83 protein-coding genes, 2 tRNA genes, 2 pseudogenes and 1 riboswitch are annotated in these 82,999 nt (G+C 52.1%); of the genes and pseudogenes, 39 read left to right on the top strand and 48 right to left on the bottom strand.

Features of this window, described 5'->3' with window-relative positions:
• Positions 1 to 460 (top strand): annotated as a pseudogene (locus ACPGUT_RS05000) (transposase); the annotation flags it as partial.
• A 432-nt stretch (positions 461 to 892) separates the two neighbouring features.
• On the opposite strand, the gene ACPGUT_RS04995 reads toward ACPGUT_RS05000, so the two are convergent.
• From ACPGUT_RS04995 to ACPGUT_RS04930, 14 genes are all read right to left on the bottom strand, one after another.
• Positions 893 to 969, bottom strand: a tRNA-Arg gene (locus ACPGUT_RS04995).
• Positions 970 to 1,130: 161 nt separating this feature from the next.
• Positions 1,131 to 2,870 carry a cobalamin-dependent protein gene (locus ACPGUT_RS04990; protein ID WP_423989217.1) on the bottom strand — a complete coding sequence of 580 codons (1,740 nt, stop codon included), beginning with the start codon at positions 2,868 to 2,870 and terminating at the stop codon, positions 1,131 to 1,133.
• Positions 2,854 to 4,071: a cysteine desulfurase gene (locus tag ACPGUT_RS04985; protein ID WP_423989216.1), complete on the bottom strand. Its 1,218-nt coding sequence runs from the start codon at positions 4,069 to 4,071 to the stop codon at positions 2,854 to 2,856. Before ACPGUT_RS04985 ends, ACPGUT_RS04990 begins: the two co-directional genes overlap by 17 nt.
• 13 nt (positions 4,072 to 4,084) lie before the next feature.
• Positions 4,085 to 4,654: a YIP1 family protein gene (locus tag ACPGUT_RS04980; protein WP_423989215.1), complete on the bottom strand. Its 570-nt coding sequence runs from the start codon at positions 4,652 to 4,654 to the stop codon at positions 4,085 to 4,087.
• A 20-nt stretch (positions 4,655 to 4,674) separates the two neighbouring features.
• Positions 4,675 to 5,163: a YIP1 family protein gene (locus ACPGUT_RS04975; protein ID WP_423989214.1), complete on the bottom strand. Its 489-nt coding sequence runs from the start codon at positions 5,161 to 5,163 to the stop codon at positions 4,675 to 4,677.
• Between the two features lie 9 nt (positions 5,164 to 5,172).
• A complete protein-coding gene (locus ACPGUT_RS04970; protein WP_423989213.1) occupies positions 5,173 to 6,456 on the bottom strand; it encodes a SufB/SufD family protein in 1,284 nt (427 codons plus the stop codon).
• Positions 6,456 to 7,211 (bottom strand): Fe-S cluster assembly ATPase SufC, encoded by a 756-nt coding sequence (sufC, locus tag ACPGUT_RS04965; RefSeq protein ID WP_423989212.1) that lies wholly within the window; start codon positions 7,209 to 7,211, stop codon positions 6,456 to 6,458. Before sufC ends, ACPGUT_RS04970 begins: the two co-directional genes overlap by 1 nt.
• Before the next feature lie 147 nt (positions 7,212 to 7,358).
• Positions 7,359 to 7,982 carry a hypothetical protein gene (locus ACPGUT_RS04960; protein ID WP_423989211.1) on the bottom strand — a complete coding sequence of 208 codons (624 nt, stop codon included), beginning with the start codon at positions 7,980 to 7,982 and terminating at the stop codon, positions 7,359 to 7,361.
• A gap of 169 nt (positions 7,983 to 8,151) precedes the next feature.
• On the bottom strand, positions 8,152 to 8,463 hold the full coding sequence (locus ACPGUT_RS04955; RefSeq protein WP_423989210.1) for a heavy metal-binding domain-containing protein: 312 nt from the start codon (positions 8,461 to 8,463) through the stop codon (positions 8,152 to 8,154).
• On the bottom strand, positions 8,460 to 8,816 hold the full coding sequence (locus ACPGUT_RS04950) for a hypothetical protein (protein WP_423989209.1): 357 nt from the start codon (positions 8,814 to 8,816) through the stop codon (positions 8,460 to 8,462). The genes ACPGUT_RS04955 and ACPGUT_RS04950 overlap by 4 nt, the downstream gene beginning before the upstream one ends.
• 24 nt (positions 8,817 to 8,840) lie before the next feature.
• A complete protein-coding gene (sufB, locus tag ACPGUT_RS04945) occupies positions 8,841 to 10,361 on the bottom strand; it encodes a Fe-S cluster assembly protein SufB (RefSeq protein ID WP_423989208.1) in 1,521 nt (506 codons plus the stop codon).
• Between the two features lie 11 nt (positions 10,362 to 10,372).
• Positions 10,373 to 11,407, bottom strand: a complete 1,035-nt coding sequence (locus ACPGUT_RS04940; RefSeq protein ID WP_423989207.1) for a cysteine desulfurase family protein — start codon at positions 11,405 to 11,407, stop codon at positions 10,373 to 10,375.
• The gene (locus ACPGUT_RS04935; RefSeq protein ID WP_423989206.1) at positions 11,404 to 11,835 is read right to left on the bottom strand and encodes a hypothetical protein; all 432 of its coding nucleotides are present in this window, start codon (positions 11,833 to 11,835) and stop codon (positions 11,404 to 11,406) included. Before ACPGUT_RS04935 ends, ACPGUT_RS04940 begins: the two co-directional genes overlap by 4 nt.
• Entirely contained in the window at positions 11,828 to 12,289 is a 462-nt protein-coding gene (locus ACPGUT_RS04930; RefSeq protein WP_423989205.1) for an Rrf2 family transcriptional regulator, read from the bottom strand. The genes ACPGUT_RS04935 and ACPGUT_RS04930 overlap by 8 nt, the downstream gene beginning before the upstream one ends.
• Before the next feature lie 199 nt (positions 12,290 to 12,488).
• On the opposite strand from ACPGUT_RS04930, the gene ACPGUT_RS04925 reads away from it, so the two are divergent.
• From ACPGUT_RS04925 to ACPGUT_RS04915, 3 genes and pseudogenes are all read left to right on the top strand, one after another.
• A complete protein-coding gene (locus ACPGUT_RS04925) occupies positions 12,489 to 13,142 on the top strand; it encodes an alpha/beta hydrolase (RefSeq protein ID WP_423989204.1) in 654 nt (217 codons plus the stop codon).
• A pseudogene (locus tag ACPGUT_RS04920) lies at positions 13,142 to 13,339 on the top strand (hypothetical protein); the annotation flags it as partial. The gene ACPGUT_RS04925 and the pseudogene ACPGUT_RS04920, both read left to right, overlap by 1 nt.
• A gap of 161 nt (positions 13,340 to 13,500) precedes the next feature.
• A complete protein-coding gene (locus tag ACPGUT_RS04915; protein WP_423989203.1) occupies positions 13,501 to 14,658 on the top strand; it encodes an HD domain-containing protein in 1,158 nt (385 codons plus the stop codon).
• Here the strand turns inward: ACPGUT_RS04915 and ACPGUT_RS04910 are convergent, their stop codons facing one another.
• Entirely contained in the window at positions 14,659 to 15,438 is a 780-nt protein-coding gene (locus ACPGUT_RS04910; RefSeq protein ID WP_423989202.1) for a lysophospholipid acyltransferase family protein, read from the bottom strand.
• A gap of 35 nt (positions 15,439 to 15,473) precedes the next feature.
• On the bottom strand, positions 15,474 to 16,250 hold the full coding sequence (locus ACPGUT_RS04905; RefSeq protein WP_423989201.1) for a GNAT family N-acetyltransferase: 777 nt from the start codon (positions 16,248 to 16,250) through the stop codon (positions 15,474 to 15,476).
• A gap of 272 nt (positions 16,251 to 16,522) precedes the next feature.
• Here ACPGUT_RS04905 and ACPGUT_RS04900 point away from each other — a divergent pair, with 272 nt between their 5' ends.
• On the top strand, positions 16,523 to 17,134 hold the full coding sequence (locus ACPGUT_RS04900) for a histidine phosphotransferase family protein (RefSeq protein ID WP_423989200.1): 612 nt from the start codon (positions 16,523 to 16,525) through the stop codon (positions 17,132 to 17,134).
• On the opposite strand, the gene ACPGUT_RS04895 is transcribed toward ACPGUT_RS04900, so the two are convergent.
• From ACPGUT_RS04895 to ACPGUT_RS04860, 8 genes are all read right to left on the bottom strand, one after another.
• On the bottom strand, positions 17,131 to 18,381 hold the full coding sequence (locus ACPGUT_RS04895; protein WP_423989199.1) for a glutamate-5-semialdehyde dehydrogenase: 1,251 nt from the start codon (positions 18,379 to 18,381) through the stop codon (positions 17,131 to 17,133). The two genes, ACPGUT_RS04900 and ACPGUT_RS04895, sit on opposite strands and share 4 nt — an antisense overlap.
• A 22-nt stretch (positions 18,382 to 18,403) precedes the next feature.
• Positions 18,404 to 19,531, bottom strand: a complete 1,128-nt coding sequence (gene proB, locus ACPGUT_RS04890; protein ID WP_423989198.1) for a glutamate 5-kinase — start codon at positions 19,529 to 19,531, stop codon at positions 18,404 to 18,406.
• Positions 19,519 to 20,559 (bottom strand): GTPase ObgE, encoded by a 1,041-nt coding sequence (obgE, locus tag ACPGUT_RS04885; protein ID WP_423989197.1) that lies wholly within the window; start codon positions 20,557 to 20,559, stop codon positions 19,519 to 19,521. Before obgE ends, proB begins: the two co-directional genes overlap by 13 nt.
• Positions 20,556 to 21,107: a GNAT family N-acetyltransferase gene (locus ACPGUT_RS04880; protein ID WP_423989196.1), complete on the bottom strand. Its 552-nt coding sequence runs from the start codon at positions 21,105 to 21,107 to the stop codon at positions 20,556 to 20,558. The genes obgE and ACPGUT_RS04880 overlap by 4 nt, the downstream gene beginning before the upstream one ends.
• A 14-nt stretch (positions 21,108 to 21,121) precedes the next feature.
• The gene (locus tag ACPGUT_RS04875) at positions 21,122 to 21,670 is read right to left on the bottom strand and encodes a GNAT family N-acetyltransferase (RefSeq protein ID WP_423989219.1); all 549 of its coding nucleotides are present in this window, start codon (positions 21,668 to 21,670) and stop codon (positions 21,122 to 21,124) included.
• Positions 21,671 to 21,853: 183 nt separating this feature from the next.
• On the bottom strand, positions 21,854 to 23,290 hold the full coding sequence (locus tag ACPGUT_RS04870; RefSeq protein ID WP_423989195.1) for an RtcB family protein: 1,437 nt from the start codon (positions 23,288 to 23,290) through the stop codon (positions 21,854 to 21,856).
• A 155-nt stretch (positions 23,291 to 23,445) separates the two neighbouring features.
• Positions 23,446 to 23,715: a 50S ribosomal protein L27 gene (gene rpmA / locus ACPGUT_RS04865; RefSeq protein ID WP_423989194.1), complete on the bottom strand. Its 270-nt coding sequence runs from the start codon at positions 23,713 to 23,715 to the stop codon at positions 23,446 to 23,448.
• 21 nt (positions 23,716 to 23,736) lie between these two features.
• A complete protein-coding gene (locus ACPGUT_RS04860; RefSeq protein WP_423989193.1) occupies positions 23,737 to 24,438 on the bottom strand; it encodes a 50S ribosomal protein L21 in 702 nt (233 codons plus the stop codon).
• A 249-nt stretch (positions 24,439 to 24,687) separates the two neighbouring features.
• On the opposite strand from ACPGUT_RS04860, the gene ACPGUT_RS04855 reads away from it, so the two are divergent.
• Positions 24,688 to 26,871 carry a tetratricopeptide repeat-containing sulfotransferase family protein gene (locus ACPGUT_RS04855; RefSeq protein ID WP_423989192.1) on the top strand — a complete coding sequence of 728 codons (2,184 nt, stop codon included), beginning with the start codon at positions 24,688 to 24,690 and terminating at the stop codon, positions 26,869 to 26,871.
• 15 nt (positions 26,872 to 26,886) lie between these two features.
• On the opposite strand, the gene ACPGUT_RS04850 is transcribed toward ACPGUT_RS04855, so the two are convergent.
• A complete protein-coding gene (locus ACPGUT_RS04850) occupies positions 26,887 to 28,653 on the bottom strand; it encodes a hypothetical protein (protein WP_423989191.1) in 1,767 nt (588 codons plus the stop codon).
• 479 nt (positions 28,654 to 29,132) lie between these two features.
• On the opposite strand from ACPGUT_RS04850, the gene ACPGUT_RS04845 reads away from it, so the two are divergent.
• The 7 genes from ACPGUT_RS04845 to ACPGUT_RS04815 are packed head-to-tail and all read left to right on the top strand — an operon-like array spanning position 29,133 to position 34,265.
• Entirely contained in the window at positions 29,133 to 29,414 is a 282-nt protein-coding gene (locus ACPGUT_RS04845) for an STAS domain-containing protein (protein ID WP_423989190.1), read from the top strand.
• Positions 29,411 to 29,779, top strand: coding sequence for a response regulator (locus ACPGUT_RS04840; RefSeq protein ID WP_423989189.1), 369 nt, complete (start codon positions 29,411 to 29,413; stop codon positions 29,777 to 29,779). The genes ACPGUT_RS04845 and ACPGUT_RS04840 overlap by 4 nt, the downstream gene beginning before the upstream one ends.
• 13 nt (positions 29,780 to 29,792) lie before the next feature.
• The gene (locus ACPGUT_RS04835) at positions 29,793 to 32,111 is read left to right on the top strand and encodes a chemotaxis protein CheA (protein WP_423989188.1); all 2,319 of its coding nucleotides are present in this window, start codon (positions 29,793 to 29,795) and stop codon (positions 32,109 to 32,111) included.
• The gene (locus ACPGUT_RS04830) at positions 32,108 to 32,575 is read left to right on the top strand and encodes a chemotaxis protein CheW (protein ID WP_423989187.1); all 468 of its coding nucleotides are present in this window, start codon (positions 32,108 to 32,110) and stop codon (positions 32,573 to 32,575) included. Before ACPGUT_RS04835 ends, ACPGUT_RS04830 begins: the two co-directional genes overlap by 4 nt.
• Entirely contained in the window at positions 32,572 to 33,435 is an 864-nt protein-coding gene (locus ACPGUT_RS04825; protein ID WP_423989186.1) for a CheR family methyltransferase, read from the top strand. Before ACPGUT_RS04830 ends, ACPGUT_RS04825 begins: the two co-directional genes overlap by 4 nt.
• Before the next feature lie 23 nt (positions 33,436 to 33,458).
• Positions 33,459 to 33,845: a response regulator gene (locus ACPGUT_RS04820; protein ID WP_423989185.1), complete on the top strand. Its 387-nt coding sequence runs from the start codon at positions 33,459 to 33,461 to the stop codon at positions 33,843 to 33,845.
• Positions 33,846 to 34,265: a hypothetical protein gene (locus ACPGUT_RS04815; protein ID WP_423989184.1), complete on the top strand. Its 420-nt coding sequence runs from the start codon at positions 33,846 to 33,848 to the stop codon at positions 34,263 to 34,265.
• Positions 34,266 to 34,361: 96 nt separating this feature from the next.
• On the opposite strand, the gene ACPGUT_RS04810 is transcribed toward ACPGUT_RS04815, so the two are convergent.
• Entirely contained in the window at positions 34,362 to 36,023 is a 1,662-nt protein-coding gene (locus ACPGUT_RS04810) for a Na/Pi cotransporter family protein (protein ID WP_423989183.1), read from the bottom strand.
• Between the two features lie 268 nt (positions 36,024 to 36,291).
• Between ACPGUT_RS04810 and ACPGUT_RS04805 the strand changes: the two genes are divergently transcribed.
• Together ACPGUT_RS04805 and ACPGUT_RS04800 are read left to right on the top strand one after the other, a co-directional pair.
• The gene (locus ACPGUT_RS04805; protein WP_423989182.1) at positions 36,292 to 36,783 is read left to right on the top strand and encodes a hypothetical protein; all 492 of its coding nucleotides are present in this window, start codon (positions 36,292 to 36,294) and stop codon (positions 36,781 to 36,783) included.
• Positions 36,784 to 36,908: 125 nt separating this feature from the next.
• Positions 36,909 to 39,020 (top strand): DEAD/DEAH box helicase, encoded by a 2,112-nt coding sequence (locus tag ACPGUT_RS04800; RefSeq protein ID WP_423989181.1) that lies wholly within the window; start codon positions 36,909 to 36,911, stop codon positions 39,018 to 39,020.
• Positions 39,021 to 39,092: 72 nt separating this feature from the next.
• On the opposite strand, the gene ACPGUT_RS04795 is transcribed toward ACPGUT_RS04800, so the two are convergent.
• Positions 39,093 to 39,797: an RlmE family RNA methyltransferase gene (locus ACPGUT_RS04795; protein ID WP_423989180.1), complete on the bottom strand. Its 705-nt coding sequence runs from the start codon at positions 39,795 to 39,797 to the stop codon at positions 39,093 to 39,095.
• 48 nt (positions 39,798 to 39,845) lie between these two features.
• Positions 39,846 to 40,958, bottom strand: a complete 1,113-nt coding sequence (locus ACPGUT_RS04790) for a Ppx/GppA phosphatase family protein (protein WP_423989179.1) — start codon at positions 40,956 to 40,958, stop codon at positions 39,846 to 39,848.
• Between the two features lie 128 nt (positions 40,959 to 41,086).
• Positions 41,087 to 41,303, top strand: a riboswitch (cobalamin riboswitch).
• 148 nt (positions 41,304 to 41,451) lie between these two features.
• Here ACPGUT_RS04790 and ACPGUT_RS04785 point away from each other — a divergent pair.
• The 10 genes from ACPGUT_RS04785 (at position 41,452) to ACPGUT_RS04740 (ending at position 51,532) form a co-directional block, all read left to right on the top strand.
• Positions 41,452 to 42,261: a DUF4198 domain-containing protein gene (locus ACPGUT_RS04785; RefSeq protein ID WP_423989178.1), complete on the top strand. Its 810-nt coding sequence runs from the start codon at positions 41,452 to 41,454 to the stop codon at positions 42,259 to 42,261.
• Positions 42,261 to 42,878 (top strand): cobalt transporter CbiM, encoded by a 618-nt coding sequence (cbiM, locus tag ACPGUT_RS04780; protein WP_423989177.1) that lies wholly within the window; start codon positions 42,261 to 42,263, stop codon positions 42,876 to 42,878. Before ACPGUT_RS04785 ends, cbiM begins: the two co-directional genes overlap by 1 nt.
• 1 nt (position 42,879) lies before the next feature.
• Positions 42,880 to 43,464, top strand: coding sequence for a cobalt ABC transporter permease (locus ACPGUT_RS04775; RefSeq protein WP_423989176.1), 585 nt, complete (start codon positions 42,880 to 42,882; stop codon positions 43,462 to 43,464).
• Positions 43,461 to 44,225: a cobalt ECF transporter T component CbiQ gene (cbiQ, locus tag ACPGUT_RS04770; RefSeq protein ID WP_423989175.1), complete on the top strand. Its 765-nt coding sequence runs from the start codon at positions 43,461 to 43,463 to the stop codon at positions 44,223 to 44,225. The genes ACPGUT_RS04775 and cbiQ overlap by 4 nt, the downstream gene beginning before the upstream one ends.
• Positions 44,225 to 44,884 (top strand): energy-coupling factor ABC transporter ATP-binding protein, encoded by a 660-nt coding sequence (locus ACPGUT_RS04765; protein ID WP_423989174.1) that lies wholly within the window; start codon positions 44,225 to 44,227, stop codon positions 44,882 to 44,884. Before cbiQ ends, ACPGUT_RS04765 begins: the two co-directional genes overlap by 1 nt.
• A 113-nt stretch (positions 44,885 to 44,997) precedes the next feature.
• A complete protein-coding gene (locus tag ACPGUT_RS04760) occupies positions 44,998 to 48,018 on the top strand; it encodes an aminotransferase class III-fold pyridoxal phosphate-dependent enzyme (protein WP_423989173.1) in 3,021 nt (1,006 codons plus the stop codon).
• A 90-nt stretch (positions 48,019 to 48,108) separates the two neighbouring features.
• Positions 48,109 to 48,972, top strand: coding sequence for an ATPase (locus tag ACPGUT_RS04755; protein WP_423989172.1), 864 nt, complete (start codon positions 48,109 to 48,111; stop codon positions 48,970 to 48,972).
• 68 nt (positions 48,973 to 49,040) lie between these two features.
• Positions 49,041 to 49,967, top strand: coding sequence for a homoserine O-acetyltransferase MetA (metA, locus tag ACPGUT_RS04750; RefSeq protein WP_423989171.1), 927 nt, complete (start codon positions 49,041 to 49,043; stop codon positions 49,965 to 49,967).
• 56 nt (positions 49,968 to 50,023) lie between these two features.
• Positions 50,024 to 50,911, top strand: a complete 888-nt coding sequence (ppk2, locus tag ACPGUT_RS04745) for a polyphosphate kinase 2 (protein ID WP_423989170.1) — start codon at positions 50,024 to 50,026, stop codon at positions 50,909 to 50,911.
• The gene (locus ACPGUT_RS04740; RefSeq protein WP_423989169.1) at positions 50,912 to 51,532 is read left to right on the top strand and encodes a TetR/AcrR family transcriptional regulator; all 621 of its coding nucleotides are present in this window, start codon (positions 50,912 to 50,914) and stop codon (positions 51,530 to 51,532) included.
• Here ACPGUT_RS04740 and ACPGUT_RS04735 read toward each other — a convergent pair.
• From ACPGUT_RS04735 to ACPGUT_RS04710, 6 genes are all read right to left on the bottom strand, one after another.
• Positions 51,529 to 52,062 carry a hypothetical protein gene (locus ACPGUT_RS04735; RefSeq protein WP_423989168.1) on the bottom strand — a complete coding sequence of 178 codons (534 nt, stop codon included), beginning with the start codon at positions 52,060 to 52,062 and terminating at the stop codon, positions 51,529 to 51,531. The two genes, ACPGUT_RS04740 and ACPGUT_RS04735, sit on opposite strands and share 4 nt — an antisense overlap.
• A gap of 230 nt (positions 52,063 to 52,292) precedes the next feature.
• Positions 52,293 to 52,790, bottom strand: a complete 498-nt coding sequence (rpsI, locus tag ACPGUT_RS04730; RefSeq protein WP_423989167.1) for a 30S ribosomal protein S9 — start codon at positions 52,788 to 52,790, stop codon at positions 52,293 to 52,295.
• Between the two features lie 2 nt (positions 52,791 to 52,792).
• The gene (gene rplM / locus ACPGUT_RS04725; protein ID WP_423989166.1) at positions 52,793 to 53,254 is read right to left on the bottom strand and encodes a 50S ribosomal protein L13; all 462 of its coding nucleotides are present in this window, start codon (positions 53,252 to 53,254) and stop codon (positions 52,793 to 52,795) included.
• 231 nt (positions 53,255 to 53,485) lie between these two features.
• Positions 53,486 to 53,836: a DUF5368 domain-containing protein gene (locus tag ACPGUT_RS04720; RefSeq protein WP_423989165.1), complete on the bottom strand. Its 351-nt coding sequence runs from the start codon at positions 53,834 to 53,836 to the stop codon at positions 53,486 to 53,488.
• Positions 53,837 to 53,848: 12 nt separating this feature from the next.
• Entirely contained in the window at positions 53,849 to 55,165 is a 1,317-nt protein-coding gene (locus ACPGUT_RS04715) for an NAD(P)/FAD-dependent oxidoreductase (RefSeq protein ID WP_423989164.1), read from the bottom strand.
• 90 nt (positions 55,166 to 55,255) lie between these two features.
• Positions 55,256 to 55,687, bottom strand: a complete 432-nt coding sequence (locus tag ACPGUT_RS04710) for a PaaI family thioesterase (protein ID WP_423989163.1) — start codon at positions 55,685 to 55,687, stop codon at positions 55,256 to 55,258.
• Between the two features lie 56 nt (positions 55,688 to 55,743).
• Between ACPGUT_RS04710 and ACPGUT_RS04705 the strand changes: the two genes are divergently transcribed.
• Positions 55,744 to 56,520 (top strand): enoyl-CoA hydratase, encoded by a 777-nt coding sequence (locus ACPGUT_RS04705; RefSeq protein ID WP_423989162.1) that lies wholly within the window; start codon positions 55,744 to 55,746, stop codon positions 56,518 to 56,520.
• A 123-nt stretch (positions 56,521 to 56,643) separates the two neighbouring features.
• Here the strand turns inward: ACPGUT_RS04705 and ACPGUT_RS04700 are convergent, their stop codons facing one another.
• The 3 genes from ACPGUT_RS04700 to ACPGUT_RS04690 form a co-directional block, all read right to left on the bottom strand.
• Positions 56,644 to 58,134 (bottom strand): carboxypeptidase M32, encoded by a 1,491-nt coding sequence (locus tag ACPGUT_RS04700; protein WP_423989161.1) that lies wholly within the window; start codon positions 58,132 to 58,134, stop codon positions 56,644 to 56,646.
• An 18-nt stretch (positions 58,135 to 58,152) separates the two neighbouring features.
• Positions 58,153 to 59,292 (bottom strand): heme A synthase, encoded by a 1,140-nt coding sequence (gene ctaA / locus ACPGUT_RS04695; protein WP_423989160.1) that lies wholly within the window; start codon positions 59,290 to 59,292, stop codon positions 58,153 to 58,155.
• A 99-nt stretch (positions 59,293 to 59,391) separates the two neighbouring features.
• Positions 59,392 to 60,138: an RNA methyltransferase gene (locus tag ACPGUT_RS04690; protein WP_423989159.1), complete on the bottom strand. Its 747-nt coding sequence runs from the start codon at positions 60,136 to 60,138 to the stop codon at positions 59,392 to 59,394.
• A 148-nt stretch (positions 60,139 to 60,286) separates the two neighbouring features.
• Between ACPGUT_RS04690 and ACPGUT_RS04685 the strand changes: the two genes are divergently transcribed.
• From ACPGUT_RS04685 to ACPGUT_RS04675, 3 genes are all read left to right on the top strand, one after another.
• Positions 60,287 to 60,769, top strand: a complete 483-nt coding sequence (locus ACPGUT_RS04685) for a GNAT family N-acetyltransferase (RefSeq protein WP_423989158.1) — start codon at positions 60,287 to 60,289, stop codon at positions 60,767 to 60,769.
• 77 nt (positions 60,770 to 60,846) lie between these two features.
• The gene (locus tag ACPGUT_RS04680) at positions 60,847 to 61,482 is read left to right on the top strand and encodes a thiamine phosphate synthase (protein WP_423989157.1); all 636 of its coding nucleotides are present in this window, start codon (positions 60,847 to 60,849) and stop codon (positions 61,480 to 61,482) included.
• 169 nt (positions 61,483 to 61,651) lie between these two features.
• The gene (locus tag ACPGUT_RS04675) at positions 61,652 to 62,866 is read left to right on the top strand and encodes an NADP-dependent isocitrate dehydrogenase (protein WP_423989156.1); all 1,215 of its coding nucleotides are present in this window, start codon (positions 61,652 to 61,654) and stop codon (positions 62,864 to 62,866) included.
• 440 nt (positions 62,867 to 63,306) lie between these two features.
• Here ACPGUT_RS04675 and ACPGUT_RS04670 read toward each other — a convergent pair whose 3' ends face one another.
• The 3 genes from ACPGUT_RS04670 to ACPGUT_RS04660 all read right to left on the bottom strand — a co-directional run bounded on the left by ACPGUT_RS04670 (position 63,307) and on the right by ACPGUT_RS04660 (position 66,499).
• Positions 63,307 to 65,127 carry an ABC-F family ATP-binding cassette domain-containing protein gene (locus ACPGUT_RS04670; protein ID WP_423989155.1) on the bottom strand — a complete coding sequence of 607 codons (1,821 nt, stop codon included), beginning with the start codon at positions 65,125 to 65,127 and terminating at the stop codon, positions 63,307 to 63,309.
• 39 nt (positions 65,128 to 65,166) lie between these two features.
• Positions 65,167 to 65,898: a GNAT family N-acetyltransferase gene (locus ACPGUT_RS04665; protein WP_423989154.1), complete on the bottom strand. Its 732-nt coding sequence runs from the start codon at positions 65,896 to 65,898 to the stop codon at positions 65,167 to 65,169.
• 139 nt (positions 65,899 to 66,037) lie between these two features.
• Positions 66,038 to 66,499: an outer membrane protein assembly factor BamE gene (locus tag ACPGUT_RS04660; protein WP_423989153.1), complete on the bottom strand. Its 462-nt coding sequence runs from the start codon at positions 66,497 to 66,499 to the stop codon at positions 66,038 to 66,040.
• 177 nt (positions 66,500 to 66,676) lie between these two features.
• Here ACPGUT_RS04660 and ACPGUT_RS04655 point away from each other — a divergent pair, with 177 nt between their 5' ends.
• The 8 genes from ACPGUT_RS04655 (at position 66,677) to ACPGUT_RS04620 (ending at position 72,930) form a co-directional block, all read left to right on the top strand.
• Positions 66,677 to 67,255, top strand: a complete 579-nt coding sequence (locus ACPGUT_RS04655; protein ID WP_423989152.1) for a YceD family protein — start codon at positions 66,677 to 66,679, stop codon at positions 67,253 to 67,255.
• Positions 67,256 to 67,459: 204 nt separating this feature from the next.
• Positions 67,460 to 67,669: a 50S ribosomal protein L32 gene (gene rpmF / locus ACPGUT_RS04650; RefSeq protein WP_423989151.1), complete on the top strand. Its 210-nt coding sequence runs from the start codon at positions 67,460 to 67,462 to the stop codon at positions 67,667 to 67,669.
• Positions 67,670 to 67,760: 91 nt separating this feature from the next.
• Positions 67,761 to 68,936 (top strand): phosphate acyltransferase PlsX, encoded by a 1,176-nt coding sequence (gene plsX / locus ACPGUT_RS04645; protein WP_423989150.1) that lies wholly within the window; start codon positions 67,761 to 67,763, stop codon positions 68,934 to 68,936.
• The gene (locus ACPGUT_RS04640; protein WP_423989149.1) at positions 68,933 to 69,907 is read left to right on the top strand and encodes a beta-ketoacyl-ACP synthase III; all 975 of its coding nucleotides are present in this window, start codon (positions 68,933 to 68,935) and stop codon (positions 69,905 to 69,907) included. Before plsX ends, ACPGUT_RS04640 begins: the two co-directional genes overlap by 4 nt.
• A 153-nt stretch (positions 69,908 to 70,060) precedes the next feature.
• A complete protein-coding gene (gene ihfA / locus ACPGUT_RS04635; protein WP_423989148.1) occupies positions 70,061 to 70,363 on the top strand; it encodes an integration host factor subunit alpha in 303 nt (100 codons plus the stop codon).
• Between the two features lie 16 nt (positions 70,364 to 70,379).
• Positions 70,380 to 71,537 carry a MerR family transcriptional regulator gene (locus ACPGUT_RS04630; RefSeq protein ID WP_423989147.1) on the top strand — a complete coding sequence of 386 codons (1,158 nt, stop codon included), beginning with the start codon at positions 70,380 to 70,382 and terminating at the stop codon, positions 71,535 to 71,537.
• A gap of 62 nt (positions 71,538 to 71,599) precedes the next feature.
• A tRNA-Pro gene (locus ACPGUT_RS04625) sits at positions 71,600 to 71,676 on the top strand.
• 135 nt (positions 71,677 to 71,811) lie between these two features.
• Positions 71,812 to 72,930: a 2'-deoxycytidine 5'-triphosphate deaminase gene (locus tag ACPGUT_RS04620; RefSeq protein WP_423989146.1), complete on the top strand. Its 1,119-nt coding sequence runs from the start codon at positions 71,812 to 71,814 to the stop codon at positions 72,928 to 72,930.
• Here the strand turns inward: ACPGUT_RS04620 and ACPGUT_RS04615 are convergent.
• Positions 72,914 to 73,456, bottom strand: a complete 543-nt coding sequence (locus ACPGUT_RS04615) for an Lrp/AsnC family transcriptional regulator (protein WP_423989145.1) — start codon at positions 73,454 to 73,456, stop codon at positions 72,914 to 72,916. The two genes, ACPGUT_RS04620 and ACPGUT_RS04615, sit on opposite strands and share 17 nt — an antisense overlap.
• Before the next feature lie 84 nt (positions 73,457 to 73,540).
• Here ACPGUT_RS04615 and ACPGUT_RS04610 point away from each other — a divergent pair, with 84 nt between their 5' ends.
• Entirely contained in the window at positions 73,541 to 74,698 is a 1,158-nt protein-coding gene (locus tag ACPGUT_RS04610) for an MFS transporter (protein ID WP_423989144.1), read from the top strand.
• Positions 74,699 to 74,933: 235 nt separating this feature from the next.
• On the opposite strand, the gene scpB is transcribed toward ACPGUT_RS04610, so the two are convergent.
• The 7 genes from scpB to ACPGUT_RS04575 form a co-directional block, all read right to left on the bottom strand.
• Entirely contained in the window at positions 74,934 to 75,617 is a 684-nt protein-coding gene (gene scpB, locus ACPGUT_RS04605; protein ID WP_423989143.1) for an SMC-Scp complex subunit ScpB, read from the bottom strand.
• Positions 75,604 to 76,410 carry a segregation and condensation protein A gene (locus ACPGUT_RS04600; protein ID WP_423989142.1) on the bottom strand — a complete coding sequence of 269 codons (807 nt, stop codon included), beginning with the start codon at positions 76,408 to 76,410 and terminating at the stop codon, positions 75,604 to 75,606. The genes scpB and ACPGUT_RS04600 overlap by 14 nt, the downstream gene beginning before the upstream one ends.
• A 23-nt stretch (positions 76,411 to 76,433) precedes the next feature.
• Positions 76,434 to 77,450, bottom strand: coding sequence for a glycoside hydrolase family 3 N-terminal domain-containing protein (locus ACPGUT_RS04595; RefSeq protein WP_423989141.1), 1,017 nt, complete (start codon positions 77,448 to 77,450; stop codon positions 76,434 to 76,436).
• Positions 77,450 to 78,622 carry an SPOR domain-containing protein gene (locus ACPGUT_RS04590; RefSeq protein WP_423989140.1) on the bottom strand — a complete coding sequence of 391 codons (1,173 nt, stop codon included), beginning with the start codon at positions 78,620 to 78,622 and terminating at the stop codon, positions 77,450 to 77,452. The genes ACPGUT_RS04595 and ACPGUT_RS04590 overlap by 1 nt, the downstream gene beginning before the upstream one ends.
• A 118-nt stretch (positions 78,623 to 78,740) precedes the next feature.
• A complete protein-coding gene (argS, locus tag ACPGUT_RS04585; protein ID WP_423989139.1) occupies positions 78,741 to 80,486 on the bottom strand; it encodes an arginine--tRNA ligase in 1,746 nt (581 codons plus the stop codon).
• 95 nt (positions 80,487 to 80,581) lie between these two features.
• Entirely contained in the window at positions 80,582 to 81,214 is a 633-nt protein-coding gene (locus ACPGUT_RS04580) for a DUF3885 domain-containing protein (protein WP_423989138.1), read from the bottom strand.
• Positions 81,215 to 81,269: 55 nt separating this feature from the next.
• Positions 81,270 to 82,409, bottom strand: a complete 1,140-nt coding sequence (locus ACPGUT_RS04575; RefSeq protein WP_423989137.1) for a deoxyguanosinetriphosphate triphosphohydrolase — start codon at positions 82,407 to 82,409, stop codon at positions 81,270 to 81,272.
• 92 nt (positions 82,410 to 82,501) lie between these two features.
• Between ACPGUT_RS04575 and ACPGUT_RS04570 the strand changes: the two genes are divergently transcribed.
• Positions 82,502 to 82,828 (top strand): HesB/IscA family protein, encoded by a 327-nt coding sequence (locus ACPGUT_RS04570; protein ID WP_423989218.1) that lies wholly within the window; start codon positions 82,502 to 82,504, stop codon positions 82,826 to 82,828.
• Positions 82,829 to 82,999: the final 171 nt, after the last annotated feature.

Genomic DNA, 82,999 nt, shown 5'->3' with positions numbered 1-82,999 from the left:
AACTGCACGCAGTTACCGACACCGCAGGACGGCCCATACGATTTGTCATGACCGCAGGACAAGTCAGTGACTACAAAGGTGCAGCTGCTTTGATTGATCTATTGCCCAAAGCCGAATTTCTGCAGGCACCCTTTCAGGATCATGCTGCGCATAACCCTGTCGGGCAATGGATCGAGGGTATGATGCTGATTGGTTCCGTAAGGCATTGTCGAATAAAGATATTAAGCCCTGTATCCCAGGGCGAAAGTCACGCAAAAAACTGTGAAATATGATAAGCGTCGATACAAACGGCGCAACCGCCCCTCTCGTGACATTGCTTGCAATGCACTGCCGGGCAGTGATTGAGCGTATGTTTGGTAAGCTCAAAGATTGGAGGCAGATCTCCACTCGATATGATCGCTGCCCCAACGTATTTATGTCCGCAATTGCGCTCGCAGCTACCGTGCTGTTTTGGGTATGAGGCCTGAGCCTAGGGGCTATTCAGTTACCCTGCTTTAACGCCTGCATTGTCCGCAGAAACAACTGCAACCGATTTTCAATGACGTGATCGCTTGGGATCTCGCCAATGAACCTGATGGGGATCAGAGTGGTGGAACGAGTCAAAACAGAGTCCTTTCAAAGCCAGGCAAACCTGCCCGGCGCATGGCCACGACCCTGATGGAGGCGGCTGATGAGTATGAAAGGTTCCGGAACCTGTGCCCTGACAAAGAGAGCAACAAGAGCCATCTGTCAAATCAGCGGGATATATCTGGGCAAGACGGAAAAGTTTAGATTGCGAACTTGTCCATATAATAAGTTGTTTTAAGCAAAAATATGAAGGCTTCGCGCCGCAATCAAAGTGTTTCAAGACCCGTTTACACAGACTTTCGTCTTTTTGGCAGTTGGCGTAAATTGGCGCACCTGAGAGGATTCGAACCTCTGGCCTCTGCCTTCGGAGGGCAGCGCTCTATCCAGCTGAGCTACAGGTGCCTGTTATTGGGATATAGCCGCCACATAGAGAGGGTGCAATCAAGAACTGGTCTTTCCGTGGAAATATCTCAAGAGTATCGAGACATGCCGCAAACCCAGTGACAAATTCCCTTGCCGCCTTTTGCACTGAAAATTTGAAATTTCGGCCCACATTCAAACAGTTATGCCGAAAACAAATGTTCCAAAGCATTTGCGAATTCATCGATATCTGCACAGGGATATGCACCGATATCGCGCAATTGCCCCGTTACATCCTGCGGAAGACCTGTGTTGCTTTCGGCGGGTATTTCATTCAGTCGGCCACCTATGAACAACGGGCGTTCCAGACCCGCTTTCTGCATCCTTTCCAACAGTTCCTCTGCAGAGCGCAGGGCCACACCATTCCAAGTGGAAAGTGCAATGACATCCGCATTTTCGGCGAGCGATGCCAAATCTTCCAGATTGGCGGAAACACCACCATCAATGATCTCAAAACCGCAACGTTCAAAGACCATATCCAATAAAGTCTTCGCGTGTTCATGCACGTCACCGCATGCGGTCAGAATGCGGATCTTCCGTGTAGAAAGCCGACGCAGTTTTTCGCCTGTTGCTCCCCGACAGATCCTATCTCTGCGTTCTTTCAGTTCGAGAAAAGTTGCCGCAGGAACTATAGGTTCAGACGATCCAAAACGGTTTTCTATCGCACGTGCCCCCATGCGACGTAGCGTGAGCAACATTTCAAACGGATCAAGGGGGTCAAGATCTGCGTCCTTAAATCCCTGAAAAAGACGGGTTGAGAATGCCTCAGCCCCAGACAGGATCTTATCCCGAATGCCAGCCACCTTTGACAGGTCCAACAAGGGCTCAAACCCTGCGGCAAGTTCAGACATGCGTGCCAGATTTAACTGAGCATCAATCACCTCATCCGGCGCCGGAATACGCGTGTTTTCAGTCACAGGAACCGGATTCACAGCATGTCCGCTGGGCAGTTGGCGTTGCGCAAGAATATCGGGCAACAGATAACTGGCGAGGCTAGCGTAATTCTGGGCGTTTTCCCCCTTATATAGCACCGTCGCACCATAAACCTGTGATCCAGGCGATTCACCGAGAATTTGTGTCAACGCCTGCTGAAACGCGATACGTGTCACGGGATCCGTGAAATGATGACCATAGCAAACCGTATAACGGGCACTGCAAAGCTTTGTAACAATATGCTTTTCCACAATCGCCATGCCAAGGGCAGAACAAAGATCATGAAAAGAGGCCGCAAATCCATCATCCAGATTTGAATGCACAAGAACGGGTACATCTTGTGCTGAAATCAGGCCAAGGGCACGAAGAGTTTCAGCGGTTGCAGTGACATCATCATTGTCACCAGGCAAACGAAACGTGAAATACTGTCCAAGGTTACCAAGAGTAGTGGCACCAGCCGCAAGGGCATATTTCGCGTTTTCAAAAGCCCCGGGAAACCCCAACATGAAATCACCAAAGTGCATTGCTGCTGGTGCGGCTTCGGTAATGCGGCGGAAGTCATCGGGACCGTCCAAGATTACTCCGGTGCCTCGCATTCCCCCTGCCCGATCAGCAGTTTTGTGCCCCATTGACCAGTCAAGGCACATGCCAAACCGATCAATGCGCACATCTTTTTCAGCACAGCTGCGATAAATGTCTCGAAGCGCTTCCAAAGTGGTTTCTAGCGACCGGTATCCAAGATGGGCATGCTGCATAACACGGCCTTCGCCCATCATACGATGTTTGTATTCCCACTCAGACGAAACCTGAAATTCACGTTGAAACGCAGCAGGTTGCACATGCCATTCAGATGCAGCCTGCCGCCCTTCTGCCAACAGATCCGCCCCTTTGGGCAAGTTCTGCTCTGGCAGGATCTGTTGCCGAGACAGCGTGTCAGGCGAAAAGTTCATGACAAAGTTCAAGAGCACTGACCAGAGTATCAACCTCGGACTCTGTATTATACAGGCCAAAAGATGCCCGCGCTGTGGCCGGAACACCCAGATGTTGCATCAGAGGCTGCGCACAATGATGACCGGCACGCACGGCGACGCCACGCTTATCAAGCACAGTGGACAGGTCATGCGCATGTGCGGCCCCTTCCATGGTAAAGGAAAAGATTGCGCCTTTTGTTGCGGAATTCCCCTGCACATTCAGCCAGTTCAGACCATCCAATTTGGCACGGGCATAATCACGCAATTTGCGTTCATGTGCTGCAACATTGTCCATGCCAAGATCCATCAAATATTCAAGCGCTGCCCCCAACCCGATCATTTGAACAATGCCAGGGGTGCCGGCTTCGAACTTCATTGGCGGGTCATTATAGGTCACTTCATCGCGCGACACTTCGCGGATCATATCACCGCCCCCCATAAAGGGCTGCATTTCGTTCATGCGTTCTTTACGAATATACATCGCGCCGGAACTGGATGGACCATACAGTTTATGCCCCGTGATCGCGAAGAAATCACAGCCCAAGTCATTCACATTCACAGGCATATGTACGGAAGACTGAGACCCATCCACCATCACAGGAACGCCCTTTTCACGGGCAAATTCACAGATGGATTTAACATCAACAACACTGCCTAACACATTGGACATATGGGTAATTGAGATGAGTTTTGTTTTTTCGCCAATGGCATCGATCACGCGTTGCGGATCAAGATCACCATTGCTGTCAATTTCGACCCATTTGATCACCACACCAAGGCGTTCACGCAGGAAATGCCAGGGCACAATATTGGCGTGATGTTCCATGACGGATAGGATAATTTCATCCCCCGCCTGCAGGTTCGCAGCACCCCAGCCATAGGCCACCATATTGATACCCTCGGTGGTACCCGAGTTCATAACAATTTCGTCTTCCGTCGCCCCAAGGAATTTGGCGATCGTTCCGCGAACAGATTCGTATTTTTCCGTGGCCAGATTAGACAGATAATGCAGTCCGCGATGCACATTGGCGTATTCTTCGGCATAGCCGCGCGTCACCGCATCAATCACCACCTGCGGCTTTTGCGCAGAGGCACCATTATCCAGGTAAACCAAAGGCTTGCCATTCACTTCGCGGGATAAAATCGGGAAATCAGCGCGGATTTTTTCGACGTCATACATCTTTTCAGACACCTTATGAGGGAACCATCCCAAGAGAAATCAACACAATAGAAAGCACCATGCTGATCACAAATATTGCGGCCAGACCGCCAAAGAAGACGGCCAGCGCGGATTTAAACCCATGAACTTGAGCCATAAAATGACACAACTGCCACATCATAATAACCATCGCAGCATATCCGAATAATATTGCTCCGGACGGCATAACCAATGCGATCACAAGTTGGACAAGGTTGAGCGCGAACATGATCATCTGTTGAAAGATAATCAAGGCCAGAACGTCATCAAAACGGCCATGACCGCCTGCCATTTTTCCGGCTACAAATGTTCCAAGGAACAATAACATCGCCTGGCTCGCCAACAACATTCCTGTTAGGAAAAAAGGACTGGGTTCAAAGGCTTGCGCACCTTCTGGCAATTCAGGTGTGGGCAGCAGGCTGCCTACCACAAAGCTGAGCACCACAGAAGCAGCACAGGTCAGCCAGAACATCAACCACAGTGTCTGACGTGGAAAACCGAGCGCGATCACTTCCGCCATTGCGCCGCGTGGGTCCTGAAAACTGCGTAAAATCAGGTCTTTCACCCATGGAAAAGTCAGTTCCATTATGCCACCCTCATGTGACGGACAGCAACACGCAGTCCAATTGTGAAAAAGCCCAAAAAAGCAATAAACCACAGCACAAAAACCAGATAGGTTTCCCCGCCAGGGCCCATAATGCCCTGCGTCAACCCAAGCAGCAGCCACAGTGGCATCGCCGCAAGCAAAGACCAAAACATGCTAAGGCGGATATCAAGGCCGCTGACCCCTGCCAGAAACCGCAGAGGCAACCACAGCAAGGCAGATAGAATGTAGAAAAACAGCGGGAAAACGAAAACAAGGACCAAAAACCCGCTATAGATCAGGCTGGCCATATTCCCAAGTTCCGGCTGCAATTCAGCCTGGCGCGCCCAAACAGGCAGCTGGCCGACAAAGGCCAGCAAACCTGCAATAATCGCATAGGTCAGCACCAAGCCTTCATCGCCCGACATACGGCGTTCAAACACCTCACGCGGGCGACGATAACAGGCAAGGATATCGCGTGTAACAGACATCGGCTTTCCTTATGCGCGGCGACGGGCCATCCAGGATTCAAGACGTTCTGTCAGAAGATCACGAATGGCTTCGTCTGCGACTTCGTCAATTGCCTCAGCAAGAAACGCCAACACCAAAAGGTCCTGCGCTTCGGCCTTTGGGACACCACGCGAACGAAGATAAAACAACGCCCCGTCATCGATCGCGCCACAGGTGGAACCATGGGAACAGGCCACATCATCCGCGTAGATTTCCAGCTCAGGCTTAGCCAAGAAGTTACTGTCATCGTCCAACAAAAGACCCTGACTGATCTGGTAGCCATCCGTTTTCTGTGCATCTGGTTGAACAAGGATCTTGCCCTGGAACACACCGGTTGCCCCATTGCGCAGAACTTTTTTGAACACCTGACGACTTTCACAGTTCACCGCGTCATGTGTGATGAAGACCGTGTCATCATGGTGAAAACCCTGCTCTGTTGCGCCATCACCGGCGGCAACGCCCGCGATATGGGCCAAGGTGTCATCGCCGTTCACTTCGATCACCGCTTCATTGCGGGTCAGAGCGCCGTTCACGGTCATGGTGAAGCTGCGGAACTGGCTTTCAGTACCAAGACGCGCAAACATATGGGTCACAGCATGGCGCACATGCTGCCGCCCCTGAGTGCGCACATGGTGGAAAGACGCACGATCCGCAACCTCAATTTCCATCACAGTGTTGAAACGTGCAGCCGCCGGACCATTTTCTAGAACGGTGATCTCGGCGCCCTCAGACAGCTTCACAACGTGGTGTAGCATCGCGTCGGACTGATCCGAATTATAAAGGTAAATCAATGAAACGGGTTTTGAAACCTTGCCGGTCACGTTCAACAGAATGCCATCCGCAGCAGCAGCCGTGTTCGCAATCGCCAGTGGGCGCGCAACAGGTGTCTGCCCGTTGGTTTCCAGAACACCGTATAGCCCCTGCGCCCAGTGGATATCAGCACCAGAAACATCCGCAAGGCGTTCGATTGTGACACCTTCCAGCGACAGATCATCAGACTGATCCGCATCAAAAACACCGTCAACAAAGACGATCTTCAAACGATCCACTTCGGAAAACACAGGTGTTTCCTCATATGCGACGAACTGACCTTCGGGAGCCTCAGCCTGGGTCAACGCATCAGGGCGGGTATATTTCCAGTATTCGTCACGACGCCCTGGCAAACCAACAGCCGCCAGACGCGCCAACGCATCTTCGCGCGCTTTCGCAGACCAGCCGCCAGACACGGGCGAAGTCACTGAAAGCTGCGCATTTTTCTGTTCAGCAACAGCCATTATGCATACTCCGCCAAAAGGTCGGCATAGCCGTTGTTTTCAACTTCCAGCGCCAATTCAGGGCCGCCAGTTCTGATGATACGGCCTTCTGCCATGATGTGCACAACATCAGGTTTGATGTGATCCAGAAGACGTTGATAGTGGGTGATCACAAGGAAAGAACGCCCCGCATCACGCAAGGCATTTACGCCTTCGGAAACCAATTTCATCGCATCCACGTCAAGACCAGAATCGGTTTCATCCAAGATGCACATCTTTGGCTCAAGCATCGCCATCTGTAGGATTTCGTTACGCTTTTTCTCGCCGCCGGAAAAACCAACGTTGACCGGGCGTTTCAGCATATCCGCGTCAATTTTCAGGGTCTTCGCCTTGGCACGAACAACCTTCAGGAAATCCGCAGCGGACAATTCTTCTTCGCCGCGCGCCTTGCGCTGGGAGTTCACCGCAGTGCGCAGGAAAGTCATGTTGCCAACGCCTGGGATCTCAACCGGATATTGGAACGCCAGAAACAGGCCAGCGGCAGCACGTTCTTCGGATTCCATATCCAAGATATCTTCGCCGTCCAGTTGTGCAGAGCCTTCGGTCACTTCATAGCCGTCACGGCCAGACAAGACATAAGACAACGTGGATTTTCCAGAACCATTTGGCCCCATAATCGCATGGACTTTGCCAGCTTCAAGCGTCAGATCAACACCTTTGAGGATCTTCTTACCATCATCTTCAAGTTCGGCGTGCAGGTTCTTGATTTCAAGCATATTTTTCTTCTTTCATCATCACGCAAATGCGCGGGGTTATAGGAAACGCGAAAGCCCGACGCAGAAAACTGACGCCGGTTTCGCTTTGTTCAGATCGCAGGGAAACACCGTTGTGCGGTAAGTCCTGCTGTGAATTCAGGTTGGGTTTTAGAAAGTCTGGGCAGTCGCGACCGCTGGCGTTTCTGTGCCTAATTCGCTGGCGGAAACCACCCCATCCGTGCCCTCGGTGACCTGCACTGCGGCGGGCACATATGGGGCGTAAAGCTGTGCCCAAGTCGTTGGATAACGATCCTGTAACTGGTTTTCGCCATAGATCATTGCGCAGAATCCAACCGCAAAGGCCGCGATCCGCCACATTGAGAAAACTTTGAACAAAAGTATAACCAGAAACGCGACCCCAAGCGCCGCCCATAAAGGACCGTTTGCACTTTGCAGCGGTGTCACGATGGGTTCTGGCAGGGCAAACAATGGCGTGCGCCCCGCAGAATACATGTGAAACAATCCGACATTTGCGATCAGCACCGCGCCGGCCCCCATCAACAACGCCAACGGCATGCCCAGAAGGCGCTCGATGACAGGTGTTCTGGATGTGCTCTTTGCTGTCCGCGACAGGCTCAGCCCATTGCTTCTGTGTGACTTTTTCGAATTTCGCACGCGCTGGCTTGTATCTGCCGCGCCCACAAGCATCTGCCCCATCAGATTGGGCCCCGTGCCCTTGTTGATGCGCGAAATCCGTTTGTTGAAAATATCGTGTTGATCGGCCATTGCCATGACGTTTGTTCCCACTTCTCACCCATTCGGCAACAGTTTGTTTCGAAACATGGCGTGAACAAGGCAGGATGTGGGTAATATTAGCGCAAACAATAGCTTCCGCAGCGTCACACCGATCACGGGCAACACTGTTGAGGTCAGAAGATATGAAAACGCAGGCTGTTGTCATCTATACGGTCACCGCTGTACCAGAGGCCGAAACCATCAACATGCTTTGCCCGACGACTTCATAATCAAGATCAACGCCCACAACAGCATTCGCACCTTTTTCCTGTGCACGCTGTTCAAGTTCACGCAGGGCCGTGTCGCGGGCATCTTGCAGTTTACTTTCATAAGCACCGGACCGCCCACCGACGATATCAGTGATCGAAGCAAAAACATCGCGCACAACATTCGCCCCCATAATCGCCTCGCCCACGACAATGCCGTGGTAGGTGCGAATGGGTTTGCCTTCGATAGAGGGAGTGGTTGTGATGATCATTTACTTTCCTCGCCCGCATGCAACGCAGCAATTTTCTCTTGAGTTTCTGCAACGCGTTGATCCCGCGCAACTTTCATAATGGCATTGTTCCGAACAATGGCCTGCTCAACAGTTTTTCTCGCAATAAAGTACCAAACTAAACCAGCAACTCCACCGACAAGAACACCAACCATGGTAGATGCCGCGAGAATACTCACATGAAGGGAAATGATCGCAAGCCATTCAGGAGGCATCCCAAAAAGCGTTGTGAAGATAACGGGAATGCCCACAAAGCTCCACACCAATGCGGCTTCGTTCGACGGGCTACGCCTTGCGGTTTTCGCAATCTTTGAAGCTTCGTCTCGACTGATCATATTTTATCTCCAAAATGAAACTGTTTACCCAACAGACCCTTCAAGAGAAATCGCAACAAGCGCTTGCGCTTCCAAAGCGAATTCCATTGGCAAGGCTTGCAGAACGTCTTTCACAAAGCCGTTGACAACAAGGGCCACGGCCTCTTCTTCACCGATACCGCGGGAACGGCAGTAGAACAGTTGATCGTCATCCACCTTGGATGTGGTCGCCTCATGTTCCACGCGGGAGGAATTGTTTTTAACTTCAATGTAAGGCACCGTATGCGCGCCACATTTATCGCCAATCAGCAAGCTGTCACATTGGGTGAAGTTGCGTGAATTCTTAGCCTTTGGATGCATGGACACAAGGCCGCGATAGGTGTTTTGCGCCTTACCAGCGGAAATCCCCTTGGACACGATACGTGATTTCGTGTTTTTGCCCAAATGCACCATCTTTGTGCCGGTGTCGGCCTGCTGCATGTTGTTGGCAATCGCGATGGAGTAAAACTCGCCCTGGCTTTCATCGCCGCGCAGAATGCAGCTTGGGTATTTCCAAGTCACTGCAGATCCAGTTTCAACCTGGGTCCACATGATTTTCGCACGATCCCCACGGCAATCCGCGCGTTTCGTCACAAAGTTATAGATACCGCCCTTGCCGTCTTCATCACCGGGGAACCAGTTCTGAACGGTGGAATATTTCACCTCAGCGTCTTCTTCGATCACGATTTCAACCACGGCGGCATGTAACTGGGCCTCATCACGTTGCGGCGCAGTACAGCCCTCAAGATAGGACACATAGCTGCCTTTTTCCGCAACGATCAAAGTGCGTTCAAACTGACCGGTGTTTTCAGCGTTGATGCGGAAATAGGTCGACAGTTCCATCGGGCAACGCACGCCTTCCGGGATGTAAACAAAGGACCCATCGGAGAAGACCGCAGAGTTCAACGTCGCGTAGAAGTTGTCGGTCACAGGCACAACAGAACCGATATATTTCTTCACCAGATCTGGGTATTTGTGGATCGCTTCAGAGATCGAGCAAAAGATCACGCCAGCTTTTTCCAGGTCTTTCTGGAAGGTTGTGCCCAAAGAAACGGAGTCAAACACAGCATCCACAGCAACTTTACGATCATTCGGATTGTAATCCTCAGCGCCTTCAACACCAGCCAACAGCATCTGTTCTTTCAGAGGGATACCCAGCTTGGCATAAGTCGCGAGAAGCTTTGGATCAACCTCATCAAGGGATTTTGGCTTTTCTTTCATGGATTTCGGACGGGCATAATAATAGATGTCCTGGAAGCTGATTTCAGGATATTCAACCATCGCCCAATCTGGCTCAACCATTTTAAGCCAACGATCAAATGCCGCCAGACGCCATTCCAGCATCCATTCAGGTTCGTTGTTCTTCTCAGAAATCAAACGCACGATATCATGGTTCACACCCAGTGGTGCGTATTCCATTTCAACGTCGGTTTCCCAGCCGTGTTTGTATTTGCCGGCAAGGGTTTTCACAGCCTCAACTGTTTCTTCCTCAACCCCGTCTTTGACGATGACATCATCCATGGACATGTGCTTTCCCTTCAGGTCGCGCGCGCTTTTTGGCGGCGGTATTCTTTGATCCAGGCCGCAGCAAATGCCATGACCTCTTGTTCTGTATTCTCGGGGCCTAGTGACACCCGGATGGCCGAAGACGCGATCTCCGGCCCATATCCCATTGCACGCAAAACGCGGCTTTCCCGTACCTTACCGGATGAGCAGGCAGAGCCCGCCGAGACAGCAAAACCCGCCAGATCCATCTGCATGACCTGCGTTTCGCCCTTCCACCCCGGAATGGCAAAACACGATGTATTGGGAAGCCTATTCGCGCGCTTCCCGGCAATAATAATGTCTGGTGCGGATTCTTCCAGCGCTTTCTCTAGAATGGTTCTAAGTTTGGCAACTTCATCCCAGACCCCGCGTTCAAGATCGCGTGAGGCGGCCTCTGCAGCGGCCCCCATCCCAACAATCCCGATCAGGTTCTCGGTCCCTGCCCGGCGCCCCATTTCTTGACCACCCTGCGCAGGCAATGGCAGATCAGTGCCACGCTTCAACACAAGCGCTCCGATCCCTTTCGGCCCGCCAAACTTATGCGCCGACAATGCCGCAGTGGTGGCACCAGACCAGTTAAACGCCCAAGGCGATTTGCCCGCAATCTGAACCGCATCGCAAAACCAGGTGCCTTCAACGCCGACCTGCAACACCCCAGTTTCCGAATTTGCCGCCTGCATCACAGCGCCCACTTGCCCTGTGATCACACCGTCCTCGTTAACATCAAGGGTCACGTTTGTATGGGCAACAACACAGTCATGTTCCACGTCAGAGCCGGCATATTCACCGCCAACCAACGCCAAACGCGCCGCTTCCGTTGCGCCAGAGGTAAAAACAATCTCAGCCCCATCCGCGCCAAAAGCCGCAGCAATCTGACCACGGGCGTTTTCAATCATGCGCTTGGCTGCGCGCCCTTCGCCATGCACTGAGGACGGATTTCCAAACACATCCATCGCAGCAATCATCGCATCGCGCGCTTCAGCCCGCAAAGGGGTTGTGGCATTGTGATCAAGGTAAACGCGTTTCATGTGGGACTCTTTACCTTTGGCTTCATCAAATCCCGTATCTCAAGCGCGAGATCCAGACGCAAAAACCAGGTCACTCCCGGCGCAACTGCGTTCCCGCGTGAATCATCAAGGCATCTCATAATTTGAACCAGAACACGACCAGGGATTTCAATGTAACCGGGCTTGGCGTTATTAAATCTGTTGCGCATCCGCCCCCACCAGGTGTCCGATGTTTCCCAAGCCTGTGTGGCGTCGGATGTCGTGCGGAACAGAAATAAATATAGCTCCTCTAGATTCATTTCTGCAAACGTCAGCGTCTCTTTACTCTTCAGCAAAAACTCAGATCTCTCCGCTTGACTGCCCTCGAATATAGACATCAAGACAGCATCACCTTTGCTAACCAGCTCAGGTAGTTTCTGAAGACGATCTAAGTTGCGAAGGTCACGCATCATCCACCACCTCAAACAGACCGGGCACCGCGGGACAGGGCACAAGGTCATTCTTCACAACATCCGACAGGCGGGTTTGGTGCAAGAACACGTAAACATGGGCAGAAAGGCCTTCCCACAGACGGTTGGTCAGCGATTGTGCGCGTGATCCTGAAACCGCACCCGAGGCCCCGGCCCCTTTGTGCATCGCAGAAACGGTTTCATCCACGGCGCCCAGGATATCGACCACACGAATATCGGATGCAGACCGCGCCAAACGGTATCCACCGCCAGGCCCACGCACGGATTGCACCAATTCAGCACGGCGCAATTTCACGAACAGCTGTTCCAGATATGGCAGCGAAATCCCCTGACGTTCAGAAATTTCAGCCAATGTGGTTAGCTTATCCACGGGTTGCAGCGCCAAATCCGCAAGCGCCACCATTGCATATCGGCCTTTTGTACTCAGTTTCATTGCTTTTCCCGCATCACTTTAAACCAAAAACGTCAAACAGATTGACGCCCGCGCGCTTGCACCCTATTTCCATTGGACCAGATACCGTAATGACTGCGCGTCACCATATGACAAAGCGTCACCATCCGGTTTAGAACAGTTCTAATATGCCCGAGGGAATTCGTCAACAATACCCGGGGCCCAACAAGGCAGGAATTGAATGCCCGAAGTGATTTTTCCTGGCCCAGAGGGCCGTCTCGAAGGCCGTTACCACCCACAAAAGAAAAAAGACGCGCCGATTGCCATCGTTTTGCATCCGCATCCGCAGTTTGGCGGAACGATGAACAACCGCGTGGTCTATAATCTGCATTACGCCTTTTACAACATGGGCTTTACCGTTCTGCGGTTTAACTTCCGTGGCGTAGGCCGCAGCCAGGGTGAATATGATCAGGGCGTTGGTGAACTGTCAGATGCAGCAAGCGCGCTGGATTATCTGCAGTCTATGAACACCAATGCGAAACATTGCTGGGTTGCCGGTTTCTCATTTGGTGCTTGGATCGGGATGCAGCTGTTGATGCGTCGCCCGGAAATCACTGGGTTTATTTCCGTATCCCCCCCCGCCAATATGTATGATTTCAGCTTCCTCGCGCCCTGCCCGAGTTCTGGCCTGATCATCAACGGCACCAATGACCGTGTTGCACCGCCAGCCGACACGCATACGTTGGTCAACAAATTACACGAACAAAAAGGCATCACAATCACCCATCAGGAAGTTGATGGCGCAGGTCACTTCTTTGAAGAACCTCACATGGACACGATGCTTGGGTCTGTTGACACATATGTGCGTCGACGCCTGACAGAGACCACGCGCTGATGGCAACACTGGATGAGATCGCCGCTGAACTTGCCGCGCAAACCATGCCTATCATGGATGCAACAGGCGAAGACCGGCTGTATTATGAGGTCGCCAAGGTTCTTGGCGCCTCATCTCAGACACTTGAAGAAGCCTATTTGACGGAAATTCGCGTGCGCCTTGCTGGAATTAAAGCCCGTGATTTCCTGAATCTAAAGGAAAAAGAAGCGGGCCTGTCCAAAGCTGCTGCTGAAGATGTTCCCGCAGAACCCGAAGTGGTACAGGTGGCGCGATCCGCCCCACGCATTGATCCCGCAATCAAAGCAGCATCGATTGCAGCCATCACCGGTCGCCCACCCGCAAAACCTTCGGGGCACGAATGACAGACCTGACGCGCCAGTTCGCTTTTCTTGATGAGGCGGACAAGCTAAAGTCCGTCATTCGATCCAACTGCCTAATCGATTTGTCGCGCCAGGAAAATTCGGCGGAACATTCTTGGCATCTTGCCCTGTTTGCGCTGGTTCTTGCGCCGGATGCCGGCCCTGAGGTGGACATCAACAAGGCGATTTTGATGCTTCTTCTGCATGACATTGTAGAAATAGACGCAGGTGATCACCCGATTCACGAAACCCATGACTGGGCACAGGTTGCCGCAAACGAACAGCGTGCTGCCGACCGAATTTACGGATTACTACCAGAAAAAACTGGCACGTATTTCCGTGAAACTTGGGCAGAATTTGAAGCCCGGGAAACACCGACAGCGCGTTTCGCTAAAATGTTAGATCATATTCAGCCGGTTTTTCAAACTGTTGCCCCACAGGCCCCTATCAACTGGCATCGCGACATCGCCAAGGAAACCCTTTCCACTGGGCGGGCTTCTTGGTTGCGGGAGGCCTGGCCAGATCTTTGGCGATACGCTAACGCGATGACACAGGATACCCTGACAGATACGCAAAAATCTTCTGATACGGGCAAACGCCTTGCATTTTTGCTAGAGGCGGATCAGTTAAAAACGGTTCTACGCGCCACACCGATTTCAGATAATTCGCGTCGGGAAAATTCAGGAGAACATTCATGGCACATCGCCCTCTATGCCCCTGTTCTGGCGGATCAGGCCGGACAAGGGGTTGATATTCATCGGGTTACGCAGATGTTATTGCTGCACGATCTGGTTGAGATCGACGCAGGCGATGCCCCCATTCACGGCGACTATGATCCCGCAGAACAAGAGGCTAAAGAACAAGCTGCGGCAGACCGTCTGTTTGGGCTTTTGCCAGAGCCTCAGGCGCAGAATCTTCGCGCGCTTTGGGACGAATTTGAAGCCGCAGAAACCCCCGATGCGATCTTTGGTAAATCAATTGATCGCGTGCAGCCTTTGTTGCAGAATATGGCTGCGGGTGGCGGGTCTTGGAAAGATTACAATGTCACCATGGATCAGATCGACAGCCGTGTGGGGCATAAAGTCGCCCGCGGCGCCCCAGATGTCTGGAATTTCATCCGTCAGCGAACGAAAGCTTGGTTCGACGTCCAAAGCTGATCAATCCTGAAACGGTGCGCTCACGGCATCTTCACAGGCTTTTGCCAAGGCTTTGCGATCGGAAAAATCACGTACGTAAAGTGGTGCATGGCAGATCACATCAACCTGCCCCCGCCTTGGGTGCGCCAGAACCTTTAACAGATGTGGTCCAAGATCCATTTCTCCCCACCAGCCATAAAAATCAGCATCTTGCCCAACGGGTGCCTTGAAAACTGCGGTTACGGGCTGAAGGGCCATCTCATCGCGCAATTCCGGCGCAAAGAACGCCTGAAAAAGCGTTGATTTAAAAGGAACAACCCGTAATCCATCGGTTGAGGTGCCTTCTGGAAAAAACAACAGACGATGCCCCAGAGACAGACGTTCATGAAAGATGTTTTTCTGTTTTGCTGCATCCCGGCTGCGACGCGTGATAAAGACCGTCCCGGTCAGCCGTGCAAGAAACCCAATGCCCGGCCAGTTTGCCACCTCAGCTTTAGAGACAAAGTAAATACGTTTGCGCGCATTCAGAACCAGAATATCCAGCCATGACGAATGGTTCGCAACCACCGCACCGCCACGCTGCATAACCTCTCCTTTCAGCGTAAGACGTATGCCGATAATCCAAAGCAACAGACGGCACACAATCGGCGTAATCCCGGATGTCACCGGACGTGCCTGACCTGATATCAGTCGCTCTGGCCCGCGTAAAAGAAGGGTGGCCAGAACGCCTAACAATAACACCACAAGAATTGGAACAAGTCGAAGAATGGCCCGAACCCATCCGAGCAATGTAATTCTCACCGGGGCCGCATCCGGTTTCCCCCGCCACATCGCAGTCATGCAGATTTACGATCATACAGGCCGGTTTTGCGTTCATTCATACGTTTGGTATCCATCAAAAGACACACATCCGTTGTATTAAACGCATGATCCACAAAAGCCCCTTCCCCGACAAAACCACCTAGACGCAGATAAGCTTTGATCAAGGCGGGAATGGCCAACATCGCCGCTTTCCGGTCGATGGCATCCTTTGCTTTCAGGTTCATCGATTGAAACGCGTCAGGCTGGGCACAAACACGCAGGTCTTCGGGGGCCAAGTGATTGTGATGCAACAAAGATAGCGCATTCTTCAGGGGATCAATTTCTGTGCCGTGAAAGCTTGCCACACCGAACAGAACCTCAATCTCATTGGAACGCACGTAATCCGCCAACCCGTTCCAGAGATAATACATCGCCATGCCACCGCGGTAATCTTCGTGCAGACAGCTGCGCCCAAGTTCCAACAACTTCCGACCTGAATTTCTCAACGTCGTCAGGTCATATTCGTCTTCAGAATAGAACGATCCAGCAGACACAGCGCCCTGTTCCTGCATCAAGCGATAAACACCTACAACAGGTCCATCTGGATGCGCATCCCTGTCGTGATCCAGCAAAAGAAGGTGATCAAAATACGGATCGAACCGATCGCGTTCCAGACCCTGTTCATGATCAACAAGCGTACCATCGCCGCCCAGTTCTTTCACAAACACCCGATAGCGCAGACGTTGCGCAGCGGTCAGTTCCGCATCACACCGGGCAAGCCGACATTCAAATCTCGAATTATCTTCAGCCATATAAACCGTATTATCCTGTGTGCAAGCTATCTGGTTTTAAGATGACAGAACGTATTAATCAACAGCTACCTCAAACGGAAATACCACCGAAGCCCAGTTGTTCAATTCGAAAACGCCAGTAAAATCTAACAGATACATGGGCGATACAAAATAATAAGGAAATATTAACCAATAATTTACTCCCACGCCTGAAATTCATTAAGATGCTGATAGCGGTTTTCACAACCTTTATACTTTTCAGCCCTTTAAGGAATTCTAAGAAAGACGAGCATATGTCCCAGTCAGATACATCTCTTGCCGATCTGATCGGTTCGCGCATTTGCCATGACCTGATCAGCCCAATCGGCGCAATTGGAAATGGTATGGAACTGCTTGAAATGTCATTGCCTGTTCAGAATTCCGGCGCGCCTGAAATGGCCCTGATCTCTGACAGCGTAGCAAATGCAAATGCGCGCATCCGTTTTTTCCGCCTGGCGTTTGGCGTTGCCAATCGTGGACAAGGCGTGGCCCACAGAGAAATTCTTAGTATTCTGCGCGATTATTCGATCACATCTCGTGTGAAATTTGACTGGCAAATCGGCGCGGATCCGGATCGTTCAGATGCAAAACTGGCATTTCTTCTGTTGCAATGCCTTGAAACTGCGATGCCCTTTGGCGGCACAATTACAATTTCAGAAGAAACCAGCGGATGGAAAATCGTGGGACGTGCCGAGAAAATGAAAATCAACCCCGAACTGTGGGAACTGCTCTCAAACCCGGCAGTAGATTATGATCTGAAACCATCCGAAGTCCAATTCGCACTAGCCCCCCAAGCCGCAACACAGGCCGGGCGTTCACTGACCCTAGAAGTCAGCGAACAGGTTGGCGTGGTCCTGCAATTTTAAGGCCGAACCGCCCCATCACTGCGTACGAGGTATTTAAAACTGGTCAGCTGCGCGGCCCCCACCGGGCCACGTGCATGCATCTTACCAGTGGCAATGCCAATCTCACCGCCCATTCCAAATTCACCGCCATCAGCGAACTGGGTAGATGTGTTCTGCATCAAGATTGCACTGTCTAGACCAGTAAAAAACTGTGTAGCCACCGCATCATCTTCTGCAATAATGCTTTCTGTATGACCGGAACCGAAACGACGGATGTGCGCAATCGCGTCCTCAGCACTATCAACCACTTTCGCGGCAATAATCATATCGAGATATTCTTTACCAAAATCATTCGCATCGGCGGAAACCGATCCATTCAATCCTTCGGCGCGCACTTCAACACCTTTGTCTTTCAGCGCATCCACAATGGCCTGACCAAGGGTTTTGGCAACATCTTGATGCACCAAAAGGCATTCAGCCGCACCACAGATGCCAGTGCGACGGGTCTTTGCGTTCAGAACCACGTCCATTGCTTTCTGCGGATCGGCTGAGGCATCCACATAGATATGACAAATACCTTCCAAATGGGCAAATACAGGCACGCGGGCCTCGCGCTGGACCAACCCTACAAGACCTTTCCCCCCACGCGGAACAATCACATCAATTGTGTCAACCATGGTTAACATTTCGGAAACGGCAGCCCGATCACGGGTTGGCACCAGTTGAATCGCATCTTCAGGCAGGCCAGCTACACACAGACCTTCGGCCATTGCATCCCGAATGGCGCTGGCTGAATGCAAGCTTTCAGAGCCCCCACGCAGTATCACCGCATTGCCAGATTTCAAACACAGCGCACCCGCGTCGGCTGTCACATTCGGACGGCTTTCATAGATCACGCCAATCACACCAAGGGGCGTGCGCACGCGTTGAATATTCAGCCCACTGGGCTGGGTCCATTCTGCGATCACCTCGCCCACGGGATCTGTTTGGGCCGCAACCGCCCGCAGACCTTCCGCCATGGCTGCAATCCGGTCTGCGTCCAGCATAAGCCGATCCATCATCGCGCCAGACAGGCCTTTTTCACGGCCGAAATCCAAATCTTTCGCATTGGCAGCAATCAGCTCATCTGTACGGGCAACCAGCGTGTCCGCTGCCACGTTCAACGCACGCGCCTTTGCATCCGGGCTTGCCATGGCCAGAACAGTTGCTGCTGCTTTCGCGCGGTGGCCGATTTCGGACATCAGGGCAGGAATATTCTCAGTGGTCATAGCGTGTCTTTCTTGGTCTGTGTTAAAGGGCCATGTCGTCGCGGTGGATCAAGGCCGCCCGCCCGTCATAGCCCAGTATTTCAGCAATTTCACCGCTTTTGTGGCCAGCGATTTTCTGTGTTTCTTCAAAGGAATAGCCAATCAGACCCATGCCAATTTGCTGGCCGTTGGTTGTTTTAATCTCAACAGGATCACCGCGCCGGAATGTCCCTTCTGCCCCGCGCACACCGGCTGGCAGCAGGCTTTTGCCTGATGACAATGCCGTCGCCGCACCGGGATCAATCGAAATCACGCCCTGCGGTTTCATGGAGGCAATCCAAGCCTTGCGCGCCGCCTTTGGCGTGGTTTTGGGGACGAACCAGCTGGCGCGCGCACCGTCAAACACAGCCTGAACCGGGCGCAAAGCCCCGCCATGGGCGATCAACATCGCACAGCCCGCTTGCATCGCAGTTTTTGCCGCCATGACTTTGGTTTTCATGCCACCTTTGGACAGACCAGAGACGCCCTCGCCCGCGACCGCCTCGATCTCAGGCGTGATTTCTGACACAATTTCAAAGTGTTTCGCGTCACTGTTAATCTGCGGATTGTCGGAATACAGCCCATCCACATCAGACAAAAGCACGAGATGATCCGCACCAACCGTCACTGCGACCTGGGCCGCCAGACGGTCATTGTCGCCAAAACGGATCTCATCCGTGGCGACGGTGTCATTTTCATTTACGATCGGAACCGCACCTGCAGCGAGCAATTGCGCCAGTGTCGCACGGGAATTCAAGTAACGACGACGATCTGCACTGTCTTCCAGCGTCACAAGCACCTGCGCAGTCGTGATATCATGTACGGCCAAGGCTTCTTCCCAAGCGCGAGCAAGACGGATCTGACCAACGGCTGCAGCCGCCTGGGCCTGTTCCAGTGCAAGCGGACCTTTCGGATAACCCAACACCTGCCGACCAAGCGCGATGGACCCGGATGACACCAACACCACTTGTGATCCGCGCGCGCGCGCGTCTGCCACGTCTTCCGCAAGACAGTGCAACCAGGCCGCTTTCAACCGCCCGGTGGACGCATCAACCAACAGCGCAGATCCGATCTTCAGAACAAGGGTTTTCGCCCCGCGCAAGCCGTCGAGGCGTTCGCTTAAGGACGCCATGCCTCAGGTTCCCCTTCTTCGGCCTGCTTAATGCGCAGACGATCATCTTCGATTTCAGCGCGTACGGCACGCAAAACGTCTTGCAGACCTTCCTGGCTGACACCGGACATCTGCATCACTTTGCCACCACTGGCTTTTTCCAGCGCTGCCAGTTTTTCCGCACGTTCGTCTTCATCCAACGCATCAACCTTGTTCAGCGCGGTCACACGGGGTTTATCCGCCAAATGCCCGCCGTATGCTTCCAACTCGCCAATGATGGTTTCGTAATCTTCGACCACATCTTCTGCGGTGCCATCAACCAAATGTAACAACATGGAGCAACGTTCCACATGCCCTAGGAAACGATCACCAATGCCACGCCCTTCGGACGCACCAGCGATCAGACCAGGAATGTCAGCAACAACAAATTCCGCGTTATCAACACCAACAACACCCAGATTCGGATGCAACGTCGTAAACGGATAATCCGCGATTTTCGGACGTGCGTTTGAACTGGCCGCTAGGAAAGTTGATTTACCGGCATTCGGCATGCCCAGCAGCCCCGCATCGGCGATCAATTTCAGGCGCAACCAAAGCGTACGTTCAACACCTTCCTGACCAGGATTGGCACGACGCGGGGCTTGGTTTGTGGACGATTTAAAGTGCAGGTTACCGAAACCGCCATTGCCACCTTTGGCCAGCAGAACGCGTTGACCAACCTCGGAAATATCCGCGATCATGGTTTCCTGATCTTCATCCAGAATTTCTGTCCCCACAGGCACCTTCAGAATGATGTTTTCACCATCCGCACCTGTACGCTGTGCCCCCATGCCAGGAATGCCGTTTTTGGCGAAAAAGTGCTGCTGATAACGGAAATCGATCAATGTGTTCAGGCCTTCGACGCCTTCTGCATAGACCGATCCGCCCTTGCCACCGTCACCACCGTTCGGACCACCGTATTCGATGTATTTCTCTTTACGGAAGCTGACACAGCCCCCACCACCGCCACCAGAGCGGATGTAAACTTTTGCAAGATCGAGAAACTTCATAACGTGGCCCTTTTGTTCAGCGCGTCAAAGTGCTGTCTGGTCAGGCGATAAAGGACAAGTGGCCCGGGTTCAAGTCGTGCCGCGCTTTTCCCCATCTCTGTGCCATATTCTTTAAAGCCACATTTGCGCAAAATACGGCCCGAAACAGGGTTATCAAGGAAATGATCTGCCTCGATCACCTCAACATCACCGTGTTCAAATGCCCAGGCGGCCAGCCCCTGCATCATTTCAAAACCGAAACCACGTCCCTGAAAATCCGGATGTACAGCATAAGCAACCGTCACAGGATCCCCGCCAATACCGACAAATCCAGCAAGCCGTCCCTGAAAGTAGGCACCAGCCCGAAACCCAACATACCCCTTATACACAGATTTCTGCACCCATTCCCGGATATTATCTTCGGGCCAAGGAGAAAGAAGCGTCAGCATCATGCGTGCGATTTCCGGCTTGCCAAAATCAGCAAGCCGGGAAATATCACAATCTGTGAACGGGTGAATTATCAGGTTTGCGGTTTCATAAATGGGCGCACCCCCACATTCATGTCCCATTCTATCATCCCGTTTCAGATCAGTTTCTTCACATATGTCCAAGTTAGAACATTTGCCATGCGTGCGACAGAATAGCTTTCAGCATCGCCAATATAAGCAAAACCAGCATTGGTCAGAACACGGGCCGATGCCGGGTTATCCTGAAAGACAGACGCAAAAATCGCATCACAGCTCTGCGGGTTGGCCTCCAAAATTGCATTCACAGCTTCAGAGGCAAGGCCCGTGTTCCAGAACGCCGGCGCAACCCAATAACTAATCTCGGATTGTTTTCCGTCGCGAGTACCCATATCCTGCCGGGTCAGTGAAATCGTGCCAATCAATTCCGCGTGACCTGATTTGCTGCCATCCAGAACCCAGATGTCTTCCGTACGATCTGTTTCATTTGCCCGGGCCACAAAGGCATCAGCCGCCCCGGGCGGGTATGGATGCGGAATAGAGGTTGTATTACCGGCCACGCGAATATCAGACCCATGCATCTCAATCAGACCGGTGTCTGATTGTTGCACCGGCCGCAATGTAAAACGTGCGGTTTCAATGATCATCTGTTTCGCCGCATTATCCATCGACGTTAGGGGTTCAATATTCATGCTTCTCCTCCTTCGAAAAGCCTTCAGATCTGCATCTCTTCCTCTACACATCTGAAGATGCCGCACTATCGGGCAAATTTGTTAATAATCTGGTAACAATTTCCGCAACGACAAGATCTTGCTGCGGAAACTGTTACAGTTTTTGGTGACAACCTTGCGTCACAAAGCGCTTTCGTCTGGCTTTTTGGCATGCTTTTCACGTGCCTTTACCTTCCACGGGGCGTCATGTTCCCAATCCCCCGCCATGATCGATCCATAAGGCATGATCTCATCTACGACCTCTGCCAGGCCAAAGTGATCCATCTGACGCCGCACCTCGGTTGCGTTTTTATAAGCAGATGGCAATTCCGAAATATCTGTCCGGCCACAAAAGAACCGTGCATCAATCGCTTTGGTTTCTTCAGAAAAGATCTCAGCGTCTGTTTTACCTGCCTTCGCACGTTTATGCGCGCTGCGAGACATGTTCCGCCCCGCACCATGCGGCGCGAACCCCAGATTGCGATCGTTCACCTCTGCACGGATCAACAAGACGGGTTCCGCCATGTTCAAAGGAACGATTTGCAACCCATTGGTATCAGGAAGAAAATCAACATTCACCGGCGTCGCACCCTTAGCGTGCCAGAAGATATCTCCATCCTTAAAGACAAAATTATGTTCGTTCCAGAACCGTTCCTCTACAGATACATCCGCAAATTCCGCTGTAGCCTGATGCAGGCAGTTGTGGTTGGCTTTGGTCCATTTCCGGATCAATTGCAAAGCATCCCAATAGGCCACGCCTTCGGGCGTGTCGAACGGGATCCAGGCGTTTTGCTTCAACACACCCGTTGTACGTTCCTTCCGGAACCGTTCAGCGACACGCATCCCCAACTTGTAAAGCCCTGCCCCAGGCCCACGAGAGCCATGATGCGTCACAAGACATGTTGTGCCATTCACCTTTGAGGTGCCGACAAAAGCGAAATGATTGCCGTCGCCCTGCGTGCCCATATGTTCAATTGCCGCGCGCAGGATCTTTTTATCGCTCAGGAACATATTTTCCCGAAACGCATCATAAAGATCCATAGACATGGAATACCGCTGGCCATTCGCACGACCGCCAGGGCCGAAATGGGTGGCCTTATGCACCGCATCCAGGCTCGACTTTGGATCTGCATCCTTAAATTCAGTCACCATTACAGAACAACAAATGTCTGCGGAATGCATGCCCGGGTGAATCGCGTTTTCGGCTGCGACAACACCGCCCACCGGGATCGTGCCTTCAGGCCCTGCAGGGCAGGCATCTGGCATCACTGCACCAGCACGCAATGTCGGGGTTTGCATCAACACATCCATCGTGGCGCGCACTTTATCAAGGTTATCCTGTTCTTCCGCATTGCTGGCTTCCAGGTTCAGACGGATGCGAGGTGCAGGTTTGTTTTGCGCAACCCATGCGACCAAATCCGCGCCGGACAGGCCCAGTTCATTCACTGTTTTCAAGGCTGGTGCAATTTCACGGCCCTGTTCAAAACCAAGCGCGATCAGGTCTTTACCTGTCACTGTGTTGGTTGTTCCTGTGATCGTTTCATCGATCTTGCCCACAACGGGTGTTTTAAAAGTCATTATCTTAGTCCATTTTTCCTCTTGTCAGAGTTGATCCCACAGATGTGGGGGTGAAATGGGCCGGGCTTTTTAGTTTTGTTAGTAACTATATTCAAAATAAAAAAGGGACCGGCCCAAAAGCCGATCCCTAAATGTCTTAACCTTATAGGTTCGGCTTATTCAGCGGCCTCCGCCACCGGGAGAACCGAAATAAAGGTGCGGCCTTTAAAGCCTTTTTTGAAGCTTACTTTGCCTTCAGCAACAGCGAATAGTGTGTGGTCTTTGCCTTCACCTACGCCCTCACCTGGCCACCATTTGTTGCCACGCTGGCGTGCAATGATGTTGCCTGGGATAACGGACTCGCCGCCATATTTCTTCACACCAAGACGACGACCAGCGGAGTCGCGACCGTTTCTGGATGAGCCGCCTGCTTTTTTATGTGCCATTAGGTTCTCTCCTTAATCCGATTATTTCGCGAGCTCAGCGGCTTGTGCCACCCAGCCTTCACGTTCGATGCGGCCTTTGAAGGACAGTTTTTCGTCCATGGCAGCGATATCGTCAGCGTTCCAGCCAGCGATTTGCGCGAATGTTGTTACGCCAGCAGCGTGCAGCTTCTTCTCAAGTGCCGGGCCTACACCAGACAATGTCTTGAGATCGTCAGCGCCCGCAGGTGCTTCAGTCTTTGCAGCTTTCGCTTTCTTAGGCGCAGCAGCTTTTTCCGCAGCAGGAGCAGCAGCTTTTGCTTTCTTAGCAGCAGCGCCTTTCTTGGAAATCGCAGGTGCAACCGCAGCATTCATCTCAGCAACTACAGCGGCAGGTACAGAACCTGTGCCGATCGCAGCTTTAACACCAGACTTGTCAGCGCCTTTTTCGAGGATCTCAGTGATCCGTACGAGGGTCAGCTTCTGACGGTGGCCTTTGGTGCGCTTGGAAGAGTGCTTACGACGACGCTTTACAAAGTGAATTACTTTTTCACCTTTGATCTGGTCGATCACTTCGGCCTGCACAGCAGCGCCGTCAACAGTTGGGGTGCCAACGGACCCACCAACCATAAGAATCTCGTTGAACTGGACTGTTTCGCCAGCAGCGGCCGCAATACGTTCTACGCGCAGGACATCGCCTGACTGAACTTTATATTGCTTGCCACCGGTTTTCATAACCGCAAACATTTGATATTCCTTTGTTTTCCGCGTCATCCGGCCCATGGGTCTGCCCCCATATGTTTCTGCGTTACCGCACCTTAAACTGCGCGTCCCTTCGGACGTTTTGTCATAAGAAACCCCGGGAGAACCCCGGAATGAAGCGCGCTTATCGTCGGGATTGGGAAATAAGTCAAGCACCCACCGGTAAAACAGCTGAATATACAGCTCGCTGCGCGCTATTCTCTCTTTTCGTAACGCAAGTAAGACGCTAGGACAATGGAAACCAGAATTGAGGCCCCCATGCTCCCGATCAATCCACAACAGATCCCTGCCCTGTATAAACAGGCGCTTGTCCTAAAATCAAAGGGTGATGGTGATGGGGCGCGCAGGTTGTTGGAACAAATTATTCTCACGCGCCCGCAAACGGCAGAGGCGCATTTCCAGTTGGGTGAACTATATCTTCTGGCCCTAGATTTTCGCAAAGCATCCGTAAGCCTATCCAAGGCTGCGAAACTGAAACCCCGTGAAGGCGCAATCTGGACACGCTGGTCAGAGGCATTGATCCGCCTGAATGACGATACAGTAACCTCGGCTGCTTTGAAACAACTGGCGGCATCAGGTCTGCCCGCAAACATTCAGAAACAGATCGCTGCGCGGATCTCATCTTCGGCCAGCAAGACAAACGTCGATACCGGTGGCGTTTCCCCAAAGGATTTACAGTCTGTTATGGCGCGGCTGAACAAGGCTGACTTTACCGGGGCTGAAAAACAAATCCGCATGCTGATTGGAAAACACCCCGGTGTTGCCCTTCTATATAATATGCTGGCAACTGTGCTGCGCGATACAAACCGTCTGGAAGATGCTGCACAGGCAGCGGCAAAATCAACCAACCTAGATCGCAATTATGCTGAAGCTTGGGCCAATCTGGGTGAAATACATCTGCGCAACAACCGCGCGGCACAAGCCATTCAAACCCTTGAACAGGCCCGTTCTCTGACGCCAGGCGCACCCGGCGTTCTGCGCAATCTCGCAGCGGCCTATTCAGATCAGGGGCAGACAAAGCTTGCAATGGAAACGCTTGATCTGTCGCTAAAACATGATCCAAAGTCCGCCGATGCGTTATATCTGAAAGCCCGTATTCAATCAGACGTGCAGGATCACAAAGCCGCCCTGGAAAACATCGCAAAAGCACGCAAAGCTGGACTGAAGACGATACAGCTGACCAATCTTGAGGCCTCGACGTTGAATGCCCTGAGTGATCCGGACGCAGCGTTGGCCCTGCTGGACAAGGCCCTGTTGAAACAGCCAGATTGCGCAGCCTATCACCGGAACAGGGCGACAATCCTGCAAAGTATGGGGCGTTTTGATGATGCCCGTGATAGTCTGAGCGCTGCAATCCGGCTGGAACCAGAGAATGGCCAGAACTATCGCGCCCTCAGTGCATCCCATAAATTCACCGCAGATGATCCGCTGATTGATGAACTGAAAGCTGTTTGGGACCGCGACACGCTGAAACCTGATGACCGAATGCAACTGGGCTATGCCTTGTCCAAAGCCATGGAAGACATCAAGCAATACGATCAGGTGTTTTCCTATCTGAATGCAGCCAGTGCCATTGTGCGTGACACCCACCCCTATGATATCGCCACGCGCCGCAAGGAAATCAATCAGGTCAAAAAGATCTTTGCGAATTTCAAACCTGACGACCACCCGCTGACCAACTCAGACGAAGATTACGCACCGGTCTTTGTCACCGGCATGCCGAGATCCGGCACCACACTTGTCGAGCAGATCATCGCCACACATAGCACCATGACCGGCGCAGGAGAACTTGGACGTTTTTCCCGATCTGCATTTGAAGTCGCGATGATGCCCACCAGCCCCGATCATGTGGACAAACTGGAGATGGATCAGATCCATCATCTGGCAGAAGATTATAAATCTTACATCAGTGACATTCTGCCCGAAGCCAATCAGATCACCGATAAATCCATTCAGACCTATCTTTTGATGGGGCTTGTCTGGCTGTCTATGCCCAAAGCCCGGGTCATCGTTGTTCGCCGTGACCCCCGGGATAACCTGTTGTCGATCTATAAAAACCTGTTCCCAGAGGCCCGCCATCTGTACAGCTATGACCTAGAAGATCTAGCCAAATATTATCTGATGTTTGATGAAATCATCGATTTCTGGCGAAACATTGCACCGGATCGTTTCTATGAAATCCAATATGAAGAATTGATTTCCGATCCCGAAACCCAAAGCCGCGCCCTCATTGATGCTGCTGGTTTGCCTTGGGAAGATGCTTGTTTAAATTTCCACCAGAATAAACGTCGGGTGGATACCCTGTCCGTTTATCAGGTCCGCCAGCCCATGTATAAATCTTCCATGGCAGCCTGGAAACGCTACGAAGCCGATCTTCAGCCTTTGATCAAAGCTTTGGGGGACAAAGCCCCAGACTAAGCAGTCCAACACTCATCAAACCGGGGTGCTCTCAATAGAGGGCACCCAGCGATAAAGTGGTTCTCCGCTTATCGGGCCGGTTAGGGTTATGTCGGTTCGCAATAGCCCCCTGTGTGCCGGATAAGGCATTGTCGCCCCTGTTAAATTCTGACTTTGCATCGCGTACCGCCATGACTGTGGTGTTGCATCACAGTGCAGCGTCACCGTATTGCCAGACAACACCACATTGGAAACGCTTGCACCTTCGACCTCAAAACCCAAATCAGAAATACCTTCACCCAAATACTTGTCGCTATCATGGGCGACAAGGTTCTCTCCCTCACGCAGATCAAAAATCAGCTTTAGATCATTCCCAGACAGCTGAGTAACAGGTTTATTGATATTCCAGCCCTGCCCACTTTCATCGCTATGAATTGCCCAGGCAAATACTTCAGAAAACTGCAGGGTTTGCGCTTCACCCGGATGAATACCTCCGGCATCAGCAGTTGCATATGGGTAAAGCGGAACAAGCAATGCCCCCGTATCTGAAGCATATTTAAGCTGTTCAGCTTTGACATTCCAAGTGTCGCCCGTGGTGTCTATATCACCATTCGTTTGACTAAGCACAAGCTTAGGACAGGCTCCGGAAATAACGTTCTGCACCGAACTTTGATGATCCTCCAGAAACCTCTCTACCCCATCACGCCAAACTCCTGCCGCTCTGTTTTTGTCACCTTGCCCCTGCACCAGAAGACTATTCCCACATGTCGCTTGTCCTCCGTGTTCTTCGATGGTTCTCACAGCTTCACCAAGCCAGTGAAGGTTGCTTTCAAAAATCGTTATTTCTCCCGGCCCGGTCGTAGGATCCTCGTCCATATCATCAATGCGTTCACCACCGTAACCAAAGAAACCTGTCAGAACCGGCGGCGATCCCGGCAGGCGCAACATGTTCAAAGCCACCCCAACAGGGTGCCCGATCATTAGGTTGTTCGTGATCCGCGAGGGTGCGATCTGCCCCCCTTCAACCGCCGTGTTATACCCCAGCGCCCCCGGCCCCATCAAACCAACCGATACCGCGTCGCTACGCTCTAGCCCGGTCAGCATTTTCACCCCATGCCTGTCTGCATAATTCAATAATTGTTTTCCGCCCTGCGACGTCGCAGGCCCCAAAGCCAACGACTGGCCATTCACAGGCAAGATTTCAGTCAACATCGGGTTATAAGCCCGTCTCTTCTGCGCAAACGTCTGCTGCCACAAAGTGCTGGCAGCTGCCGGAAGCCCCGCATTCACCTTCGTCGGATAGATCGCCAATTCGTGTATGATAACATTGGCGTTCATACCAATTCTGACATCGCTCAAAGATATGTTCCCCATCGGATCAGCACGCCCGTCTTCGATCAGAATTCCATCCGCATTCAGCAAAACCATCTTGCTTCCTGCAGCAGCTCCACCCTCAGCCGGTTCAACCAACAGTCCAAGTGTTTGACGTTCACCGACGTCCTTCATCGTATCATATGCAATCCGCTGATTGCCGGGCCCAATTGCATCTACAACCGCATTATTAAAATACCTGAGATACATTTTACCACCAGTTGCAGCACTTAGTCTGACAAGGAAACCAGTGTCCGTTGGGTCGGCCAGCAAAGTAAAATCCAAAACAATCAAAGCACCGGTCCAGTCGGTATCACCGTGTTGCCACGACAGATACTGACCCGCAGAAAATTGAAACCCGTCAGCCACACGCTCGATCACGCCCCCCTGCCCCAAAGCCGTCAGTTGCGCATTATACGTTCCGTCAGCCATCACAGTCGCAACATTACTGCTGGTCCCTGTAATTTGACTTGATGCATCAAATTTTAAGGCCGCTTTATACAAATGACGTGCCCGCGCTTGTCTTTGCAAGGCCGTTTTCGGAACAGAAAATCCAAGTCCAAGCATATAAATATCGTCCTTCTGTAGATCCAAATTTGAGGTATTTCATCGAATACACGTCAGCAAAAACCGCGTAAGCATTTAAAATAAAATACAAAAATCCGACACCCTCCATGCAAGCATGTATCAATGCAGACAGCCGCATCCTGTTTCAAAATTATTCAAAAATCGTAATTCATGCGTTCTGTGGTGCAGAAAAGCGGGCAGAACACATGTCAAAAAACTCTGGGATTACCTTTGAAAAATAATTGAAGGCGTAAGTAAAATTTAACATCCCTGATCTAAACCGGGAAAAGTCAAACAGAATTGGATCTGTCCAATACTGGATCTGTTAAACCCGGAGAGCACGTATGAGTAGCACTCACACCGTCACCCTTCCGCCCCGCCTAGGGCTTGGCGAAGTCAAATCGCTCATTGATGAGCTGCGTAAATCCAGCAAGCAGGACACTATAGTTGATGCAGCTGCGGTGACCCATCTTGGCACCCTTTGTCTTCAGGCTCTGATTGCGGGGGCTCGCGCCCATATCGCCAATGGAACCACCTTTCAATTCAGCAATCAGGGAGAGACGTTCCAGCAGCAACTGGAACTTTTCGGTCTCTCCTCCGAACAAGTCCAGGGAGGACACGAATGAGCTTACGAATTCTCGCAGTCGATGACAGCCGCACAATGCGTGACATGTTGAACCTCGCGCTCAATCACGCAGGTTTCACAACCCATCTCGCCAACGATGGCGAACACGGGCTCGAAGTTCTCGAAGAAATGGATGAACCTGACGCCATCATTACAGACATCAACATGCCCCGCCTTGATGGGTTCGGCTTTATTGATGCTGTGCGAAGTCAGGAGAAATACCGTGCAATTCCGATCCTCGTTTTGACAACGGAAAGCGCTGACACACTGAAATCAAAAGCCCGCAATGCAGGTGCCACGGGCTGGATCGTGAAACCTTTTGATCCTCCCAAACTCGTGCGCGCACTTCAACTGGTAACGGGATAAAGGGAGTTCAGCAATGTCTGATCCGATGGCCGAAATCAAAGCATCGTTTTTTCTCGAATGCGAAGAACTTCTGGAACAACTTCAAGACGGTTTAAGCCGTTTTGAAGAAGGAGACGATGATCCTGAAACGATCAACGAAGTATTTCGGGCGGTCCATTCCATAAAAGGCGGCGCCGGTGCATTCGGTCTGACGGCCCTTGTAGATTTCGCACATGTATTCGAAACATCGATGGATATTGTGAGATCCGGTGAAAAAGCGCCCGAATCTGAAGATCATAAAACATTTCTACATGCCAGTGACATCCTCTGCGATCTGGTTGTCGCCAGCCGTGATGAAACTGAAGTTCCGTCCGAACGAGTGACTGAAAGTGTCACGGCCCTACGTGCATTTCTTGGGGATTCCGGTGCCGAAGAAGAGGATGAAGAAGTCGATCCGTCTGATTTTCAGCCAATGGGCGTCTCTATGGACCTTCCACAGCTCAGTGTGCCTGGCCCCCAATCGCCAGATGTTTCGGCAGCGCCCGCTCTTCCTGACCTGGCCGCGTTGCCGGATGTAGCTGCAAAAGATGACGACAACAATTCTATTTCCGATACTTCCAAGCCAGCCCCCATCACCAAAGACGCCAGTGGAAATACGCCCACGTTCACCATACGCTTTCGCCCCGATCCCTCACTTTTCACATCGGGCAATGAACCATTACATCTGCTAAAGATGTTGGGGGAACTTGGCGAGACAAAAACGACATGTATCTGCGATGACCTACCTGCAATCGACATACTTGAGGGTGAAGAAAGCTTCCTCTCATGGAGTATTGAGCTGCTGACATCCCGCTCTGAACAGGAAATCAGGGAAGTCTTCGATTTCGTGGAAGACCTTTGCGAACTCAGTGTTGAATCTATCGCCGCCGCACCACTTACCCCTTCAATACCTGCCCCTTCCTCTGAAGAGATCAAAAACGAACCAGAGACGTTGCAGCCCCCCCAAACGGCTGCGACACCTCCTGCTGAACAACTTCCGACACCGTCAGCGCAACCCGCGCTGTCGCAAGCGAAACCTGAGAAGTCTGCCCCTAAAAGCAAACCGGCAACCAAATCAGCAACAACACAGTCCAAGCCAAGCGGAACGGTCCGGGTAGAACTTGATCGCATTGACCGCCTAGTGAACCTAGTTGGCGAACTGGTGATCAACCAGGCCATGCTCAGCCAAAGTGTTGTAGAAGCAGGCATCGGCAATGATCAGAACGTTGCAGCCGGACTGGATGAATTCATGCAGCTTACGCGTGATATTCAGGACAGCGTCATGGCAATCCGTGCACAACCTGTGAAATCCCTTTTCCAGAGAATGGGGCGCATTGTGCGTGAATCATCCGCGAGTGTTCAAAAAGACGTGCGTTTCGTTACGGTGGGCGAAGCTACCGAAGTTGACAAAACAGTCATTGAACGCCTCGCCGACCCACTGACCCATATGATCCGAAACGCAGTTGACCACGGCCTTGAAGAAAATGAAGCCCGCAGCGCTGCAGGCAAACCACGTCAGGGAACGGTCACCCTATCAGCCTCCCACAAATCTGGCCGTGTGCTCATTGAAGTATTTGACGATGGCGGCGGAATTAACCGCCCCGTCGTCTTAAACAAAGCAATCGAAAAAGGCTTAATCTCTGAAGGTGCACAGCTGACAGACGGTGAAATTGACAATCTGCTCTTTCTTCCTGGATTTTCGACAGCTTCAGAAATCTCCAACCTCTCTGGCCGAGGCGTCGGAATGGATGTGGTCAGAAACTCCATCACGGCCCTTGGTGGACGCATTACTATTTCGTCCGAAAAAGGAAAAGGAACAAAGTTTTCAATCAGCCTCCCCCTCACTCTCGCCGTTCAAGATGGCATGGTAATTGAAGTGGCCGGACAAACACTAGTTGTTCCATTGAACAACATCATTGAAACAATGACTCTAACATCAGAAAATTTACGGGAAATGGGACCTGCAACAACGGTTGTTCAACTACGTGACAACTTTGTTCCGTTGTTAGATCTGGCCGTTGAACTCGGTTTCTCGTCTCCCAAACCTTCATATCACGATTGTGTTGCGCTTCTCATTTCTCCGGAAGAAGACAGTATGGCTGCTGTCGTCATAGATCGAATTATCGAACAGCGACAGGTTGTAATCAAAGGTTTGCAAGATAGCTATGGAGCAATTTCTGGTATCGCCGCAGCCACTATTCTTGGCGATGGACAAATTGCCCTCATCCTAGATTCAGGTGACGTCATTGCAAATGCAAGTGGGCGGACACGAAGCACTCTCAATAATCCCCAATTAACAGGAGCGATCGCATGACAGACGAATTGCAGGAAAACCCCGCTGACCTGACCGAATATCTTTCTTTCCGCATTGGTGCCCAAGAGTATACCGTCGATATAATGTCCGTTCGCGAGATTAGGGGATGGACAGAAGCCACACCACTTCCCCACGCACCTGAATACGTTCGAGGCGTCATCAATCTTCGTGGTACTGTTTTACCTATCATCGACCTAGCAGCTCGTCTTGCACTTCCACCAGATGAAAACAACGATCGATCAGTTGTAATCGTTGTCCAACAAGAAGGCGAAACCGTTGGCCTTCTGGTCGATGCTGTTTCTGATATTTTGACAATCGCACGAGAGGAATTGCAAGCGCCACCCGACATGGCAGCAGACAACCAACATCGGTTTGTGAGCTCTCTTATCATTGAGAATGAACGAATGATCCGGGTCTTAGACCTTCAAAACACACTGACAACTGGTGAGACATTGGCAGCATGAGCGTTATAAAACCAATTGCTTTGACAGAAACCAGCCAGAGATTGAAAATGCGTGATGATGATTTTCAACGAATTGCTAAGTTCGCAAAGTCAGAAGCCGGATTGTTGTTCACACAACAAAAAGCGCCAATGATGGAATCTCGCCTTATCAAACGTCTCAAAGTTCTCGGCCTGAATAGCTTCGAAGAGTATTGCACTCTAATCGAAACATCCGGTGATACAAATGAAAAAACTGAGCTCATTTCCGCGCTGACGACAAATGTGACCAGTTTTTTCAGGGAGCCTCATCATTTCAAAATTCTGATGGAACAAGTTATTCCAGAACTAAAGAAACGACTAGAATTGGGAGAGCCAGTACGCATTTGGTCTGCAGGTTGTTCTCGTGGGCATGAACCATATTCGATCGCAATGCAGCTGTACGACGCTATCCCTAATCTGGCAATTTACGACCTGAAAATATTGGCTACTGACATTGATCCCAAGGTACTTCTTTTTGCCCGGCAAGGAGTGTACGATACGACCGAACTTGCCAATCTTCCAGATGGATATAAAGAAAAATTCTTCTCAAAAACATTGTCAGGTGCGCAGATAAACACTGAAATTCGTCAGTTGATCAAGTTCAATCCCTTGAACCTGCTCAAAGATTGGCCAATGAAAAACCAGTTTGACCTAATATTTTGCCGAAACGTTGTTATCTATTTTGATCAAGATACCCAAGACAGTCTTTGGCCAAAATTTCAAAACGCCAACCGCAAAGAGGGATGGCTTTTCATCGGACATTCGGAACGTCTCACAAACGCCGTAGCTCCAGATTATCGAAGCGCTGGAATGACCGCATACCAAAAGCAATCAAGCAAATAACACCAGCTGAAAAGGGGGCATTCATGTCGCTAAAAGATCAAATCAGAGTGATGGTAGTTGACGACATGTCAACAAGCCGGGGTCTAATCACCCAAGCGCTGGACGAATTTGGCATTCGGGATGTCACTGCAGTCGCCGATGGAACATCTGCGCTTGCAGCGTTTCAGAAGTACCCAGTACATTTGGTGATATCAGACTACAACATGCCTAACATGGATGGCCTTCACTTACTGCATGCACTGCGTAGCAATGAACACACTCGCAATGTAGGTTTCATTCTGATCACGGGCAGAGCGGACCGCGCTGTCATCGACTCAGGCAAGCAATTAGGTATGAATAACTTCTTAAAGAAACCCTTTACCCCGCAAGAGCTGAAAACCTGTATTGAAGCCGTGGTTGGACGCCTCTGAATGTTGCGCCCAGAAAGCCTGACACATACTATTGACGGAACCGTTCCCCGGAATGAGTGCGCCGATAGCAATCTGTCAAAATCGTTAGTTTTTGAAAACCTTTCATCCGTCTTGGATGGACTCGCCGATCTATGCGCGGTTATTCAATCAGAAATCGGCGAGACTGTATCGGAAATCTCTGTTTGCCCAGATTCCCTTATCTCTCACCTACAAAACATTGATCGATTACAACAAAACCTCGAAGATCTAAGTACGTTTCATGCCGTTTTTGCAACGCTGACGCAAGATGAAACCTTGGCCTTTCATGAACAGGATGCACTTGAAAAATATATGGTTCTTTCGAGTCTAAAATCACGGCTTTTTCCAGCAAAACAGGAAGAAACCGAAATAAAACAATCCGGTGCGTTCGATTTATTTTGATACAATCGACTGCAGCAACAGATATGTCACACAAAGAAAATCAGTGCTCTGACTACAACACATCTTCAGTCAATAACCTTTCACACTCTAGCGGGATTACAGATTTTCAATAAGGCGTGTTTCAAGAAGCTGACCGTTTTTATACAAAATGGGATAGGCAACCGCTGAGATATGACTATTGAATTCCCGTAAAGCGCGCAAAGTTTCCAGATGAACATCGGAACTGTCAAAACTTTCTTGGGTTCCGTTTTGCAGCCTCTTCAGATGCTTTTTTCGGCTTTCCCGTTCCATACGTTTGATTTCTGTTTTTTCAAGGCTCAGCAAACGGGCGCTTTCCAGGTCATCCGAAATCAACACATTGGAAGCCAACTTCAGGTTTGCCAGAATGTCTTCATGCAAACGGGTAAGTTCAAGAAAACCACTTTTTGAAAAGGTAATTTTCTTTTTCGCGGTTGTTTCAGCCAGTTGCATCAGTCTTTGGGCGACCACATCACCGGCGGTTTCAAGGCGAATAGCATATTCCAGCATGTGCCGCGCGGTCTTAGAATTCTCCTTTCCAAACTCATTCTCTGGGATAGCGGCAACAAATTTACGGATGCCTGACAATGCAGCATCGGCTTCGGCATCCATATTTCGGACCATCTTTATTTGTGCACGATCACCGGTTTCATACAATGCAACAACCGGCCGGAACATCGCATCCACGGTGTCCAACATACGCAACAATTCCCGCTTCAATCCCGCAAGTGCCTGATTTGGTGAGGAAAGGTCCGCCGCATCCAGTGCTAATACCGGACGTTGCAAAGTTTCAAAGCCCTGATTTACATCATTTTCAGAAAACAGTTGAACCAGCGGGCCTTCGAGCATCTTACAAAATGGCAAAGCCAGGATTAAAAGCGACGCATTAAAGGCCAGATGTGCGTTCACCAACATCTGCCCCCCCTCGGGGCTTGTTACAGCACCAGATCGCAACAAGGCATTCACAACAAATAGGGTAAATACGGCCCAGGCTCCGCGCAAAAACAAGTTAGCCCAGGGCAAGCGCCGCGCAACAGCGGACATATCGCGCGTCAGCCAAACCGGGATAAATGCACTGCCGAAATTGGCCCCCAACATCAAAGACAAACCTGCGGCAAACGGGATTGCAGCGATATCGACCAGGGTAACGCACATCAAAATGGCAGCGACAGATGAGTGCATAACAAAGGCCAACGCAGCGCCAACAAGAAATGCGGTAATGTAATCGCGAGCCAAATATCCTGCGACTGCCGGCAAAAACGAACTGTCTCGGATCGGATCCATGGCTTCGCGCAGAAAACGTAGTGAAATCAAGATAAAGGCAACACCCATCAGGATGCGGCCAAACTGCCGGGCCTTGCGGTTTTCCGTCTTCACGAAAAGCCAGCCCCCGATGGCCAGAAGCAACGGTACAAGCCAATCCAGCCGAAAAGACAAGATCTGAATAACAAGCGCAGAGCCCAGATCGCCCCCCAAAACAATCGCTAGACCTGTTGCGAAACTCAGCACACCGCTGGCGGCAAACCCTGCGGTCAACAAGGCCACTGCAGCAGAGCTTTGTAAAACGACAGCCAGCACCAGACCTGCGGAACTGGCCTTTAGCACATTGTTTTGCGCAGTCATAAGTCTTTGAAATGATGCACCGTAACTGCGTTCAATCCCCGTACGCACCATACGTACAGCGAACAACAGCAACATAGTTGCCCCTGCCAAAGAAATCAGAAAACTTATAATTGCCATGCTCTTACCCGCGCTTTTTTATGTGACTTACCATCAAACTCAGCGACGTTACCTTGGTTGCTAAATTACCGCCCCCTGAAGGCGAAATCGACACATCTAGCCATAAAACACCCATTTTGTGTCGGAAAACCAGAGAGAAATCCAAAAACAGCATGTTTTTCAATAAAAACGAAACCGTCACATGGACAGCTCCCCCGCGATGACTATATCTGAAAATTATGATCAGAGTTCCCCTATTGCGGCGAAACACAGCCCCTGAAAGACACAAATGCCCGAACAACTGAGTTCTCCAGCACCAACATATGCCCGTATCAGCATGACTGCACCAATCAGCCGTAAATTGCTGGAACATAATGTCCTTATGACAATTCGGTTGAACGAAGTTTTTGGCGAAATGATCGCCCACCAGACCAACTTCCGGGATGGCGACAGCGTTTTCACACGTTTTTCAACCCTTCATCGGCAGGGCCATGATGCCATTATTCTGGATGCGACCCTTGAGATCACGAAATCACAGCTGCCCAAAGGTTTTCTGGACGATCTGCAGCGCACTGATATTCTGTTTGGCCAACTTCTGATGAATTACGACATTCAGGTAAATATGTCTGAACGCACAACTTACTATACTGCCTGCGCCGAAACCGGAAAGACACGCTGGGGGCGACAACTCAGAATGCTGCACGCCGAAAATGGCAACACATTGGCAACGATCAATGAATTACTGGTCCCCGAAGACATGCTGAAACGCATAATCCCCTAAATTTCCACCTTTTGTCAGTCAAACAATAGGTTTTTAGACTTTTTCTGAAAATTTCGCTATGCTTAGCGGGAAAAAGCCTGTAGATGCCGCCTCTGGCCTCACTACCACACATATGGATGATCCCCTTGAACCCTTCGCTTTCGAAAGCGCTTGCTGCGCGCGGTTATGAAACTCTGACACCTGTTCAGCAAGCCGTCAGCAACCCTGACCTCGCAGGACGCGACCTTCTTGTATCGGCTCAAACCGGATCAGGTAAAACGGTCGGCTTTGGCATTGCTATTGCATCTACTTTGCTAGGCGAAGAAGAAAGCTTTGATCGTGCTGGGGCTCCTCTCGCTTTGATTATTGCCCCCACCCGCGAACTTGCCATGCAGGTGAAACGCGAACTGTCTTGGCTTTACGGCACCGCCGGTGTGCACATTGCATCCTGTGTTGGTGGCATGGACAGCCGCGATGAACGCCGTGCACTGGCCCGGGGCGCCCATATTGCTGTGGCAACACCTGGCCGCCTGCGTGACCACATTCAACGCGGCGCCATCGATCTATCTGACATCCGCGCGGTTGTAATGGATGAAGCCGATGAGATGCTTGATCTTGGCTTTCGTGAAGATCTCGAATTCATTCTCGAAGCATGCCCCGAAGATCGCCAGACACTGATGTTCTCGGCAACGGTTCCTGCGGCCATTGCCAAGCTTGCGAAAAACTTTCAGCAGGATGCGGAACGCATCATCACCAAAGCTGAAAATAAGCAGCATTCCGACATTGAATATCACGCAGTAGAGGTTCACCCAGCCGACAGCGAAAGCGCGATTATAAACCTGTTGCGCCTGCATGAATCCCCCAATGCGATCGTGTTCTGTAACACACGTATTATGGTGTCGCGCATGACATCACGTTTGTCGAACCGTGGGCTTTCTGTTGTGGCTTTGTCCGGTGAGTTGACACAATCCGAACGTACAAACGCCTTGCAGGCTATGCGCGATGGTCGTGCCCGTGTCTGTGTCGCAACCGACGTTGCCGCGCGCGGGATTGATCTTCCAAACCTTGATCTGGTGATCCATGCAGAACTGCCAACCGGTTCTGAAACCCTTCTGCACCGCTCTGGTCGTACAGGTCGGGCTGGTCGCAAAGGTATTTCCGCACTGATCGTACCGGGTAAGATGCGTCGTAAAGCGGAAAACTTGCTGAAATGGGCAAAGCTGACCGCCAAATGGGTGGCTGCACCAACCGCAGACGAAGTTCGTGCGGCTGACAGCGAACGCCTGACCAATGATCCGTTGTGGTCTGATGTGCCGACTGACGCTGAAAAACTGCAAGCCGCTGCTTTGATCGAAAACCATACTTCAGAAGCCTTGGCTTTGGCCGTTTTGCGCATGTACGCATCAAAGCATTCCGCGCCAGAAGAAATTCGAAAAGTCACAGCAGAAGCCCCACGCGAACGCAAGCCCTTTGGCCCAAGCCGCTGGTTCTCACTGGAATTGCCAAAGAATGAACGTGCCGAAGTACGCCGCATTCTGCCAATGCTTTGCAAGGCTGGCGACGTGTCTCGTGATGATTTCGGCGCTATCCGCCTGATGGGCCCCCTCGCCTATGTCGAGATTTCTGAAGGCTCGGTTGATGGTTTCGTCAAAGCCGTTGGCCCGGACATGATCGTAGAAGATGGTGCACAACTGACTCTTCTGGATGTGGTTCCGGAAGAGGTGTTGAACGCCAAAAAACCTGAACGTAAGGGTGGCGGCAAGTTTGGTGACAAACGTGGCGGCGGCAAATTCGGTGGCAAGCGTGACGGCGGCCGTGATGGTGGCAAACCATGGGAAAAACGTGATCGTGACGATGGCCCCCGTGATCGCAAACCACGTGCTAAAAAAACATGGGATGACGCTCCGAAAGAGCGCAGCTATGATGACAAACCACGTGGCGAAAAACCCGCACGTCCGGCACGTGATGATTGGAATGACGGCGGCGAGAGCAAGAAAAAGCCAAAAGCACGCCCGGGCAAACACGGCCACAAGCCTGCAAAATCCGGCGCAAAACCCGCGCACAGCGGCGCAGGTGATGCGGGAAAATCTTTCCGTAAACCCCGCCCCGAAGACAGCCGTCCTGAAGGCGTAGTAAAAGAGCGCAAGCCACGGCATAAAAAGGGCCCACCCCCACCTGCAGGCAAAGCCAACAGCAAGAAGAACAAAGCCCGTGCGGCTGACACAGGTGGCAATGCCAAACCACGTCGCAAAGACTGATCTTCAGATTTAGAGACACGAAAAAGCCGGCGAAATTCGCCGGCTTTTTTCATTTCAGTCATCGCGATGAAATCAACCGCGAAACCCCGTGGCAATTACAAATTTCTCGGAACTGTCCGCCCGGCTTGACGGTGGTTTCATATGGGCTACGTTTTTGAATTTTTGCTTCAACAGTTTCTGTAAATCGCCTTCCGCGCCCCCGGCCAGAACTTTTGCAACAAAGGTTCCGCCTTCTTCAAGCACATCAAACGCAAAATAAGCCGCAGTTTCGCACAGCGCCATAATGCGCAGGTGGTCCGTTTGTTTGTGGCCAGATGACGAAGCCGCCATATCAGACATCACCACATCGGCCTTGCCACCAAGCCATGTTTTGACCTTTTCATCGGCATCATCTTCCATGAAATCAAGAACATGGATCTCAGCACCAGGAATAGGTTCAACTTCCTGCAAATCCACACCAAGGATCGTGCCAACTTTCTTGCCCGATTTTTCACCCAGTGCATTAATGCGCGGAACAGACACTTGGCACCAGCCCCCAGGCGCACAGCCCAAGTCCACCACCCGCGCACCCGGCACAAGAAAGCGGTATTTTTCGTCCAGTTCCAAGATCTTAAACGCCGCGCGACCGCGATAGCCTTCGACCTGAGCGCGCTTGACGTAAGGATCGTTCAACTGACGTTCCAGCCAGAGCTTGGAAGACAACTTCCGCCCGCGCGCAGTTTTCACCTTAACCGTTAGGTCGCGATAACCACGTCCGCTTTTGATACTTTTAACCATTTCTGATCCTTTCCGTCGCGCAAACACGCAAAGGCCCTCATGCCTGTTTCAGCCCTGCGCGTCAAGCAATCGTCCATCTTCCGACATCAATGCATACAACAGGCCTTCCCGTAATCCACGGTCGGCAACTGACAAACGGTTGGTCGGCCAGACACGCATTAACGCCTGCAGGATAGCAGATCCCGACATAATTAATGCCGCCCTATCGCGTCCAATCCGGGGGTCACGACGACGGCCACCAGGCCCAAGCTGAAGATAGCCGTGAATAACACGATCAATTTCATCTGAATTCATTTCCAGGCCATCCACCATATTCCGATCATAGCGCGTCAGGCCAAGATGTGACGCAGCAACGGTTGTAATCGTTCCGGACGTGCCAACAATCTGAAAACCATCACGCTGATGCAGGCGGTCATAGGGGGTAAAACTTTGCAGCTTTTCTTCGAAAAACCACGACATCAGGGCAAACCGGCCTTCATCATCCTCAACATCGTCAAACTGATCCCGCAATGTCGCAACACCAAGGGGCACTGAGATCCAGTCGATGACCTTTTCCCCGTAACGCGAAGACGATTGGCGTTTCAGACCTTTTTGCACAGCCAAAATAGCGTTGGAACGATCTGCAGCGGCGGTTTCCGACAGATCGATCCAGACCAGTTCGGTTGAGCCTCCGCCGATATCAACCACAAGCAATTGATCCGTTTTCTGATGAACAAGGGGGGCGCAACTTATCACTGCCAGGCGCGCTTCTTCTTCCGGGGGGATGATTTCCAGATTCAGACCGGTTTCACGTTTCACAAGACGGATAAAATCACGGGAATTCCTGGCGCGCCGACAGGCTTCGGTTGCCACCAGTCGCATTCTGCGCACATCATGTTGTCGCAATTTTCGCTGACAAATACGCAAAGCCTGTATCGTTCGATTGATCGAAGACCGCGACAGGCGGCCCGTTGCTTCCAACCCGGTGCCCAATTGGACGGCCTTAGAAAAGCTGTCCACAACTTTAAACTGACTGCCCTCAGGTCGGGCAACCAGCATTCGACACGAATTTGTGCCAAGATCTAACGCCGCATAAAGCGGTTTCTGACCTCGGTTTTTGGGCGCGGGAGTCTCAACCGCTGTGGGAAACGCGCCCGCACCTCTGGGACGCCTGGGCGACATACCGCCCTCCATTTCAAGTTACCCTAAGAGTAATCCGAAGCCCCGCCCCACACAAGGGCCGTCTGTGTGCGGCATTAAAAAATTCAGATGCAGATAATTTGGAATTGACAGCCCCCGGCCCTTACTGCCAGAACGGCGTCATCTGAGGTTCTTTGTGCGGCCAAGCCAGCAAAGAGACAACAGGGAACACGGTGAGGACGACCCACTTCGGGGCCGATTCCGTGGCTGCCCCCGCAACTGTAAGCGGAGAGCAGAGCCAACAAAGCCACTGGGGCACAGCCCTGGGAAGGCAGGTTCTGTGATCAATCCGTAAGCCAGGATACCTGACCCAGACGACCCGGGAAACCGGGTGTTTCCACCGGATGCCGGGGTGAGCATCCAGCATGGGTTCGTCTGTTAAGGGGGTCCGCCCCACCAAAACAAAACGAAACCTCGCTGATATCCCCGTCGTTCCTTTTGCATTGCCACATGCGTGGCCGTCCTGAGGCGACTTATGAAACTGAAGACTTTTTTTGCTGCCAGCTGTGCAGCGCTGACACTGACCACCCAGCCCGCAGCGGCGCATTTCCAGCTGATCTATGCGGATCAGACCCAGATTGAACGCCCCGGTGATGTACCGGTTAAGCTGATTTTCTGGCACCCGATGTCCGCAGGTCACGTGATGGATATGGGTATGCCGCAGGAATTTTTCATGCAGCATCGCGGCGAACGTATCGATCTGAGCAAAAGCCTAACTGAATCCACGTTCACCGGCCCAGATAACACGGGCGTTTCCTTTGATGGCATTGTGCCTGTGAAACGCTCTGGTGACTATGTGATCGTTGTAGATCCCGCCCCTTACTATGAGGAAAGCGAAGACATCTACATCCGCCAAATCACCAAATCCTATATGAACCGCAACGAGCTGCCGACCGACTGGGATGCAAATCTAGGGCTAGAAGCTGAAATTATTCCGCTGAACAAACCTGGAAATCTGATTGCCGGTTCGACCTTCTCTGGCCGGGTTATGGCAAACGGTGAACCTGTCGCAGGTGCCGAGATCGAGATCGAATATATGGCAGCTGAACCCGACATGGCGACAGGCACGGCAGGTGAAATGACAATCACCCCGCCCCCTGGTGGCGCGATTGTGGCCGTTACGGATGAAGACGGTGAATTCACATTTGGGGTGCCAACCGCGGGTCACTGGGTTTTTGCCGCCTTGGGGGTGGTTGAAGGTGCAGAACATGAAGGTAAAGAGCTTTCTATTGATGCGGTGATCTGGGTGCGCGCCTGGGACATCAATGCAGCCGAGGCCAACTGATGCATATCGTTGATGGTGCCCTTGCAACCCCGGTGCTTGTCGCCGGAGCTGTGGCAACGGCCGGTGGCCTTGCCATCGGGCTGCGCCAACTGACCACCGAACGCATCCCCACTGCAGGGGTGCTGTCTGCGGGGTTCTTTGTCGCGTCTCTGATCCATGTGCCAATTGGCATCAGTTCCGTTCACCTCATCATGAACGGCATTGCTGGGCTGATCTTGGGCTGGGCGGCTTTTCCGGCTTTGTTTGTCGGATTGTTGCTACAGGCCGTGACCTTTGGCTTTGGGGGCATCACCGTTTTGGGGGTGAACGCCGTCAACATTGCACTGCCCGCGGTTCTTGCTGGTATCGCTGTGCGCCCCTTCATCCGCCGTGGCGGACGCAAGAATGCACTGCTTTGGGGGGCTGTCTGTGGCGCACTGGCCATTGCCATGACCACCATCATGGTTGCCATGTCCCTTGCACTGTCAGGCGAAGAATTCAACGAAGCCGCTTATCTTGTGTTTGTCAGCCACATTCCGGTGATGATCATTGAGGGCGCATTGTCCGCCGCCGCCGCCTGGATGATTGTGCAGGTCAAACCCGAACTATTTGGCATCAGCCAACATCATGAGGTGTAAGATGCGTTATCTTCTCTTGTCCGCATTTATTCTGTCTGCAAGCCCAGCTTTTGCCCATAAAATCATTGCCGATGTTTTCCCTGCAGGAAATTCCGTAGAAGGCGAGATCGGCTTTTCAAGCGGCGATATGGCTGTTGGGTTTCGTGTGGATGTGTTTGACATCAATGGAAATAAAGTTGGCGAAAGCACAACCGATGAAGATGGTTTTTTCACTTGGACACCGGAAGGTGCCCTGCCCGCTGGTCCATTGAAATTCCTGTCTGATCTGGGTGCAGGACATGTGGCAGAAATGATCCTGCCAGCAGCAGATGTCCCGGGTGGTTCAGTGAACTCACCTACCACAGCAGGTGCTGTTGCGGTTAATCTGGAAGCCTCGACTGCAACCGCAATGGATGACACGGCCCTCAGCACAATTGTCGCGTCAGCCGTTCGAAATGAATTGCGTCCGATCCGGCGTGAACTGACGCAGATCCGCGAACGCAACCGTTTCAGCACGATACTGGGTGGCATTGGCATCATTTGTGGATTGTTTGGCGCCTTTTTCTATGTCTCCGCCCGTCGCCAACTGAAGGACACCTCAAAATGACCTATGTCCTGCCTGCTACGACCACCGCACCGGATGTTCCGCCATTAAAACGGCTGGACCCCCGCCTGCGCATTGTAGCAGCAGTGACATTTGCAATCGCAACCGTGGCCCTTCAATCGCTGTTGCTGTTGTGCATTGCGCTACTGGCCGCGATAGCCTTGATGCTGGCGGCGAAACTTCCGCCGGTGCAAACCATAAAGCGGGTCATTGCGATGGATACCTTCATCATCGCAATGATCTTTTTTCTGCCCTTCACCATGGACGGCACGCCGATGTTCTCAGTGTTTGGCTTTGCCGCCAGTTACGAAGGTTTGATCCGCGCTGTCGAAATTGCCCTCACGGCAAATGCCATTGTCATGGCCATGCTCGCGCTTGTCGGTTCCATGGAGGAAGTCACTTTCGGACAGGCCCTATATGCGCTGAAAACGCCGGCCAAACTTGTGCATCTGCTGCTGTTTACCGTGCGCTATATCGAAGTTCTGCGCCAAGAATATCAACGTCTGCGTCAGGCTATGAAATGTCGTGGGTTTCGGCCCGGCACCAACGGCCACACCTATCGCAGTTTTGGTTATCTCATTGGCATGATGCTGATCCGTGCACTGGAACGTTCCGAACGCATCATGGATGCCATGAAATGTCGCGGCTTTACAGGCAGCCTTCCCATGACCCAACGCTTTCACTTTCAGGCTTCTGATCTGGCGTTTCCCTGCATTTTCACCTTATTCCTCACGGCCCTAATCGTTAAAGAATACGTCCTATAATGCTGTTTAAACTTGATAATATTCATCACACATGGCCGCGCCGTGGTGCAATCCTGAACGGTGCGGGGTTTCAGTTGAACACCGGAGACCGCCTTGCCATCACCGGCCATAATGGCGCGGGTAAATCCACCCTTCTGAAAATTATGCTTGGATTAATCATTCCCGATCAGGGAGCAGTCGAAGCCTTCGGCAGCCCTCGGACATGTGAAGCGGATTTTCACGAAGTTCGTCGTCGTGCGGGCCTTGTATTTCAAGATCCAGACGATCAGCTGTTCTGCCCAACAGTCGCTGATGACATCGCATTTGGTCCATTGAATCTTGGGAAATCCCGGGATGAGGCACTGGTCATCGTAGATCGCCTGCTGTCAGATCTGGACCTGATGTATCTACGCGACGCAATTACGCATCGCCTGTCGGGCGGAGAGAAGCGTCTTGTTACACTGGCCTGCGTTCTGGCGATGGACCCCGAGGTTCTGATCCTGGATGAACCGACCAATGCCCTGGATGAAGAAAACGAAGCCCGCCTGACTGAAATCCTGCGGGCCCTTCCCCAATCCATCGTATTGGTCAGCCATGACAAGTGTTTTCGGTCTAAGATCGCCAATCGTAGCCTGCGCCTGAAAGAAGGCCAACTTCACGAAGAAGTCCTTGCAAACTGACATCTGTCCAGCCTGACCATCCCTCAGTTATAAACAAGTAAACCGCATGCAATCGCCCCTCGACATGCGATTTTCTCAGGCTAATCTGTGCGAAAGACGTACAGGGGGATTCCATGGTTTTACACTGGCAAAAAGCGCTTGATCATCACTGGGGCATTGATGCGACTCTCAGTGGCCTTGATGGAGAATATGACCTGAACTTTAAGGCTGACAGCGGCCATGTTCTCAAGGTCATGCGACCGGGATGTGATGCCGCTTTCATCGACATGCAGACCGGTGCAATTGATGCCGCACGAAAAGCAGACACAACCTTACCGCTGCCAGATGTCATCCCCACAAAGTCTGGCGCATTGTTCACAGAGATCACAGATGAGACCGGTGAGATCCGTCTGTGCTGGGTTCTGTCCCTTGTCGCCGGTCGCCCCTGGGCTGATTTCCTGCCCCATACGGATACTCTGATCCATGGCTTGGGTGCACAGAATGCACAGCTAACCCTGGCATTGTCCGGTTTTGAACATTCTGAACTGCACCGTGATTTCAAATGGGATCTAATGAAAGCTGCCTGGGTCAAAAATGATCTACAGGTCATTGAAAATGTTTCACGACGTAGATTGATATCTGAAATCTGCAGCGGGTTTGATGCGGCGTTCCCAGTGCTTCAAACCTTGCCTAAATCCGCCATTCACAACGACCTGAACGACTACAATATTCTTGTGTCAGGCAACCTGACAACCTCCCCGCATATTTCTGGTCTGATCGACTTTGGCGACATGTGTGCAGGCCCGCGCATTGTGGATCTGGCGATCACCGCCGCCTATGTTGTACTTGGGGATGTGGATGCAGAAAAAGCGCTGGTTTCACTTATACAGGGCTATCATTCTGTCAGTCCCTTAACCCCACAAGAGATCGACCTGCTCTGGCCTCTTCTGAAGATGCGCCTGGCCGTTTCCGTGGTGAATTCCACCCTGATGGCCGTTGAAAACCCAGATGACCCTTATGTCACCATCTCTCAGGCCCCTGCTTGGGCGTTCCTTGAAAATCATGGTGTTAACGAAGGTCTGATCAACGCGCGCCTGCGTGCCGCCTGTAACTTGCCGGTGGTGGATGGCGCAGATCGCGTCATGACCTGGCTGGCATCGGAACGCGGCAATTTCGCCTCTGTTATGGGCGACGATCTGAAAGATGCGCCAATTGGTTCCCTGTCTGTCGAAGCCTGCACCACACCGCAAAATCCGTTCGACATGCCCATTTCTGAGGCGGCCTATGTGGGTCGCGAATATGAAGAAGATGATGGTGCTGGCAGCTATAAAACATGGCTTGGCAATTATAATGAACCACGCCTTGTGTATACCGATCACGCCTTCCGCAAAGGCCCCTTTAAAGCCAGTGATCGTCGCACCGTGCATCTGGCGATTGATGCCTTTGCACCGGCCGGTCGCAAACTTCTGGCCCCCTATGATGGAGAGGTTTTCTGTGCTGAATATCGCGCGGGACACCTAGATTATGGCGGCGTTATCATCCTGAAACACGAAACGCCGGATGGAGACAATTTCTACACGCTTTATGGCCACCTGAACCCGGAGTTCCTAGATCGGTTAAACATAGGTGACAAAGTGGCAAAGGGTGATGCGTTCTGTGAACTTGGTGATCCTACACAAAACGGTGGTTGGGCCCCACATGTGCATTTCCAGTTGGCGCTGTCTACGGATGGTATGGGCGAAGACTGGCCCGGCGTTGGTGACCCGGATGAGATGTTCCTTTGGGAACGTCTCTGCCCGAACCCCGCCATGCTGATGAACCTTGATGACGATTACGCGCGTTGGGAACCCACGGACAAATCACAGGTTCAGGCGGATCGTGAGGCATATTTTGGCAAGAACTTGAAACTGTCATACAGCAATCCGGCGATGCTGGTGCGTGGTTGGAAACACCACATGTTTGATGAATGGGGTCGCCCTTATCTGGACGCCTATAACAACGTGCCACATGTTGGTCACGCCCACCCCCGTATTCAGGCGGTGGCTGCGGATCAGCTAAAGCGGATGAACTCCAACACCCGTTATTTGCATCCGGCCCAGGTCGCCTTTGCAGAAAAGATCCGTTCAAAACTGCCGGATCCACTGAATGTTTGTTTCTTCGTCAATTCAGGCACAGAGGCAAATGAACTGGCCCTGCGCCTATCGCGTGCGGCCTCTGGTGCAAAAGGCATGGTCACCCCCAACCACGGCTATCACGGCAACACCACCGGTGCGATTGATATTTCTGCTTACAAGTTCAACGCAAAAGGCGGCGTTGGGCAGGCTGATTGGGTTGAACTGGTGGACGTCGCGGATGATTACAAAGGCAGCTATAAGCGCGATGATCCACAAGCCGCACAGAAATACGCAAATCTGATCGATGACGCGATCATAAGCCTGCAGGAAAAAGGCCATGGTGTGGCTGGTTTCATTGCTGAAACCTTCCCGTCAGTCGGTGGTCAGATCATTCCGCCGAAAGGCTATCTACCTGCGGTTTATGATAAAATCCGTGCGGCTGGTGGTATTTGTATTGCCGATGAGGTTCAAACAGGTCTCGGGCGCCTTGGCGACTATTATTTCGCGTTTGAACATCAAGGCGCGGTGCCTGATATTGTGGTCCTTGGCAAACCTATTGGCAATGGTCACCCGCTTGGCGTGGTCATCACCACCCGTGAAATTGCCGATAAATTCGCTGAAGGGCCTGAATATTTTTCCACCTTTGGGGGATCCACACTGTCTTGCCGTATGGGTAAAGAAGTGCTTGATATCGTTGACGACGAAGGCTTGCAGGAAAACGCACAGGCGCGTGGCGGTGAACTCATGACAGGCCTTGAAAGCCTTATGTCAAAACATGAAGTCATCGGTGACATTCGTGGTATGGGGCTGTTTATTGGCGTCGAACTGGTCACAGATCGCGATACAAAAGAACCTGCAACAGATGCCGCATCCTATGTGATTAACCGTCTGCGCGAACATCGCATCCTGACCGGGCGTGAAGGGCCAAATGACAACATCTTGAAAATCCGACCGCCTCTGACAATTGATGCCGAAGACATCGATATGTTGATCGGCGTGATGGATAAAGTTTTGAACGAAGTTACCTGTCTGATGCGATGAAACAGTTGGCTGACGGAATGCCGTCAGCCAACCGTGTTGACGCCTGCATCCCTGCCCGCTACGAACGGGAAAAGACGAAAAGAGGCTTCCATGCTGTATACATCAGGCAAAGACTGGCTGAACGCTAAAACCAAGCAGGTCATGCTGTTTGCTATGTCTGGCCTTGGGAAAACTTATACCTCTGACATGTTGCGGCAATCCGGCGATTGGTTCCATTATTCAGTCGATTACCGCATCGGCACACGATACATGGGCGAACATATCGTCGATAACTTTAAACGCGAAGCGATGAAAACACCGTTTCTGGCCGAACTTCTGCGTTCTGATTCAATCTATATCGCCTCAAATATCACCTTTGAAAATCTTACGCCTTTGTCGACTTATCTGGGCAAACCGGGCAATCCAGATCAAGGTGGAATAGCATTCGCCGAATACCTGAAACGCCAGCAACAGCATCGCACAGCGGAAATCGCATCCCTTATGGATACGGCGCATTTCATCGAACGTGCCCAGGCGCTTTATGGATACAGTCATTTCATCGGCGACAGTGGCGGCTCTATTTGCGAAGTGGTCGATCCTGAAGACCCAAATGACCCGGTGCTAAAAAGCCTATCTGATAACCTATTGATGGTCTGGATCGAAGGATCTGATGATCACACAGAGGAACTGATCCGCCGCTTTGATAAGGCGCCGAAACCCATGTATTACCACCCCAAAATCTTAGAAGATTCCTGGAGTGAATATCTGAATGAAAACAACATTCAGGAAGATGGTGTTAATCCAAATAAGTTCATCCGCTGGGCCTATCGTCGGGCTGTGGAACATCGCCAGCCTCAGTATCGTGCAATAGCCCAAAACTGGGGTGTGACCGTGCAGGCGGATGATGTTGCGAAGATCCGTAACGAAGATGATTTCAACCAACTGATCGCACAGGCAATAGACGCGCGAATGTGATGGGGCTGCGACTTGTTCGTAACGCCCCCTTATCATATTTACCCTATATACATGTCTGAGGTCACAAAATGCCTATCAAAATTCCGTCCAGCCTGCCCGCCTTCAAAGTTCTTTCTGAAGAAGGTGTTATGGTCATGGGCGAAGGACGCGCCGCCAACCAAGATATCCGCCCGCTTCGCATCGCTTTGCTGAACCTGATGCCGAAAAAAATTCAGACCGAAAATCAATTTGCCCGGCTGATTGGCGCAACGCCTTTACAGATTGACCTGCATTTGATCCGTATGTCTGAACATCAAACTCGTAATACGGCCGCAGAACATATGGAAGAATTTTACCGTCCCTTTAACGAAGTCAAAGATCAGAAATTTGATGGGCTGATCATCACCGGCGCACCGATCGAACACCTTCCGTTCAACAATGTGACTTACTGGAAAGAATTGACCGAAGTATTTGAATGGACACAAACAAATGTTCATTCAACCTTCGGCGTTTGCTGGGGTGGCATGGCGATGATCAATTATTTCCATGGCGTGCAGAAACATAAGCTGGAACACAAAGCGTTCGGTTGTTTCAAGCATCACAACCTTGATTGTACCTCGCCCTATCTGCGCGGATTTTCAGATGAATGTGTGGTGCCCGTCAGCCGTTGGACTGAAATGCATCAGGCCGAGATTGATCAGGCAAAAGGTTTAAAAACACTGCTGTCATCAGACAAATCTGGGCCGTGTCTGGTCGAAGACCCTGGCCACCGCGCCCTATATATCTTCAATCATTTCGAATACGACAGTGGCACCTTGAAAGAAGAATATGATCGCGATGTTGCCAGCGGCACGCCGATCAATGTGCCTGATAACTATTATCCGGGTAATGATCCATCGCGTGAACCGCGCAACAGATGGCGCAGTCATGCCCACTTGCTGTATGGCAACTGGATCAACCAGATCTATCAAACCACGTCATATGATATCTCTCTGATTGGGACCGACCAAGGGTAAGCCTGTTGCAACCCAGTCCCCCGAGCAGCATAAATGGTAAAGTGACGGAGATTTACATGACGACCGATCAGAACGACCTGCCTTTTGAAGGTGCTATCAGCCAGTTTTTCAATAAGGATGCGCCACAATTTATACGTGATGCCATTCAAAACTGTGGTAAAAAGGACATTTTATCAGAGAGTTACCCTTATCAATCCCGTATGTCGCAGAAGGACTATGAAACGCGGATGGAAGCGCTTCAGATTGAACTGGTCAAGCTTCTAACCCACATCAAACACACGGGCGAACGTATCGTTGTTGTGTTTGAAGGGCGCGATGCAGCGGGGAAAGGTGGAACGATCAAGCGGTTGCGTGAAAACCTAAACCCACGTTCAGCCCGGGTTGTCGCCCTTTCCAAACCCAGTGAACGTGAAGCCGGCCAGTGGTATTTTCAGCGTTACACCAAACATTTGCCAACCGCAGGTGAAATGGTTCTGTTTGACAGATCCTGGTATAATCGTGGGGTTGTCGAAAAGGTTTTTGGGTTTTGTGAGGATACAGACAGGGAACGGTTCTTTGAACAGCTTCCCGGATTTGAACAGCAGATCACCTCGGAAGGCATACATCTGTTTAAGATCTGGCTGAATGTCGGCCGCTCGGAACAATTGAAACGGTTCCTCAAGCGTGAAAAAGACCCGCTAAAACAATGGAAGCTTAGCTGGATTGATGTTGAAGGCCTGAAGAAGTGGGACGAATATTCACACGCCATCCACGAAACATTCGACCGCAGTCACACCGTGGATCAGCCTTGGACAATCATTCGCAGCGATGACAAAAAACGCGCCCGCCTTGCTGCCATAGAGCACATTCTGCATTCTATTGACTACAAAGGCAAAAACAGCAACGCCATTCAGGGACCTGACCCCGAAATTTGCGGCAGCCCTGCGCTGTGGGATATGGGCTGAATGGTAAAAAAACGCGGCTATCACCACGGAAATTTACGAGCAGCCTTGGTTGAGGCAGCCCTGTCCTTGATCGAAGAAAAAGGCCCCACGGGTTTCACTCTGTCAGAGGCTGCAAAACGTGCTGGTGTCACCCCTGCCGCCGTTTACCGGCACTTTGACGGTCGTGAAGAACTGATCGCAGAAGCCGCCCGTCAAGGTTACGAAATTTTTGCAGATCTGCTGACATTTGCTTGGAACAAGGGCGACCTGACGGATCTTGCCCGTTTTGAAGCCATTAGCCGCGCTTATCTGACCTTTGCCCGCCGTTACCCTGGGCATTACGTAGCGATGTTTGAAAGTGGAATTCAGACAAGCCGATCGCCAGAACTTGCAGAGGTTGCCGCCCGTGCGATGGGCGTTATGGAACGGGCAGCAGAACAGCTGATCAACCACATTCCCGCCAGTCGCCGCCCCCCGGCCCGCATGTTTTCGGCACATATCTGGGCGATGTCACACGGGGTTGTCGAATTATTCGCCCGCAACAGCCCCGGAAATGCGTCACCTTTTGCACCGGAAGAACTGCTGGAAAGTGGTATTGGTGTTTATCTGCGTGGCCTAGGCCTGATCGATCCCGATCATTAACCCCGATCCTCGGTTTTACTTCCCCGATCTTTCCTGCGCTTCCGCCTAGAACTTATAGCTCCGATGAGTTTCCAAATAACATCACCGGGCCGAGGCAAGCCAAAGGATCTCATTGTGAACTCGACAAACCGCCCCAGCCACCAGACCGCGATCACACACAGAGTAATCGCAAAATATGATAGAATAACCGCCCCTTCACCTTCGGACGGTGCCAAAAGAAAGACCCGCAGTGCACTACCTAAAATGAACCCAACAATCGAGTACCCAAGTACTTTACGTATCGAATGCTTTTCAATGATCGCAATTGCAGGCTGAGCCATCAGGAATGCGGCGAAGACCCCAAAGGGTATTGCGGAGATAACGTATTGCCAAAGCCCCGAACTCGCATCGGGTTTAAATCGGCTCAACAGCACGCCCGACAAGGTCGCCGCAACAACAGCCAGCAGAAACGTCGCAAACAACCGTGTAAACGCATCAGGCCGAACAGCACCCGTTTCTTTTGATGCGAGGATCATATCATCATCAATCATACCGTTTTGTAGATTGGAATTGTGGAAAAAATGGGTCGAAATGGCCTGATTTTTTCAGTCACTACCTACAAAAGTATGATCATTTTTGACAAAAGCACGAGACTGTTTCTAAATTCAGTTTAAATTCGATCAGAACATTAACACCTAAGGTCCACCGATAAAGACCAAATACAATCAAACAAAAAGGCCCGCAGAAAGCGAGCCTTTTATAATTTTGAATAATCCGAAAATTAACGCTTAGAGAACTGGAAGCTACGACGCGCTTTGCGCTTACCGTATTTCTTACGTTCAACAACACGAGAGTCACGTGTCAGGAAGCCAGCAGCTTTCAGAGCGCCGCGCAGGGAGGGTTCATAAAGCTGCAGAGCTTTAGAAATACCGTGCTTCACCGCACCAGCCTGACCGGTCAGACCGCCACCTTTAACAGTTGCGTAAACGTCGAATTCGCCTTCAACGCCTGCAACCTGCATAGGTTGACGCAGGATCAGCTGCAGAACTGGACGTGCAAAGTAAACGTCTTGGTCTTTGCCGTTCACAACAACTTTGCCGGAACCTGGTTTGATCCAAACGCGTGCAACCGCATCTTTACGTTTACCAGTTGCGTATGAGCGACCCAGTTCGTCACGAACAGGTTCACGTGGCTCAGCAACTTCTACGAGTGCTTCCAAAGATGTAACACCTTCAGCAACAGAGTTCAGCTCATCGAGAGATTTGATATCGTCAGACATGATCAGCTCCGTGTGTTTTTCTTGTTCAGGGCTTTAACGTCCAGAACTTCGGGCTTCTGTGCTTCTTGGCCGTGCTCAGCACCAGCGTAAACGCGCAGATTGGTCATCACTTTGCGTGACAGTTTGTTGCCTGGCAGCATGCGCTGAACAGCTTTCATGACAACGCGCTCAGGGTGGTCACCCTCAAGGATTTGACCGATTGAGCGTTCTTTGATCCCGCCCGGGTGGCCAGTGTGCCAATAGAACTTTTTGTCAGAGCGTTTCTTGCCGGTCAGCTGAATTTTGTCAGCATTGATCACGATGACATTGTCACCCATGTCCATGTGTGGCGTGAAGGACGCTTTGTGTTTGCCGCGCAGGCGCATGGCAACGATCGAAGCAAGACGACCCAGAACAACGCCTTCAGCGTCGATCAGGATCCATTTCTTGTCGATGTCTGCCGGAGTAGCAGAAAAGGTTTTCATAGGAGTAACCCCAGTTTTGAAGTTGAGCGAACAGCAGGACGCTATTCTGAATTCGATGTTGGGGTTTTATAGGTTCTACGCGCACAGTCAAGCGCAGCAATGTTAATATAATCAATTAAAAACAGCTACTTACAAATAAGGTATTTAAATACCTCACATTTTATCCCCAATCAGGCGGACATTTCACCCGCCTGAAGGATTACTTAAATACTTCAGCGTATATATCGCGTCCTACACTGATCGGCTCCCCAAAAGGCCCTGAACTGTATATGTCAGGATCGCCGCCCCTATCGCGCCAACAACGGCAATCAGTGCCAGAACCATTACATCAACTGGCCCACCAAGGTCAGAAAACGCTGAATGGGTCATATGCTGCACAAAGATTACCGCACCAACTGCGCCAAATGGCATAGCCATCTGGGCCAACAGGAATTTCTTCCAGCTGACGGCCCGATCCCGCACCAGAACGTAAATATAGCCAACAGTCACCAAAAGCGCCACTCCGACCATAGCCCAGAACAGTCCTTTGCCGAAGATTTCCTCAAACACCGCAAAAAGGGTGGATAATGTCAGTTCTTTCATTGTCTCTCTCCCTTATGCCCGGCCACGCAGCATTGCGTTATAGGTGGCTTTCAGCGCGACTTCTTTCATCAACCAAGAAATCCAAAGCTCTTCCAATGGGGCGATCACCCCGGGGAAGCTCGGCACCAGATTGTTGTCATAATCGAATTCAACCAACATGGCGCGGCCGATCTTGGTGATCAGCGGACAAGACGTATAGCCATTGTAACGCGCGTCACTTTCCTGGCCTTGGATCTGGGCGATCAGCTGTTCTTCAACCACAGGCACCTGCCATTTCACACTGGCAGCCGTTTTGCCCTTTGGCACACCAGCAACATCGCCGCAGGCGAAGATTTCCGGGTAACGATTGTGACGCAGCGTGTATTGATCGACCTCAACCCAGCCTTGCCCGACCCATTTATCCGCCCATGGCAGCGGCGAGTTCATAATGACATCCGGCGCACGCTGTGGAGGGATAACATTGGTGAAATCATAGGGCAGTTCTGTGTCGCCCTCGGGTGTCGTGAATGTTGCCAATTTCTTTGCCGGATCAATGGCTTTCATCACATGGTTATGATGTACATCAACGCCGCGATCATCGAACAGCATGCGCACCTTTTCATTGACTATCGGCACGCCAAACAAACCGTTGTTATGGGCGGCATAGGTCATTTCCACCTTGCCACGGGTGCCTTTGCGCCGGGCATAGTCGTCGGTCAGGAAGGTATATTTCAGCGGCGCACCAGCGCATTTCATGCCGGTCGCCGGACGTGTAAACAGCCCAACGCCACCTTCATCGGTGAACTTGTCCATCGCAGTCCAGGTTTTCGCGGCATATTCCGGGCCAGCATACACCGCCCCAATGCCGTTTTCACCGACCATATCAAGAGAGAAACCTTCGATCTTGTCCCAGTCAAGTTTCAAACCTGGTGCAACAATTAGGTAATCATACGCAACATCCGCCTGCCCGGTGATCCGCAAAACTTTGCTTTCAGGATCGATTTCACTTGCGAAAGCATTGATGAAGTTCACGCCGCTCGGCAACCACGTATCATTGCTGCTGACGGAATAATCCGCAGGCTTCAGCCCCGCAGCGATCAAGGTAAACCCCGGCTGATACAAGTGGCGCGGGCGCCCATCGATTATGGTGATATCTGCGCCGTTCAGCCGGTCATTCAACCGGTTGGCAAGCGCCATACCTGCAGCCCCTGCCCCAAGAATAACAATACGCGCAGATGTATTGATGCTTTGCGCTTTTGCTTTGCCTGAAGCTGCCACACTGGCCACGCCTCCGGCTGCCAGCATCCCCAAAAGGGCCCGACGATTAAGGTTCATTTTATGTTCAGACACGGCCTGTTCCCCGTTCTGTGATGGCCTGGCTGGCGGGGAACAGTTTAAGAATGACGGTTTCGTGATACTTTGATTCAGATCAATTCGGGGTTAACGCGCCTGATCTGCGGGGGGAATGGAATAGGTTAGCGAAGCCCGCGCCACAGGGCGCGCGTCCCCCTCTGAGTAAATCAGCACATCCCCGACAACCAGCGCCCGCCCCATTTTCAGGATACGTGCCGTGCCGATCAGATCCGTATTCGCCGCCGGTTTGCGCATGAAATCAATGGAACAATTTGTAGTCACGGCCAGCGCAACCTTACCAAGCCGCGCCAGGATCGCCGCATACATAGCGCAATCCGCAAGGGCAAACATAGACGGGCCGGACACCGTACCACCGGGGCGCAGATGACGTTCACCTACAACAAGACGCAGATCGGTTTCATCGCCTTCCAGACGTTCCACCCGGAAATCTTCAGCAACCTGAGGAAAGATCTGCCCCATCCAGGTTTCAAGTTCTTGAACATCCATTTGAAATGCCATGATTGCCTCCCCGCACGCTTTCGGTCAGAGTGACGCAAACCAGCAAAGGGAACAAGATGAGCGATCTGATTTTACGCAACGACACAACCGAAGGCGTGACGCGTCTTGTTATGAATTCAGACCGCAATCTGAACGCGTTATCTGATGCTATGTTGGCAGAACTGTCCAGGCAGCTTGACGAAATTTCCAATGATAACAAAGTCAAAGTCGTAATCCTTGCGGGTGCAGGGCGTGTTTTTTGTGCGGGCCATGATTTGAAAGAAATGACAGCAAAACGCACCGCAGCAGACGGTGGGCGCGCTGGGTTTCTTGATCTGTTCCAGCGCTGCAGTCAGGTTATGCAAAAGATTACCACCCTGCCTCAGCCCGTGATTGCCGAGGTGCATAACATTGCCACCGCCGCCGGCTGTCAGCTGGTCGCGACCTGTGATCTGGCCGTCTGTGCAGAAGGTACACGTTTTGGCGTCAATGGGGTCAATATTGGCCTATTCTGTTCAACACCGATGGTCGCATTGACGCGAAATATCCCACGAAAACAGGCGTTTGAGCTGCTAACCACCGGTGAATTTCTATCCGCAGATCAGGCCCTTTCCATGGGGCTGATCAACCGCGTGGTCGCCCAGGAAAACCTGGAACAGGAAACCATGGCGCTGGCACAAAAGATCGCGGCCAAACAATCAAGCGCTGTGAAAATTGGCAAAGAAGCCTTTTACAAACAGCTCGAGATGCCCCTGTCAGATGCCTATGATTACACGGGGCAAGTGATCACCGAAAACATGATGTTACAGGAAACCGAAGCTGCGATTGACGCCTTTATTCACCGCAAAAAGTGACATGCACATCCCATACACAATCTATGCATATCCTATGCATACATCATACATATCAAATTCTATCCCTGAGTACGTTCAGAGGGTGTGGGGGAAGATCTTCCCCCACATGTCACACGGGTCTGATCACAGCTTGTAGATGTCGCTGAACTTCTCTTCCAGATACTCCATCAACGGTGCCTCAGATGGTTCAAACCCACAGGCATGTGTGATGGTTTCACGCGGATCACGCAGGCCGCCATATTGATGCAGGTTCTCACGCAGCCAACTTGTCGCCGGGCTTGTATCGCCTTTCTCAAGACTTGTATCCAGATCCGGTAAATCTGCGCGCATGGCTTTGTTCAGATTGCCGGAATAGACCGTACCAAGGCTATAGGTCGGGAAATACCCAAACATCCCTACTGACCAATGCACATCCTGCATGCAGCCCTGGGAAGGTTTCGTTACCGCAAAACCAAAATCTGCCTCAAACCGGCTGTTCCAGGCCTCTGGTAGATCAGCAACTGACAATTCACCGGAAATCAATTTCTGTTCCAGGTCAAACCGCAGAAGGACATGTAGATTATACTGCAGCTCATCCGCTTCTGTGCGAATATAGCCGTCATTCACCCGGTTCACCGTGCCATAGAATTCATCGGCATTGTCGACGCCGATGTCGCCAAACATCTCACGCACCGCGCCATACATCCAGGTTGTGAACGCGCGCGAACGACCGATCTGATTTTCATAAATCCGGCTTTGGCTTTCGTGCACCCCCATGGAAATGCCACGCCCCAGCGGCGTCAGCAGGTGCTGGTCATCAATGCCCAGTTCATAGCAGGCGTGGCCCACTTCGTGGATGGTGGAATAGAAACAGTTGAACGGGTCATTTTCGACAGTGCGGGTGGTGATCCGTGCTTCCTGCCCCGATCCAAGTGAGAACGGATGCACAGCACGATCAATACGACCATGGTTGAAATCATAACCAAAGCGTTCTGCCAGAACATGGGCAAACTTCATCTGGTCATCTGCGGTGAATGTGCCGTTCAATTTTTTCGGCTGATGGGAAGACCCTTTGACCTTATCCAGCAAGGCCACAAGACGCGGACGCATCGCATCGAACATCGCGCCAAGGCTTTCAGCCGTTGCGCCGGTTTCATAATCCTGCACCAGCGCGTCATAGGCATTGCCCATGCCGTCTTCGCCCTGGGCCATGGCTTCGCCTTCTTCGCGGCGCAGTTGGATGATGCGTTCAAGGACCGGTGCAAAAGCTGCAAAATCTTCATTTTTGCGCGCTTCGGCCCAATCGGCCTGAGCAAGGCTGGTTTCACGTGCCAAAGTTTCGGCAAGATCCGCAGGAATTTTAGAATTGCGGGAAAATTTGCGTTTTATGAGACGCAGGTTCGCCGCCTGAATTTCGGTCAGGTTTTCAAGCGATGCTTTTTCAATCCAATCCCCCATGCGCGGATCGGTACGGCGGGCATGTAGCACCGCCTCCATCGCTTCTATTTCTTCCGCACGCTGCGCAGTTGCCCCGCGCGGCATAACGGTTTCCTGATCCCAGGCCAGACGCTGAGAGGTTTGGTTCAGGGCTTCGGTACGGCGCTGAAACGCCATCAGTTCGGAAAAGCTGCTCATCTTATTCTTTCTGTTGTATCAGTCGCGTACAGATTGTTCTTTTGGATGAAGGGCGGCAAAACGCGCCCGTAGGATCATAACCCAGAGCACAATCGCCCCAAGCTGATGCAATATCGCAAGGTGCAGAGGCGCTGCATTCATTACGGTGACGATCCCCAGCACGGCCTGCATTCCCATCATGGCCAGCACAACGGTAAACGCACCTTTGGTAAAACTATTGCCAGACGCGCGGGATTTGCGCCATGCGATGATCGCAAAGATCAGCAGCAGATAGCCCGCCAGGCGGTGAATAAACTGCGTGAGGGCCGCATTTTCAAAGAAATTCGTCCAGATCGGCACAAGCATGAACATGTCATCCGGAATGATCTGCCCGCCCATATAAGGCCAATCAATATAGCCGCGTCCCGCATCAATGCCCGCAACCAGAGCCCCAAGAAGGATCTGCAGGAAAGCAAAATGCATAAGGCCCGTGCCCATTGAGAAAAGCTTTTTATCTTTGCCACGACGCGCCTTCATCAGGGCAGCTTCGGACTGTGCCAGCCCCATCATATGCCAAGCGATCAGGCCGAGAATGATAAAGGCCAGACCCAGATGGATTGCCAAGCGGTAAGACGCCACATCCACAACGCGCCCGGTCAGGCCGGATGACACCATCCACCAGCCGATTGCGCCCTGCAAACCGCCAAGCGCACCAAGCACCAGCAGGCGTTGTGTCCAGCCGACAGGAATTTGTTTGCGGATCAGGAACCAGAAGAACCCAATCGCCCAGACCAGCCCGATAAAGCGTCCAAGGAACCGATGCCCCCATTCCCACCAATAGATAGACTTAAACCCATCCAGATCCATGGCATGATTTTGCAACTGAAATTCAGGGATCTGCTGGTATTTGGCGAATTCGGCCTGCCAGGCTGCGTCATTCATCGGTGGCAAGGCCCCTTTGACAAGGTTCCATTCCGTGATGGACAGCCCGCTGTCGGTCAGACGCGTCAGCCCGCCCACAAGGATCATGACCACGACCAAAGCAAACAAAATACCCAACCAAATACGGATCGCACCACGTGCACCACGGGATTTTGCATCGATCATTCCCGGTTGCGCGGCAGGCTGCGCGGGTTGATCACCGCTGACCTCTTCAAAAATGCTGCGTTTCTGGCTCATGGCTGGCTCCTGTAACTTATGGGGAACCTATGCCTGCAACCGCCGGGCTGCAAGATGCGAAACGCTTATCAGGCCAGAGTGGGTCGGTGCAGGTTGCGTTTAATCGCCACGGGTCTTCCAGCGTACCATCTGACGCATCACACCATGCAGTGTCTGCACATCTGCCCGTGTCAAAGGCATACGTGACCAGAAATTGCGCAGGTTCAGCTTCATACTGTCGGCCTTGGCTTCTGGAAAAAAGAAACCGGCTTCCTCGAGACGATCTTCATAATGTTCTGCAAGTTTTGCCACCTCATGTTGCGGGGCAAATTCGGTTTTGGCCATTTCCATGCTTTCAGCAGGCATGCCATGGCCCTCCTGCCCCCATTCATAGGCGGTCAGCAACACGCATTGCGCAAGGTTCAGAGAGGCAAAGTCAGGGTTCACCGGCACCGAGATAATCGCATTGGCGCGCGCCACATCTTCATTCTCAAGCCCGGCCCGTTCCGGACCAAACATCACGCCAACTTTCTTGCCTTCCGCAATCAATGCGCGGGCATGGGCCATAGCACGTTCAGGCGACATAATGGGTTTGGTCAAACCTCGGTGGCGGGCGGTTGTTGCAAAGACATAATCACAATCCGCAAGTGCTGCATCGGTGCTGTCAAACAGCTGCGCTTCTTCCAGCAGGCGCCCGGCCCCGGACGCCATGGCAACGGCTTTGGTGTTGGGCCAGCCATCCCGAGGGCTGGTGATACGCATGCGATCTAGGCCAAAGTTCCACATAGCACGTGCAGCCCCCCCAATATTTTCCCCCATTTGCGGGCGGATCAGGATGAAACTTGGTTGTGCGGATTTATCAGTCATATCAGGCCCCGGTAACATGCGCCCCTGATACTGCGCAGACGAGACAGGCGCAAGCCAGAGTGCCCCCGCATCAAACCTTGGACATATAGCCAAGTTGAATTTCAGCAAGGATGTGCCATCATACCGTTATATTGAAGTGGAGATTTTTATGACTGACACAAAGACAGACATGATTTCCTTTGTACGGCTGACTGAGATCTCGGAAGACACCATCTTACAGCAGATGAATGATCCGAGAGTATCCCAAGACATGCCCCTTCTGAAAACCCTGTGGGATATCAGTACCGTACGGTTATTTGTCAGAGCCAAAGAAGCCATGTGGAAGAAAGATGGTCTGGGCCATTGGGCGATCCTTCATAACGCGCAATATATTGGTTGGGGCGGCTTTCAGAAAGAAGGCCATGAATGGGATTTTGGCCTTGTTCTGACCCATTCCGGGTTTGGGCATGGGTTCAAGATCTGGCGTAAAGCGATGGAGTTTGCCAGGCATGACAAACGCATTCCCTATATCACCTTTCTTCTGCCGCCCTCTCGTAGAAACATCGGTGCCGTGACGCGCTGTGGTGCGGTTCAGACAGGTGAAATCACCTATGATGGCAGCCAGTTTCTGAAATTCAGGGTCGAAACCTAAGAATACCGCAACGGCCGGTCTTTGCCTTACGTCCGGAATGGCGTATAGGGGCGCAAAGATGCGGAAGGAAACGGCACATGGCCACGGATCAAAGCGAAAACATCACGCCACAGATTTATCTGGTGACGCCTGCAGAATTTGAACTTTCTGAATTTCCAGCCCGCCTTGCGCAGGTTCTGGATGCCCATGACATTGCCTGCGTGCGCATGGCAATGACCACCACCGACGAAAGCCGCCTGTCCCGCGCCGGGGATATTCTGCGGGAAACCTGTCATTCCCGTGACGTGGCCATCGTGATGGACAGCCATGTTTTGCTGGCGGAAAAGCTGGGGTTTGACGGGGTTCACCTGACAGATGGTGGCAAAGGCCTGCGTAAGCTGCGGGAAACCCATGGACCTGATTTCATTCTGGGTGCCCATTGTGGGGCCAGCAACCATGACGGCATGTCCGCAGGGGAAGCCGGTGCCGATTATGTTAGTTTTGGCCCGGTTGGGGACACGCTGACCGGGGATGGCACCAAAGCAGAAAAAGATCTGTTTAAATGGTGGTCCGAGATGATCGAAGTTCCGGTCGTTGCCGAAGGTGTTTTGGATGAAGATCTGATCAGAACCCTTTCCCCTTACACAGATTTTTTCGGTATCGGCGATGAAATCTGGCGTCAGGAAGATCCGGCTGAGGCATTGGGTAAACTTCTGGCTGCAATGCAGGCCTAACCCCTGTAGATGCGTAAATAGACAACCGGGTTTCAGCAAAGGACCCGGTTTTTTATTGCGTTACGGTTGAGATAAATCTTTTTTGTATACATTCGCATACCGTCTTTCTTTTTTCATCCCACCAGGGTAAAACGCCCTCAAATCCGATTCCAACTCAAAGAGGCCTCTCATGACCAAAATTAAGGTAGAGAATCCCGTCGTAGAACTCGACGGTGACGAAATGACCCGCATCATCTGGCAGTTCATCAAAGACAAACTGATCCTGCCATACCTTGATATTGATCTGAAATATTATGACCTTGGTATCGAAGCACGCGACGAAACCAACGACCAAATCACCGTGGATGCGGCGGAAGCGATCAAGAAATACGGCGTTGGCGTAAAATGTGCGACCATCACCCCGGATGAAGCCCGCGTTGAAGAATTCGGTCTGAAGAAAATGTGGCGTTCGCCAAACGGCACGATCCGCAACATCCTTGGTGGTGTTGTGTTCCGTCAGCCGATCATCTGTTCCAACGTGCCACGTCTGGTTCCAGGTTGGACACAGCCGATCGTTATCGGCCGTCACGCCTTTGGCGATCAGTATAAAGCGACTGATTTCCTTTTCCCTGGCAAGGGCAAGCTGACAATGAAATTCGTCGGCGAAGATGGCACCACCATTGAAAAAGACGTTTATGACGCCCCTGCTGCCGGTGTTGCGATGGGCATGTATAACCTGGATCAGTCCATCATCGATTTCGCACGCGCGTCTATGAACTATGGTCTGAAACTGGGCTGGCCTGTGTATCTGTCCACCAAGAACACCATCCTGAAAGCCTATGACGGCCGTTTCATGGATCTGTTCCAAAAGGTGTACGAAGAAGAATTCGAAGCTGAGTTTAAAAAAGCCGGCATCACCTATGAACACCGCCTGATTGACGACATGGTGGCATGCGCGATGAAATGGAACGGTGGTTTTGTTTGGGCTTGTAAGAACTATGACGGCGACGTTCAGTCCGACACAGTTGCGCAGGGCTTTGGTTCACTTGGTCTGATGACCTCACAACTGATGACCCCAGACGGAAAAATCGTGGAAGCCGAAGCGGCGCACGGTACAGTGACCCGTCACTACCGTCAGCACCAGGCCGGTAAAGAAACCTCCACCAACTCTATCGCGTCTATCTTTGCATGGACGGGTGGTCTGAAGCACCGCGCGAAACTGGATGAAAACAGCCAGCTGATGAACTTTGCGGAAACACTGGAAAAAGTCATCGTGGACACTGTTGAATCCGGCGACATGACCAAAGACCTGGCGCTCCTGGTTGGTCCAGATCAGAAATGGCTGACCACTATGGGCTTCCTTGAAAAGGTAAATGAGAACCTTTCTAAGGCATTGGCAGGCTAACCCCCGCCCCTTGTCTTAATCTGAAAGGCGATGCGCAACAGCGTGTCGCCTTTTTCTTTGCCTGCAAACCCTGGGAATTGATCCTGTTTTCTATTGATTTAAATGCAAAACAACCCAAGGGAGATTTGCGGTCTATGTGCCACACAAGGTGGCAGATGCATTGCGGGTGCTTGCAGGCCAGATTGATTGGCATTTCAACAACTGTCTCGATCTTCAGGGATTTGTCCCACATCAAAGCGATGAAGACGAAAATCTTATTCCGCCTTGGGTGTCGGGATAGATCTGGTTATTGGCGCACGCCCGAAACGCCGCATGACTTCGCAGAACAGGCCGGGGTCCGGTATGTTTTGAAGCCCATCTGAAAAACAAAACGGGCCGCATCCATAAGATATGGCCCGTTTTTAGTTGTATTGCGCTTCTGTTTTGAAAGCCAAATCAGATCAGGATGACGCTTTTTCTTCCAGCTCCATCCATTCTTCTTCCGCCGCAGTCAGGGCGTCCTGGCGTTCTGTCATGGCCTCAGTGGCTTTCTTGAACTTTAGGGGTTCTTTTGTGAAAAGCTCGGGATCAGACATGAATTGCGTTAATTTGGCGATCTCGGCCTCCAGGCGTTCGATTTCCGCAGGCAGTGCTTCAAGGCGGTGCTGTTCGGTGTATGACAGTTTTTTCTGCACAGGTTTTGGCGCGGCTGGTTCTGCCTTGGGTTTATCCGTTTTTACCTTTGGCTTTGCAGCTTTAACTTCAGCGATAGCTTCGCTGCGCTGCGCCTGATAATCAGACCAACCGCCGGCATAAATCACAGCTTTCCCATCACCTTCCATAACAATGGTTGTTGCCGCGACCCGATCCAGAAAATCCCGGTCGTGGGAAACCAAGATCACCGTGCCGTCATAATTGTCCAGAAGGTCCTGCAAAAGATCGAGCGTTTCAACATCCAGATCGTTGGTCGGTTCATCCATCACCAACAGGTTCGACGGACGCGCCATCAGACGGGCCAGCAAAAGACGCGCCTTTTCACCGCCGGATAAGGAACGGACCGGCGCACGGGCCTGACGTTCATCAAAGAGAAAATCCTTAAGATACCCGACAACATGACGCGGCGCGCCACGCACCATCACCTGATCTGATCGCCCGGACACACCCAACGTTGGATCCAGTGACAGGTTATCCCAAAGGCTTTTGTCGCCATCCAAGCCTTCGCGGCTTTGATCGAAAAACGCCATTTCCAAGCCGGTGCCCTGGCTGACTGTGCCGCTGTCTGGCTGCATTTCACCGATCAGCATCTTCAATAGCGTGGTTTTGCCCGCGCCATTGGGGCCAACCAGCGCCACACGATCCCCACGATTGATGCGCAGATCAAAGGGTTTCAGAATGGTTTTGTCGCCAAAAGATTTGGCAATTTCGCTGGCCTCGATCACCTTGCGGCCTGATTTTTGCCCACTGTCGAGTTCCATCGCGGCCACGCCTTGACGGCGGATCTGGCCGGACCGTTCTGCACGCAGTTCCTGCAAGGCACGCACCCGGCCTTGGTTGCGTTTGCGGCGCGCGGAGATGCCTTCCACAGCCCAGCGGGCTTCGGATTTAATTTTGCGATCCAGCTTGTGGCGCGCGATATCCTCTTCTTCCCAGGTTTTGTCGCGCCAGGCTTCGAAATGGGAAAAGCTTTTCTCCATGCGACGCGTCATTCCCCTGTCAACCCAAAGGGTTCCACGGGAAAGTTCACGTAAAAATGCACGGTCATGGCTGATTAAAACAAATCCGCTCTGCGTTTCTTTCAGCTGATTTTCAAGCCAAGTAATGGCTTCGATATCCAGGTGGTTTGTGGGTTCATCCAACAGCATCAATTCCGGCGCTTCGCCTAAGAGTTTTGCCAGTGCTGCGCGGCGACGTTCCCCGCCAGAGGCCGTGGATACAGGCGTATCCGGATTGAATTTCAGCCCTTCCGCGGCCATTTCTACGCGCCAAGCTTCTGACGGTTCCAGATCAGACAAAGCGAATTCGCCCAGGGTTTCAAAACCAGATAGATCCGGATCCTGTTCCATATATCCGACGGAAACGCCAGGCGACACAACCCGCAGACCTTTGTCCGGTTCAACCATACCGGCCATCATTTTCATCAGGGTCGATTTGCCCGACCCATTGCGCCCGACAAGCGCCAAACGGTCCCCAGGCTGAACGATCAGATCGAGATTGTCAAAAATGGGATCTCCGCCAAATGTAAGCGAAATTCCGGTGAGCTGAAGAAGAGGTGTACGTGCCATAACATGCAGCTAGCGCGCCACCTGTCAAAGGTCAACGTATCAACGGGCCCCCATGCGCAAAAGACGTGCCCGTGCCGGGGGAATTGCGCTGATTTCCAGTCCGGTGAAGACATGCAAAGTGTTCAGGTCACGATCGACAACGGCGTGATCCGATACCCAGCCCCCCATCACCAGATAGCTGCGCAACAGCGGCGGCATGGTTTTCATCGCACGTTTCGCATCAGGCTTACGTTTCAGGCGCTGCGCGAAACGAAAGTTTTCGGGTGTTTTGATGTGTGGCAGAAACCGGTTTGGTGCAAGATGCCGATCCCGCAAAAGGGCGAATGTATCGTAATATTCTTCCGCTTCTGTGCCCTGAAAGGACGAACAGCCAAACAGCATTTCCACCCCGTTTTCATCCACATATCGCGTCATCGCCCCCCAGGCGACACGCAGGATATCGGGATCGGTATAATCAGGATGAATGCAGAAACGGCCCATCTCTGCCATCACGCCACCAAACCCAGAAAGTCGTTCTAAATCATAATACTGTGAAGAATAGCTTTTGTTGATTTGCGCGCCGGATTTCAAGGACAACAGGCGAAAGCAACAAACAGGAACACCTGTTTTGATCTCTTCTATTAGGATATGATGGCACTGTTCATCAAACGCATCCAGATCAGGGGCAGCCCCGCTGCGAAAGCGGCCCTGACGCAAGCTTTGCACGGCTGCAATGTCATCTTCAGAACGCGCCGCACGTGCGGCGTATCGGCCTTTACGCAAGCTGATCATTCCGTCTCCCTGATCATTCACTGACATGCTATACTACAGATGTGACAGAAACCTGACGGAAAAATAATCACGCATCATTTTCCGCAAACAAAAGCCCCGGACAATCGCCAGGGCTTTCAAACAATGCAAGTGTGACGCCTTAGTTGTCCCCGAGGAACTGATCTGCAGCGAAGTTACCGAAGTTACCAAACAGCTGTTTCAGGAAGGAAACACCTTTGATGTTGGAATCAGTGATGCGCCGGGACAGAACAATCACCTGCCCGTCATCCAGACCGAAACGTTCGATATTTGAAACAACCCCATCACTGTCAAAGCTGACAGCTACGACTTCGCGTTCAATTTCGACAGGGGCCTTCCAGGCGAATTGCCGCCAGCGGCTTTCCACATAATACCAGCCACTGTTGGCCAAAATACCCGCCGAAGTCGGACGTCCGATCACAGACGCAACCGTTTCCTGTGTATCCACACCAACAAGAACCTGTTCAAGATCCCCTTCAATCGGTGTATAACCATGGTTTCGGTACTGGGCGCTGCATCCCGCAAGTGAAGCCGCAAAAGCCAGCGCTACAATGGGTTTAATCAATGTCTTAAGCCCTGCCATCTTCTGTATCCCGCTGTTATTCACCCGATTGGGCATATTTTCTTTATAAAACACCGGATATAGATGCCTGCGCACACCGGCTGCCCCTTGCATAAGCGCAAATTGCCTTTTATCCGACTTACCGAATGACGCGGCCCACTGCAAGCTTTGCCCGTCGCACCAAGCAAGGATAAGCGGATGACCGACAGCATTGATCAGCCAGTTTTCAGCCAGCGTTACGAAACCCGGTCCCTGAAAAGCAGCCGCGACACGGAATTTGACCTGCGCCCTGACGCCCAGGCCTGCGAAGCCATTGCCGAAGCCCTTGGCCTGCTAAAGCTAACGAAACTGCGGTTTTCCGGGAAAATCAGCGCATCGGGCAAACGCGACTGGAAAGTAACCGGACGTTTTGGTGCAACCGTTGAACAGGCCTGTATTTCCACGCTGGCCCCTGTGCGCAGCCGGATTGACGAGAACGTGACACGCAAATTCATCGCGGAGCTGCCCGAATATGAAGAAGGCAGTGAAATTGAAATGGAATCAGATGAAAACGCAGATCCGCTGTCTGACGCCATTGATGTCGGTGAAATCTTAACCGAAGCCCTGACGCTTGCCCTGCCCCTGTATCCCCGGGCTGAAGGAAATGAAGATGCCCCAGCGGCCGCACAGGCAGCCCCAAAAGGCGTTACACCACTGACAGATGCGGATATGAACCCGTTTTCTGCGCTTGAAGGGCTTAAAAACAAGCTTGAGAGCAAACAATCCGACACAGAATGAAGCAGGAATTGCGCAATCTGTGAAAAAAGCCGCTGAATTGCAGATGTTTTCTGTCTATAAGGGGTTGCGCTGCGGGGAAATCTCTCTATGTTCCCGGCTTCATTTCAGGGTTTCCTTCACGGAAAATTCGTGTAGAAGCCACATCTGAAATACCAGTTAAAACAGGGGCCTTCTGAACACGCCCCCCCAATCTGAGGTTGTGACATGGCTGTCCCAAAAAGTAAGATCACCCGTTCACGCCGGGGCCAACGCCGCTCCCATGATGCGCTTGTCGCAGGTAACCCGGCTGAATGCCCGAACTGTGGTGAGCTGAAACGCCCGCACCACGTTTGTGCGTCATGTGGCCAGTACGACGACCGTGAAGTCGTTGCACAAGCTGACGAAGTTGATCTTGACGGCGAAGACGCTGCATAAGATCTGAGATTGCGGGCGCGCTTTGTGTTGACAGGCGCGCCCTTTTCTCGTCCTCTGCCTACTGGAGCCCAGCAACCCCCGGAGCCTGTCTATGACGACCGTGACGTCCTCTCAGAAAACAGCAGATGAAACACCCGGAATTGTTGCTTCTGGTTCTCAGCGCATTGTTATTTCGGTCGACGCCATGGGCGGCGATTTGGGCCCTGCAGCGGTTGTTGCCGGTGTTGCCCTATCCGCAGAAAAGAATCCCAATATCGGTTTCATTCTGCATGGTGATGAACCTACCCTACAAAAATTACTGAAGAAACGACACAATCTGACTGATGTCGTGGAAATCCGTCACGCCGATGAAATCGTGACCATGGATGCCAAGCCCAGTCATGTGATGCGCAACGGCAAAAAGACCTCGATGTGGTCCACCGTAGATGCTGTTCGTAATGGCGAAGCCAGCGTTGCGGTATCTTGTGGCAACACCGGTGCGCTTATGGCCCTGTCTATGATCCGGCTGCGCAAGTTGCCCGGTGTCAATCGCCCAGCGATCGCCTGTCTCTGGCCTTCGAACAACCCCGGTGGTTTTAATGTGATGCTGGATGTGGGCGCAGATATCCGCGCCGATGAACAGGATCTTTTGCAATACGCCCTGATGGGGGCCTCTTATGCACGCAATGGTCTGGGCCTGAAACACCCGCGTATTGGCCTGTTGAATGTGGGCACCGAAGAACACAAAGGCCGCGCCGAGCTGAAAGACGCCCATGATCTGATCTCAGCCGCGGCGGACCAGGCCATGTTTGAATACGTTGGTTTTGTAGAAGGCGGCGATATTCCTTCGGATCGTGTGGATGTCATCGTAACCGATGGGTTTACCGGAAACATTGCGCTGAAAACAGGTGAAGGCACTGCGTCTTTCATCAGCAGTTCACTGAAAAATGCCTTTAAGCATTCGCTTTTGTCACGGCTTGGCGCCCTGTTTGCACTGACATCCCTGAAACGGCTGACCAAGCGCATTGATCCACGTCGAGTGAATGGTGGCGTATTCCTGGGACTGAACGGAACAGTGGTGAAATCCCATGGATCCGCTGATTCAACAGGTGTTTCTGCCGCTATTAAGCTGGCCTTTACCTTGGGTGAGTCAGGCTTTTCTGAAAAACTGGCGGCGCGGGTTGCAACTGCAGCACAGTCACGCCAGAATGAAACACCTGCTGAAGCAACACCTAACAAAGATTCTGCGGCAGACGTAACCACAACAAAAAACGGTACATCCGAATGACAACAAGAGCCGTGGTCCGGGGCGTCGGGCATTACCTGCCAAAACGCGTCGTCGAAAATGCTGAATTTGAAGCAAGTCTGGACACCTCTGACGAATGGATCCGGTCCCGTTCCGGGATTGAACGCCGTCATTTTGCAGCCGAAGGCGAAACCACATCCCAACTGGCAACCATTGCAGCGCGCCATGCCCTGACAGATGCAGGCCTGAAAGCGGATGATATCGACGCGATTGTCGTTGCCACATCCACCCCTGATCTGACCTTCCCATCTGTTGCCACTATGGTTCAAAACGAACTGAACATGCAGCAAGGGTTCGCTTTTGATGTGCAGGCCGTCTGTGCCGGTTTCGTTTATGCTTTGACCAATGCCAACGCCTTGATCGTGTCCGGTCAGGCAGAACGTGTACTGGTTATTGGCGCGGAAACATTTTCACGCATTATGGATTGGACGGATCGTTCAACATGCGTGCTGTTTGGCGACGGTGCCGGTGCGCTTGTTCTGGAAGCACAGGACAGCAATGGCACATCGGGTGATCGAGGCATTCTGGCGTGTGATCTGAATTCAGACGGGCGTTTCCGCCAGATGTTGTATGTGGATGGTGGTGTATCTTCGACCGGGACATCCGGAAAACTGCGCATGCAGGGCAATCCCCTATTCCGGCAAGCTGTCGAGAAGCTAACGTCAACTGCGCATAAAGCCCTTGAGAAAGCCGGCGTGACCGAAGCCGATGTCGACTGGATTGTACCGCATCAGGCAAATATCCGTATCATTCAGGGCACCGCCAAAAAGATGGGCCTGCCCATGGATAAGGTCGTTGTTACGGTTCAGGATCACGGAAATACGTCTGCTGCATCGATTCCCTTAGCGCTCTCTGTTGGTCGTGACAAAGGTCAGATTAAGCAAGGCGACCTTCTGATTACCGAAGCAATCGGTGGCGGGCTGGCTTGGGGATCAGTCGCCTTAAGGTGGTAAAATGCCTTTCTTTCCACCCTTTGCGTAAATTTAGATCTCTAATCGTACCAAACTGACACAGAATTCCCCATAATGGTTTTTCAGCCTCTGTTGACTTTGAATTTTAGGCCGAACTAGAATGCGACAGAGAGAATAAGGTCACAAGGAAAAATCATGAGCACCAACACTTTGACACGTATGGATTTGAACGAAGCGGTATTTCGCGAAGTTGGTCTGTCACGTAATGAATCTGCAGATCTGGTCGAAACTGTGCTACAGAAGATCTCTGACGCTTTGGTTGAAGGTGAAAGCGTAAAAGTTTCATCTTTCGGCACTTTTTCAATTCGTGACAAATCTGCACGTATTGGTCGCAACCCAAAAACCGGCGAAGAAGTTCCAATTCTTCCACGTCGTGTCATGACTTTCCGCCCATCACACCTGATGAAAGACCGTGTGGAACAGGGCAACAAAGCCTGAAACGGATAAATGAATAATGGCTAAATCGCCCGGTGCTTTCCGCACAATCAGAGAGGTCGCAGAATGGCTGGAAACCCCGGCGCATGTTCTGAGATTCTGGGAAAGTAAATTCCGGCAGATTTCCCCTGTTAAACGTGCCGGTGGCCGCCGTTATTATCGCCCGGCAGATATGCTGTTGCTTGGTGGGATTAAAAAACTTTTGCATGAAGATGACCTGTCGATCAAAGAAGTCATCCGGAAGTTGCGAACAGATGGAATAAAATCTGTTCAGGCCCTGTCTCGTCCTCTTGAGGGTGAGACAGCCACCACCGCAGACAAGCCAGATATGGTTCCTGAAGAAAAAGCAACGGATACACCCGTTATTGCACCGACAGACCAAACGCCCCCTCTCTCACTTGGGGAACCCGTTATTCTGTCAGATACGCCTGAGCCGGCATTGACGCCCTCTGCTGATGTGCCATTGGCCGCGGATGAGCCAACGCCTTTACCGGCTGAAACACAACCGACAGCCCAGCCAGAAACAATCGTCAGCGCTGAAGAACCGATGACCACGCCACTTGACCTTGAGTTGCCAGCCGCAATCCCACCTGCGGAGGACGCTGCCCCCGTCGTTCCCAAACCTTCCATTCAGACACTGCCCGAAGATCCGGTTGCAGCGACACCGGATCTGTTTGCCGCATTGGATACCCCGGCCCAGGACATCCCGGAAACGACGCCTGAAGAAACATCCCAAAGCGTCGATGATGTGCCCGCGCACATAGAGGTTGAAGAACAGCCTGTTGCGGAGGTCAGCACTGAAGACACGGAAGCGCCCATCACGGATCTGCCTCAAACGGGCCCTGCTGACGAAACCCATGATGCAGCTCCTCTTGATGTATTGCCACAAGAGAGCGTCGCAGAGCTGGGTGAAACTGTTGAAATCATCGCGGAAGCGCAAACTGAGGCGGATCCGATTGAGATCGCACCTGAAACGGCACCCGCTGTTGATGCCCCAACTGTTACGCCTGTCGAAGTGCCTGTAGATCCCCTCTCTGAAGATATCATGTTGGCGAAATCCCCGGTGCTATCTATCCTGCTGGAAACATCCATGACCGATCTGATCGCGGCTCAACCGGCCCTTGAAGTTGCCACCCGTCGCCTAGAAGCTTTGCGGTCACGTATGATTGCCCGTTAATCGCGGAAACTTGTAAATTCGATCTTGCCCCTGTCATCAAAACCGCTATGAAAGGGCCAGTTCGGGCTATGGCGCAGCCTGGTAGCGCGTCCGTCTGGGGGACGGAAGGTCGCAGGTTCGAGTCCTGCTAGCCCGACCACCGAACAGAACCGCCCGCACCCTTGTGGTGACGGGCGGTTTGTTTATTCTGCATCTGATTCCGCCCGCATCAAGCGCCGGGCGGTGTCACATCTCAGGCTTTGCGCAACAGCGCAGTTTCAGAAAGGAATCGCCCATGGCTGCCCTCTCCCAGACTTCTGACGCGACAGGCGGCGGCATCGGCGTTTTGCCCGACAGCGAGATCAGCCAGATGATTGCAACCGGGCAAATTCGCAGCGATACCGATTTTGTTGACGGTCAGATTCAACCTGCCTCTCTGGATCTGCGTCTTGGTTTACGGGCCTGGCGTGTCCGCGCGTCCTTCTTGGCTGGTGCGGGAAATCGTGTGTCTGATCGCCTCGGCGAATTTGAGATGCATGAAATCACCCTTACCCCTGGCGTGGTTCTGGAAAAAGGCTGCGTCTATGTGGTGGAACTGATGGAGGGCCTGACCCTTCCGGATGATATTCAGGCCGTGACCAACGCAAAATCTTCAACCGGGCGACTGGATCTTCTGACACGGGTTGTTACGGACAGCGGTGAAGAATTTGATCGCATTCCCGCCGGCTATAACGGCCCCCTTTATGCAGAGATCTGTCCGCGCAGCTTTTCAGTTCTGGTAAGGCCCGGCATGCGACTGAACCAAATTCGGTTTCGGCGCGGTCAATCTATTCTGACGGATGCGGATCTGGACGCCTTGCACAAACAGGATCGTCTTGTTTCAGGCAATGCGCTGATCAGTGATGGGCTTGGCTTTTCTGTGGATCTAAAACCAGAAACCGGCAACCTTGTTGGCTTTCGGGCAAAACCGCATTCCGGCGTGATTGATTTGGACAACATCGCCCATTATGACCCGGCAGATTACTGGGAACCCATCCACACATCCGAGGGGCGGATCATTCTGGATCCTGGTGCCTTCTACATCCTTGTCAGCCGCGAAGCCGTGACCATTCCGCCAAACTGTGCCGCGGAAATGGCGCCTTATCTTGCCATGGTTGGTGAATTTCGCGTGCATTACGCGGGCTTTTTTGACCCGGGCTTTGGCCATGACAATGCAGGCGGTGCCGGATCGCGCGGCGTGCTGGAAGTGCGCTGTCACGAGGCCCCATTTGTGCTGGAACATGGGCAGGTTGTTGGCCGCTTGGTTTATGAGAAAATGGCATCTACCCCGGATCAGCTTTACGGTGCTGGCATTGCGTCAAACTATCAGGGGCAAGGTCTGAAACTTTCGAAACATTTCAAACCACTGGCTTAATATCCTCAGGTGAAACAGACTGTAGACAGTCCGTCACGCCTGCCTGAACCGGACGTTCCTGATGCGTGGTCAGCACCACATGGCTGCTGGTCGCGCGCACCTCGTTCAACGCATAAAGACGGGCCAGGAAACCTTCCAGTGCATTGGAACTTGCGACACGCACTTTCAACACAACGCTGATATCGCCCGTGACCGTGTGCACTTCCTCCACTTCAGGCAGCGCAGATATTTCCATCATCCCTGCCGTAATCCCCCAACCGGCCGTTGTCACATGCACAAAGGCCAGCAGAGGCTTGCCAATCCCCGGCCCGTCCAGCGCCACCTGAGTTGCTTTGATCAATCCGTTCGCGCGCAGACGTTTCACCCGTTCGTGCACCGCAGCCGCTGACAGGCCAATTTCCTCTGACAGGCTGGCAAAGCTTCGCCCTGCATTTTCCACCAGTGCGGCAGATATTTTTCGGTCAATACTATCAAACCGCCGTGCTGTTCCCTGGATCTGCTGAAGATTATCTGTTTTTTCAGTCATCGCGCCAATTCTCTCTTTCTCCGAACTTCATTCAATGATTAGTCCATATTACCATACAATATTCAGTAACAAATTGGGTGTGACATGCAACGATCCGCGATCTTTCTTCTGACTTTGACAGTCGGAATCGTAGGTTCCAATTCTCTGGTTCTGTCGCCGGTCGCTGCTGCAGTTGCCTCAGGCCTTGGCCTGAATGAAGCGGCAGATGTGTTATCTGCAATGGCACTATATGGTCTGGCTGTTGCGCTGTCGGCCGTTGTTCTGGCCCCATTGGTCGACCGGTTTGGCGCAGATAAAGCCTTGAAAGTCGCGCTTTTGGTCATGACTGCTGCACTTGGGGTCACGGGTATCGCCCCCAGTTTGAACATACTGATCGCAGCACAGGTCATTGCGGGCTTTGCTGCGGGTGTCGCCCTGCCCGCCACCTATGCCCTTGCGGCGCATCTTGCCCCCGCCGGCAAGGAATCGCAGGTCATCGGCCGGGTTTTAACAGGCTGGACTTTGTCCATGGCCGGAGGTGTCACCCTTTCGGCGTGGATTACCGATCTTGCCGGATGGCGTATGGTATATTTTCTACTGACGGCTGGTCTTGCCTGTACAACATTTGGCGTCACCCGTCTGCGCCTTGAAAGCCAACCGACCAGTGGGCGTGTGACATCGCCGTTGCGGGCCTTGAAACTGCCTGAAGTGCTTCCTGGATTGTTTGCTGTTCTGATGCTGGGGGGCGGGTTTTACGGGATCTACAACTATCTTGGCGCCCATCTGGAACGCAATCTTGGCCTGCAGGTCAGTGATGCCGCCTTGCTGACCCTCTCCTATGGTTTGGGTTTTGGGCTGTCTATGTTCCTTGATCCATGGCTGGACAAAGTCGGCCCACGACGCGGCCTGATCGTGGTTTTCACATGCCTGTCAGTGTTTTACGCAATATTCAGTGGCTTTGCTGATATCTACACAGGTCTGATGATTGGCGTGTTCTTCTGGGGTTTATTTCAGCACGCCGGCCTGACATTGACGGTTGGACGCCTGACAGCCATTGCACCGGATCAACGCGGCGCAATCCTTGGGTTGAACTCTGCGGTAATGTACCTCAGCGTCTTTGCCGCGACACTTGTATTTCGCCCAGGCTTTGAAGTTGCAGGGCTTACCGGCTGCATGTGGATTTCGGCTGTGCTGGCCCTTCTTGGCGCGGCGGAAGCAACGATTGCCCGCCTGCGCCAACGCAGAGAACCTATCCCCGCCTGAGCCGTATCAGAAGCGCATCATACGCATAAGGCGCTGCAGCATCCGGGCCGATTGCTGCATGTTACGGCCACTTGGGGCAGGTTTTTGTGCCCCGTTTTCATCTGTCTGAGATTTGTTCGACCGCATACGCCCGAACTGAGAAATCAATTGCGGCCCAAACCGCAACAACATTCTGAATAACATGTTTACATTCATAACCGGCTCCTTCCAGCGCAGCATAGCTTACATCGGAATTTTAAAAAAGTTCAGTCTGTTCGTCATCTTCATCGATCACTTCGCTGTCATCACCGATCGGACCAGGCATTAACCCAGGCGACGGGCGATTGTCCAGCAGACCCGCAGCACGCAATTCTTTCAGCCCCGGCAGATCCCGCGCGCCTTCTAGACCAAAATGATCAAGAAATTCCTGCGTCACCACAAAGGTAACCGGCCGCCCGGGTGTCATCCGGCGTCGGCCGATGCGGATCCATTCCATTTCAAGCAGTTGATCAATCGTCCCACGCGATACGGAAACACCACGGATTTCTTCAATCTCAGCCCGGGTGGTGGGTTGATGATACGCAATAATCGCCAAAGTTTCGACCGCAGCACGTGACAGTTTACGGGTTTCAACGATTTCCTTATGCATAAGAAATGCCAGATCCGGCGCGGTGCGGATCGCCCAGGCATCCCCTGCTTTGACCACACGAACGCCCCGCCCTTCATAGCGTTTGCGCAGATACGCAATTGCTTCGGCGGCATCACAGCCATGGGGCATGCGTGCCTCCATTTCTTTCAGAGACAGTGGTTCCGCAGAGGCGAACAACATCGCTTCGACCATACGTTCCTGTTCGGCAACCGGGGGCGCTTCAAACAGAGTTTTCTCTTTTTTACCAGTATGTTCTGGATGATCTACAATCTGTTCTTCAATCTCGCTCATCGGATCTCTTTCTGATCTGAATGGGCGAAAACATGTCACCCTGTCGCAATTCAATCTTACCTTCTTTCACCAGCTCCAGCGTTGCGGCAAACGTCGCGGCCGTGGCTGAACGCAATTTTTCCGGGTCCTCGGACCAGCCGCCCGGAAGATATGACACAAGTTCAGTCCAATCGCCGGTATAGCCAATCAACCCACGCAAACGTTCAAGCGCCTGTTCCATGGTGAAAACCGCATCACGGTCCATCACAAAGGGCCGAAAATCATCCCGGGTCCGCAGGCGGGCATATCCCTGCATCAGATCCAGAAGCGTCGCAGAATAGGCAACTTTGCGCACCCGTTCGACGGTTTCCACATTCCCCCGAACAAAAAAGTCGCGCCCTTTTTGATCACGCGCCATAAGACGTGCTGCTGCGGTGCGCATCGCTTCAAGGCGTTCCAGCTGAAAGGCAAGATGCGCTGCAAGTTCTTCACCGGATGGGCCTTCTTCGCCAGGGTCCGGGGGCAACAGCAAGCGTGATTTCAAAAACGCAAGCCAGGCCGCCATCACCAGGTAATCCGCGGCCAATTCGATCCGCAATTCTTTGGCCGTCTCGATAAATGCCAGATACTGATGGGCCAGTTCCAATACTGAAATCCGGCGTAGGTCCACTTTCTGCGTGCGTGACAATGTCAACAAAAGATCAAGCGGGCCTTCAAAACCTTCGACGTCTACAATCAACGCTTCCGCCGCAAGGCGGCGCGCGACACGTTCTGATGACGCCTGATCAAAAAGGGTCGCGGGTTCCTTCGCCATTAAGCAAACCTGAACAGTAAAAGTTAAAGAAGTGTTTTAAGCTCATCCATTGATGCTGAAATGTCAACGGCTGCCCCTTGCGAACGCAGAGCCATCGCTTGTTCTGCACGCTTATACGCCGCATCCCCCATAACACCTGCAACGCTGGCAATCTGTTGCATTTCCGGGCCATCCCCATTGCAATGCAGGATCACATCACAGCCCGCCGCAAGCGAGGCCGCAGAACGTTCACCAACGTCGCCTGATAGGGCGTTCATAGAAATATCGTCGGTCATCAGCAGGCCGGAAAAGCCAATATCATTGCGGATCAGATTGATCATCTCGCGCGATGTGGTCGCTGGTCCCTTTTGGTTCAGGGCCTCGTAAACGATATGGGCACTCATCCCTAGGGGAAGATCATTCAATGCCGTAAACGCAGCAAAATCATTGCTGCGCAATGCGGTGTCAGATGCGGAAACATTTGGCAGTTTATGATGACTGTCCAGCGTCGCACGGCCATGTCCAGGCATGTGTTTCATGACGGGCAAAGCCCCGGCATCAAGATGGGCTTGGGAAACGGAACGCGAGATTTTCACAACAGTTTCAAGATCTTCACCGTAACATCGGTTCAAAAGCACAGGGTGTGTATCCGCATGCGCAATATCAGCACAGGGCGCGCAATTCACATCAATGCCAACCGACAACAGTTCTGCAGCAATCACCTGGTATCTCAGATACATGGAACGTGCGGCCGCCTCGAGACCATGGTTTTGCGTGACCCGTCGCACCTGATCCAAAGGTGGCATCCAGCTGGACCAGTGCGGTTCCCCCATCCGTTCGACACGGCCACCTTCCTGATCAATCAAGATCATCGCATCACAACCGACGGCTTCACGCAGCTCAGATGTCAGACGACGGATCTGGTCAGGGTTTTCAAGATTACGGGAAAACAGAATAAAACCCAGCGGTGCTGAATCACGGAAAAAGGACGCCTCTGATTTGTTCAGAACCGCCCCTTCACATCCGAAAAAATACGCACCTGTCTTCACAGAAAGCGCCATCAGCGCACCACAACTGGGATGCAGACAGATGAACGGCTGATCAGCTCGGAACAGAACTGTCGTGCATCAGACATGGAAGAAAATCCAGTTGCCCGCAGGCGATAGAATTCACGTCCACCACGGCTGGATCCCTGTACAATTCGTTGTTTTCCTTCAAAGAAGGCGCTGTGGGTTGCGGCAAGCCGATCCCATTCAGCCCGGGCCACATCCGCATTGTCAAACGCCCCAAGCTGAACCAAGTTTGTACCAACGGTCAAAGTAGAAGGATCCACATCTACGCTGCTTGCAGCGGCAACCCGTGTGGCAACCGCAGCCTCGGCTGCAGCTTGCTGAACCGGTTGACGGTTGTAGGATGACAGATCCAATGCGGGGCGCAACACAGGCACTTTTGAAACGGATACACCCGGCACAGTGGCGGGAATGCGGCCTTCAACCGGTGCCGCCTGCCCGTCTGCCCCATTGACCTGAGCCACGGCAGAAGCAACCGCCAGTTGGATGTTATCATTCAAAGAATTTGCAGGCGTCTCAGCCGGGGCGGTAATACGCGCAACGGCCGGAACGATCTGTGAAACAGGTTGGTCATTTTCCAGCAAATCGATCGCAGGCGGTGCTAGGATCAAACGATCTGCCGCAGCGGTTGCTTCCCCATTTGCCTGAACTTCATTCACCGCAAGTCCCTGATGTTCAGCCTGACGTCCCCCCGGATTGTCCGGTTGTGTCCGGTGCGGACCATCCATCGCCTGCACCACAGGAATGCCGTTCACATCGCGCATCGCGATCTTGTAGCCCCAGACACCCACACCAATAACCATCGCCAAAGACAGTGCCGCGCCAAGGTAATAAACCGGCGAAGGCGCAACTGAATTTGCATGACTGGACGGGGGCAGACCCGCAGGCGGATATCCGGCCGCGGCATGGGGAGCCGGTCCGCGACCAACTGAGGCATGCGCCTGATGTTCCCCATAATAGGCCGCTTCCGGAGCATTTTCATAATAGACAGGTGCGGCCTGTTGATAGGCCTGATCTGTTTCATACTGGCCCTGCGCATAAGGATCTTGCGCCTGACGCTGCGCAGACACCACACGACGCGGCACAACTTTACGGCGCACGCCCTGATGGCCAGGATGATGTTGGAATGTACCTGCGGATTCCGGGTGCTCGTATCCCGCCATTGTCTTGCCTTTCTGTCCGCTTTTCGTCCCCGGTGTTGTCCCAGGTTAAACGAATACGGTATCTCTGCCTCAATTCTTCCGGCAGACAGCACAGCAAGACCTCATTGACGGGTCCGTATTAGCGCATTTCGTCGACCGGTTTGACGCCAAGAATACCAAGACCAGCAGAAATAACAACGGAAACTGCACGCGCCAGAGCGATTTTAGACTGCGACAGCGAAATGTTGCCTTCCTGCAAGGCCCGCAGCCCTTCGTCGTTTTTCCCCATGTGATACAATGCATGGAAATCTGAGGCGAGTTCATAGAGATAGAACGCCACACGATGTGGTTCGTTGATACGGGCAGCCGTTTCTACAAGACGTGGGAAAGATGCGATTTTCTTTGCAACGGCCAATTCGGCTTCGTGATCAAGTGCGGACAGATCCGCAGCCTGCAGCGCCGCATCATCCACAGGCACGCCTGCTTCAACGGCCTTTTTCAGCACCGAATTCACCCGCGCATGGGCATATTGCACATAGAACACGGGGTTGTCTTTGGATTGTTCCAGCACTTTGTCGAAATCAAAGTCCAGCGGTGCGTCGTTTTTACGGGTCAGCATCACAAAACGGGTTACATCCGGACCAACCTGATCGACCACATCGCGCAGGGTCACAAATGTCCCTGCTCGTTTGGACATTTTAAATGGCTCACCGTTTTTGAACAGTTTCACCAGCTGCGTCAGCTTGATATCAAGCGGCACCTTGCCACCAGACAGGGCAGAAACAGCCGCCTTCATCCGTTTCACATAGCCACCGTGATCGGCGCCGAATACGTCAATCAAAAGATCGAAACCACGTTCTACCTTGTTGTAATGATAGGCAATATCCGGCGCGAAATAGGTCCAAGATCCATCAGATTTCTTTACGGGACGATCGACATCATCGCCGTGTTCAGTGGACTTAAACAGGGTCTGTTCGCGTGGTTCCCAATCGTCGGGCTTTTTGCCTTTTGGCGGCTCAAGCACGCCTTCATAGATCAGACCGTCATTTTGCAAACGATCAATCGCGGCTTCGATCTGGCCGGTGCCGTAAAGGGATTTTTCAGAATAGAAAACATCCATCTCAACGCCAAGCGCCTTCAGGTCCGCGCGGATCAGATCCATCATGGCTTCGGTTGCGAATTCACGCGCGTCGTCCAGCCAGACAGATTCCGGCTGCCCAACCCATGCGTCACCCACTTTGTCTTTCAGCGCTTGACCAACAGGCACAAGGTAGTCGCCAGGATAGGTGCCATCTTCAAAGGCGACCTCCTGCCCATGGGCTTCGAGGTAGCGCAGATAGACAGAACGGGCGAGAACATTCACCTGCGCGCCGCCATCGTTAATGTAATATTCACGGGTCACGTCAAAGCCGGCAAAATCCAGCAAGGATGCAAGCGCATCGCCGAAAACAGCACCGCGGGTATGGCCCACATGCAAAGGCCCCGTCGGGTTCGCAGAGACATATTCGACGTTCACTTTCTGGTTCGCGCCCATGTCTGAGCGACCAAAATCAGTGCCTGTTTCCAGAACCTTACCCACCAACGCCTGCCAGATCGCCTGATCCAAACGCAGATTCAGAAAGCCCGGGCCTGCCACCTCAGCGGAGGTCACGCGCGGGTCTTCCGCAAGCTTCGCAGCCAAGGTTTCAGCAATGTCACGGGGTTTGGATTTCGCCGCCTTCGCCAGAACCATCGCCGCATTGGTCGCCATATCGCCATGGGCTGCATCGCGCGGGGGCTCTGCTGTTACATTGTCATACGACAGGCCAGCAGGCAGCGCACCCTCAGCAACCATTGCATCCAGGCAATCAATCACAAGCGCACGAATATCAGCAAAGAGGTTCATGTTAGGCGTCCTTTATCAGTTAGCCGTGGTTTAACATGTCAGGGCGTGGGGTCAATGTCGGTTGCCCCTCTAAAAGGTAGCTAACACTAGACGTTTCAGTTCTCGAAGGTAGCTTGCATTCGAGGCATGTCATGATCAAGCAACCATGATTTGTATTTTGCATACAGCACCTTAAGTTTGTCCTGATCCGTAGAAACGACGTCCATACCACGGTCATCATATGCGTGGAGTGCGATGCCGTGTTCAAAATCTACGACATAAATATCTGCCTTTGCAGATGGTTGAATTGCCATTTCTCGCCCCAAAGACAGCCAGATTATCTCGCGAAGTCTATTCTGATCATCCAGTTCAACGGCATCCCAATGACGGAATAGATCTGAACCAAAGCTTAACAGGTCCTCCTCGTCCCCCTGCGGACTAGCGCCTAGGTATTCAAATGAATTAGGAGCGATATCACATGCACCAAAAGTTTCTAAACGATTTTCATCAGGTTCCTTGTCACCGTATGAACTAGACAGAACCCATAATGACTTCGTGTTCCTGAAGAGCGTCGAGGAAATCGTATCAGCCCGCTCAAATGCCTGAATGAATTTTTTAAGAGGACGCGAACTCGGGACTTCATACCCCCCTAGCTCAAAACGAAGCCCAAATTCAAATTCATAGAACATAGCATGCGGAAATTCCTTACATGTAAATGCGCTTCCAAACTGCCCGATAATATCCGTCATTATAAGCATCCTAGTTTCAACCGAAACAGGGTCCATCCCCCGCTCCACAATGTTCTTATTCTATAAAGCGTTCATGTTCCTGCAAGGCAAAGCGATCCGTCATGCCAGAGACGTAATCTGCAACCAGACGGGCCAGCATCATCTTGTCTGCGGGATCTGAAATGTCCCGTTGCCAGTTATCAGGCAACTCCTGTGGATTTTCAAGGAAGTATGGGAACAGGTCTTTCACCACCTGCGTCACTTTTTTGCGCATCTCAACCACGCTTGGGGCCCGGTACATACGGGTGAACAGGAAATTGCGCACGATCTTTAGATCCTGAAACACGGCATCAGAAAACAAAACCATCCCCCTGCCCGCGTGGCGGATGTCTGCGACTGATTGTGGATTTAGTATCTTAATGTTTTCGCGTGCAACGTCGATCACGTCGCCCACCAGAACACCAAAGAAACGACGTAGGATTTCGTGGCGGCGGCGTTCTTGATCAAGATCGGGGTAAAGCGCATCCACCTCTTCGAAACAGGGTTTCAGCAGTGGAAGGTCAGCGATGTCATCCATCGTGAACAGCCCGGCGCGCAAACCATCCTGCAGGTCGTGGTGATTATAGGCAATGTCATCGGCAATGGCCGCCGCTTGGGCCTCGGCACTGGCCCATGTGCCCAGTTCCAGATCATGTAAACCGTTGTAATCGCTGAGCGCATAAGGCAGATCGCCTGTGACTGGCCCATTGTGCTTGGCGATGCCTTCCAAGCATTCCCATGTCAGATTCAGCCCGTCCCATTTCGCATAATGACGCTCCAAGGATGTGACAATCCGCAGGGCCTGGGCGTTGTGATCAAAACCACCGTAAGGGGCCATCATCTCTTCCATTGCATCTTCGCCGGTGTGGCCAAAGGGTGTGTGCCCCAGATCATGGGCAAGGGCGACGGCTTCGGTCAGTTCGGTGTTCAGGCCAAGTGCGCCTGCGATTGTGCGGGCCACCTGGGCGACCTCGATCGAATGTGTCAGGCGCGTGCGGTAATAATCGCCTTCATGTTCGACAAACACTTGGGTTTTATGTTTCAGTCGGCGGAAGGCCGATGCGTGAATAATCCGGTCGCGATCCCGTTGAAAACATGAACGAAATGCGCTTTCTTCTTCCGCGAACATTCGTCCGCGGCTTTGGGTCGGATGAGAAGCATATGGTTTTAATGTCATTTTGCCTGCTGTCGCCTGTTGTCGCCAGTTATCCACACCCTTATATTGTCTGTGTAACGAAAAGATACCGCGAACTGAGGCCCCCTATGTCCCTGACCCTACCCCCAAGCGTGACAAAACGCGCATTTGAGCGACTGGCCGAAATTAACGAGGCCTCTGATGCACCCCAGGCCCTGCGTGTGGCTGTGGAAGGTGGCGGTTGTTCGGGCTTTCAGTATGAGATTAAGCTGGATGTCGCATCTGACGATGATCTGGTTTTAGAAGGCGACGGTCAAAAAGTTGTAATAGATTCAATATCTTTGCCATTTCTGGCGAATGCTGTGATTGATTTCACGGATGAGCTGATCGGCGCGCGCTTTACGATTGAGAACCCAAACGCCACCAGCGCCTGTGGCTGTGGGACCAGCTTTTCTATGTAAGATTTTACAATTTACCAATGCAAAAGGCCCGGAGAATTCTCCGGGCCTTTGCGTTTCGTCGTGGTATTTTAACCTTTGACCTTACCGGTCGGATGCATCTTCAGATGCCAGCTGATTTGCGAACCATGCGGTTGCAACAGCGTTCGCGCCGCCTTTGGAGGACAGGGTTGC

Origin of the sequence: Halocynthiibacter sp., from assembly GCF_049608145.1 — a bacterium.
Taxonomy (GTDB): Bacteria; Pseudomonadota; Alphaproteobacteria; order Rhodobacterales; family Rhodobacteraceae; genus Halocynthiibacter.
The sequence above is the reverse complement of the archived record's forward strand: the minus strand, read 5'-3'. Positions and strand labels throughout refer to the sequence as shown.

What these genes read in the sequence shown, in the direction of transcription:
- ACPGUT_RS04990 (WP_423989217.1), bottom strand. Translation starts at nt 2,870, where the DNA reads ATGAACTTTTCGCCTGACACGCTGTCTCGGCAACAGATCCTGCCAGAG.
- ACPGUT_RS04985 (WP_423989216.1), bottom strand. Translation starts at nt 4,071, where the DNA reads ATGTATGACGTCGAAAAAATCCGCGCTGATTTCCCGATTTTATCCCGC.
- ACPGUT_RS04975 (WP_423989214.1), bottom strand. Translation starts at nt 5,163, where the DNA reads ATGTCTGTTACACGCGATATCCTTGCCTGTTATCGTCGCCCGCGTGAG.
- ACPGUT_RS04970 (WP_423989213.1), bottom strand. Translation starts at nt 6,456, where the DNA reads ATGGCTGTTGCTGAACAGAAAAATGCGCAGCTTTCAGTGACTTCGCCC.
- sufC (WP_423989212.1), bottom strand. Translation starts at nt 7,211, where the DNA reads ATGCTTGAAATCAAGAACCTGCACGCCGAACTTGAAGATGATGGTAAG.
- ACPGUT_RS04960 (WP_423989211.1), bottom strand. Translation starts at nt 7,982, where the DNA reads ATGGCAATGGCCGATCAACACGATATTTTCAACAAACGGATTTCGCGC.
- ACPGUT_RS04955 (WP_423989210.1), bottom strand. Translation starts at nt 8,463, where the DNA reads ATGATCATCACAACCACTCCCTCTATCGAAGGCAAACCCATTCGCACC.
- ACPGUT_RS04950 (WP_423989209.1), bottom strand. Translation starts at nt 8,816, where the DNA reads ATGATCAGTCGAGACGAAGCTTCAAAGATTGCGAAAACCGCAAGGCGT.
- sufB (WP_423989208.1), bottom strand. Translation starts at nt 10,361, where the DNA reads ATGTCCATGGATGATGTCATCGTCAAAGACGGGGTTGAGGAAGAAACA.
- ACPGUT_RS04940 (WP_423989207.1), bottom strand. Translation starts at nt 11,407, where the DNA reads ATGAAACGCGTTTACCTTGATCACAATGCCACAACCCCTTTGCGGGCT.
- ACPGUT_RS04935 (WP_423989206.1), bottom strand. Translation starts at nt 11,835, where the DNA reads ATGCGTGACCTTCGCAACTTAGATCGTCTTCAGAAACTACCTGAGCTG.
- ACPGUT_RS04930 (WP_423989205.1), bottom strand. Translation starts at nt 12,289, where the DNA reads ATGAAACTGAGTACAAAAGGCCGATATGCAATGGTGGCGCTTGCGGAT.
- ACPGUT_RS04925 (WP_423989204.1), top strand. Translation starts at nt 12,489, where the DNA reads ATGCCCGAAGTGATTTTTCCTGGCCCAGAGGGCCGTCTCGAAGGCCGT.
- ACPGUT_RS04915 (WP_423989203.1), top strand. Translation starts at nt 13,501, where the DNA reads ATGACAGACCTGACGCGCCAGTTCGCTTTTCTTGATGAGGCGGACAAG.
- ACPGUT_RS04905 (WP_423989201.1), bottom strand. Translation starts at nt 16,250, where the DNA reads ATGGCTGAAGATAATTCGAGATTTGAATGTCGGCTTGCCCGGTGTGAT.
- ACPGUT_RS04900 (WP_423989200.1), top strand. Translation starts at nt 16,523, where the DNA reads ATGTCCCAGTCAGATACATCTCTTGCCGATCTGATCGGTTCGCGCATT.
- ACPGUT_RS04895 (WP_423989199.1), bottom strand. Translation starts at nt 18,381, where the DNA reads ATGACCACTGAGAATATTCCTGCCCTGATGTCCGAAATCGGCCACCGC.
- proB (WP_423989198.1), bottom strand. Translation starts at nt 19,531, where the DNA reads ATGGCGTCCTTAAGCGAACGCCTCGACGGCTTGCGCGGGGCGAAAACC.
- obgE (WP_423989197.1), bottom strand. Translation starts at nt 20,559, where the DNA reads ATGAAGTTTCTCGATCTTGCAAAAGTTTACATCCGCTCTGGTGGCGGT.
- ACPGUT_RS04880 (WP_423989196.1), bottom strand. Translation starts at nt 21,107, where the DNA reads ATGGGACATGAATGTGGGGGTGCGCCCATTTATGAAACCGCAAACCTG.
- ACPGUT_RS04875 (WP_423989219.1), bottom strand. Translation starts at nt 21,670, where the DNA reads ATGGATAATGCGGCGAAACAGATGATCATTGAAACCGCACGTTTTACA.
- ACPGUT_RS04870 (WP_423989195.1), bottom strand. Translation starts at nt 23,290, where the DNA reads ATGACTTTTAAAACACCCGTTGTGGGCAAGATCGATGAAACGATCACA.
- rpmA (WP_423989194.1), bottom strand. Translation starts at nt 23,715, where the DNA reads ATGGCACATAAAAAAGCAGGCGGCTCATCCAGAAACGGTCGCGACTCC.
- ACPGUT_RS04860 (WP_423989193.1), bottom strand. Translation starts at nt 24,438, where the DNA reads ATGTTTGCGGTTATGAAAACCGGTGGCAAGCAATATAAAGTTCAGTCA.
- ACPGUT_RS04855 (WP_423989192.1), top strand. Translation starts at nt 24,688, where the DNA reads ATGGAAACCAGAATTGAGGCCCCCATGCTCCCGATCAATCCACAACAG.
- ACPGUT_RS04850 (WP_423989191.1), bottom strand. Translation starts at nt 28,653, where the DNA reads ATGGCTGACGGAACGTATAATGCGCAACTGACGGCTTTGGGGCAGGGG.
- ACPGUT_RS04845 (WP_423989190.1), top strand. Translation starts at nt 29,133, where the DNA reads ATGAGTAGCACTCACACCGTCACCCTTCCGCCCCGCCTAGGGCTTGGC.
- ACPGUT_RS04840 (WP_423989189.1), top strand. Translation starts at nt 29,411, where the DNA reads ATGAGCTTACGAATTCTCGCAGTCGATGACAGCCGCACAATGCGTGAC.
- ACPGUT_RS04835 (WP_423989188.1), top strand. Translation starts at nt 29,793, where the DNA reads ATGTCTGATCCGATGGCCGAAATCAAAGCATCGTTTTTTCTCGAATGC.
- ACPGUT_RS04830 (WP_423989187.1), top strand. Translation starts at nt 32,108, where the DNA reads ATGACAGACGAATTGCAGGAAAACCCCGCTGACCTGACCGAATATCTT.
- ACPGUT_RS04825 (WP_423989186.1), top strand. Translation starts at nt 32,572, where the DNA reads ATGAGCGTTATAAAACCAATTGCTTTGACAGAAACCAGCCAGAGATTG.
- ACPGUT_RS04820 (WP_423989185.1), top strand. Translation starts at nt 33,459, where the DNA reads ATGTCGCTAAAAGATCAAATCAGAGTGATGGTAGTTGACGACATGTCA.
- ACPGUT_RS04815 (WP_423989184.1), top strand. Translation starts at nt 33,846, where the DNA reads ATGTTGCGCCCAGAAAGCCTGACACATACTATTGACGGAACCGTTCCC.
- ACPGUT_RS04810 (WP_423989183.1), bottom strand. Translation starts at nt 36,023, where the DNA reads ATGGCAATTATAAGTTTTCTGATTTCTTTGGCAGGGGCAACTATGTTG.
- ACPGUT_RS04805 (WP_423989182.1), top strand. Translation starts at nt 36,292, where the DNA reads ATGCCCGAACAACTGAGTTCTCCAGCACCAACATATGCCCGTATCAGC.
- ACPGUT_RS04795 (WP_423989180.1), bottom strand. Translation starts at nt 39,797, where the DNA reads ATGGTTAAAAGTATCAAAAGCGGACGTGGTTATCGCGACCTAACGGTT.
- ACPGUT_RS04790 (WP_423989179.1), bottom strand. Translation starts at nt 40,958, where the DNA reads ATGTCGCCCAGGCGTCCCAGAGGTGCGGGCGCGTTTCCCACAGCGGTT.
- ACPGUT_RS04785 (WP_423989178.1), top strand. Translation starts at nt 41,452, where the DNA reads ATGAAACTGAAGACTTTTTTTGCTGCCAGCTGTGCAGCGCTGACACTG.
- cbiM (WP_423989177.1), top strand. Translation starts at nt 42,261, where the DNA reads ATGCATATCGTTGATGGTGCCCTTGCAACCCCGGTGCTTGTCGCCGGA.
- ACPGUT_RS04775 (WP_423989176.1), top strand. Translation starts at nt 42,880, where the DNA reads ATGCGTTATCTTCTCTTGTCCGCATTTATTCTGTCTGCAAGCCCAGCT.
- cbiQ (WP_423989175.1), top strand. Translation starts at nt 43,461, where the DNA reads ATGACCTATGTCCTGCCTGCTACGACCACCGCACCGGATGTTCCGCCA.
- ACPGUT_RS04765 (WP_423989174.1), top strand. Translation starts at nt 44,225, where the DNA reads ATGCTGTTTAAACTTGATAATATTCATCACACATGGCCGCGCCGTGGT.
- ACPGUT_RS04760 (WP_423989173.1), top strand. Translation starts at nt 44,998, where the DNA reads ATGGTTTTACACTGGCAAAAAGCGCTTGATCATCACTGGGGCATTGAT.
- ACPGUT_RS04755 (WP_423989172.1), top strand. Translation starts at nt 48,109, where the DNA reads ATGCTGTATACATCAGGCAAAGACTGGCTGAACGCTAAAACCAAGCAG.
- metA (WP_423989171.1), top strand. Translation starts at nt 49,041, where the DNA reads ATGCCTATCAAAATTCCGTCCAGCCTGCCCGCCTTCAAAGTTCTTTCT.
- ppk2 (WP_423989170.1), top strand. Translation starts at nt 50,024, where the DNA reads ATGACGACCGATCAGAACGACCTGCCTTTTGAAGGTGCTATCAGCCAG.
- ACPGUT_RS04740 (WP_423989169.1), top strand. Translation starts at nt 50,912, where the DNA reads ATGGTAAAAAAACGCGGCTATCACCACGGAAATTTACGAGCAGCCTTG.
- ACPGUT_RS04735 (WP_423989168.1), bottom strand. Translation starts at nt 52,062, where the DNA reads ATGATTGATGATGATATGATCCTCGCATCAAAAGAAACGGGTGCTGTT.
- rpsI (WP_423989167.1), bottom strand. Translation starts at nt 52,790, where the DNA reads ATGTCTGACGATATCAAATCTCTCGATGAGCTGAACTCTGTTGCTGAA.
- rplM (WP_423989166.1), bottom strand. Translation starts at nt 53,254, where the DNA reads ATGAAAACCTTTTCTGCTACTCCGGCAGACATCGACAAGAAATGGATC.
- ACPGUT_RS04720 (WP_423989165.1), bottom strand. Translation starts at nt 53,836, where the DNA reads ATGAAAGAACTGACATTATCCACCCTTTTTGCGGTGTTTGAGGAAATC.
- ACPGUT_RS04710 (WP_423989163.1), bottom strand. Translation starts at nt 55,687, where the DNA reads ATGGCATTTCAAATGGATGTTCAAGAACTTGAAACCTGGATGGGGCAG.
- ACPGUT_RS04705 (WP_423989162.1), top strand. Translation starts at nt 55,744, where the DNA reads ATGAGCGATCTGATTTTACGCAACGACACAACCGAAGGCGTGACGCGT.
- ACPGUT_RS04700 (WP_423989161.1), bottom strand. Translation starts at nt 58,134, where the DNA reads ATGAGCAGCTTTTCCGAACTGATGGCGTTTCAGCGCCGTACCGAAGCC.
- ctaA (WP_423989160.1), bottom strand. Translation starts at nt 59,292, where the DNA reads ATGAGCCAGAAACGCAGCATTTTTGAAGAGGTCAGCGGTGATCAACCC.
- ACPGUT_RS04690 (WP_423989159.1), bottom strand. Translation starts at nt 60,138, where the DNA reads ATGACTGATAAATCCGCACAACCAAGTTTCATCCTGATCCGCCCGCAA.
- ACPGUT_RS04685 (WP_423989158.1), top strand. Translation starts at nt 60,287, where the DNA reads ATGACTGACACAAAGACAGACATGATTTCCTTTGTACGGCTGACTGAG.
- ACPGUT_RS04680 (WP_423989157.1), top strand. Translation starts at nt 60,847, where the DNA reads ATGGCCACGGATCAAAGCGAAAACATCACGCCACAGATTTATCTGGTG.
- ACPGUT_RS04675 (WP_423989156.1), top strand. Translation starts at nt 61,652, where the DNA reads ATGACCAAAATTAAGGTAGAGAATCCCGTCGTAGAACTCGACGGTGAC.
- ACPGUT_RS04670 (WP_423989155.1), bottom strand. Translation starts at nt 65,127, where the DNA reads ATGGCACGTACACCTCTTCTTCAGCTCACCGGAATTTCGCTTACATTT.
- ACPGUT_RS04665 (WP_423989154.1), bottom strand. Translation starts at nt 65,898, where the DNA reads ATGATCAGCTTGCGTAAAGGCCGATACGCCGCACGTGCGGCGCGTTCT.
- ACPGUT_RS04660 (WP_423989153.1), bottom strand. Translation starts at nt 66,499, where the DNA reads ATGGCAGGGCTTAAGACATTGATTAAACCCATTGTAGCGCTGGCTTTT.
- ACPGUT_RS04655 (WP_423989152.1), top strand. Translation starts at nt 66,677, where the DNA reads ATGACCGACAGCATTGATCAGCCAGTTTTCAGCCAGCGTTACGAAACC.
- rpmF (WP_423989151.1), top strand. Translation starts at nt 67,460, where the DNA reads ATGGCTGTCCCAAAAAGTAAGATCACCCGTTCACGCCGGGGCCAACGC.
- plsX (WP_423989150.1), top strand. Translation starts at nt 67,761, where the DNA reads ATGACGACCGTGACGTCCTCTCAGAAAACAGCAGATGAAACACCCGGA.
- ACPGUT_RS04640 (WP_423989149.1), top strand. Translation starts at nt 68,933, where the DNA reads ATGACAACAAGAGCCGTGGTCCGGGGCGTCGGGCATTACCTGCCAAAA.
- ihfA (WP_423989148.1), top strand. Translation starts at nt 70,061, where the DNA reads ATGAGCACCAACACTTTGACACGTATGGATTTGAACGAAGCGGTATTT.
- ACPGUT_RS04630 (WP_423989147.1), top strand. Translation starts at nt 70,380, where the DNA reads ATGGCTAAATCGCCCGGTGCTTTCCGCACAATCAGAGAGGTCGCAGAA.
- ACPGUT_RS04620 (WP_423989146.1), top strand. Translation starts at nt 71,812, where the DNA reads ATGGCTGCCCTCTCCCAGACTTCTGACGCGACAGGCGGCGGCATCGGC.
- ACPGUT_RS04615 (WP_423989145.1), bottom strand. Translation starts at nt 73,456, where the DNA reads ATGACTGAAAAAACAGATAATCTTCAGCAGATCCAGGGAACAGCACGG.
- ACPGUT_RS04610 (WP_423989144.1), top strand. Translation starts at nt 73,541, where the DNA reads ATGCAACGATCCGCGATCTTTCTTCTGACTTTGACAGTCGGAATCGTA.
- scpB (WP_423989143.1), bottom strand. Translation starts at nt 75,617, where the DNA reads ATGAGCGAGATTGAAGAACAGATTGTAGATCATCCAGAACATACTGGT.
- ACPGUT_RS04600 (WP_423989142.1), bottom strand. Translation starts at nt 76,410, where the DNA reads ATGGCGAAGGAACCCGCGACCCTTTTTGATCAGGCGTCATCAGAACGT.
- ACPGUT_RS04595 (WP_423989141.1), bottom strand. Translation starts at nt 77,450, where the DNA reads ATGGCGCTTTCTGTGAAGACAGGTGCGTATTTTTTCGGATGTGAAGGG.
- ACPGUT_RS04590 (WP_423989140.1), bottom strand. Translation starts at nt 78,622, where the DNA reads ATGGCGGGATACGAGCACCCGGAATCCGCAGGTACATTCCAACATCAT.
- argS (WP_423989139.1), bottom strand. Translation starts at nt 80,486, where the DNA reads ATGAACCTCTTTGCTGATATTCGTGCGCTTGTGATTGATTGCCTGGAT.
- ACPGUT_RS04580 (WP_423989138.1), bottom strand. Translation starts at nt 81,214, where the DNA reads ATGACGGATATTATCGGGCAGTTTGGAAGCGCATTTACATGTAAGGAA.
- ACPGUT_RS04575 (WP_423989137.1), bottom strand. Translation starts at nt 82,409, where the DNA reads ATGACATTAAAACCATATGCTTCTCATCCGACCCAAAGCCGCGGACGA.